This is a genomic window from Stenotrophomonas indicatrix (assembly GCA_041545745.1).
Classification (GTDB): Bacteria; Pseudomonadota; Gammaproteobacteria; order Xanthomonadales; family Xanthomonadaceae; genus Stenotrophomonas; species Stenotrophomonas indicatrix_A.
Genome location: CP168152.1, coordinates 3,095,913 through 3,209,838, shown reverse-complemented (window position 1 = coordinate 3,209,838; position 113,926 = coordinate 3,095,913). Strand labels below are relative to the sequence as shown.

At 65.9% G+C, this 113,926-nt stretch carries 105 protein-coding genes and 7 tRNA genes (2 of these 112 only partly in view); 77 read left to right on the top strand and 35 right to left on the bottom strand.

Annotated elements, in window-relative coordinates; genetic code table 11:
• The 10 genes from ACEF39_RS14810 to ACEF39_RS14765 all read left to right on the top strand — a co-directional run.
• Positions 1–1,772, top strand: partial view of a FimV/HubP family polar landmark protein gene (locus ACEF39_RS14810; protein WP_500285590.1) — the 3' portion only. Its footprint begins 205 nt before the window's first position; only the last 1,772 of its 1,977 coding nucleotides appear in the window; its start codon lies off the left edge, out of view; the stop codon is at positions 1,770–1,772.
• A gap of 23 nt (positions 1,773–1,795) precedes the next feature.
• Positions 1,796–2,155: a VOC family protein gene (locus ACEF39_RS14805; protein WP_500285589.1), complete on the top strand. Its 360-nt coding sequence runs from the start codon at positions 1,796–1,798 to the stop codon at positions 2,153–2,155.
• A 32-nt stretch (positions 2,156–2,187) separates the two neighbouring features.
• The gene (gene truA / locus ACEF39_RS14800) at positions 2,188–2,958 is read left to right on the top strand and encodes a tRNA pseudouridine(38-40) synthase TruA (RefSeq protein ID WP_033831657.1); all 771 of its coding nucleotides are present in this window, start codon (positions 2,188–2,190) and stop codon (positions 2,956–2,958) included.
• The gene (locus ACEF39_RS14795) at positions 2,955–3,611 is read left to right on the top strand and encodes a phosphoribosylanthranilate isomerase (RefSeq protein ID WP_025876155.1); all 657 of its coding nucleotides are present in this window, start codon (positions 2,955–2,957) and stop codon (positions 3,609–3,611) included. Before truA ends, ACEF39_RS14795 begins: the two co-directional genes overlap by 4 nt.
• 168 nt (positions 3,612–3,779) lie before the next feature.
• Positions 3,780–4,454 (top strand): hypothetical protein, encoded by a 675-nt coding sequence (locus ACEF39_RS14790; RefSeq protein WP_500285588.1) that lies wholly within the window; start codon positions 3,780–3,782, stop codon positions 4,452–4,454.
• Entirely contained in the window at positions 4,451–6,469 is a 2,019-nt protein-coding gene (locus ACEF39_RS14785; RefSeq protein WP_500285587.1) for a flotillin family protein, read from the top strand. Before ACEF39_RS14790 ends, ACEF39_RS14785 begins: the two co-directional genes overlap by 4 nt.
• Before the next feature lie 82 nt (positions 6,470–6,551).
• Complete coding sequence (locus ACEF39_RS14780) at positions 6,552–11,924, top strand: DNA repair ATPase (RefSeq protein WP_500285586.1); 5,373 nt, start codon at positions 6,552–6,554, stop codon at positions 11,922–11,924.
• Between the two features lie 5 nt (positions 11,925–11,929).
• Complete coding sequence (locus ACEF39_RS14775) at positions 11,930–12,628, top strand: hypothetical protein (protein ID WP_500285585.1); 699 nt, start codon at positions 11,930–11,932, stop codon at positions 12,626–12,628.
• A 43-nt stretch (positions 12,629–12,671) separates the two neighbouring features.
• Entirely contained in the window at positions 12,672–13,781 is a 1,110-nt protein-coding gene (locus ACEF39_RS14770) for a toxic anion resistance protein (RefSeq protein WP_500285584.1), read from the top strand.
• A 130-nt stretch (positions 13,782–13,911) separates the two neighbouring features.
• Positions 13,912–14,589, top strand: coding sequence for a hypothetical protein (locus ACEF39_RS14765; protein ID WP_500285583.1), 678 nt, complete (start codon positions 13,912–13,914; stop codon positions 14,587–14,589).
• A gap of 52 nt (positions 14,590–14,641) precedes the next feature.
• Here the strand turns inward: ACEF39_RS14765 and ACEF39_RS14760 are convergent, their stop codons facing one another.
• Positions 14,642–15,529 (bottom strand): LysR family transcriptional regulator, encoded by an 888-nt coding sequence (locus ACEF39_RS14760; protein WP_500285582.1) that lies wholly within the window; start codon positions 15,527–15,529, stop codon positions 14,642–14,644.
• A 96-nt stretch (positions 15,530–15,625) separates the two neighbouring features.
• Here ACEF39_RS14760 and trpB point away from each other — a divergent pair, with 96 nt between their 5' ends.
• From trpB to glmM, 5 genes are all read left to right on the top strand, one after another.
• Positions 15,626–16,843, top strand: coding sequence for a tryptophan synthase subunit beta (gene trpB, locus ACEF39_RS14755; protein WP_500285581.1), 1,218 nt, complete (start codon positions 15,626–15,628; stop codon positions 16,841–16,843).
• Positions 16,840–17,508, top strand: a complete 669-nt coding sequence (locus ACEF39_RS14750) for a hypothetical protein (RefSeq protein WP_108264919.1) — start codon at positions 16,840–16,842, stop codon at positions 17,506–17,508. The genes trpB and ACEF39_RS14750 overlap by 4 nt, the downstream gene beginning before the upstream one ends.
• A 7-nt stretch (positions 17,509–17,515) precedes the next feature.
• Positions 17,516–18,319: a tryptophan synthase subunit alpha gene (gene trpA, locus ACEF39_RS14745; RefSeq protein WP_500288031.1), complete on the top strand. Its 804-nt coding sequence runs from the start codon at positions 17,516–17,518 to the stop codon at positions 18,317–18,319.
• 216 nt (positions 18,320–18,535) lie between these two features.
• Positions 18,536–19,414 (top strand): acetyl-CoA carboxylase, carboxyltransferase subunit beta, encoded by an 879-nt coding sequence (gene accD / locus ACEF39_RS14740; RefSeq protein WP_500285580.1) that lies wholly within the window; start codon positions 18,536–18,538, stop codon positions 19,412–19,414.
• Positions 19,414–20,778: a phosphoglucosamine mutase gene (glmM, locus tag ACEF39_RS14735; RefSeq protein ID WP_099819049.1), complete on the top strand. Its 1,365-nt coding sequence runs from the start codon at positions 19,414–19,416 to the stop codon at positions 20,776–20,778. The genes accD and glmM overlap by 1 nt, the downstream gene beginning before the upstream one ends.
• 72 nt (positions 20,779–20,850) lie before the next feature.
• Here the strand turns inward: glmM and galE are convergent, their stop codons facing one another.
• From galE to ACEF39_RS14715, 4 genes are all read right to left on the bottom strand, one after another.
• Entirely contained in the window at positions 20,851–21,858 is a 1,008-nt protein-coding gene (galE, locus tag ACEF39_RS14730; protein ID WP_500285579.1) for a UDP-glucose 4-epimerase GalE, read from the bottom strand.
• Positions 21,859–21,928: 70 nt separating this feature from the next.
• Positions 21,929–22,786 (bottom strand): polysaccharide deacetylase family protein, encoded by an 858-nt coding sequence (locus tag ACEF39_RS14725; protein ID WP_100461033.1) that lies wholly within the window; start codon positions 22,784–22,786, stop codon positions 21,929–21,931.
• Positions 22,779–23,924 (bottom strand): glycosyltransferase family 4 protein, encoded by a 1,146-nt coding sequence (locus ACEF39_RS14720; protein ID WP_500285578.1) that lies wholly within the window; start codon positions 23,922–23,924, stop codon positions 22,779–22,781. Before ACEF39_RS14720 ends, ACEF39_RS14725 begins: the two co-directional genes overlap by 8 nt.
• A gap of 19 nt (positions 23,925–23,943) precedes the next feature.
• Complete coding sequence (locus tag ACEF39_RS14715) at positions 23,944–25,827, bottom strand: DUF3413 domain-containing protein (RefSeq protein ID WP_500285577.1); 1,884 nt, start codon at positions 25,825–25,827, stop codon at positions 23,944–23,946.
• A 196-nt stretch (positions 25,828–26,023) separates the two neighbouring features.
• Between ACEF39_RS14715 and ACEF39_RS14710 the strand changes: the two genes are divergently transcribed.
• The 27 genes from ACEF39_RS14710 to pnp all read left to right on the top strand — a co-directional run bounded on the left by ACEF39_RS14710 (position 26,024) and on the right by pnp (position 53,882).
• Complete coding sequence (locus ACEF39_RS14710; RefSeq protein ID WP_500285576.1) at positions 26,024–26,959, top strand: isopenicillin N synthase family dioxygenase; 936 nt, start codon at positions 26,024–26,026, stop codon at positions 26,957–26,959.
• Between the two features lie 705 nt (positions 26,960–27,664).
• On the top strand, positions 27,665–28,420 hold the full coding sequence (gene tpiA / locus ACEF39_RS14705; RefSeq protein WP_500285575.1) for a triose-phosphate isomerase: 756 nt from the start codon (positions 27,665–27,667) through the stop codon (positions 28,418–28,420).
• A gap of 50 nt (positions 28,421–28,470) precedes the next feature.
• Entirely contained in the window at positions 28,471–28,908 is a 438-nt protein-coding gene (gene secG, locus ACEF39_RS14700; protein WP_500285574.1) for a preprotein translocase subunit SecG, read from the top strand.
• A 51-nt stretch (positions 28,909–28,959) separates the two neighbouring features.
• A tRNA-Leu gene (locus ACEF39_RS14695) sits at positions 28,960–29,044 on the top strand.
• A 112-nt stretch (positions 29,045–29,156) separates the two neighbouring features.
• A complete protein-coding gene (locus tag ACEF39_RS14690; RefSeq protein WP_005414075.1) occupies positions 29,157–29,513 on the top strand; it encodes an NADH-quinone oxidoreductase subunit A in 357 nt (118 codons plus the stop codon).
• Positions 29,504–30,058, top strand: coding sequence for a NuoB/complex I 20 kDa subunit family protein (locus ACEF39_RS14685; protein WP_089236302.1), 555 nt, complete (start codon positions 29,504–29,506; stop codon positions 30,056–30,058). The genes ACEF39_RS14690 and ACEF39_RS14685 overlap by 10 nt, the downstream gene beginning before the upstream one ends.
• A gap of 33 nt (positions 30,059–30,091) precedes the next feature.
• Positions 30,092–30,838, top strand: a complete 747-nt coding sequence (locus tag ACEF39_RS14680; protein WP_500285573.1) for an NADH-quinone oxidoreductase subunit C — start codon at positions 30,092–30,094, stop codon at positions 30,836–30,838.
• A complete protein-coding gene (locus tag ACEF39_RS14675; RefSeq protein ID WP_500285572.1) occupies positions 30,835–32,142 on the top strand; it encodes an NADH-quinone oxidoreductase subunit D in 1,308 nt (435 codons plus the stop codon). The genes ACEF39_RS14680 and ACEF39_RS14675 overlap by 4 nt, the downstream gene beginning before the upstream one ends.
• Positions 32,143–32,239: 97 nt before the next feature.
• Positions 32,240–32,767 carry an NADH-quinone oxidoreductase subunit NuoE gene (gene nuoE, locus ACEF39_RS14670; RefSeq protein WP_025876204.1) on the top strand — a complete coding sequence of 176 codons (528 nt, stop codon included), beginning with the start codon at positions 32,240–32,242 and terminating at the stop codon, positions 32,765–32,767.
• A 4-nt stretch (positions 32,768–32,771) separates the two neighbouring features.
• Positions 32,772–34,112, top strand: a complete 1,341-nt coding sequence (nuoF, locus tag ACEF39_RS14665; protein WP_500285571.1) for an NADH-quinone oxidoreductase subunit NuoF — start codon at positions 32,772–32,774, stop codon at positions 34,110–34,112.
• Complete coding sequence (nuoG, locus tag ACEF39_RS14660; protein WP_500285570.1) at positions 34,109–36,355, top strand: NADH-quinone oxidoreductase subunit NuoG; 2,247 nt, start codon at positions 34,109–34,111, stop codon at positions 36,353–36,355. The genes nuoF and nuoG overlap by 4 nt, the downstream gene beginning before the upstream one ends.
• Entirely contained in the window at positions 36,352–37,446 is a 1,095-nt protein-coding gene (gene nuoH / locus ACEF39_RS14655; RefSeq protein ID WP_500285569.1) for an NADH-quinone oxidoreductase subunit NuoH, read from the top strand. Before nuoG ends, nuoH begins: the two co-directional genes overlap by 4 nt.
• A gap of 3 nt (positions 37,447–37,449) precedes the next feature.
• The gene (nuoI, locus tag ACEF39_RS14650; RefSeq protein ID WP_005417924.1) at positions 37,450–37,938 is read left to right on the top strand and encodes an NADH-quinone oxidoreductase subunit NuoI; all 489 of its coding nucleotides are present in this window, start codon (positions 37,450–37,452) and stop codon (positions 37,936–37,938) included.
• 9 nt (positions 37,939–37,947) lie between these two features.
• The gene (locus ACEF39_RS14645; protein ID WP_089236296.1) at positions 37,948–38,607 is read left to right on the top strand and encodes an NADH-quinone oxidoreductase subunit J; all 660 of its coding nucleotides are present in this window, start codon (positions 37,948–37,950) and stop codon (positions 38,605–38,607) included.
• Positions 38,604–38,915, top strand: coding sequence for an NADH-quinone oxidoreductase subunit NuoK (gene nuoK / locus ACEF39_RS14640; protein WP_032951897.1), 312 nt, complete (start codon positions 38,604–38,606; stop codon positions 38,913–38,915). The genes ACEF39_RS14645 and nuoK overlap by 4 nt, the downstream gene beginning before the upstream one ends.
• 7 nt (positions 38,916–38,922) lie before the next feature.
• Positions 38,923–41,082 carry an NADH-quinone oxidoreductase subunit L gene (gene nuoL, locus ACEF39_RS14635; RefSeq protein ID WP_500285568.1) on the top strand — a complete coding sequence of 720 codons (2,160 nt, stop codon included), beginning with the start codon at positions 38,923–38,925 and terminating at the stop codon, positions 41,080–41,082.
• A gap of 23 nt (positions 41,083–41,105) precedes the next feature.
• A complete protein-coding gene (locus ACEF39_RS14630; protein WP_089236294.1) occupies positions 41,106–42,614 on the top strand; it encodes an NADH-quinone oxidoreductase subunit M in 1,509 nt (502 codons plus the stop codon).
• 15 nt (positions 42,615–42,629) lie between these two features.
• On the top strand, positions 42,630–44,090 hold the full coding sequence (gene nuoN / locus ACEF39_RS14625) for an NADH-quinone oxidoreductase subunit NuoN (RefSeq protein WP_089236293.1): 1,461 nt from the start codon (positions 42,630–42,632) through the stop codon (positions 44,088–44,090).
• Between the two features lie 129 nt (positions 44,091–44,219).
• Positions 44,220–44,296 (top strand) — tRNA-Met (locus ACEF39_RS14620).
• Positions 44,297–44,380: 84 nt separating this feature from the next.
• Positions 44,381–44,457, top strand: a tRNA-Met gene (locus ACEF39_RS14615).
• A gap of 400 nt (positions 44,458–44,857) precedes the next feature.
• Positions 44,858–45,448 (top strand): ribosome maturation factor RimP, encoded by a 591-nt coding sequence (gene rimP, locus ACEF39_RS14610; RefSeq protein ID WP_089236292.1) that lies wholly within the window; start codon positions 44,858–44,860, stop codon positions 45,446–45,448.
• 4 nt (positions 45,449–45,452) lie between these two features.
• Positions 45,453–46,964 (top strand): transcription termination factor NusA, encoded by a 1,512-nt coding sequence (gene nusA / locus ACEF39_RS14605; protein ID WP_089236291.1) that lies wholly within the window; start codon positions 45,453–45,455, stop codon positions 46,962–46,964.
• A 92-nt stretch (positions 46,965–47,056) separates the two neighbouring features.
• On the top strand, positions 47,057–49,702 hold the full coding sequence (gene infB / locus ACEF39_RS14600) for a translation initiation factor IF-2 (protein ID WP_499313005.1): 2,646 nt from the start codon (positions 47,057–47,059) through the stop codon (positions 49,700–49,702).
• 82 nt (positions 49,703–49,784) lie between these two features.
• Positions 49,785–50,168, top strand: coding sequence for a 30S ribosome-binding factor RbfA (rbfA, locus tag ACEF39_RS14595; protein ID WP_089236289.1), 384 nt, complete (start codon positions 49,785–49,787; stop codon positions 50,166–50,168).
• Between the two features lie 109 nt (positions 50,169–50,277).
• Positions 50,278–51,186, top strand: coding sequence for a tRNA pseudouridine(55) synthase TruB (gene truB, locus ACEF39_RS14590; protein WP_500285567.1), 909 nt, complete (start codon positions 50,278–50,280; stop codon positions 51,184–51,186).
• A 178-nt stretch (positions 51,187–51,364) separates the two neighbouring features.
• Entirely contained in the window at positions 51,365–51,625 is a 261-nt protein-coding gene (rpsO, locus tag ACEF39_RS14585) for a 30S ribosomal protein S15 (RefSeq protein WP_005410445.1), read from the top strand.
• A 148-nt stretch (positions 51,626–51,773) separates the two neighbouring features.
• Positions 51,774–53,882 carry a polyribonucleotide nucleotidyltransferase gene (gene pnp / locus ACEF39_RS14580; protein ID WP_500285566.1) on the top strand — a complete coding sequence of 703 codons (2,109 nt, stop codon included), beginning with the start codon at positions 51,774–51,776 and terminating at the stop codon, positions 53,880–53,882.
• A gap of 131 nt (positions 53,883–54,013) precedes the next feature.
• On the opposite strand, the gene ACEF39_RS14575 is transcribed toward pnp, so the two are convergent.
• Positions 54,014–55,006 carry a tetratricopeptide repeat protein gene (locus ACEF39_RS14575; RefSeq protein ID WP_500285565.1) on the bottom strand — a complete coding sequence of 331 codons (993 nt, stop codon included), beginning with the start codon at positions 55,004–55,006 and terminating at the stop codon, positions 54,014–54,016.
• A 205-nt stretch (positions 55,007–55,211) separates the two neighbouring features.
• Between ACEF39_RS14575 and ACEF39_RS14570 the strand changes: the two genes are divergently transcribed.
• Positions 55,212–56,402, top strand: coding sequence for a glycoside hydrolase family 18 protein (locus ACEF39_RS14570; protein ID WP_500285564.1), 1,191 nt, complete (start codon positions 55,212–55,214; stop codon positions 56,400–56,402).
• Between the two features lie 59 nt (positions 56,403–56,461).
• Here the strand turns inward: ACEF39_RS14570 and ACEF39_RS14565 are convergent, their stop codons facing one another.
• Genes ACEF39_RS14565 through ACEF39_RS14555 form a run of 3 tightly spaced genes read right to left on the bottom strand, consistent with a single transcriptional unit; the run spans position 56,462 to position 58,591 of the window.
• Positions 56,462–58,021, bottom strand: coding sequence for a PepSY-associated TM helix domain-containing protein (locus tag ACEF39_RS14565; protein ID WP_500285563.1), 1,560 nt, complete (start codon positions 58,019–58,021; stop codon positions 56,462–56,464).
• Positions 58,022–58,031: 10 nt separating this feature from the next.
• Positions 58,032–58,295, bottom strand: a complete 264-nt coding sequence (locus tag ACEF39_RS14560; protein ID WP_191078743.1) for a hypothetical protein — start codon at positions 58,293–58,295, stop codon at positions 58,032–58,034.
• Complete coding sequence (locus tag ACEF39_RS14555; protein WP_025876254.1) at positions 58,295–58,591, bottom strand: hypothetical protein; 297 nt, start codon at positions 58,589–58,591, stop codon at positions 58,295–58,297. The genes ACEF39_RS14560 and ACEF39_RS14555 overlap by 1 nt, the downstream gene beginning before the upstream one ends.
• A gap of 418 nt (positions 58,592–59,009) precedes the next feature.
• On the opposite strand from ACEF39_RS14555, the gene thrS reads away from it, so the two are divergent.
• The 11 genes from thrS (at position 59,010) to ACEF39_RS14500 (ending at position 67,469) form a co-directional block, all read left to right on the top strand.
• The gene (thrS, locus tag ACEF39_RS14550) at positions 59,010–60,911 is read left to right on the top strand and encodes a threonine--tRNA ligase (protein WP_500285562.1); all 1,902 of its coding nucleotides are present in this window, start codon (positions 59,010–59,012) and stop codon (positions 60,909–60,911) included.
• 49 nt (positions 60,912–60,960) lie between these two features.
• Positions 60,961–61,503, top strand: coding sequence for a translation initiation factor IF-3 (infC, locus tag ACEF39_RS14545; RefSeq protein WP_089236282.1), 543 nt, complete (start codon positions 60,961–60,963; stop codon positions 61,501–61,503).
• Between the two features lie 274 nt (positions 61,504–61,777).
• Entirely contained in the window at positions 61,778–61,975 is a 198-nt protein-coding gene (rpmI, locus tag ACEF39_RS14540; protein ID WP_002811096.1) for a 50S ribosomal protein L35, read from the top strand.
• A gap of 11 nt (positions 61,976–61,986) precedes the next feature.
• The gene (rplT, locus tag ACEF39_RS14535) at positions 61,987–62,346 is read left to right on the top strand and encodes a 50S ribosomal protein L20 (protein WP_005410435.1); all 360 of its coding nucleotides are present in this window, start codon (positions 61,987–61,989) and stop codon (positions 62,344–62,346) included.
• 194 nt (positions 62,347–62,540) lie between these two features.
• A complete protein-coding gene (gene pheS, locus ACEF39_RS14530; RefSeq protein WP_089236281.1) occupies positions 62,541–63,536 on the top strand; it encodes a phenylalanine--tRNA ligase subunit alpha in 996 nt (331 codons plus the stop codon).
• A gap of 86 nt (positions 63,537–63,622) precedes the next feature.
• The gene (pheT, locus tag ACEF39_RS14525; RefSeq protein WP_500285561.1) at positions 63,623–66,004 is read left to right on the top strand and encodes a phenylalanine--tRNA ligase subunit beta; all 2,382 of its coding nucleotides are present in this window, start codon (positions 63,623–63,625) and stop codon (positions 66,002–66,004) included.
• A 27-nt stretch (positions 66,005–66,031) separates the two neighbouring features.
• Complete coding sequence (locus ACEF39_RS14520; protein WP_005410432.1) at positions 66,032–66,331, top strand: integration host factor subunit alpha; 300 nt, start codon at positions 66,032–66,034, stop codon at positions 66,329–66,331.
• Positions 66,312–66,668: a MerR family transcriptional regulator gene (locus ACEF39_RS14515; protein ID WP_005410431.1), complete on the top strand. Its 357-nt coding sequence runs from the start codon at positions 66,312–66,314 to the stop codon at positions 66,666–66,668. Before ACEF39_RS14520 ends, ACEF39_RS14515 begins: the two co-directional genes overlap by 20 nt.
• A 67-nt stretch (positions 66,669–66,735) precedes the next feature.
• Positions 66,736–66,812: transfer RNA gene (locus ACEF39_RS14510), tRNA-Pro, on the top strand.
• Between the two features lie 118 nt (positions 66,813–66,930).
• Entirely contained in the window at positions 66,931–67,134 is a 204-nt protein-coding gene (locus tag ACEF39_RS14505; protein WP_100553082.1) for a hypothetical protein, read from the top strand.
• Positions 67,128–67,469, top strand: a complete 342-nt coding sequence (locus tag ACEF39_RS14500) for a low molecular weight protein tyrosine phosphatase family protein (RefSeq protein ID WP_500285560.1) — start codon at positions 67,128–67,130, stop codon at positions 67,467–67,469. Before ACEF39_RS14505 ends, ACEF39_RS14500 begins: the two co-directional genes overlap by 7 nt.
• Here the strand turns inward: ACEF39_RS14500 and ACEF39_RS14495 are convergent.
• Together ACEF39_RS14495 and ACEF39_RS14490 are read right to left on the bottom strand one after the other, a co-directional pair.
• On the bottom strand, positions 67,439–67,888 hold the full coding sequence (locus tag ACEF39_RS14495; RefSeq protein WP_500285559.1) for a GNAT family N-acetyltransferase: 450 nt from the start codon (positions 67,886–67,888) through the stop codon (positions 67,439–67,441). The genes ACEF39_RS14500 and ACEF39_RS14495 overlap by 31 nt on opposite strands.
• 115 nt (positions 67,889–68,003) lie before the next feature.
• Entirely contained in the window at positions 68,004–68,519 is a 516-nt protein-coding gene (locus ACEF39_RS14490) for a DUF3011 domain-containing protein (protein WP_500285558.1), read from the bottom strand.
• A 324-nt stretch (positions 68,520–68,843) separates the two neighbouring features.
• Here ACEF39_RS14490 and ACEF39_RS14485 point away from each other — a divergent pair, with 324 nt between their 5' ends.
• The gene (locus tag ACEF39_RS14485; RefSeq protein ID WP_223482838.1) at positions 68,844–69,161 is read left to right on the top strand and encodes a hypothetical protein; all 318 of its coding nucleotides are present in this window, start codon (positions 68,844–68,846) and stop codon (positions 69,159–69,161) included.
• A gap of 51 nt (positions 69,162–69,212) precedes the next feature.
• Here the strand turns inward: ACEF39_RS14485 and ACEF39_RS14480 are convergent, their stop codons facing one another.
• Positions 69,213–69,905, bottom strand: coding sequence for an aspartate/glutamate racemase family protein (locus tag ACEF39_RS14480; RefSeq protein WP_500285557.1), 693 nt, complete (start codon positions 69,903–69,905; stop codon positions 69,213–69,215).
• Positions 69,906–70,066: 161 nt separating this feature from the next.
• Here ACEF39_RS14480 and ACEF39_RS14475 point away from each other — a divergent pair, with 161 nt between their 5' ends.
• From ACEF39_RS14475 to ACEF39_RS14465, 3 genes are all read left to right on the top strand, one after another.
• Positions 70,067–70,699: a cation efflux transmembrane domain-containing protein gene (locus ACEF39_RS14475; protein WP_500285556.1), complete on the top strand. Its 633-nt coding sequence runs from the start codon at positions 70,067–70,069 to the stop codon at positions 70,697–70,699.
• 99 nt (positions 70,700–70,798) lie between these two features.
• Positions 70,799–71,437, top strand: coding sequence for a LysE family translocator (locus ACEF39_RS14470; RefSeq protein WP_500285555.1), 639 nt, complete (start codon positions 70,799–70,801; stop codon positions 71,435–71,437).
• A 104-nt stretch (positions 71,438–71,541) separates the two neighbouring features.
• Complete coding sequence (locus tag ACEF39_RS14465) at positions 71,542–71,715, top strand: DUF1328 domain-containing protein (RefSeq protein ID WP_108264873.1); 174 nt, start codon at positions 71,542–71,544, stop codon at positions 71,713–71,715.
• A 25-nt stretch (positions 71,716–71,740) separates the two neighbouring features.
• On the opposite strand, the gene ACEF39_RS14460 is transcribed toward ACEF39_RS14465, so the two are convergent.
• The 5 genes from ACEF39_RS14460 to ACEF39_RS14440 all read right to left on the bottom strand — a co-directional run bounded on the left by ACEF39_RS14460 (position 71,741) and on the right by ACEF39_RS14440 (position 74,071).
• Positions 71,741–72,073 (bottom strand): SMR family transporter, encoded by a 333-nt coding sequence (locus ACEF39_RS14460; protein ID WP_500285554.1) that lies wholly within the window; start codon positions 72,071–72,073, stop codon positions 71,741–71,743.
• Between the two features lie 13 nt (positions 72,074–72,086).
• Positions 72,087–72,614, bottom strand: a complete 528-nt coding sequence (locus tag ACEF39_RS14455; RefSeq protein ID WP_500285553.1) for a TetR/AcrR family transcriptional regulator — start codon at positions 72,612–72,614, stop codon at positions 72,087–72,089.
• A 121-nt stretch (positions 72,615–72,735) separates the two neighbouring features.
• A complete protein-coding gene (locus ACEF39_RS14450) occupies positions 72,736–73,491 on the bottom strand; it encodes a transporter (RefSeq protein ID WP_500285552.1) in 756 nt (251 codons plus the stop codon).
• Positions 73,492–73,561: 70 nt separating this feature from the next.
• The gene (locus ACEF39_RS14445) at positions 73,562–73,795 is read right to left on the bottom strand and encodes a DUF1653 domain-containing protein (RefSeq protein WP_500285551.1); all 234 of its coding nucleotides are present in this window, start codon (positions 73,793–73,795) and stop codon (positions 73,562–73,564) included.
• A gap of 12 nt (positions 73,796–73,807) precedes the next feature.
• Entirely contained in the window at positions 73,808–74,071 is a 264-nt protein-coding gene (locus tag ACEF39_RS14440; protein ID WP_500285550.1) for a hypothetical protein, read from the bottom strand.
• Between the two features lie 416 nt (positions 74,072–74,487).
• On the opposite strand from ACEF39_RS14440, the gene ACEF39_RS14435 reads away from it, so the two are divergent.
• From ACEF39_RS14435 to ACEF39_RS14425, 3 genes are all read left to right on the top strand, one after another.
• Entirely contained in the window at positions 74,488–74,694 is a 207-nt protein-coding gene (locus ACEF39_RS14435; protein WP_380654382.1) for a hypothetical protein, read from the top strand.
• A gap of 129 nt (positions 74,695–74,823) precedes the next feature.
• Entirely contained in the window at positions 74,824–75,384 is a 561-nt protein-coding gene (locus tag ACEF39_RS14430; protein WP_500285549.1) for a DUF3011 domain-containing protein, read from the top strand.
• A gap of 174 nt (positions 75,385–75,558) precedes the next feature.
• Positions 75,559–75,762, top strand: a complete 204-nt coding sequence (locus ACEF39_RS14425) for a hypothetical protein (protein WP_032978640.1) — start codon at positions 75,559–75,561, stop codon at positions 75,760–75,762.
• 188 nt (positions 75,763–75,950) lie between these two features.
• On the opposite strand, the gene dxs is transcribed toward ACEF39_RS14425, so the two are convergent.
• The 8 genes from dxs to ACEF39_RS14385 form a co-directional block, all read right to left on the bottom strand.
• On the bottom strand, positions 75,951–77,858 hold the full coding sequence (gene dxs / locus ACEF39_RS14420; protein WP_500288030.1) for a 1-deoxy-D-xylulose-5-phosphate synthase: 1,908 nt from the start codon (positions 77,856–77,858) through the stop codon (positions 75,951–75,953).
• Between the two features lie 105 nt (positions 77,859–77,963).
• Positions 77,964–78,629, bottom strand: a complete 666-nt coding sequence (locus ACEF39_RS14415; RefSeq protein ID WP_025876340.1) for an HNH endonuclease — start codon at positions 78,627–78,629, stop codon at positions 77,964–77,966.
• A 474-nt stretch (positions 78,630–79,103) separates the two neighbouring features.
• Positions 79,104–80,894 (bottom strand): acyl-CoA dehydrogenase C-terminal domain-containing protein, encoded by a 1,791-nt coding sequence (locus ACEF39_RS14410; RefSeq protein WP_500285548.1) that lies wholly within the window; start codon positions 80,892–80,894, stop codon positions 79,104–79,106.
• A gap of 65 nt (positions 80,895–80,959) precedes the next feature.
• Positions 80,960–81,436, bottom strand: a complete 477-nt coding sequence (locus ACEF39_RS14405) for an LEA/WHy family protein (RefSeq protein ID WP_100460875.1) — start codon at positions 81,434–81,436, stop codon at positions 80,960–80,962.
• 163 nt (positions 81,437–81,599) lie between these two features.
• A complete protein-coding gene (locus tag ACEF39_RS14400) occupies positions 81,600–82,151 on the bottom strand; it encodes a lipocalin family protein (protein ID WP_500285547.1) in 552 nt (183 codons plus the stop codon).
• A gap of 100 nt (positions 82,152–82,251) precedes the next feature.
• Positions 82,252–82,827, bottom strand: coding sequence for a hypothetical protein (locus tag ACEF39_RS14395; protein WP_500285546.1), 576 nt, complete (start codon positions 82,825–82,827; stop codon positions 82,252–82,254).
• A gap of 99 nt (positions 82,828–82,926) precedes the next feature.
• A tRNA-Phe gene (locus tag ACEF39_RS14390) sits at positions 82,927–83,002 on the bottom strand.
• Between the two features lie 42 nt (positions 83,003–83,044).
• A tRNA-Phe gene (locus ACEF39_RS14385) sits at positions 83,045–83,120 on the bottom strand.
• 336 nt (positions 83,121–83,456) lie between these two features.
• Between ACEF39_RS14385 and curA the strand changes: the two genes are divergently transcribed.
• From curA to ACEF39_RS14360, 5 genes are all read left to right on the top strand, one after another.
• On the top strand, positions 83,457–84,476 hold the full coding sequence (gene curA, locus ACEF39_RS14380; protein WP_500285545.1) for an NADPH-dependent curcumin/dihydrocurcumin reductase: 1,020 nt from the start codon (positions 83,457–83,459) through the stop codon (positions 84,474–84,476).
• A 139-nt stretch (positions 84,477–84,615) separates the two neighbouring features.
• Positions 84,616–85,902, top strand: coding sequence for an MFS transporter (locus tag ACEF39_RS14375; protein WP_500285544.1), 1,287 nt, complete (start codon positions 84,616–84,618; stop codon positions 85,900–85,902).
• Positions 85,899–87,134: a TetR/AcrR family transcriptional regulator gene (locus ACEF39_RS14370; RefSeq protein WP_500285543.1), complete on the top strand. Its 1,236-nt coding sequence runs from the start codon at positions 85,899–85,901 to the stop codon at positions 87,132–87,134. The genes ACEF39_RS14375 and ACEF39_RS14370 overlap by 4 nt, the downstream gene beginning before the upstream one ends.
• 126 nt (positions 87,135–87,260) lie before the next feature.
• Complete coding sequence (locus ACEF39_RS14365; RefSeq protein ID WP_500285542.1) at positions 87,261–89,543, top strand: TonB-dependent receptor; 2,283 nt, start codon at positions 87,261–87,263, stop codon at positions 89,541–89,543.
• A complete protein-coding gene (locus ACEF39_RS14360) occupies positions 89,540–90,736 on the top strand; it encodes a Ca2+-dependent phosphoinositide-specific phospholipase C (protein WP_500285541.1) in 1,197 nt (398 codons plus the stop codon). Before ACEF39_RS14365 ends, ACEF39_RS14360 begins: the two co-directional genes overlap by 4 nt.
• A 78-nt stretch (positions 90,737–90,814) precedes the next feature.
• Here the strand turns inward: ACEF39_RS14360 and ACEF39_RS14355 are convergent, their stop codons facing one another.
• Positions 90,815–91,279: a hypothetical protein gene (locus tag ACEF39_RS14355; protein ID WP_500285540.1), complete on the bottom strand. Its 465-nt coding sequence runs from the start codon at positions 91,277–91,279 to the stop codon at positions 90,815–90,817.
• Positions 91,280–91,459: 180 nt separating this feature from the next.
• On the opposite strand from ACEF39_RS14355, the gene ACEF39_RS14350 reads away from it, so the two are divergent.
• The gene (locus ACEF39_RS14350) at positions 91,460–91,633 is read left to right on the top strand and encodes a hypothetical protein (protein WP_500285539.1); all 174 of its coding nucleotides are present in this window, start codon (positions 91,460–91,462) and stop codon (positions 91,631–91,633) included.
• Between the two features lie 54 nt (positions 91,634–91,687).
• Here ACEF39_RS14350 and ACEF39_RS14345 read toward each other — a convergent pair.
• The 4 genes from ACEF39_RS14345 to ACEF39_RS14330 form a co-directional block, all read right to left on the bottom strand.
• Positions 91,688–91,763 (bottom strand) — tRNA-Ala (locus ACEF39_RS14345).
• A gap of 137 nt (positions 91,764–91,900) precedes the next feature.
• Entirely contained in the window at positions 91,901–92,815 is a 915-nt protein-coding gene (locus tag ACEF39_RS14340) for an alpha/beta hydrolase (RefSeq protein ID WP_500285538.1), read from the bottom strand.
• On the bottom strand, positions 92,805–93,698 hold the full coding sequence (locus ACEF39_RS14335; RefSeq protein ID WP_500285537.1) for an alpha/beta fold hydrolase: 894 nt from the start codon (positions 93,696–93,698) through the stop codon (positions 92,805–92,807). The genes ACEF39_RS14340 and ACEF39_RS14335 overlap by 11 nt, the downstream gene beginning before the upstream one ends.
• Positions 93,699–93,718: 20 nt before the next feature.
• On the bottom strand, positions 93,719–94,774 hold the full coding sequence (locus ACEF39_RS14330) for a sugar phosphate isomerase/epimerase family protein (RefSeq protein ID WP_500285536.1): 1,056 nt from the start codon (positions 94,772–94,774) through the stop codon (positions 93,719–93,721).
• Positions 94,775–94,875: 101 nt separating this feature from the next.
• Here ACEF39_RS14330 and ACEF39_RS14325 point away from each other — a divergent pair, with 101 nt between their 5' ends.
• The gene (locus ACEF39_RS14325; RefSeq protein WP_500285535.1) at positions 94,876–95,457 is read left to right on the top strand and encodes a TetR/AcrR family transcriptional regulator; all 582 of its coding nucleotides are present in this window, start codon (positions 94,876–94,878) and stop codon (positions 95,455–95,457) included.
• 9 nt (positions 95,458–95,466) lie between these two features.
• On the opposite strand, the gene ACEF39_RS14320 is transcribed toward ACEF39_RS14325, so the two are convergent.
• Entirely contained in the window at positions 95,467–95,703 is a 237-nt protein-coding gene (locus tag ACEF39_RS14320; RefSeq protein WP_500288069.1) for a hypothetical protein, read from the bottom strand.
• On the opposite strand from ACEF39_RS14320, the gene ACEF39_RS14315 reads away from it, so the two are divergent.
• Positions 95,666–97,996 carry a TonB-dependent receptor gene (locus ACEF39_RS14315; protein WP_500285534.1) on the top strand — a complete coding sequence of 777 codons (2,331 nt, stop codon included), beginning with the start codon at positions 95,666–95,668 and terminating at the stop codon, positions 97,994–97,996. The genes ACEF39_RS14320 and ACEF39_RS14315 overlap by 38 nt on opposite strands.
• 138 nt (positions 97,997–98,134) lie before the next feature.
• On the opposite strand, the gene ACEF39_RS14310 is transcribed toward ACEF39_RS14315, so the two are convergent.
• Together ACEF39_RS14310 and rnd are read right to left on the bottom strand one after the other, a co-directional pair.
• Positions 98,135–99,310 carry a serine hydrolase domain-containing protein gene (locus tag ACEF39_RS14310; protein ID WP_500285533.1) on the bottom strand — a complete coding sequence of 392 codons (1,176 nt, stop codon included), beginning with the start codon at positions 99,308–99,310 and terminating at the stop codon, positions 98,135–98,137.
• Between the two features lie 348 nt (positions 99,311–99,658).
• A complete protein-coding gene (gene rnd, locus ACEF39_RS14305; RefSeq protein ID WP_500285532.1) occupies positions 99,659–100,738 on the bottom strand; it encodes a ribonuclease D in 1,080 nt (359 codons plus the stop codon).
• 84 nt (positions 100,739–100,822) lie between these two features.
• Here rnd and ACEF39_RS14300 point away from each other — a divergent pair, with 84 nt between their 5' ends.
• Both ACEF39_RS14300 and ACEF39_RS14295 read left to right on the top strand, forming a co-directional pair.
• Positions 100,823–102,706, top strand: coding sequence for a formylglycine-generating enzyme family protein (locus ACEF39_RS14300; protein ID WP_500285531.1), 1,884 nt, complete (start codon positions 100,823–100,825; stop codon positions 102,704–102,706).
• A gap of 102 nt (positions 102,707–102,808) precedes the next feature.
• A complete protein-coding gene (locus tag ACEF39_RS14295; protein WP_500285530.1) occupies positions 102,809–103,699 on the top strand; it encodes a M48 family metallopeptidase in 891 nt (296 codons plus the stop codon).
• 594 nt (positions 103,700–104,293) lie between these two features.
• Here ACEF39_RS14295 and xseA read toward each other — a convergent pair.
• On the bottom strand, positions 104,294–105,634 hold the full coding sequence (xseA, locus tag ACEF39_RS14290) for an exodeoxyribonuclease VII large subunit (RefSeq protein ID WP_500285529.1): 1,341 nt from the start codon (positions 105,632–105,634) through the stop codon (positions 104,294–104,296).
• A gap of 45 nt (positions 105,635–105,679) precedes the next feature.
• Complete coding sequence (queG, locus tag ACEF39_RS14285) at positions 105,680–106,750, bottom strand: tRNA epoxyqueuosine(34) reductase QueG (protein ID WP_500285528.1); 1,071 nt, start codon at positions 106,748–106,750, stop codon at positions 105,680–105,682.
• 23 nt (positions 106,751–106,773) lie between these two features.
• On the opposite strand from queG, the gene ACEF39_RS14280 reads away from it, so the two are divergent.
• From ACEF39_RS14280 to ACEF39_RS14255, 6 genes are all read left to right on the top strand, one after another.
• Positions 106,774–108,258 (top strand): NAD(P)H-hydrate dehydratase, encoded by a 1,485-nt coding sequence (locus ACEF39_RS14280; RefSeq protein WP_500285527.1) that lies wholly within the window; start codon positions 106,774–106,776, stop codon positions 108,256–108,258.
• Positions 108,255–108,737, top strand: a complete 483-nt coding sequence (gene tsaE / locus ACEF39_RS14275; RefSeq protein ID WP_500285526.1) for a tRNA (adenosine(37)-N6)-threonylcarbamoyltransferase complex ATPase subunit type 1 TsaE — start codon at positions 108,255–108,257, stop codon at positions 108,735–108,737. Before ACEF39_RS14280 ends, tsaE begins: the two co-directional genes overlap by 4 nt.
• Before the next feature lie 82 nt (positions 108,738–108,819).
• Complete coding sequence (locus tag ACEF39_RS14270; RefSeq protein ID WP_500285525.1) at positions 108,820–110,391, top strand: N-acetylmuramoyl-L-alanine amidase; 1,572 nt, start codon at positions 108,820–108,822, stop codon at positions 110,389–110,391.
• A gap of 128 nt (positions 110,392–110,519) precedes the next feature.
• Positions 110,520–112,421: a DNA mismatch repair endonuclease MutL gene (gene mutL / locus ACEF39_RS14265; protein WP_500285524.1), complete on the top strand. Its 1,902-nt coding sequence runs from the start codon at positions 110,520–110,522 to the stop codon at positions 112,419–112,421.
• 11 nt (positions 112,422–112,432) lie between these two features.
• The gene (locus tag ACEF39_RS14260; protein WP_500285523.1) at positions 112,433–113,362 is read left to right on the top strand and encodes a DUF1684 domain-containing protein; all 930 of its coding nucleotides are present in this window, start codon (positions 112,433–112,435) and stop codon (positions 113,360–113,362) included.
• A gap of 2 nt (positions 113,363–113,364) precedes the next feature.
• Positions 113,365–113,926, top strand: the 5' portion of a protein-coding gene (locus ACEF39_RS14255; RefSeq protein ID WP_500285522.1) for a TraB/GumN family protein. 386 nt of this gene lie beyond the right edge of the window; only the first 562 of its 948 coding nucleotides appear in the window; the start codon lies at positions 113,365–113,367; its stop codon lies off the right edge, out of view.

Here is a 113,926-nt window from a genome sequence, read left to right as displayed (position 1 = left end):
CGGTCACCTTCGAGCGCGTTGGCCTGCAGCGTCCGGTAGGCCTGGTCAGCGAACTGCAGTTCGAGTTGACCCGCAACGCACAGGGCAGGGCGGTAGTGCGGGTGACCTCGCAGACGCCTGTGGAAACACCATCGCTGAGCTTCCTGGTCGAGGCCGATTGGGGTCAGGGGCGTCTGGTGCGTGAATACTCGGCTCTGGTCGATGCACCGGCCAGTGCACTGGCCGTGGCCGAACCGGAGATCGTCGCGCCGGCCGGCGTGCTGTCGGACACCATCGTCCGCGATGCGCCTGCCGCCGCTGCAACCGCAGCCGAGCCGGCACCAGCCACGTCGGCAGCCGCACCTGCTGCACCGCGTCCGCGCGCTGCGGCACCTGCGCCAGCAGCACCAGCGCTGGCAGCAGACGGCAGCGTGACCGTGCAGCGCGGGCAGACGCTTTCGCAGATCGCCGGCTCGCTGGCGCGTGGCAATCAGATCAGTCGCGACCGGGCGATGATCGCGCTGTTGCGTGCCAACCCCGAAGCCTTCATCCGAGGCAACGTCAACCTGCTCAAGCAGGGCGCGGTGCTGCGCATGCCGGGCGATACCGCACTGGCCGCAGTGGATGCGGCCGAGGCCGCCGCGCTGGTTCGCGAACACGCCGCGCAGTGGCGGCAGGCACGCACCGTGCCGCAGCCAGCCGGCGCCCCGATGCCGGTGGTCAAGGCCGATGGCGCCGTTTCTTCCCCGGCTGCGGCCACAGGGGCACGACTTGAAATCGCTCCGGCGCTGGCATCCGACGCCGCGCACGCGGGCACAACCACCGGCACCAGTGCCGGCAGCGAGGGTGACATGCTGGGCAACGAACAACTGCGCCAGGCCAAGGAGGACATCGCCACCCGCGATGCCGAGATCGGCGATCTGAAGCAGCGCGTGGCGGAGCTGGAGAAGCTCAAGGAGCAGCAGCAGTCACTGATCGCGATGAAGGACAACGACCTGGCCGCCGCGCAGCAGCGCTTGGCACAGGCGCCCGGTGCGCCGGGTGCCGGTACGCCGTGGTACTGGCTGGGCCTGCCGCTGCTCGTGCTGGTTGCCTTGGGCGCCTGGTTGCTGCGTCGTCGCAAGCCTTCGCCGCTGCCGCCGCTGCGTGAGGAACACGATGCCGCCGGTCTGGCGGCAGCGCTGCCGGCAGGTGCCGCGCTGGATGCCCTGGCCGAGCAGGACGCCGGGGTGGGGTTCGCGGCCGAAGGCGGACGTCAGGAACCGGCGATGCCGGCCTGGGCCAGCACCGCCGGCCCTGATGCGCCGGATGCGGAAATCCGTGAGGATGCCTCGCCGGCCGAGTGGCGGGCGGGTGAGCTTGATGAAGGTGAGCTGGCCGAACTGCCTGCTGCGGTGAACGACCTGCCGCGCTGGGACGATGCTGCTGCCGCTGCCCCGGTCGCGCCGACCGAGGCCGCCGAGGTGGCCGTGCCCGACTACGCGCTGCAGGCCGAACAGGAGCCGCAGTTCCGCGGTGTGTTCGATCTGCCTGCCGAATCGCATGAGCATGACACGGCTGCACCAGTCGGTCCGCACGACGACCATGCTGCCACCGAGGACGCCGTCGGGCCTCCGGCTGGCAATGGTCATGACTGGACCCCGCGTGTCGGCCAGGAACGGCTGGAACTGGCCATCGCCTATCTGGACCTGGGCGACGCGCAGACCGCGCGCACCCTGCTGCGCGAGGTTGCCGAAGGTGGCGATCTGCATTGCCAGGCGCAGGCACGCGAACTGCTGGCCCGTCTGCCCTGACACCCCTTCGACAAGGACCTGCGATGACCCGCGAACGCCGTCTCGACTACGTTGAATTCGCCTCGAGCAGCCCGGCTGCGAGCCGCGCCTTCTTCGAGGAGGTGTTCGGCTGGACATTTGTCGATTACGGCAGCGACTACACCGCCTTCGATGATGGCCGCCTGCAGGGAGGCTTCTTCCGCGGCCAACCACAGCGTGCCAGCGAAGGCGCGCCACTACTGGTGCTGTATGCCGACCAGCTGGCGCCGATGGAAGCGGCCGTGCGCGCCGCCGGTGGCCAGATCGTGCGCACCGTGTTCTCTTTCCCCGGCGGCAGCCGTTTCCAGTTCGTCGAGCCCGGTGGCAACGAACTGGCGGTCTGGTCCGAGCGCGACCCGGCCTGAGCGCCGCCCCACCCGCAACATCGAGGTAGCACATGCGTTACGCGCTCGGCGTCGAGTACGACGGCAGCGATTTCAGGGGCTGGCAGAACCTGGGCGAGGGCGGCCCCAGTGTCCAGGCCAGCCTGGAACAGGCCCTGTCATCGGTGGCCGACACCCCCTTGCAGGTGGTCTGCGCCGGCCGCACCGATGCCGGCGTGCACGGCCAATGCCAGGTCGTGCACTTCGATACCGACGTGGTGCGTGATCCGCGCGCCTGGATGCTCGGCACCACCACCCGCTTGCCGCGTTCGATCGCGGTGCGCTGGTGCGTGCCGGTGGCCGATGACTTCCATGCCCGCTTCTCCGCGCGGGCACGACGCTATCGCTACCGCCTGCTCAACCGCGAAGTACGTCCGGCGCTGGGTCGGCAGACCCTCAGCTGGGAGCGGCGCCCGCTCGATGCCGAGCGCATGCACCTGGCCGGGCAGGCCCTGCTGGGCGAGAACGATTTCAGCGCCTTCCGCTCGGTCCAGTGCCAGGCCCTGCATGCCCGGCGAGAGCTGCAGTCGCTGCAGGTCAGCCGCCACGACGACGTCATCGAGGTGGCGGTGCGTGGCAATGCATTCCTTCATCACATGGTCCGCAATATCGTCGGCTCGTTGATTCTGGTTGGCAGTGGAGAGAAACCGGTGGAGTGGATCGCCGAACTGCTGGCCGGGCGCGACCGCACCGTGGCCGGTCCCACTGCTCCTCCGCAGGGACTGGTGTTCCTGGGGCCGCTGTACCCCGACAACTGGCATCTGCCCGCCGAGGTAACGCTATGAGCCGCTCCTACTACCGTACCCGCATCAAGTTCTGTGGCATGACCCGTGCCGGCGACGTGCGCCTGGCCGGCGAGCTGGGCGTGGATGCGGTGGGCTTCATCTTCGCCCGCGAGAGCAGCCGCCGGGTCGCGCCGGCCGAAGCGCGCGCGATGCGCCAGGCGATCGCACCGATGGTCGACGTGGTGGCGCTGTTCCGCAACAACAGCCGGGAAGAAGTGCGCGAGGTGCTGCGCACCGTGCGGCCGACCCTGCTGCAGTTCCATGGCGAGGAAGACGAGAGCTTCTGCCGCAGCTTCAACATGCCTTACCTGAAGGCGATCGCCATGGGCGGGCGCGAGGAGATCAATGCGCGCACCCTGCAGCTGCGCTACCCCAGCGCCGCCGGCTTCCTGTTCGACAGCCATGCGCCGGGCGGCGGCGGCGGTACCGGCGTGGCCTTCGACTGGTCGCGTATCCCCACCGGCCTGCACCGGCCGTTCCTGCTGGCCGGAGGCCTGACGCCGGAGAACGTGCATGACGCTGTGCTGGCGACCCTGCCGTGGGGCGTGGATGTGTCCAGTGGCATCGAACTGGAGCCGGGCATCAAGGACGGCTACAAGATGCGCACGTTCGTGGAAGAAGTCCGGCGCTCCGACTGCGCCGTGCTGGATTGAGACACGGTCACTTCCGAGGTGTCCGGTCTTCACATTTGAGCCTGCACACCCTCTTCACATAGGATGATCCCAAGCGTGCTGGCCATGAGGGCCGGCACGAGGATCGACGGAGCCGCTGGTGGCGTGCTCCGAACGGGCGCCTGGCGCCCCCGCCCAGGAAGGCAAGCGATGCAGGAATTCCTAACCGTCGTACTCGGTTATCCGACCCTCCCGTACAGCGTGGCGCTGGCGGTGGCGGTCCTGTATTGGGGAATTGCCGCCTTCGGCCTGGTCGATGACGGTTTCGGCGAGGTTGGTGCCGACGGTGCCCTCGAAGGCGACGCCCATCTCAGTGGTCTGTCCGCCCTGCTGGCGCGCTGGGGCCTGGGCGGCGTGCCGCTCATGGTGGTGGTGACGCTGCTGAGCCTGTTCGCCTGGACCCTCACCTACTTCATCCATCTGTACCTGCTGCTGCCGTTGCCCGACCTGCTGCGCTGGTCATTGGGCACCGTCGTGGCGGTGCTCGCACCACTGCCGGCCGTGCCGGTCACCGCGCTGCTGCTGCGCCCCATCCGCCGCTTCCTGCTGCGCCTGCGCCCGGTGCCGCAGGCCTCGCTGCTGGGCCGCGTTGGCGTGGTCGCCTCGCCGAAGGTCGACGCACGCAGTGGCCATGCCACCGTCGACGACGGCGGTGCCGGCCTGGTACTGCAGATCCGCAGCGACATCGAACTGCAGCGCGGCGAGCGCATCGTGCTGGTCGAGCATGTGGCTGCACAACACCATTATCGGGTGGTCCGCGCCGACGCGGTCGCCCTCGACTTCCAGGACAACCTGCTTCCGGGCAACAAGGAGAATCATCAATGACGTTGGAATCCGCACTACCTTTCCTGGCCATCGTGGGCACCATCGTGGCCCTCCTGCTCGGCGTGGCCGGCCTGTTCAAGGCGTTCTACCGCAAGGTCGACCAGGGCGTGGCGTTGATCGTCAACGACATGAGTGCGACCCCCAAGGTGCATTTCACCGGCGCGCTGATCATTCCCGTGCTGTACCGCGCCGAGCTGATGCGGATCAGCCTGATCACCCTGCAGATCGACCGCCGCGGCAAGGAAGGCCTGATCTGCCGCGACAACATGCGGGCCGACATCGCCGTGGCGTTCTACCTGCGGGTCAACGAGACCCAGGCCGACGTGCTGCGCGTGGCCAAGGCCATCGGCGCAGATCGCGCCTCGGACAAACACGCGGTCGATGAGCTGTTCAACGCCAAGTTCTCCGAAGCACTGAAGACGGTCGGCAAGAAGTTCGACTTCACCGAGCTGTTCGAGAAGCGCCAGGAATTCCGCGACGAGATCATCGCGGTGATCGGCAACGACCTCAATGGGTATGTGCTGGAAGACGTGGCCATCGACTACCTGGAGCAGACTCCGAAGTCGCTGCTGGACCAGTTCAACATCCTCGACGCACAGGGCATCCGCAAGATCACCGAGCTGACCGCTGCGCAGAACGTGGTGACCAACGAGCTGGAGCAGAACGAGAAGCTGGCCATCACCAAGAAGAACGTGGAAGCGCGCGAAGCGTTGCTGGCGCTTGAACGCCAGCAGGCCGAGGCCGAGGCACGGCAGAAGCGCGAGATCGAGACCATCCGTGCGCGCGAGGAAGCCGAGACCGCCAAGGTGCAGGAAGAACAGCGCCAGCTGTCCGAGAACGCCCGCATCGAAGCGCAGCAGGTGATCGACATCCGCGAGCAGAACCGCATGCGCGAAGTCGAAGTGGCCGAGCAGAACCGCCAGCGCGCCGTGGCCATCGAAGCCGAGCGCGTCGAACGTGCACGCCAGCTGGAGCAGGTCACCACCGATCGCGAAGTACAGCTGCAGGGCGTGGAGCGTGACAAGGTGGTCGAGCAGGGCAAGATGGACGTGGCCAACATCACCCGCGAACGCATCTCCATCGACAAGACCGTGGCGCAGGAAGAAGAGCGCATCAAGGAAGTGCGCGAAGTCTCCGAGGCCGACCGCCAGAAGCAGGTGCTGATCCTGGAAGCTGAAGCCAAGGCGCAGGAATCGCTGGTGCGCGAAGTGAAGGAAGCACAGGCCCGCGAGACCGCCTCCAAGCATCGCGCAGTGGAGCTGACCACGCTGGCGCAGGCCGAGCACGAAGCGGCCGGCAAGCAGGCCGAGGCCAAGCGCCTGCTGGCCGACGCGTTCCGCGCCGAACAGGCGGCACCCGGGCTGGCCGAAGCGCAGGTGCGCGAAGCATCGGCGTTGGCCATCGAGAAGGTCGGCATCGCCGAGGCGCGCGTGATCGAAGCCAAGGCCGAAGCGAACCTGAAGCAGGGCAGCAACGAGGCACGCGTGCTGGCCGAGACGCTGCAGGCACAGGCACAGGGCGAGGAAAAGATGGGCCTGGCCCGCGCCACCGCCACCGAATCGCTGGGCAATGCCGAAGCCGGCGTGGTGCAGAAGAAGCTGCTGGCCGAAGCCGAAGGCCTGGTCCGCAAGTTCGAGGCCATCGCCTCGCTGAGCGACCAGGCACGTGGCCACGAAGAGTTCCGCATGATGCTGGACAACAGCCTCAAGCAGGCGCTGGCTTCGATCGAAGCCGGCAAGGAAGTCTCGCGCGAGAACGCCGGCGTCATCGCCAGCGCCCTGCGCAATGCAGACATCGACCTGATTGGTGGCGACGGTGGCATGTTCGAAAACCTGATCAAGGCGGTTTCGCTGGGCAAGTCGATCGAAGGCTTCGCCGGCAAGAGCCCGATCGTGCAGGACCTGATGCAGCGCTACCTGGGCGTCAACGTGGCCGACAACGCGCCGCGGCAGATCGCCGAGGACGTGGAGACCGTGCCCGTCGAGTCGACCGCTGTGGTCGACAGCGCGCGCTGATCCACCCGGCGATGGCCACCGCCATCGCCCACCCGTGCCGGCCGCATCGACGGCCGGCCGTTCGTGAGCCGGAAACCTGCTGATGTCCGAAATCAAACCGTCCACCGAGACCGCCGTGCCAGAGGCTGCCGGCGATACCGTCGACCAGGCCGTGGCCCAGGGCGGCGCCTATGAAGTCCTGCGGCGCCGTCTTGGCGAACAGGGCCAGCGCCTGCAGGCCGTTGCCGAGCAGCTGAACCGCCAGCGCCTGGTCGAGTTCGGCGACAGCCGCCTGGAGGTGATCGGTCGCTTCCGTATCCGCAGCGAGAACAACTGCGTCGGCCGCGACATCGTCCAGGTCGGTCCGGACCGCCTGCTGTTCGGCTACAACGTGTTCATCGGGCTGAAGACCCAGACCCGCATCGAAGATGTGTTCGGCCTGTACCGGCTGGTGCAGGGCGCTGAGGGCTACGACGTCGCCGCCCTCGAGCTGAAGGGCAGTTTCCTCGATCAGCCCGGCTTCGTGCACGACTTCAACGAGCTGTACGCCTACTACAAGCATGCGCGCCTGCTGCAGCTGATTGTGGTAGGCGACAAATTGCTGGCCTCGTTCCAGATCGGCGAGCGCAGCAGCGACGTGCGCGTATTCCGCTGGGCGCTGGCACGCGATGGTGAATTGACCTACCTCGACGCCCGTGGCGAGCGCGACATCGCCCTGCCGCCGCCCTTCGATTTCGAATGGACCCGCGCCACCCGCGACCTCGCCGTCAACGGCCGCCATTCGCATCTGAACATCCTCGACACCCTGTTCGTGGAGACCACCGGTGGCGACCTGACCATCAAGGTGGAGAACAACACCGAAACCGGGCAGGGCATCTACAGCGAACCGGTGGAAGACAGCACGCAGTCACTTGACGATGCGCAGTTCGAGTTCGCCCGGGTCGGCTCGCTGGTGCTGCTGAAAGTGTTGCCCTACCGCGAAACCGAATGGCGCGGACTGATCTACAACACGCTCACCGGTGACATCGTGCGCAACGATGCCATCGTCCAGGCCTGTGTGCAGCTGCCCGAAGACCACGGCATCATCTTCCCCGGCGGCTATTACCTGCAGGGGGGCGAGCACAAGGCGTTCGACGCCTCGATGGATGGCATGCAGTTCAAGCGCAGCATCCGTTCGCCCAACGGCGAGGACGTGCTGTACATCTTCTACGAGCGCGAAGGCGGGCGCTCGGCGCTGTTCGTCTACAACACCATCCAGCGCGTGCTGCAGAATCCGGTGTTCGGCCACGGCTACGCCTTCATGCAGGACGGACGCATGGTGCTGTTCCATGCCGAAGGCAGCGAGCCGACCCGCATCCATCCGATGCAGGTCTGGCAGACGCCTTTCAGCAGCGATGAGTTCGCCGCCAGCCGTCCGCCCGGTAATACCTTCATGGGCCGCATCGGCAACGCCGAGCTGGTGCGTGGCATCTCCAACCTGTTCAACCTGGCGCGCGGGATCGACGGCCAGGATGTATCGGTGCAGCGCTACCAGCGCCTGGTAGCCGACACCCGGCGGCTTTTCGATGCGCATCATTGGCTGGGTGACGAGGCCTGCGATGGGGCTGAAGCCCTGCTGCGGCAGATCAGCGCCACCGGCGAATCGGTGCTGGACGAATACGAAAAGGTGCAGTCGATCCGCCAGCAGTCGGCCCAGGCAATGGTCGAGGCCGAGACCACGCACAAGGCGCTGCTGGGCCGGCTGCAGCCGGAAAACTGGAACGAGGTGCAGGCCTTCGTCGAAGCGCTCAACGCGATCACCGCACTGCGCGGTCGACTGCTGACCATCCGCGAACTGCGCTACATCGATACTGCGCGCATCGAGGCGATGGCCGCCGAGCTGGTGCAGGCGCACGACCGTGTCGGCGCCGCCACCGGAGCCTTCCTTGCCGGCGATGCAGCACTGGCCCCCTTGACCGCCCGCATGCAGGCGCTGGACGAAGCCGCACAGCAGGCCGCCAGTGCACGCCAGCTGGATGAGCAGCTGGACGGCCTGCGCGGCATGGCCGGCGATCTGGACATGCTGTCCGAGCTGATGGCCGGGCTGAAGGTCGACGATGCGACCGCGCGCACCCGCGTGGTCGAATCCATCTCGCTGCTGTACGGGCGCCTGAACCAGGCGCGCGCGCGCGCCGAACAGCGCCGCAGGTCGCTGGGCTCGGCCGAAGCCGTGGCCCAGTTCGCCGCCCAGTTCGCCCTGTTCTCGCAATCGATCACCAGCGCGCTGGCAATGGCGAGCGACCCTGAGCGTGCCGACGAACAGTTGTCGCGCTTGCTGGTGCAGCTGGAAGAACTGGAGAGCCAGTTCGGCGAGCATGAGCAGTTCCTCGGCGACATCCTGAGCAAACGCGAAGAGCTGGTCGAAGCCTTCGATACGCACAAGCAGGCCCTGCTGGATGATCGCCAGCGCAAGGCGCGCTCGGTGCTCGATGCCGCCAACCGCATCCTGGATGGTCTCGGCAAGCGTACCGAGCGGTTCGGCACGGCCGACGAACTCAACGCGTTCTTCGCCGGCGATCCGCTGATCCTCAAGCTGCGTGAACTGGCCGAGCGCCTGCGTGCGCTGCGCGACAATGTCAAGGCTGACGATGTCGAGGCGCGCCTGAAGGGCGTCCGCGACCAGGCTGTGCGCCAGCTGCGTGACCGCAGCGACCTGTACGAGGCGGGTGGCAACGTAGTCCGCCTTGGTCCGCGCCATCGATTCAGCGTGAACACCCAGGCGCTGGACCTGACCCTGCTGCCGCGTGGCGAAACCCTTGCCATCCATCTCACCGGCACCGACTTCCTGGAGACCCTGCACGATCCCGAGCTGGATGCGCTGAAGCCGTTCTGGCAGGTGACCCTGGATTCGGAGTCGGCAGCGATCTACCGCGGCGAATACCTGGCCGGGTGCCTGTTGCTGGCGGCGGAGGAGGGCCGCGATGGCCTGGACCTGGCCCAGCTGCAGCACGATGCAGCCGAACCCGAAGCGCTGGACCAGCGGGTCCGTGCCTTTGCCGCGCCGCGTTACCGCGAGGGTTACGAGCGCGGTATCCATGACCATGACGCCGCCCTGATCCTGCGCGCGCTGTTGCCGTTGCAGCAGGCGGCCGGTCCGCTGCGGCATTCGCCCCACGTGCGCGCGTTGGCGCTGTTGTTCTGGGCCGCGCGGCAACGCGATGAAGCCGTGGCGCAGTGGCCTGGCCGGCAGGCCGGCGCGGAGGCCATCGCGCGCCTGTTCGGTTCCGATGAGGGGCGTCAGGCGCTGCGGGCGGAAATGGCGAAGGCGCTGCATGACTACGCACAGACCCATGCATTGCCGTTCGACGCCGCCGCCGCCGATGCTGCAGCGGCGTATCTGGGCGAAGAACTGGTCGCCGGCGAGCCGGTGTTCAGCAGCAGCCGCCACGCGCAGGCACTGCTGGACGCGCTGTCGCAGCAACTGGAGCAGGCGGGCCAGCGTGAAGCGCTTGAACGTGCGCTGCAGCGCTCGCAGGATCCGCTGGCTATGCGCTGGGCGTTGGCCGGGCAATGGCTGCGGGCGCTCGCCGGGCTGCCGGCACAGTCGGCACATGCCGGCTATGTCGAAGAAGCGGCGGCACTGCTGCTGGTGCAGCGACAGCTGCGCACGCGTGCCAGCGATGCACCGCTGCAGGCGGAGGTCAGTGGCCTGCTGGGCGAGCATGCCCGCATCCACAACGGCAGCCTGACCGTGTCGCTGGATGATTTCCTGGCACGCCTGCAGCACCACCTGCAGTCCTTCGTGCCGGCATTCCACGCCTATCAGGCGGTGCGCCAGGGCATCATCGGCCGCGAACGCGAAACCCTGCGGCTGTCGGAGTTCAAGGCGCGGCCGTTGTCGTCCTTCGTACGCAACAAGCTGATCAACGACGTGTATCTCGGCGTGATCGGCGACAACCTGGCCAAGCAGATGGGCACTGTTGGCGAGAACAAGCGCAGCGACCTGATGGGCCTGCTGATGATGATCTCGCCGCCGGGCTACGGTAAAACCACGTTGATGGAGTACGTGGCACATCGCCTCGGCCTGGTCTTCATGAAGATCAACGGCCCCGCACTGGGCCACGAAGTGCGGTCGCTGGATCCCCAGCAGGCACCGGACGCCACCTCGCGGCAAGAGCTGGAAAAGCTCAACCTGGCGTTGGAGATGGGCAACAACACCATGCTGTATGTCGATGACATCCAGCACACGCACCCCGAGTTCCTGCAGAAGTTCATCTCGCTGTGCGATGGCACGCGCCGCATCGAAGGCGTATGGCGCGGCCGTACGCGCACCTACGACATGCGTGGCAAGAAATTCTGCGTGGTCATGGCCGGCAACCCGTACACCGAGTCCGGCGAAGTGTTCAAGATTCCGGACATGCTGGCCAACCGTGCCGACATCTACAACCTGGGCGATGTGCTCGGTGGCATGGAAGCAGCCTTCACTCTCAGCTACATCGAGAACAGCCTGACCTCCAACCCGGTATTGGCGCCGCTGGCCACGCGCGAGATGGCCGACCTGTACCTGCTGGTCGACCGCGCGATGGGCAAGGATGTGTCCAGCAACGGCCTGAGCCACGCCTACAGCAGCGCAGAGATCAACGAGATCACCGCCACCTTGCAGCGCATGCTGCAGGTCCGTGATGTGGTCTACAAGGTCAACCAGCAGTACATTGCCAGCGCTGCCCAGGATGACCGCTATCGCACCGAGCCGCCCTTCCGCCTGCAGGGCAGCTACCGCAACATGAACAAGCTGGCGGAGAAGATTTCGCCGGTGATGAATGACGACGAGCTGCAGCAGCTGATCTCTGACCACTACCTGGGCGAAGCGCAGCTGCTGACCACCGGTGCCGAAGAGAATCTGCTGAAGCTGTCCGAGCTGCGTGGCGTGCTCGATGAAGAACGCGCGCAACGCTGGGCGCAGATCAAGCGCGATTTCCTGCGCAACAAGGCGATGGGCGCCGGTGACAGTGATGTCGGTGGGCGCGTGGTCGCGCAGCTGGCCGACATCGCCAGTGCGTTGCAGCTGCCGCCACCGCCGGTGGAGGTAGCCGCCGCACCCGAGCCGGCGCCATGGCCAGCCCTGCTGGCAGCGCTGCAGCGCTTGGCCGATGCACGTCCGGCCAGCGCGCCGGCTGCCGCCGTACCGCAGGCCGCAGCCACGCCGTTGGCCGAAGACCTGCAGGCCGGCCTGGCACCGCTGCTGCAGCTGCTGGTCGCCTCGCAGGAACAGCAGGTGCAGCTGTCGCAGACGTTGGCGGCGTTCGCCGGGTGGGCACGGCAGCAGGTAACTACCGATGTGACCACGACGGACACGCGTCGTCGCCCGCGCGTGCGTCGTGCAGCGACTCCGGAAGAACGTGCGCTGGACGAAGCGCTGATGCGCCACTTCTACGGCGAATCATTGCCGTCGGAAACGCTGGCTGATGACGGCCCACGGCCGCCGCCGCTGCCGTGACCTGTGTGCGCTCCCTGCCCGAACCCGCGCTTCCGGCGTATGCCGACGTAGCCGCGCTGGCTGCGTATGGCAGCCCCTTGCTGCAGCTACTGGCCGAGCCGACGCCGTTGCAGGCCGACGCGGGCGGCGAAGGACTGGTGGCTGCGCTGGCGCGGATCGCCTTGGCCCTGCAGGCCAGCGATCCGGCGCGCCTGCGGCGGCAGGAGAGCTGGTGGGGGCGCCTGCTCGGCCGCGACGTTGCGCGCCAAGCGCAGGCGCAGGAGCTGCAGGCGCAGCTGGGCGTACTGGTGCTGCAGGCGCGCGAGCAGGCGCAGGGTCTCGCGCAGCGTGTGCAGCAGCGTGCCCAGACCATCATCGACAACGACGCGGCTGCCGCCGCGTTGGAGGCCTGGGCCACGTTCGGCGCCGCGCAGTTGGCGAGCCTGAAAGGCGCTGCGCAGACCGCGCTGGCCCCGCGTGTGGGCCACCTGCAGCGGTTGGCCACGCTGCGGCGCATCGAAAGCGGGCAGTGGCAGCTGCTGCAGGAGCAGGACGAAGCCCTGCTGCAGCGCTTCATCCGCATCCACGATGTCCTGCTGCCGGCCTGGCGCCAGGCCGCGCTGGCTGGCCAGGCACAGGCCCAGGCTGCACAGGCCGCGCACGCGACCACGCTGCAGGCCCAGATCGACGACGAAGTGGCCGCTGCTCAGGCTAGACTGCGCTGAGCCGGCCGCCGCTGCCGCTTATCCACTGCAAGGACACTGCCCGATGACCCAGGACAGCCAGAACTCCGGCACGCTCGTGCCCGCCACGGCCCCCGTTCCCGAACTTGATGACAGCACGTTGAAGGCCCTCGGCCTGGTCCGCGACGACCTGCCGCGCATCGCCGAAATCGGTCGCGAGCTGGAAGACCTGCGTCCAGGCAACCTGCAGGTGTTCGGCCGTGAGGCCGCCGCACGGACAACGGCGTTCTCCAGCCAGCTGCTGGACCAGGTGCGCAACCGTGACCTCGACGCCAATGGCGAGAAACTCGGCGAAGTGGTGCGCATCGCGCGTGAGCTCAAGCTGGATGGTTTTCCCCAGCGCTCGAAGGTGCCGTTGATCGGTGGCCTGATCGATCGCCTGCGTTCTTCCAAGGGCGAACTGGTGCAGAAGTTCAGCGATACCAATTCGCAGATCGAACAGCTGCTCGGCGACGTGGGCGCGCAACAGGCGCTGATGGGCAAGCGGGTGAGCGATTTCGACCGCATGCATGACATCGTCCGCGAGGAGCGTCACGCCCTGGGCCTGTATGCCGCCGCCGGCAAGCAGCGCCTGGCCCAGCTGCAGTCCGAGCAGTTGCTGGGGCAGGGCAGCGAAGACCCGCAGCAGCGCATCCGCCAGAGCGAGATCGACAATGCGATCCGCCTGATTGAGAAGCGCGTCTCCGACCTGCAGCTGATGCAGCACGCGGCTGATCAGTCGCTGCCGATGATCCGCCTGATCCAGGCCAATGCGTTGCAGCTGATCGAGAAATTCAACACCGTCCGCGACATCACCATCCCCTCGTGGAAGCGTCAGTTCGCGATCCAGTTGTCGCTGGGCGAACAGAAGAACGCCGCCGAACTGGCCAACGCCATCGACGATGCGACCAATGAGCTGATGCGACGCAATGCCGACCTGATGCGCCAGGCCTCGGTGGACACTGCACGCAGCAACCAGCGCGGGGTGATCGACGTGGCCACGTTGCGCCACGTGCACGATCAGCTGATCGCCACGGTCGAAGAGGTGCGCAGCATCCATCGCGAGGGCATGCAGCAGCGTCAGCAGGCCGAAGTCGAGCTGTCGCGCCTGCGCGAGGACCTGCAGCAGCGCCTGGCGGCGCCGACGGCGTCGTAGCGGTCACCCTACATCCACCAGGCATCTGGCCTGACACAATGCACCCAACCTGCCACGGCTGGGGGCCAGCCGTGCGCGTTCCACCATCGCGCGCCGTCTGCGGTGCGACATGCCGTCAATGAGGTTGCAAATGGATATGCCCCTTCTCCGTCCGCACATGGCCCGCATCGCCGGTGTTCCAGGTTTGCTGCTCGCTCTGGCTGCGTGCGCCGCCGGAGAATCGTCGAGCCCGGCCACTTCGTCGCCAACCATTGCAACGGCGCCCGCCACTGCTTCGACGGCCGCACCCGTGTCTGCATCAGCATCGGCCGACAACGGGTTCGTCGCGTTGATCCAGGCCAGCGGGGTGAAATGCAGCGACGCCAGCAATGGCGCTGGCTGCACGGCTGGTGACGTCGACAGCGGTGACTTCTACGACGTCGAGCTTTCCCCGGCCTGTAGCGAACAGGGCTTCTTCGCCGGCGTTGCCGAGGACAAGGGCGTGGACACCCTGGACGCAGTGCCGAGCACCGGCAGCAGGGTTTCGACGACCGCAAGGCTGTCGAAAGGGCAGCTGGTCTGCGTACAGGGCATCGGTCGTGCCGGACAGAATCCGCTCTTTTATTACGTGGTCGCCATTCCCGCCGCAACAGTCGGCAAGTGCAAAGGCAGCGCGTTGTGTGAGACCTATGGTGACAGGCCCATCAGCGGCATGAAGGAAATGGGAAGCGAAGCCTGCCACGTGGCAGGGCCGGGACACTACGCTGGCAATTGCGCGCAGGGCTGGGTCAGTGCTGACGTGCTCGACCTGTTTTCTGACGGGATGTAATCGACGTCAAGCGAGGTTGCCTGCCCTGGCGGCCACTTCGTGGCGGCGATCTTCACTTCAGCTGGGCTACCGCCCAATCGGCCAGCGCGTCCACGCGCGCATCGACAGGGCCGTCCGGGCGCGCCAGCACCCAGAACCCGCCGGTCGCGGCAAATCCCCACGGTGCCACCAGCCGCCCGGCTGCCAGATCCTCTGCCACCAGTGGCTCCGGCGCGATCGCCGGGCCCAGCCCCGCTACCGCTGCTTCCAGCAGGTAGTACAGGTGTTCGAAGCCGGTGCCCAGCTGCAGCTGGGCCGGGTCCAGCCCGTGCGACTGCGCCCAGGCTGGCCACGCTTGCGGGCGCGAACTGGTGTGCAACAGCGTCTCCCGCAGCAAGGCCGACGGCGGCATATGGTGCAACCGCTGCGCCGCCGGGTGCGAGGGGGACACCACCACACCCACCCGTTCCGGTGCCAGCTCGCGCACCTGCCAGCCGCGCGGCCATGGTCCCTGCGCCAGCAGCAGCACCGCATCCAGCGTGGCCTGCGTCTCGGTGAAACTGCCATCCAGAGCGGACCACTGCAGGCGCACGCCGGGCAGTGCCGCCTGCAGTGCCGGCAGCCGCGGAATCATCCAGCGCGCCAGCACGCTGCCGCTGCATCCCAGCACCAGCGCTGGTGAAGCCGCCGGCCGCCGCAACGCGCGCACGCAGTCCTCGATGCCGGTGAAGGCCTCGCTGCATGCTTCCTGCAGGCGGGTGCCTGCCGCAGTCAGGCGCAGGCCGCGACCAGCACGCTGGAACAGGGCCAGGCCCAGATGGTCTTCCAGCAGCTTCAGTTGCCGGCTGACCGCGCCATGGGTCACATGCAGGGCCTGTGCAGCGCGGCCAACGCCGCCCAGCCGTGCGGTGGCCTCGAACGCCCGCAGGGCATTCAAAGGGGGCAGCAATGACGCGCTCATGTGAGATTTCCTGACGGGATATGCCAGATAATATCCATTTTCCGGACACAATCCGTGCGCTAGAGTATCCACCTGTCTGAACGACCGGTTGTCTCCATGTCTGCCTCTCCCATTGCCGATTTCCACGTATTCCCTGACGCCCAGGGCCACTTCGGTCGTTACGGCGGCAGCTTCGTCGCCGAAACCCTGGTCGGCCCGTTGCAGGAACTGGCCCAGGCCTATGACCAGGCGCGTCAGGACCCGGCGTTCCAGCTGGCCTATGACCGCGACCTGGCCCATTACGTCGGCCGGCCGAGCCCGATCTACCACGCTGAACGATTGAGTGACCACGTCGGTGGCGCGCAGATCCTGCTCAAGCGCGAGGACCTGAACCACACCGGCGCGCACAAGATCAACAACACCATCGGCCAGGCGCTGCTGGCCGCGCGGATGGGCAAGAAGCGCATCATCGCCGAGACCGGCGCCGGCCAGCATGGCGTTGCCAGTGCCACGGTCGCCGCGCGGCTGGGCCTGGAGTGCGTGGTGTACATGGGGGCCACCGACATCGAGCGGCAGAAGATCAACGTCTACCGCATGAAGCTGCTCGGTGCGACGGTGGTGCCGGTCACCTCCGGCTCGGCCACCCTGAAGGACGCCCTCAACGAGGCAATGCGCGACTGGGTCACCAACGTGCAGGACACCTTCTACATCATCGGCACGGTCGCTGGCCCGGACCCGTACCCGCGCATGGTGCGCGACTTCAACGCCATCGTCGGCCGCGAGGCGCGCGAGCAGATGCTCGCCGAGTACGGTCGCCTGCCCGATGCGATCACCGCCTGCGTCGGCGGCGGCAGCAATGCCATCGGCTTGTTCCATGCCTTCCTCAACGACCGCGAGGTCGAGATTGTCGGCGCTGAAGCGGCCGGCGATGGCATCCACACCGGACGCCACGCAGCCTCCATCGCCGCCGGCCGTCCGGGCGTGCTGCACGGCAACCGCACCTATGTGCTGTGCGACGACGATGGCCAGATCATCGAGACCCATTCGGTATCGGCCGGCCTGGATTACCCGGGCGTCGGCCCCGAGCACGCGTTCCTGGCCGACAGCGGCCGCGCACGTTACGTCGGCATCACCGACGAAGAGGCGCTGCAGGCCTTCCATCTGCTGGCCCACACCGAGGGCATCCTGCCGGCGCTGGAGTCCAGCCACGCACTGGCGCAGGCGATGAAGCTTGCGCGCGGGCGCCCGCGCGACCAGATCGTGCTGTGCAACCTCTCCGGTCGCGGCGACAAGGACGTGCATACCATCGCTGCGCGCGAAGGCCTGGTGCTGTGAGCGCGCTGCTGCGGAACAGCGGGATGCTTCTGCTGGTGCTGGGCCTGGCCGCGTGCCAGCCGCCTGAACCGCCGGTGCTTGCGCCGGCTGCCAAAGCCACTACGCAGCCGGCGCAGCAGCCGGCTGCCAATGATGATCTTGACCCGATGGCGCGCACGCCGATCGTCGATCCGCCGTCCGCGGAAGGCACGAGCAACGGTGACGCACCGGCAGTGGCCTCGGTGGCGCTGGACCACGCCGGCGACGTGTTGGTTGGCCAGCACATGAGCGACGTCAAGCACCTGGGCTCGTGGGAGTCGCAGGGCGCGATCGAGACCTGCGAGTACTTCACGGGCAAGGGGCTGCCGCCGGGCGTTTCGATGATGGTTGACGATGGACGCATCGTCCGCTTCGACCTGGATCAGGATGAGGATGCCGAAACACCAGTCGCCCAGCCTGGCCCGTACGGCCTGCGCATCGGCATGACCCGCGCACAGGCGCTGGCGCAGTTCCCCGGCGCGCCGGTTTCCGAGCCGCATGCCTATCTGGACGACCAGGGGGAATACCTCACCTGGCAGGACCCGGGTTCCGACCTGGGCATCCGCCTGGAACTGTTTGAAGGGAAGGTTACCCAGATGTACTGGGGAACCAGTGAAGCGATTGAACTGATTGAAGGGTGTGCCTGAAATGTCCGTGTCCCGACTCGATGCCTGTTTCCTGCGCCTGCGCCAGCAGCAGCGCAAGGCCCTGATCCCCTTCATCACCGCCGGTGACCCTTCGCTGGAAGCCACGGTGCCGGTCATGCACGCGCTGGTCGAGGCTGGTGCCGATGTGATCGAACTGGGCGTGCCGTTCTCCGACCCGATGGCCGACGGCCCGACCATCCAGCGCAGCTCCGAGCGCGCGCTGGCCCGCGGCGCAGGTACCCGCTATGTGTTGCAGGCGGTTGCGCAGTTCCGCGAACGCGATGCGCAGACGCCCGTGGTGCTGATGGGCTATCTCAACCCGGTGGAAATCCACGGTTACGTGGCGTTCGCCAATGCGGCGGTGGCCGCTGGCGTGGACGGCGTGCTGCTGGTCGACCTGCCACCGGAAGAGGCCGGTGAAGCCCAGCAGGCCTTCGACGCTGCAGGCCTGGCGCTGGTTCTGCTGGCATCGCCGACCACCAGCGAGGCACGCGCAGACAAGCTGCTGGCGCTGGCCCGCGGCTATCTGTACTACGTCAGTTTTGCCGGTGTCACCGGCGCCTCCGAACGGCTGGACAGCGACGCGGCCAGCGCACGTCTGCAAGCGCTGCGGGGCAAGGCCAGCGTGCCGGTGGTGGCCGGCTTCGGCATCAAGGATGCAGCCAGTGCGGCGGCCATGGCCCGCCAGGCCGACGGCGTGGTGGTTGGCAGTGCGCTGGTGGCGGTGCTGGCCGAAGCGGCCTCGGTCGAGGACGCAGCGCAGCGCGCCGCTGCGTTCCTGGCTCCGCTGCGGCAGGCGCTCGACGCGTAACGGTAGTGCCGGCCGCTGGCCGGCATCCTCCGTACCCGCCCGCTTGCAAGCGCTGCCGGCCAGCGGCCGGCACTACCCAGCACCTAAACGTACGTCCCAGCATGGTTTTTTCCGCCGGGGCCAAGGCCGGGCAGGGGGTGCACGGGCAGGGAAAGCGGAGCTAGACTGTCCGCCTTTGCGGCCCCCGGGCCGCCCTGAACGGAAGTGTCCTCCCGCATGAGTTGGCTCAGCAAGTTGATGCCGTCTGGCATCCGCACCGACAATACCCCCAGCAAGAAGCGCAGCGTCCCCGAGGGCCTGTGGGAAAAGTGCAGCAACTGCGGCAGTGCGTTGTACCGTCCGGAGCTGGAAGAGAATCTGGAGGTCTGCCCGAAGTGCGGCCACCATATGGCCATCCGTGCGCGTGCGCGCCTGGCTGCGCTGTTCGACGCCGACAGCACCACCGAGATCGCTGCCCGCCTGGGGCCGACCGACCTGCTGAAGTTCAAGGACCAGAAGAAGTACAGCGAGCGCATCAAGATCGCGCAGAAGAACACCGGTGAGTACGACGCGCTGATTGCCATGCGCGGCCTGCTCAAGGGCCGTCCTCTGGTGGCCTCGTCCTTCGATTTCGCCTTCATGGGCGGCTCGATGGGTTCAGTGGTCGGTGAGCGCTTCGCTCTTGCCGCCGAGACCGCCGCCGAGATCGGCGCACCGTACGTGTGCTTCTCCGCCAGCGGTGGCGCGCGCATGCAGGAAGGCCTGTTCTCGCTGATGCAGATGGCCAAGACTTCGGCCGCGCTGGGCAAATTGCGTGAAGCCGGACAGCCGTACATTTCGGTGCTGACCCACCCGACCACCGGTGGTGTATCGGCGTCGTTCGCGATGCTGGGCGACATCAACATCGCTGAACCGCGCGCACTGATCGGCTTCGCCGGCCCGCGCGTGATCGAACAGACCGTGCGCGAGAAGCTGCCGGAAGGGTTCCAGCGTTCGGAGTTCCTGCTCGAGCACGGTGCCATCGACCAGATCTGCGACCGTCGTGAACTGCGCGACCGCCTGGCCGATCTGCTGGCGATGCTGCGGCGCGAGCCGCCGGCACCGGAGGAGGTTTGATGGGGAGCCGCAAGTACTTCGGTACCGACGGCATCCGCGGCCGAGTCGGCCAAGGGCCGATCTCGGCTGATTTCGTGCTGCGCCTGGGCAACGCCCTGGGCCGCGTGCTGGTCGCCCAGCGTGGCCAGGATGGACGCCGTCCGATCGTGGTGATCGGCAAGGACACGCGGATCTCCGGCTACATGTTCGAAGCGGCGCTGGAAGCCGGGTTGGTCGCTGCCGGCGCTGACGTGCAGCTGCTCGGCCCGATGCCGACCCCGGCCGTTGCCTTCCTGACCCGTACCCTCGGCGTGGATGCGGGCATCGTCATCAGTGCGTCGCACAATCCGCACTACGACAACGGCATCAAGTTCTTCTCCGCCCAGGGCGAGAAGCTCGACGATGCCACCGAGCTGGCGCTGGAAGCTGCACTGGACGTGCCGTTCACCACGGCCGTTTCGGAGAAGCTCGGCAAGGCCTCGCGTGCACGCGAGGCTGTCGGCCGCTACATCGAGTTCTGCAAGTCCAGCGTGCCGCGCGCGTTCGATCTTCGCGGCGTGCGCCTGGTGCTCGACTGCGCGCATGGCGCCACCTACCAGATTGCGCCGCTGCTGTTCCGCGAACTGGGTGCGGAGGTCATCGGCATCGGTGCCGAACCCAACGGCGTCAACATCAACGACGGCGTCGGTTCGACCCACATCGACAACCTGGCTGCCAAGGTGCGTGAGACCCGCGCCGACCTGGGCATCGCCTTCGATGGTGATGGTGACCGGGTGCTGATGGCCGATGACCGCGGCAACCCGGTCGACGGCGATGACCTGGTGTACATCCTTGCGCGCGCGTGGCAGGCCGAGGGTCGCCTGCGCGGCCCGGTGGTCGGCACCCTGATGAGCAACTTTGGTCTGGAAAAGGCGCTGGCCGAACTGCAGATTCCGTTCCAGCGCAGCAACGTCGGCGACCGCTACGTACATCAGGCACTGGTGGAGGGAGGCGGCGTGCTCGGTGGCGAAGCGTCCGGCCATCTGCTGTGCCTGGACCGCGCCACCACCGGCGACGGCATCGTCAGTGCCCTGCAGGTACTGGTGGCGCTGAAGCAGCAGGGAAAGAGCCTGCGCGAAGCGCTGCAGCCGTTGTCCAAGGTGCCGCAGAAGACGGTCAACGTGCGCCTCGGCGATGTCTCGGCCAAGGCCACCGTGCAGGCCGAGAGCGTGCAGGCTGCGCTGACCGAAGCGCAGCAGGCGGTATCCGGCCGTGGACGTGCCTTCCTGCGTCCTTCCGGCACCGAACCGGTGGTGCGGGTCACGGTCGAGGCCGATGACGCGACGCTGATGCAGGACACCCTGGACCGGCTTTCGGCGGCGGTCAGGACAGCGGCTGCGGCCTGAACCCTGTCGCTGGATCGAACCAACAACATGGCCGCCTGTGCGGCCATGTTGCTGTCTGGCGCAGGCAAGTCGTCAGGCGCTGCGAGTCATCTCCGTCTGCCATTTCCAGGTGTCGCGGCACATGTCCGCCAGGCCATGGCGCGCGGTCCAGCCCAGCTCGCGCAGGGCGAGGGACGGGTCGGCAAAACTCACCGCGATGTCGCCGCTGCGGCGACCAGTGATGCGGAAGGGAATCGGCCGGCCGACGGTCTGCTCGAAGGCCTTGATCAGTTCCAACACGCTGTGGCCCTGTCCGGTGCCCAGGTTCAGGGTGATGCTGCGGCGCTTGTCGCGCAGGTACTGCAGCGCCAGCACATGGGCCCGCGCCACATCTTCCACATGGATGTAGTCGCGTACGCCGGTACCGTCGCAGGTCGGGTAGTCATCGCCGAACACCTGCACTTCGGGCAGCAGGCCGGCGGCCACCTGGGCGATGTAGGGCATCAGGTTGCTGGGCGTTCCGTGCGGCAGCTCGCCGATCAGGGCGCTTGAATGCGCCCCCACCGGATTGAAGTAGCGCAGCGTCGCCACATGCAGCGTTGCATCGGCGCCGACCAGATCGGACAGCAGCTGCTCCACCACCAGCTTCGAACGGCCATAGGGCGTCATCGCGCAGGTCGCGGCCGTCTCGGCCACCGGGCAATGGTCCTGGTCGCCGTACACCGTTGCCGACGAGCTGAACACGAATATGCCTACACCGGCATCGCGCATGGCGCCGAGCAGGGCAAGGGTGCCGCTGATGTTGTTGTCGAAGTAGTCCAGCGGCATCTGCCGCGATTCACCAACCGATTTCAGCGCGGCAAAATGCAGTACCGCATCGATCGAATGTTCGCGCAGCAGGGCCGCGATCCGCGCACGGTCGCGCACGTCGACCTGTACGAACGGCGGCGTGATGCCGGTGATGTCGCCGATCCGGCCGATCACCCCGGCGTCGCTGTTGCAGAGCGAATCGACAATGACCACCGCATGGCCCTGCTGCTGCAGTTCCACGCACGTGTGGGAGCCGATGAATCCCGCACCGCCGGTAACCAGAACGTTCATTTCCTGTAGTCCTTCCACTCTGTTGGAGCTTCCTTGCCGAAGCTGTGTCAGTCCAGTGCTGGCAGCGCCGTCACGGCCCCGGCACCATCTTCTTCTGCCGCGCCTTGAAGCCATTGAACAGTGGGGCGATCAGCGGGTTGTAACTCCACGCGATGCGCTTGCGCAGCCAGCTTGCCGGCCGGTTGCGGATGGCGAAGCGGTAGATGCGCTCGGGATCGCCGCCGACCACGTTGCGTCCGAACGGATGGGTGGTATGCAGGTAGCGGAACCCCTGCTCACGTGCCACTTCGATGTAGTCCTGGTCGAAATCACCGTACGGCCAGCACAGCGTGTCCGACACTTCGCCCAGCTTCTCCAGCAGCACTTCCCTGGCCTTCGACAGGTCGCCACTGATGCCGGCACGGCGCTGGGCGCGGTCCAGGTCCTGGCGGCGCAGCCAGCGCGTGTGGGTGTGGGTATGGCAATGGATCTCGAAGGTGCCGGCCTCAATGGCCGCACGTGCTTCGCTCCACCGCATCATCACTTCGTCGCTGCGGTCCTGCTTGTAGATCAGGTCTTCGCAGGCGCGATGTTCGGGCGTTTCCGGCAGCGTGGCACCGGTGATGCCGGCATGCGGGCGCATCGGGCCCTCGTGCATCCAGCCGGTCACCACGAACACCACCGCATGCATGCCGTACTTCTGCAGGATCGGATGGGCGTAGACCCAGTTGTCCAGGTAGCCATCATCGAAGGTGATCACGATCGACTTGCGCGGCACCGGCTTGCCGGCCAGGAAACCGGCGTACTGGTCCAGCGTCAACGAAGTCCAGCCGGTGCGCGCCAGCCAGGCGATCTGGCTTTCGAAATTTTCCGGCGACACCGTGATCATGCCGGGCGAGTTGCTGACATGATGATGCATCAGCACCGGTACGGTTCTGGCATTAGCCATGACCCAGCTCCTTCATCCATTGGTGGTAGTAGTGTTCGGTGGCTTCAGCGTGGCCTTCGGGGCTGAAACGCTTTGCGCTGCAGATCCACTCCCAGCCGGAACGACCCATCTGCCGGCGGCGTTCGGGATCGTCCACCAGCAGCCGCAGCGCGCCGGTCAGGGCAGCGCCGTCGCCAAGTCGGGTGAGGATGGCATTGCTGCCTTCCACCAGCATTTCAGGCACGCCGCCGACCCGGTGTGACACGATCGGCAGGCCCGCCTGTGCCGCTTCCAGGAACACCGTGCCCGATGCTTCCTTGTGTGTGGCCAGAGCGAAGATGTCGAAGCCTGGCATCAGCTGGCTGGCATCGCTGCGGAAGCCCAGCAGATGGACCTGGCGCTGCAGCTCGTGTTCGGCGCAGGTGGCCTGCAGGCGCTGCGTCACGGCCTGGCCATCGCCGACTACCACCAGATGCAGGCGGGGGTTGGCCTTGCACAGCGGCACCATGGCCTGCAGCAGTTCGGCGTGGCCCTTGGGTTCGCGCAGCACGGCCACGCAGCCCACCACGATGTCCTGTTCGTCGAATCCGAGCTCGGCGCGCACGCGTGCACGCGTCTCCTGCAGCGCCTGCCAGGACGGCTCCTGCGCGGCGCCGATGCCAGTTGGAGAAACCGCCATCGGCGGCACGATGCCGATGTGGTCGGCGGGAATCCCGCTGTCCGCCAGCAGTTGCTTGACGAAGTTGCTTACCGTGATGACCCGGTGGGGCAGGCCGGTGTAGGTCAGCAGCGAATTCACCGGGCTCATCAGGTGGCGCGAGCGCACCACCAGCGGCGTGCGGCCCAGACGTGCACCCGCAGCGGCGATCAGTGCATCGCGACGGCTGGTGGTGTTGACCACGTCGTAGCGCTCGCGGCGGACCAGCCGTGATACCGACCAGATGCCGCGCAGCAGCCGGGCCATGCCGCCCATGCGCAGCGTATGGACAGTGAAGCCATCGTCGCGCGCGCGGGTGGCCAGGCGCGCGTCCGGCTGGCACAGCAGGGCGACATCATGGCCGCGCGCGCGCATCACCTGCATGTGGCGGAAAATGTAGATCTCCTGCCCACCCATGCCTTTGGCGGCTTCGGTATGCAGGATGCGCAGCGGGCGGTTCATGGTGGATCAGTCCTTGGATTCAGCGGTTGCGGAAGCGCGTCAGCGCTTCCCATGCCGCGCGGATGCTGGCAGCGTCAGGGGTCTGTTGCGGCAGGGGGCGGTAGCGCGCATCGAGCGCGGTAGCGTTGCCGAACTTGTCGAACACGTAGATCGCCTCGCCATTGCGCACCGCGCGCTGCGACCAGCTTTCCACCACCAGCGCACGCTTGCCGGTCGGTGCAGCCAGCAGGTCATGGCCGGTGCTGTAGTCGGTCAATGCGTTCTCGCAGCCCAGCCCGTGGCGCATCAGCGTCGGCACCCAGTCTTCATGCGAACTGATCCGCGCGTCGCGGCCGCCACCCTGGCCGGGCCAATGCAGCACGAAGGGCACCTGCAACTGGTAGTTGGAGAAGTTGCCGTTGTGGCCCCAGTAGTTGAGCTTGAGGTCGTTGAATTCCTCGGCGTGGTCACCGGTCACCAGCACGATCGTGTCCTGGTCCAGCCCCTGTGCACGCAGATCCTCCAGCAGCGATCCGATCAGGCTGTCGGCGTAATGCACTGCGGTGTGATAACGGTTCAACTCCGGCGTTGGATCGTGCTCGGGGCCGAACTTGAGAAAATCGATGGCATCGGCCATCGGCGTGGCGAGCGGCGGATAGCCGGCCGGCATGTGGTAGGGCGCGTGGGTGGAATCGAGGAACACGAAACCGAACCACGGGCGCTGCGCAGCCTGGCTGGCGCGGATGTCCTTCTGCAGTCCAGCGACGATGGCGGTATCACGGCCGTCGGAAGTCAGTTCGGACGGACCCTGGTGCAGCTGCTCGCGGACATCGGCGAACGCCGTGCGATCGAACTCCGGGCTGTACAGCGGTGCGCTGCCATACAGATGCAGGTCATAGCCCTGCTGCCCCAGTACCTTGAACAACTGCGAGCCGCGCTGCTCGTCGAGCATGCTGGGCCAGTAGCCGCCCGGCAGGCCGTACAGCAGCCCGAACAGGCCATAGCGGGTGGCGTTGCCGGTGCTGAAATGATGCTCGTACACCCGCGAGGACCGGGCCAGTGCCGATGTGTTGGGCATGAACTGCGGGGTAAGCACGTCATGGCGCAACGATTCCAGTACCACCATCAAGACGTTCGGCCGCTGGTGACTCTGGCAACGCAGGGGCTGCAATGGATAGTTGAGCTGGGCATGGCGCGGATCAGGCAGTCCGGCCTGGTGCTGGCTGACCACGCCGAAGCGGCGCATCGCGCTCTTGGCCGTGATCGGTTGCGCCCATGGCAGGTAATTCCACTGGCTGATCACAGCGCGTTCGCCGAGCGCGTCGTAGTAGGCAGTGGCGACCTGGCCGCCGCCCATCAGCAGGGCAATCACCGCCCAGGCCTGCAGTACCCGCCGCCGCCGCGGTGCTGCGGGCAGCAGCTTCCAGCACCCCCAGGCCAGCAGGCCCTGCGCGGCAAAGATCGCCGACACCATGGCAGCCGCCTGCAGCCAGGTCTTCCAGGACAGGCTCACCTGGTCCTGCAGGGCGCCGCCGAACACCATGTTGGCAACCATTGCGTTCAGGTGAAAGCGATACAGCGCGAACACCTTGGCATCCACCAGCAGCAGGCACAGCCACAGGCCCTGACAGATCACCGCCGACACACTCAATGCGCGCGCGCTGCGCGGCCACAGGCCGATGGCCAGCGGCGGCAGGCCGGCCAGTGCGCCGAACGCGAGCAGATGGCCGGGCAGGGCAATCGCCAGATAGGCCAGGCCGAGTGTCCCGCCGGGGTTGTCGCGCAGCGGTACGTTGCCCAGCGCGATGAGCGCGGCAAGCACCGCGTTGGCCGCGATGAACAGGGACCACCAGGCCAGCCTGCGCCAGCGTCGGGCGGGGCCGTGAAGAGCGGCGGCGGTGGCGTCGGGCAGGGCGGCGTCCATGGAGAAGGCGGGTTGGGATGGGTAACGGGTGGCGTTTCCCGGCGTGACGAAGTCGTTAAATCGCGCGCGGGTGGCGCATTGTATCGGTTTGTTTCAGTGTGTCGGTGGCGTGTCCTGATCTATCTGTCACAATGTTCAGATCGGCTGCCAGCACCCGGGCGGCCCGTACCGACTCAACGACTAGCCAGGAACCGCTGTGAGCCAGATCCCCACCCTCGACATCACCCGTTTCGACAGTGACCGCGACGCCTTCGTGGCTGAACTGGGTGCGGCGTATCGCCAATGGGGGTTTGCCGGCATCCGCAACCACGGCATCCCGCAGGCCGACATCGATGCGGCCTACGACGTCTTCAAGGCCTTCTTCGCACTGCCGGATGAGACCAAGCGCAAGTATCACGTGGCTGGCAGCGGCGGCGCCCGTGGCTATACCCCGTTCGGCGTGGAGACCGCCAAGGGCTCCAAGCACTTCGATCTGAAGGAGTTCTGGCACATCGGCCGCGAGATCGCTGACGACTCCAAGTACCGGGACGTGATGGCGCCGAACCTGTGGCCGTCCGAGGTCGAGGGCTTCCGTGAGCGCGGTTACGGCCTGTACCAGGCGTTGGACAACCTGGGTTCGCGCGTGCTTTCGGCCCTGGCCCTGCACATCGGCCTGCCGGAGCACTTCTTCGCCGACAAGACCAATTTCGGCAATTCGATCCTGCGCCCGATCCATTACCCGCCGATCACCACCGACGACATCCCGAACGTGCGTGCCGGTGCGCATGGCGACATCAACTTCATCACGCTGCTGGTTGGTGCCAGCGCGGCAGGCCTGGAAGTACAGTCGCATGATGGGGACTGGGTGCCGTTCACCTCGGACGCTGACACCATCGTGGTCAACATCGGCGACATGCTGCAGCGCCTGACCAACCATGTGTATCCGTCGACCATCCACCGGGTGGTCAATCCCCCGGGCGAGCTGGCCCGCCAGCCGCGCTATTCGGTGCCGTTCTTCCTGCACCCGAACCCGGACTTCCTGATCGACGTGCTGCCCTCGTGCATCAGCGAGGAGAACCCGAGCCGGTACCCGGAACCGATCACCGCGCACGGCTTCCTTGAAGAGCGCCTGCGCGAGATCAAGCTGAAGTAATGAGAAGGCCGCCGAAAGGCGGCCTTCTCATTACGGGCAGCGCCGGGCCATGCCCGGCGAGCGCAGCGGAGGGTGTTCAGCAGGGGGTGCACCCTGCACCCGCACAGGCCAAAGCAAAAGCCAAAGCGGCTCTGGGTTTCTGTGGGGTGGGCGGGGCGGTGTGGGCTGGCAGGACACGCCGTAAACCCATCCCTGGGGGCTCGATGGCGCCATCCATGGCGCCAACGGTCCTGCCAGCCCACACCGCCCCACCCCCGACAATTTCCCGCGGCTGTTGGTAGGTGTCGACCTTGGTCGACACGATCTATCCACGCCATGCGTGGATGGGATCTGTCAGATCTCGAAGCAGGGGAGGGGGTGAAGCTCTGCTTTCGCTTTGCTTTTGCTCTTCTTTTTCTTTCCGTGGCGGGCGGAACCGCCGCAATGTGTCATGAGCCGGGCGGGTGGGGCTGCGCAGGGGCGTGAGCCGCATGGATGCGGCGCCCGAGCTTACAGGGACGTACTTGCAGCGCCCCCGGCGCAGTCCCACCCGTCCGGCCAACCCACGAACCCAGCCGGAGCTTTCCGCGCCCCCCCCCCCAAAAAAAAACCCGCCACGAGGGGCTGCGCCGTTCGCTGAAAACCCATGTAACCGCTTACAAAGAAACGGTTTTTTGCCGCAGCAGGTATCATGGGCGGCTGAGTTCACACAGGAGCCACCCGCTCATGCGCCGCAAGATCGTCGCTGGAAACTGGAAGCTGCACGGCAGCCGTCAATTCGCCACCGAGCTGCTGGGGCAGGTCGCTGCCGGGCTGCCCAAGAGCGGGGTGGAGGTGGTGATCCTGCCGCCGATGCCCTACCTGGGTGAGCTGGTCGAAGACTTCGGCGGGACCGGCCTGGCCTTTGGGGCGCAGGACGTCAGCAGTAATGAGAAGGGCGCCTACACCGGCGAAGTGTGTGCAGCCATGCTGCACGAGGTCGGTGCCCGCTATGGCCTGGTCGGCCACTCCGAGCGCCGTCAGTACCACAACGAAAGCAGTGAGCTGGTCGCACGCAAGTTCGCTGCTGCCCTGCACGCCGGCCTGGTGCCGGTGCTGTGCGTCGGTGAAACCCTTGAGCAGCGCGAGGCCGGGCAGACCGAGTCGGTCATCGCCAGCCAGCTGGCCCCGGTGCTGGAGCTTGTCGGGGCGGAGGGCTTTGCCAATGCCGTGGTCGCGTACGAGCCGGTCTGGGCGATCGGCACCGGCCGTACCGCAACCAAGGAGCAGGCGCAGCAGGTGCACGCGTTCATTCGTGGCGAAGTCGCGCGCATCGATGCTAGAATTGCTGATTCACTGCCCATTGTTTACGGCGGTAGCGTGAAGCCCGACAATGCCGGGGAACTGTTCGCGCAGCCGGATGTCGATGGTGGGCTGGTTGGTGGTGCCTCCCTGGTGGCCGCCGACTTCCTGGCCATCGCAGAGGCGGCGGCAAACAATTAGTTACGGTTGCCGGCTAGCCGCCGGCACTCTAGTCCGAGGGCGGATTTCCAATGCTGATGTTGATCCTCAATGTCGTCTACGTGCTGGTTGCCGTAGCCATGGTCGCGCTGATCCTGATGCAGCGTGGCTCGGGTGCGGCGGCAGGTTCGGGCTTTGGCGCTGGCGCCTCGGGGACCGTGTTCGGTGCGCGTGGCGCGTCCAACTTCCTGTCCAAGTCGACCAAGTGGCTGGCCGTGGTGTTCTTCGGCATCAGCCTCTTCATGGCCTGGTATGCCGGCCATGGCAACCGCCCGGCCGCCGAGCAGGATCTGGGTCTGATGTCTGCCCCGGCGGCCAGTGCTCCGGCCGCTCCGGCGGGCGAATTGCCGGCTGTTCCGAAGGCCGATGCGGTCCCGGTCGCCCCGGTTCCGGCCGCAACTGTGCCGGCTCAGGCGGAATCTTCGGTTTCTGGTGAAGAAAAGCCTTCGGAAGGCTCCCAGAAAGACTGAAGCCGGTTACAATACGCGGCGCATCGGGAAGATAGTCTGATGTGATCGTTTGCCCAGGTGGCGGAATTGGTAGACGCACTACCTTGAGGTGGTAGCGACTTAGGTCGTAGGGGTTCGAGTCCCCTCTTGGGCACCATTTAGTAAGTAAAGCGGGTTCGTCTGGCGCGCAAGGCGCCAGGTAGATTCCCGTCCACTCCCCCATGCCAAAGCGCCTGCAGGCGCAGCGGCAGAGGCAAGAGAGAATCGCTGTGCTGGCCGAATATTTGCCGTCTCTGCTGTTTCTGATCGTTGCCACCGGTATCGGCATTACGCTGATGCTGGTTGGTCGATTCCTCGGTCCCCGCCGCCCCGATCTGGAAAAGCTGTCGCCGTACGAGTGCGGCTTCGAAGCCTTCGAAGACGCACGTATGAAGTTCGACGTGCGCTACTACCTGATCGCGATCCAGTTCATCGTCTTCGACCTGGAAATCATCTTCATCGTGCCGTGGACGCAGGTCTTCATGGAGCTTGGCGCGCGTTCGCTCGTCACCATGGGTCTGTTCGTCGGCATGCTGTTCCTCGGTTTCATTTATGTCTGGAAGAAGGGAGCGCTGGAATGGGAGTGATTCAGACTCTCGATGGCCTGATGACCAATCCTGTCCCGGAAGGGCGGGTTGATGACATCCTGCGGCCGGAAGGCGACAACCCCCTGTTGGAAAAGGGCTTTGTCACCACCAGCGTCGATGCCTTGCTGAACTGGGCGCGCACCGGCTCGATGTGGCCCATGACCTTCGGTCTGGCCTGCTGTGCGGTCGAAATGATGCACGCAGGTGCGGCGCGCCTGGATCTTGACCGTTACGGTGTGGTGTTCCGCCCGTCGCCGCGTCAGTCCGACGTGATGATCGTCGCCGGCACCCTGGTCAACAAGATGGCCCCGGCGCTGCGCAAGGTCTATGACCAGATGCCCGACCCCAAGTGGGTGATCTCCATGGGCAGCTGCGCCAACGGCGGTGGTTACTACCACTATTCCTATTCTGTGGTGCGCGGCTGTGATCGCGTGGTGCCGGTGGACATCTATGTCCCGGGCTGCCCGCCGACCGCCGAGGCGCTGGTGTACGGGATCCTGCAGCTGCAGAAGAAGATCTGGCGTACACAGACCATCGCCCGCTGACCCCTTCACCTGACAAGAGCGCGCCAAGCCCCCATGGCAGAGCAAGCATCCTTCATCGACCGACTCTCCGCACGTTTCGCAGGTGCGAAGGTCATCGTGGTCGAACCCCGCGGCGAAGTGACGCTGGAAGTGCCTGCCGCTGAGTGGCACGCCACCGCTCTCGCGCTGCGTGACGAGTTTGGTTTCGAACAGGCCGTGGACCTCTGCGGCGTCGATTACCTCGGTTATGGCTCCGATGAGTGGGACACCGCCGACGTGTCCTCGCAGGGCTTCAGCCGCGGTGTCGAAGGCAAGGCCCAGGGCCGATTTGCCTGGGGCGAATTCCCCAGCGAAGAGAGCGCCGACGGCGCCCGCCCGCAGCACATGCCGACCCAGCGCTTTGCCGTGGTCGCACAGCTGCGTTCGTACCGGCACAATCTGATGTTGCACCTGCGCTGCTTCGCGCCTGACGAAGCGCTGCCGGTGGTGTCCTCGCTGACCAGCATCTGGCCGGGCCTGAACTGGTTCGAGCGCGAAGCGTTCGACCTGTATGGCGTGATCTTCGAGGGTCACCCGGACCTGCGCCGGATCCTGACCGACTACGGTTTCGTCGGCCATCCGTTCCGCAAGGACTTCCCGCTGATCGGCAACGTCGAAGTCCGCTACGACGAAGAAAAGAAGCGCGTCATCTACGAACCGGTCACCTCGGTGGAGCCGCGTGTCGGCGTGCCGCGCGTGATCCGCGACGACGCCCGCCTGCAGACCGCTGCCGGCGAGCGTTCGCAGGAGGCAGTGAAGTGAGTCACGTACACCAGGCCGGCGAAGCACTCGCCAGCAATGCTGCCGAAAGCCGGCAGGAAATCCGCAACTACACCATGAACTTCGGCCCGCAGCATCCGGCCGCGCATGGTGTGCTGCGCCTGATCCTGGAGATGGACGGCGAGACCATCATGCGTGCCGACCCGCACGTGGGTCTGCTGCATCGGGGCACCGAGAAGCTGGCCGAGTCCAAGCCCTTCAACCAGTCGATCGGCTATATGGATCGCCTGGATTACGTGTCGATGATGTGCAACGAGCACGCCTACGTGCGCTCGATCGAGACCCTGATGGGCATCGAAGCGCCGGAGCGCGCGCAGTACATCCGCACGATGTTCGACGAGATCACCCGCATCCTGAACCACCTGATGTGGCTGGGTTCCAACGCACTCGACCTGGGTGCGATGGCAGTGATGCTGTACGCCTTCCGCGAGCGCGAAGAGCTGATGGACTGCTACGAAGCGGTCTCCGGCGCGCGCATGCACGCGGCGTACTACCGTCCGGGCGGCGTTTACCGCGATCTGCCGGACCACATGCCGAAGTACAAGGAATCGCGCTGGCACAAGGGCAAGGCCCTGAAGAACCTCAACGCCTCGCGCGAAGGTTCGCTGCTGGACTTCCTGGAAAACTTCACCAATGAATTCCCGGGCCGTGTCGACGAATACGAGACCCTGCTGACCGACAACCGTATCTGGAAGCAGCGTACCGTTGGCATCGGCGTGGTCACGCCGGAGCAGGCCCACCAGTGGGGCATGACCGGCGTGATGCTGCGTGGTTCTGGCGTCGCATGGGATCTGCGCAAGAAGCGTCCGTACGCCAAGTACGATGCCGTCGATTTCGATATCCCGCTGGGCAAGGAAGGCGATTGCTACGATCGCTACCTGTGCCGCGTGGCCGAAATGCGCGAGTCCAACCGCATCATCAAGCAATGCGTGGCGTGGCTGAAGGCCAACCCCGGCCCGGTCATGGTCAAGAACTTCAAGGTCGCGCCGCCAAGCCGCGAGGACATGAAGGACGACATGGAAGCGCTGATCCATCACTTCAAGCTGTTCAGTGAAGGCTATTGCGTGCCGGCCGGCGAGACCTACGCCGCGGTTGAAGCGCCCAAGGGCGAATTCGGCTGCTACCTGGTTTCCGACGGCGCCAACAAGCCGTTCCGCGTACACCTCCGTGCGCCGGGCTTCGCCCACCTGTCCTCGATCGATTCGATCGTGCGCGGCCACATGCTGGCCGACGTGGTGGCGATGATCGGTACCTACGATCTGGTGTTCGGCGAGGTTGACCGGTAATGCCGTCCGCCACGCCAACGCCCGCTGCAGGCAGCCGGCGCAAGCCGGCGCCGCAGTTTCTGCAATTTCACGTTATGCATTTCGCTGAGGTCGGCCGATGAAGGCGACAGGTAATTTCGAGGCGGCGCGCGACGTCGACCCGATGGTGGTGTTGAGCGACAAAACCCGCGCTCACATCGATCACTGGCTGTCCAAGTTCCCGCCGGACCGCAAGCGCTCTGCCGTGCTGCAGGGTCTGCATGCTGCCCAGGAGCAGAACCAGGGCTGGCTGACCGACGAGCTGATCGCCGGCGTGGCCAAGTACCTGGACCTGCCGCCGGTGTGGGCCTACGAGGTTGCCAGCTTCTACTCGATGTTCGAGACCGAGAAGGTGGGCCGCAACAACGTGGCCATCTGCACGAACATCAGCTGCTGGCTCAATGGCGCCGAAGACATCGTGCGCCATTGCGAGAAGAAGCTGGGCATCAAGAACGGTCAGTCGACCGCTGACGGCCGCGTCTACCTCAAGCGCGAGGAAGAGTGCCTGGCCGGCTGCGCGGGTGCACCGATGATGGTCATCAATGGTCACTACCATGAGCGTCTGACCCTGGAAAAGGTCGACGAGCTTCTGGACGGGCTGGAGTAAGGGCATGGCACATCACCACGAATCCAAGGGTCCGGTCGGCCCCGCGCCGCTGCCGCACCAGGTGGTCTACACCACCCTGCATTACGACACCCCGTGGTCGTACGAAAGCTATCTGAAGACCGGTGGCTATGCCGCCCTGCGCAAGATCCTCGAAGAGAAGATCCCGCCGGAGCAGGTCATCGAGATGGTCAAGGCCTCGGGCCTGCGCGGCCGCGGCGGCGCCGGTTTCCCGACCGGCCTGAAGTGGTCCTTCATGCCCAAGGGCAACGTGCAGAAGTACATCCTCTGCAACTCGGATGAATCCGAGCCGGGCACCTGCAAGGATCGCGACATCCTGCGTTACAACCCGCATTCGGTGATCGAAGGCATGGCGATCGCCTGCTACGCCACCGGTTCGACCGTGGGTTACAACTACCTGCGCGGTGAGTTCCATCATGAGCCGTTCGAGCACTTCGAACAGGCCCTGGCCGATGCCTATGCAAACGGCTGGCTGGGCAAGAACGTGATGGGCACCGGCGTGGATATCGATATCTACGGCGCTCTCGGCGCCGGCGCCTACATCTGCGGCGAAGAAACCGCGCTGATGGAATCGCTGGAAGGCAAGAAGGGCCAGCCGCGCTACAAGCCGCCGTTCCCGGCCAACTTCGGCCTGTACGGCAAGCCGTCGACGATCAACAACACCGAAACCTATGGTTCGGTGCCGGCGATCATCCGCAATGGTCCCGAGTGGTTCAAGGGCCTGAGCCTGACCGCCAATGGCGGCCCGAAGTGCTTCTCGGTGTCCGGCTGCGTGCAGAAGGGCGGCAATTTCGAAGTGCCGCTCGGTACCACCTTCGACGACCTGCTGGAAATGGCTGGCGGCCTCAAGCCGGGCCGCAAGCTCAAGGGCGCGATCCCGGGCGGCGTGTCCATGCCGGTGCTGACCGCGGCCGAGCTGAAGGGCCTGCCGATGGACTACGACACCATCCGTGCGCTGGGCTCCGGCCTGGGTTCCGGCGCGGTCGTGGTGCTGGATGACAGCGTCTGCTGCGTCAAGTTCGCTTGCCGCATCAGCCAGTTCTTCCACAAGGAATCCTGTGGTCAGTGCACCCCGTGCCGCGAAGGTACCGGCTGGATGCACCGCGTGCTGGAGCGCATCGTTGCCGGCAAGGCCACGATGGAAGACCTGCACCAGTTGAAGACCGTGGCCGGTCAGATCGAAGGTCACACCATCTGTGCGTTCGGCGAAGCGGCGGCGTGGCCCATCCAGGGCTTCCTGCGCCAGTTCTGGGACGAATTCGAGTACTACATCGTCAACGGTCATTCGATGGTTGACGGCAAGAAGGTGGAGGCAGCCGCTGCATGAGCGCGCAACCCAATAATCCTGGAGTGATCCCCAGCGTGCCACCGGACCACGTCACCATCGAGATCGATGGCCGGTCGCTGGTCGTGCCCAAGGGTTCGATGATCATCCAGGCCGCCGACAAGGCGGGTATTTCGATTCCGCGCTTCTGCTACCACGAGAAGCTGCCGATCGCTGCCAACTGCCGCATGTGCCTGGTCGACGTGGAAAAGTCGCCGAAGCCGGCGCCGGCCTGTGCCACGCCGGTGATGGATGGCATGAAGGTCGCCACCCGCAGTGAAAAGGCGCTGAAGTTCCAGCGCTCGGTGATGGAGTTCCTGCTGATCAACCACCCGCTGGATTGCCCGATCTGCGATCAGGGCGGCGAGTGCGAACTGCAGGACGTGTCGCTGGGTTACGGCCGTTCGGTCAGCCGCTTCAACGAGCGCAAGCGCGTGGTGGCCGACGAGGACATGGGGCCGCTGGTCGCCACCGAGATGACCCGCTGCATCCAGTGCACCCGCTGCGTCCGCTTCACCGCCGACGTCGCCGGTACCTACGAACTGGGTGGCATGTACCGCGGCGAAAACCTGCAGATCGGCACCTACGACGGCAAGCCGCTGACCACCGAGCTTTCGGGCAATGTGGTCGACGTGTGCCCGGTCGGCGCGCTGACCAACAAGGTGTTCCAGTTCCGCGCCCGTCCGTGGGAACTGACCGCGCGCGAATCGCTGGGCTACCACGACGCGATGGGCTCGAACCTGTTCCTGCACGTGCGTCGCGGCGAAGTGCTGCGTACCGTGCCGCGCGACAACGAGTCGGTCAACGAGTGCTGGCTGTCCGATCGTGACCGTTATTCGCACCAGGGCCTGTACAGCGAAGACCGTGCGGTCAAGCCGCTGCGCAAGGTCAATGGTGAGTGGAAGGAAGTGAGCTGGGCTGAAGGCCTGGCCGCGGCCGCCGAGATCCTCAAGGCCAACCAGGGCGACAACCTGGGCGTGCTGGTGCACCCGTCGACGTCGAACGAAGAGGGTGCACTGCTGGCCCGTCTGGCCACGGGCCTGGGTTCGGCCAACATCGACCACCGCATCAACAACCGCGACTTCTCCGACGCCGCCACCGCCGAAGTGTTCGGCCTGCCGCTGGCCGAGATCGAAGGCGCCGACCGCATCGTCGTTCTGGGCAGCAACATCCGCCACGAACTGCCGCTGCTGCACGCCCGGCTGCGCAAGGCGCAGACGACCAACGGCGCGAAGATCCACGTCGTCAACCCGGTCGACTTCGACTTCGCGTTCAGCGTTGCCGGCAAGCAGATCGTGGCGCCGTCGAAGTTCGCCGATGCGCTGGCCAACACCGAGCTGCGTTCGGCGGTGCAGGGCGGTACCAACACCGTGCTGATCGTCGGTGGCATCGCCGAGAACCATCCGCAGGCTGCCGCGATCCGCGCCGCTGCGCGTGATTTCGCCGCCGCCACCGGTGCCAAGCTGTGCCGTATCCCGCAGGGTGCCAACGCGATCGGCCTGACCCGCGCCGGCGTGCTGCCGGCCGGCAAGGATGTCGCCGCGATGCTGGCCGATCCGCGCAGGGCCTACGTGGTCTACGGCCTGGAACCGGGCCTGGACTTCGCCGACGCTCCGGCCGCGCGCAAGGCGCTGCTCGGCGCGCAGGTGGTGGCCTTCAGCCAGTTCGCCTGCGCCTCGACCCGCGACGTTGCCGACGTGATCCTGCCGATCGGTGCGCTGCCGGAAATCGATGCCACCCTGACCAACCTCGATGGTCGCGAGCAGTCGGCTCGTGCCGGCGGCAAGCTGCCGGGCGAGGCGCGTGAAGGCTGGCGCGTGCTGCGTGCGCTCGGCGGTGAGCTGGCCGTGGCCGGCTTCGAGTTCATCGATCTGGCCGGCCTGCGCGCCAGCCTGGTACCGGTGACCGTGCAGGTGTCCGCGTCGGCACAGCCGGTGCTGGCGGGCGAGGGCATGGAAGTGGCCTCGACCGCTGCGATCTACCGCACCGATGCGGTGGTCCGTCGCGCCCCGGCGCTGCAGTCGCATCCGCTCAACAACGCCCCGCGCATCGTGCTCAACGCTGACGATGCCGCCCGCCTGCAGCTGCAGGAAGGGCAGATGGCCAAGGTCGGCACCGATGCCGGCAAGGCCACCCTGCCGGTGGTGGTCGATGCCCGCGTCGCTGCGGGTTCGGTCTGGATCGAATCGGGCCACGGCGCAACCGCGCCGCTGGGTGCCGCACGTGTTTCGGTGGTGGCTGCATGAACGAATTGCTGATTAACGCGGTCGATCCGCTGCACCAGTGGCTGCTTGGCCTCGGTGACATCGGCGCGCTGATCTGGATCATCCTGAAGATCCTGGTGATCACCGTTCCGGTGATCGTCTCGGTGGCCTTCTACGTGGTCTGGGAACGCAAGCTGATCGGCTGGATGCACGTCCGCCACGGCCCGATGTATGTGGGCATGGGCATCTTCCAGGCCTTCGCCGACGTCTTCAAGCTGCTGTTCAAGGAAGTCCTGCAGCCCAGCAGCGCCAACAAGGCGATCTTCCTGCTGGCGCCGCTGATCACCCTGGCCCCGGCCTTTGCGGCCTGGTCGGTGGTGCCGTTCGACAACCAGGTTGTGCTGTCCAACGCCAACGCCGGTCTGCTGTACCTGCTGGCGATGACCTCGTTGGGCATCTACGGCGTGATCCTGGCTGGTTGGGCCTCCAACTCGAAGTACGCGTTCCTTGGCGCCATGCGCGCCTCGGCACAGATGATCAGCTACGAAATCGCGATGGGCTTTGCCCTGGTCGGCGTGATGATCGCTTCGGGCAGCCTCAACCTCAGCAACATCGTGGCGGCCCAGGCCGGCAGCTCCGGCTTCTTCGACTGGTTCCTGATCCCGCTGTTCCCGTTGTTCATCGTGTACTGGGTGTCCGGCGTTGCCGAAACCAACCGCGCGCCGTTCGACGTGGTGGAAGGCGAGTCGGAAATCGTCGCTGGCCACATGGTCGAGTACTCTGGCGGTGCGTTCGCCCTGTTCTTCCTGGCCGAATACGCGAACATGATCCTGATCAGCTTCCTGATCTCGATCTTCTTCCTCGGCGGCTGGCTGAGCCCGATTCAGGGCTGGGTCAACCCGGGCGAGATCTCGCCGTTCATCGACTGGATCTGGAAGGGCGGCTGGCCGTGGCTGTTCGTCAAGGTCTTCTTCTTCGCCAGTGCCTACATCTGGTTCCGTGCAAGCTTCCCGCGCTTCCGCTATGACCAGATCATGCGCCTGGGCTGGAAGGTCTTCATCCCGCTGACCATTTTCTGGATCGCGGTTACCGCCGTCATGGTGTTCTTCGGCGTGATTCAAAAGGGCGTCTAAGTGATGAACAGGATTACCCATTACTTCAAGAGCCTGCTGCTGCTCGAACTGCTGGCCGGTCTCTGGCTGACGCTGAAGTACAGCTTCAAGCCGAAGTACACGATGATGTACCCGATGGAGAAGTTCCCGCAGTCGCCGCGCTTCCGTGGCCTGCACGCCCTGCGCCGTTATCCCAACGGTGAAGAGCGCTGCATCGCCTGCAAGCTGTGCGAAGCGGTGTGCCCGGCATTGGCCATCACCATCGATTCGGCCAAGCGTGAGGACGGCACCCGCCGTACCACGCGCTACGACATCGATCTGTTCAAGTGCATCTTCTGCGGCTTCTGTGAGGAAAGCTGCCCGGTGGACTCGATCGTCGAGACCCACATCCTCGAGTATCACTTCGAGAATCGTGGCGAAAACATCGTTACCAAGCCGCAGCTGCTGGCCCTGGGCGACCGTCTCGAATCCGAGATCGCCGAGCGTCGTGCCGCCGATGCCGCTTACCGCTGAGGTCGAGAGATGGATTGGGTAAATATCGCTTTCTGGGTCTTCGCCATCGCGGCAACGGTTTCGGCCGCTGCGGTGATCAGCGTGCGCAACCCCGTGCATGCCGTCCTGTGCCTGGTGCTGACCTTCTTCTCCATCGCCTGCGTGTGGCTGCTGGTCGGCGCCGAGTTCCTCGGCGTGGCACTGGTGCTGGTCTACGTGGGTGCGGTGATGGTGTTGTTCCTGTTCGTGGTGATGATGCTCGACATCGATCCGGACAAACTGCGTGAGGGCTGGGTGCGCTACCTGCCGGTCGGCCTGATCGTGGCCGTGGCGATGCTGGTGCAGATGCTGATCCTGATCGGCGTGAAGGGCAGGACGGTCAACCCGTTCCCGGCCGACAACGCCGCCGCGCTCGCCGCCGACAGCTCCAACGTCACCTGGCTGGCACGCAGCCTGTTCACCGAGTACCTGCTGCCGTTCGAGTTCGCCGCCGTCATCCTGACCGTGGCCGTGGTCGCCGCAGTGATGCTGACCCTGCGCCGTCGTGAAGGCCTGAAGACGCAGAATCCGTCGCAGCAGACCATGGTCAAGGCACACGACCGTCTGCGCGTGGTCAAGATGGACGTCGAGCAGCCGCTGATCCACAGCAACACCAAGCCGGCCGCTGGCGACGAGGAGACCAAGGCATGATCTCGATCACTCTGGGACACATCCTGGCGCTGGGCGCGGTGCTGTTCTGCATCAGCCTCGCCGGCATCTTCCTCAACCGCAAGAACATCATCGTCCTGCTGATGTCCATCGAGTTGATGCTGCTGTCGGTCAACATCAATTTCGTCGGGTTCTCGCGGGAACTGGGGGACACGGCCGGCCAGCTGTTCGTGTTCTTCATCCTGACCGTGGCTGCTGCCGAGGCCGCCATCGGCCTGGCGATCCTGGTGACCCTGTTCCGTACACGCCGAACGATCAATGTCGGCGAAGTCGATTCGTTGAAGGGCTGATCCACAGATGGAAATCACTCTCTCCAAGAGTCTGTTGATCGCAGTGGTGCTTGCACCGCTGTTCGGCAGCATCATCGCCGGCCTGTTCGGTCGCCAGGTCAAGCGCTTCGGCGCGCAGACCATCACCATCCTCGGTGTCGCGGTTGCCTGCGGCCTGTCGATGCACACGCTCTACCAACTGCTGTGGGGCGGGGCGCAGCCGTTCAACGAGAACCTGTACACGTTCTTCGAAGTCGGCCAGTACTCGGCCCACGTCGGCTTCATGGTCGACAAGCTGACCGCGATGATGATGGTGGTGGTGACCTTCGTGTCGCTGCTGGTCCACATCTACACGATCGGCTACATGCAGGACGATCCGGGTTACCAGCGGTTCTTCAGCTACATTTCGCTGTTCACCTTCTCGATGCTCACCCTGGTGATGAGCAACAACTTCCTGCAGCTGTTCTTCGGCTGGGAAGCGGTGGGCCTGGTGTCGTACCTGCTGATCGGCTTCTGGTTCAAGCGCCCGACCGCGATCTTCGCCAACATGAAGGCGTTCCTGGTCAACCGCGTCGGCGACTTCGGCTTCCTGCTGGGCATCGCGGGCGTGCTGTGGGTGTTCGGTACCCTGGACTACTCGCAGGTGTTCTCTCAGGCCGGCATGCTCGCCGACCCGCGCGCCCAGCTGCAGATCTGGGACGGCACCATGTTCGGCATGCAGCTGCTGAACGAGCCGGTGATCTGGTCGATCGCCACCGTCATCTGCATCGGCCTGTTCATCGGCGCCATGGGCAAGTCGGCGCAGGTTCCGCTGCACGTCTGGCTGCCTGATTCGATGGAAGGCCCGACCCCGATCTCGGCGCTGATCCACGCCGCGACGATGGTGACCGCCGGTATCTTCATGGTCACCCGCATGTCGCCGTTGTTCGAGCTGTCGCAGACCGCGCTGAACTTCATCCTGTTCATCGGTGCCACCACCGCGTTCTTCACCGGCCTGATCGGCATCGTGCAGAACGACATCAAGCGCGTCGTCGCGTACTCCACGCTGTCCCAGCTGGGTTACATGACCGTGGCGCTGGGCGTGTCGGCGTACTCCGCTGCCGTGTTCCACCTGATGACCCACGCCTTCTTCAAGGCGCTGCTGTTCCTGGGTGCCGGCTCGGTCATCATCGCGATGCACCACGAGCAGGACATGCGCAAGATGGGCGGCCTGCGCAAGTACATGCCGATCACCTTCATCACCATGTGGATCGGTACCCTGGCCCTGGTCGGTACGCCGTTCTTCTCCGGCTTCTACTCGAAGGACACCATCATCGAGGCGGCCGAGATCCACGCCCACATGCAGAACAGCTGGGTGGCCACCTATGGCTACTGGGCGGTGCTGGGTGGCGTGCTGGTGACCAGCTTCTACAGCTTCCGCCTGCTGTTCCTGACCTTCCACGGCAAGGAACGCTTCCGCGATGCACACGACGATCATGCTCATGGTCATGACGACCACCATGCCGCCGACGCACACCATGCCGACGCGCATGACGACCACGGCCATGGCCACGGTCCGCATGAGCCGCATGAAACGCCGTGGGTGGTGACGCTGCCGCTGGTCCTGCTGGCCATCCCGTCGATCGCCATCGGTTTCTTCAGCATCGGTCCGATGCTGCATGGCACCGACTGGGCCGGTCACCACGCCCATGCGGCGATCAAGGGCCAGGTCAACACGTTCTTCACCGGCATCGTCGATTTCTACGATCCGGCCAAGAACACCGTGGCCTTCCTGGGCGAGGAGTTCCATGGTCCGGTGGCGTTCGCGCTGCACGGCATGATGCTGCCGCCGTTCTGGCTGACCCTGGCAGGCTTCCTGCTGGCTGCGTTGTTCTACCTGTGGAAGCCGGACCTGTCGGGCAAGGCGCGCAAGACCTTCGCCCCGGTGGTGTCCGTGCTGGAAAACAAGTACGGCTTCGACAAGCTGTGGATCGATGGCTTTGCCGGTGGCAGCGTCAAGCTGGGCAAGGTCTCGCGCTGGATCGACAGCAACATCGTCGACGGCGTGGTCAATCTCTCGGCACGTGTTGTGGACGTCGCAGCCAGCGTGCTGCGCCGTACCCAATCCGGTTTCCTCTATCACTACGCCTTCGCGATGATCATCGGCCTGATTGCCCTCCTGGGCGTGCTGATGCATTACCTGCGTTGATGACCTGTACGGAATAAGAAGACGTGTCGAACTGGCCTCTACTCAGTGTCCTCATCTGGCTGCCGATCCTCGGCGGTGCCCTGATCCTTGCGATCCGTGATGCGCAGACCGCCCGTTGGGCGTCGTTGGGCGTCGCGGTGCTGACCTTCGTGGCGAGCCTCTCGCTGCTGGGCGGCTACAACCCGGGCATCGACGCGCTGCAGTTCGTCGAGACCCATGCCTGGATCCCGACCTACAACATCGGCTACAACCTGGGCGTGGACGGCATCGCCGTAGCGCTGATCCTGCTGACCACGCTGGTCAGCGTGCTCGCCCTGATCGGTGCCTGGAGCGCGATCGACAAGCGCGTGAACCAGTACGTGGCTGCCTTCCTGATCCTGGAAGGTGTCACCGTCGGTATCTTCTCGGCCACGGACGCGATGCTGTTCTACGTGTTCTTCGAGGCGATGCTGATCCCGATGTTCCTGATCATCGGTGTCTGGGGCGGCCCGCGCCGCATCTACGCCGCGCTGAAGTTCTTCCTGTACACCTTCCTCGGCTCGGTGCTGATGCTGGTGGCGCTGATCTACCTGTACATGAAGGGCGGCAGCTTCCAGCTGGCCGACCTCTATGCACTGCAGCTGTCGGGCAAGGAACAGACCTGGATCTTCTTCGCCTTCCTGATCGCGTTCGCGGTCAAGGTGCCGATGTTCCCGGTGCACACCTGGCTGCCGGACGCGCACGTGGAAGCGCCGACCGCCGGTTCGGTGATCCTGGCCGCCATCGCGCTGAAGATCGGTGGCTACGGCTTCCTGCGCTTCAACCTGCCGATCGTCCCTGATGCATCGCAGGAGTGGGCATGGCTGGTCATCGCACTGTCGCTGATCGCGGTGATCTACGTCGGCCTGGTGGCCCTGGTGCAGGACGACATGAAGAAGCTGATCGCCTATTCGTCGATCGCGCACATGGGCTTCGTCACCCTGGGCACCTTCATCGCCCTGTGGCTGGTGCGTGAAGCCGGCAACGTCGATGCGGCCCGCCTGGGCCTGCAGGGCGCCATGGTGCAGATGATCTCGCACGGCTTCGTGTCCGGCGCGATGTTCTCCTGCGTCGGTGTGCTGTACGACCGCATGCACAGCCGCCGCATCGCCGATTACGGCGGCGTGGTCAACGTGATGCCCTGGTTCGCCACCTTCGCCATGCTGTTCTTCATGGCCAATGCGGGCCTGCCGGGTACCAGCGGTTTCGTCGGCGAGTTCATGGTCATCCTCGCGGCGTTCCAGCGGAACCCGTGGATTGCCCTGGGCGCAGCCACCACCCTGATCATCGGCGCGGCTTACACCCTGTGGCTGTACAAGCGCGTCTTCTTCGGCGAGGTGGCCAACAGCCACGTAGCCGAACTGAAGGACATCAACGGCCGCGAATGGCTGGTGCTGGGCGTGTTCGCCATTGGCGTGCTGGCCCTGGGCATCTACCCCAAGCCGCTGACCGACCTGATGGAGCCCTCGATCGCAAAGCTGGCGATGCAGATCGCATCCAGCAAGTTGCTGTAATTCCAGGATTTGATGATGACCACCTCGCCGCTGCTGCCACTGACCGCCGCTGACCTGCCACCGCTCGCTCCCGAGCTGGTGCTGATCGGCAGCGCCTTCGCCCTGATGATCCTCGACCTGTTCGTCAGCGAACGGAACAAGATCGTCACCCACCTGTTCTCGGTCGCCGCACTGGCCGTAGTGCTGTTCATGCTGGCCACCGGCGTGGGCGGGCAGGGGGAGGTCTTCCATGGCATGTTCGTGCGCGATACCGCCGCGGACGTGATGAAGACCGGGATCGTGCTGCTCAGCGGCCTGACCCTGATCTACGGCTGGGGCTACCTGCGCGAGCGCAAGCTGTTCCAGGGTGAGATTCCGGTGCTGATCCTGTTCGGCACCGCCGGCATGATGATCCTGGTCTCCGCCGGCAGCCTGCTGATGGTGTACCTGGGCCTGGAACTGCTGGCCCTGTGCTCCTACGCACTGGTTGCCAGCAACCGCGAAAGCGGCCTGGCCTCGGAAGCGGCGATGAAGTACATCGTCCTCGGCTCGCTTGCTTCGGGCCTGCTGCTGTACGGCATGTCGCTGATCTACGGCGCCACCGGCAGCCTGCACCTGGATGCCATCCAGGCCGCCATCCCGCACTCGGAAGAGCGCGTGCTGCTGATCACCGGCGCGGTATTCATGATTGCCGGTGTTGCCTTCAAGCTGGGTGCCGCACCGTTCCACATGTGGCTGCCGGACGTGTACCAGGGTGCTCCGGCACCGATCGCGCTGTTCATCAGCTCGGCACCGAAGCTGGCTGCCTTTGGCATGGCCTATCGCCTGCTGGAAATGGGCGTGGGCCCGCTGTCGACCGAACTGCAGCTGATGATTGCAGGCCTGGCCGCGTTGTCGCTGGTGATCGGCAACCTGATGGCCATCGCACAGAGCAACCTCAAGCGCATGCTGGCGTTCTCCACCGTGTCGCACATCGGCTTCCTGCTGATGGGCATCGCCGGTGGCGGTTCGCAGGGTTATGCGGCTGCGCTGTTCTACGCTCTGGCCTACGCCATCATGTCGACCGCGGCCTTCGGCGCGATCATCGCGCTGTCGCGTGCTGGCTTCGAGGCGGAGAACATCGAGGATTTCAAGGGCCTGAATGCCCGCAACCCGTGGATGGCCGGCCTGGTGCTGTGCATCATGGCGTCGCTGGCAGGCATCCCGCCGTTCCTCGGTTTCTGGACCAAGCTGGCCGTGCTCGGCGCAGCCATCAACGGCGGCCTGCTGTGGCTGGCGATCCTGGGCGTGCTGTGCGCCGTGGTCGGCTGCTTCTACTACCTGCGTGTCATCAAGGTCATGTACTTCGATGAGCCGGTGGGCGAGGCCATGCCGCGCAGCAAGGACCGCGTGCTGGGTGTGGTGCTGGGCGTGAACGCATTGGCGTTGCTGGCGCTGGGCCTGGCCTGGAACCCGATCATGGTCTGGTGCCAGCAGGCATTTGCGCATCTTGCATAAAAGTTGACACAAAGCTGCGCGATTCGTGTAATATACGCAGCTTGAGTTGTCACTGCAGCGGTTCAGCCAGAACATCGTTGCGGAGCGCCTCCCTCGCCAGAGTGGAGGCAGCGGTTCAAACACTTCCGGTGCGGGGTGGAGCAGTCTGGCAGCTCGTCGGGCTCATAACCCGAAGGTCGCAGGTTCAAATCCTGCCCCCGCTACCAACACATCGAATCGGCGCCAACCAATTCGATGAATGAGGAAAAGCTTGCAGGTTTTGAAGTTATCCCTCATAATTCCGCTTCTGATGCGGGGTGGAGCAGTCTGGCAGCTCGTCGGGCTCATAACCCGAAGGTCGCAGGTTCAAATCCTGCCCCCGCTACCAAGTAAAGAATGCGCCTTCGAAGCTCTGCTTCGGGGGCGTTTTTCTTTGGGGCTTCCGCTGATCCACCGGGCATGGCCCGGCGCTGCCATCGCGCGGTCACCCGGTAGCGCCGGGCCATGCCCGGCGAGCGCAGCGGAGGGTTTCAGCACGGCCGCAGCCTTGCACCAGAGCGGTGCAGGGGCTATCATCAGCGGCCTAGAAGTACCCCTGACGGCGGCGCTCCCCATCGGAGATCCACCCGGAAGGAGGGCCGCAGCACGCTTGTTCAGCGCGTTGCAACCGGAATCCAGTCACCGGAGTCTTTCCGGAAAAGGGGCCCAGCGGGCCCTTCGTCGTTTTCGGGGCGTCATGTTTCCATGCTGGCCAAGGCCGGCACCCAACCAAGAGATCAAGGCAGGCTGTGAGCGACAAGGCAACCGACATCGCGAATCTGCTCGCCCCGACCGTTGTGTCGCTGGGCCTGGAGCTGCTGGGCGTTGAGTATCTGCCGGCCCCCGGTGGTGCGACCCTTCGCCTTTACATCGACGTGCCGCTGGCGGAACAGCCGGAGCGCATCATCAATGTGGACGACTGTGAGCGGGTAAGCCGCGAAGTCTCTGCACAGATGGACGTCGAGGACCCGATCAGCGGCAATTACACGCTGGAAGTGTCCTCGCCGGGCGTGGATCGCCCGCTGTTCAACCTGGAGCAGTTTGGTCGTCACCTCGGCGAATCGGCCAAGGTCACCCTGAAGCTGCCGCAGGAAAACCGCCGCCGCCTGCAGGGTCGCATCGACGCGATCGATGAGGCGCAGGGCAGCATCACCTTCATCGTCGACAACACCGCACTGGTGGTGTCGGCCGACAACATCGACAAGGCGCGGATCATGCCTGACTGGGTGGCGCTGGGGTTGGCCCCGAGCAAGCCGACCGGTCCGGCACCGAAGCGTCCGAAGCCGAACAAGAATTCTTCTTCCAACGAGCCGGCGGCAAAGAAGCCGCGCGCGGAGTGAGCCAATGAGCAAGGAACTGTTGCTGGTAGTGGACGCGGTCGCCAACGAGAAGGGCGTGCCGCGTGAAGTGATCTTCGATGCCATCGAGGCCGCCCTGGCCTCGGCAGCGAAGAAGCGCTATCCCGACGAGGAAGTGCTGACCCGCGTGGTCATCGACCACAAGGATGGCAACTACGAAACCTACCGCCGCTGGGAAGTGGTGGCCGATGACGTGGTGATGGAATCGCCGGATCGTCAGATCCGCCTGATGGACGCGATCGACGAAGCCGAAGGCGTGGACGTCGGCGATTACATCGAAGAGCAGATCGAGAACCCCGACTTCGGTCGCATCGCCGCCCAGGCCGCCAAGCAGGTGATCGTGCAGCGCGTGCGTGAAGCCGAGCGCCAGCAGGTGGTCGATGCGTGGGCCGACCGTGTGGGTGAGCTGATCACCGGCGTGGTCAAGCGCGCCGAGCGCGGCAACATCTATGTCGACCTTGGCGGCAACGCCGAGGGTTTCATTCCGAAGGACAAGGGCATTCCGCGTGATGTCCTGCGTGCCGGCGACCGCGTCCGCGGTTACCTGGCCGAAGTGCGTTCGGAGCCGCGTGGCCCGCAGCTGTTCATCAGCCGCGCCGCCCCGGAATTCATGATCGAGCTGTTCAAGCTGGAAGTGCCGGAAGTCGGCCAGGGCCTGGTGGAAATCAAGGCCTGTGCCCGCGATCCGGGCGACCGCGCCAAGATCGCCGTGCTCGCCCACGACCAGCGCACCGATCCGATCGGCGCCTGCATCGGCATGCGTGGTTCGCGCGTACAGGCCGTGTCCAACGAGCTCAATGGCGAGCGCGTGGACATCGTCCTGTGGAACGAGAACCCGGCCAACTTCGTCATCAATGCGATGGCGCCGGCCGAAGTGCAGTCGATCATCGTCGATGAAGACAAGCATTCGATGGACCTGGCCGTTGCTGAAGACCGCCTGGCCCAGGCGATCGGCAAGGGCGGCCAGAACGTGCGCCTGGCCAGCCGCCTGACCGGCTGGCAGCTCAACGTGATGACCCAGGACCAGGTGACCGCCAAGTCGGAAGCCGAACAGGCGTCGGCCCGCCAGCTGTTCATGGACAAGCTGGAAGTGGACGAGGAAATCGCTGGCATCCTGGTCAGCGAAGGCTTCGGCACGGTCGAGGAAATTGCATACGTACCGGTTGGCGAACTGCTGGCCGTGGAAGGTTTCGACGAAGACATCGTCGAAGAGCTGCGCGCACGTGCCCGCGATGCGCTGCTCAATGAGGCCCTGGCAGTCGAGGAAGGCCTGGAGGACGGCCAGCCGGCGCAGGATCTGCTGTCCCTGAAGGGCATGGACGAAGCCACCGCATATGCGTTGGCCGGCCACGGCGTGCGTACCAGCGAGGACTTGTCCGACCTGGCCGCCGACGAGGTCATGGACTTCGGCATCGAAGGGCTGGACCAGGAGCGCGCCGCGGCGCTGATCCTGGCCGCGCGTGCCGAGGAAATCGCCCGACTGGAACGCGGCGAATGAGCCGGCAATGAACAGGGCCCTGAGCCGATCAGGGCGTAGAATCCGCGCCACCTCCAGATGCGGGGGGGCGCCCACAAGATCATAGGATCCGAATGTCGCAGCAAACCACCATCCGCAAGCTTGCTGAACTGGTCAATACACCGGTCGAAAAACTGCTGGAACAGCTGGCTGGTGCCGGCATGAAGTTCAGCGGTCCCGACCAGGTCGTGACCAGCTCCGAGAAAGTGAAGCTCCTGGGCTTCCTTCGTCGCTCGCATGGCAAGCCCGAGCAGGCCCCGGAAGAGACCGATCAGTCTGCCAAGAAGATCACCCTCAACCGTCGAAAGCAGCAGGAAGTGACGGTCAATTCCGGTCGCAGCAAGACAACCGTGAACGTGGAAGTGCGCCAGAAGCGCACCTACGTCAAGGCCGATGGTGGTCGCGCGATGACCCCGGACGAAGAGCGTGCCGACATCCTGCGCAAGCTGGAAGAGTCGCGCGCACGCAACCTCGCCGAGCAGCAGGCGCTGGCCGAGAAGGACCGTCTGCGTGACGAGGAAATCGTCCGCAAGCGCGAGGAAGAAGTCGCTGCCAAGGAGCGTGCCGAGGCCGAGAAGAAGGCGGCCGAGGAAGCTGCGGTTGCCGCCAAGGCTGCCGAGGCCCTGGCTGCCAGCAAGCCCAAGGTGCGTGCTCCGATCGATGAAACCGCGCCGCGCCCGCCGCGCGCTCCGGCCGCAGCCCCGGCTGCTCCGCGTAGTGCAGCGCCGCCGCGCAGCGACGACCGCAACAACCGCAACGCGCCGCGCAACGAGCGTGGACCGGGTGACCGCTTTGCCGGTCAGATGCACCTGTCCGCCGCCGATCGTGCGCGCCGTGGCAACAGCAACAACAGCAACAACCGTGGTCGCCCGGGCAGCCGTCCGACGTCCGGCCGTCGCGACATGTCGCGCGGCGGTGGCAACTCCGGCCCGCACGCCTTCGAACGTCCGACCGCACCGGTCGTGCGTGAAGTGGCGATCGGCGACACCATCACCGTGGCCGACCTGGCGCAGAAGCTCGCGCTGAAGGGCGGCGAAGTGGTGAAGGCGCTGTTCAAGATGGGCGTGATGGCCACCATCACCCAGTCCATCGATCACGACACCGCCGCACTGGTCACCGAAGAGCTGGGTCACAAGGCGATCCGCGCCAGCGACAACGACGCCGAAGACGCGCTGTTGGCATCGGCGGGTGAGAACAAGGGCGAGGCCGTGCAGCGTCCGCCGGTGGTCACCATCATGGGCCACGTCGACCACGGCAAGACCTCGCTGCTGGATTACATCCGTCGCACCAAGGTCGCCACCGGCGAAGCCGGCGGCATCACCCAGCACATCGGTGCGTACCACGTTGAAACGCCGAAGGGCGTCATCAGCTTCCTGGATACCCCGGGCCACGCCGCGTTCACCTCGATGCGTGCCCGCGGTGCCAAGCTGACCGACATCGTGGTGCTGGTCGTGGCCGCCGATGACGGCGTCATGCCGCAGACCAAGGAAGCGATCCAGCACGCCCGTTCGGCGGGTGTGCCGCTGATCGTTGCGATCAACAAGATCGACAAGTCCGGCGCCGACCCGATGCGGGTCAAGAACGAGCTGCTCTCCGAGCAGGTCGTGGCCGAAGACTTCGGTGGCGACACCCAGATGGTAGAGATCTCGGCCAAGACCGGCCTCGGCATCGACGATCTGCTGGAAGCTGTTTCGGTCCAGGCTGAGCTGCTCGAACTGAAGGCGGTCGACGAGGGTCGTGCCAACGGCGTGGTCATCGAATCGTCGCTGGACAAGGGGCGTGGCCCGATTGCGACGGTGCTGGTGCAGCAGGGCCGCCTGAAGAAGGGCGATTACCTGGTGTGCGGCATCCAGTACGGTCGCGTGCGTGCGCTGTTCGACGAAACCGGCAAGCAGCCGGAGTTCGCTGGCCCGTCCATTCCGGTGCAGGTCCTGGGCCTGTCCGGCGTGCCGGAAGCCGGTGACGACTTCGTCGTCGTCGACGACGAGCGTCTGGCCAAGGACGTTGCCCAGCAGCGTGAGACCAAGCGCCGTGAATCGCGCCTGGTCGCCACCGCTGGCAGCCGCATGGAAGACATCATGGCGACCCTGGGCAAGGGCGAGGGCCAGCAGGTCCTCAACCTGGTCATCAAGGCCGACGTGCAGGGTTCGGTGCAGGCGTTGAGCCAGGCCCTGGTGGCGCTGTCCAACGACGACATCCGCATCAACGTGATCCACTCCGGCGTGGGCGGCATCACCGAGTCGGACGCCAATTCGGCCGCCGCTTCGAAGGCCACCGTCATCGGCTTCAACGTGCGTGCGGATGCTTCGGCCCGTCGCATCATCGAATCCAACGGCGTGGACCTGCGTTACTTCTCGATCATCTATGACGTGATCGATCAGGTGAAGCAGGTGGCCTCCGGTCTGCTGGGCGTGGAGATCCGCGAAGAGATCATCGGTATCGCCGAGGTCCGCGACGTCTTCCGCAGCTCCAAGCTGGGTGCCGTCGCCGGCAGCATGGTCATCGAGGGTGTGGTCAAGCGCAACAAGCCGATCCGCGTCCTGCGCGACAGCGTGGTGATCTTCGAAGGCGAGCTGGAATCGCTGCGCCGCTTCAAGGAAAACGTCGAGGAAGTCCGCAACGGTACCGAGTGCGGTATCGCGGTGAAGGCTTACAACGATGTCAAGCCGGGTGACCAGATCGAGTGCTTCGAGCGTATCGAAGTGCCGCGCACCCTGTAATGCTGCAACGGACCGGCCCTCACGGGCCGGTCCTGTTTCAACCCGTAAACTGCAACAACGAACCCCAAGAAGAGCCTGCCGCGTGCCCAAGACTTTCCATCGAACCGACCGTGTCTCCGCCCAGCTGCGCCGTGAACTCGGCACCCTGGTGCACAACGCCGTGCGCGAGCACGGGTTGCCCTCGGTGAGCGTGTCCGACGTGGAAATCACCCGCGACATGGCCCACGCCAAGGTGTTCGTCACCGCGCTGATGCCGGAACGTTCGGTTGAAGCCATGAAGGGCCTGAAGGAACTGGCCTGGGGCCTGCGCATGGAACTGGCGCGCGCGATGAAGCTGCGGCATGTGCCGGAGCTGCATTTCCACTACGACGACTCGGTCGATCGTGGCGAGCGCATCGACAACCTGCTGCGCGACCTGCCTGATACCGTGGCCGCCGAAAAGCGTCGCGAAGGCGACGAAGAATAACCGCGCGACGCCGGGGATGCCCGGCGTTGCTGCATTCCGGCTGCGCGATGTCTGATACAGACCGCGCTGCGCGCTCGCCGGGCATGGCCTGGCGCTACCCGTACCTGTCATGACCCGAATTCAGTTCCGTCGCCTGGATGGCATCCTGCTGCTCGACAAGCCGACCGGCATGAGCTCCAACGCCGCGCTGCAGGTCGCCCGCCGCCTGTTCCGGGCGGAAAAGGGCGGCCACACCGGCAGCCTTGACCCGCTGGCTACCGGCCTGTTGCCGCTGTGCTTCGGCGAGGCGACCAAGATCGCCGGCCTGCTGCTGGGCTCGGCCAAGGCATACGACGCGGAGATCGTGCTGGGCCAGACCACCGATACCGACGACGCCGAGGGCCAGGTGCTGCTTGAGCGGCCGGTGCCGGCGATCAGTCCCGAGGCCCTGCAGGCGGCGATCGCGCCGTTGCTCGGCGACATCCTGCAGCGTGCGCCGATCTATTCCGCGCTCAAGCAGGGCGGGGAGCCGCTTTATGTGAAGGCCCGACGTGGCGACGCCATCGAAGCGCCCGAGCGCCAGGTCAAGGTCCATGCCATCGAGATACTGGAGCAGCAGCCGGAGCGGCTGCGGCTGCGGGTCACCTGCGGCTCGGGCACCTATATCCGCAGTCTGGCCCGTGATCTTGGTGAAACGCTGGGCTGCGGGGCGCACATCAGTGCCCTGCGTCGCTTGTGGGTGGAACCGTTCCACGAACCGGCGATGGTCACCCTGGAACAGCTGAGGGCCCTGGTGGAAGCGCAGGACGAGGCCGCCATGGACGCGCTGCTGCTGCCGCTGGCGGCGGGCCTCTCCGAGTATCCCCGGGTCGACCTGGACGCCGAGCAGGTCCAGCGCTTCTGCGTGGGCCAGCGCCAGCGCGACCCTTCCTGGCCGCGCGGCCTGGTGGTCGTGTTCGGCCCCGGATCGGCGGTGCAGGGCCTCGGCCAGGTCGACGATGGCGGCCTGCTGGCTCCGCAACGCCGCTTCAACCTCTGAACGGGGGAGGCCCGGTTCAGCCCCGGACCTTGTTCCAAAGCCCCCTGGCCGTTACAATTCCGCGGCCGTTTTACGGCAGCCTGCCGAAGGCGGGTTTCATCCATTTGTTGGTTCACGGCGAGCCAGGCGGTGCGCGAAAGCGCGTTTCTGCCGGCCACGCATCACAGAGAAAAAAGACATGTCGATCGACACCCAGAAGGTCATTGAAGACAACAAGCGCAGCTCGGCTGACACCGGCTCCCCGGAAGTCCAGGTTGCACTGCTGACCGCCCGCATCGAACTGCTGACCGGCCACTTCAAGACCCACAAGAAGGATCACCACAGCCGCCGTGGTCTGCTGCAGATGGTCAACCGCCGCCGCAGCCTGCTCGACTACCTGAAGAAGAAGGACGTCGAGCGTTACAAGGCCCTGATCGAGAAGCTTGGCCTGCGTCGCTAAGCAACGAATCCCCCGCGGCGCAGCGATGCGCCGCGGTTTTGTTTTGTAGCACCGCAATACCTTTTTCAGATCGGAACGACCGGTCATCCGTTGGCGGCAAGGGTCGCCCTCGGTCCATTCGCAGACAGCATCCCCAAGGACACCCTCCGTGGCAAAAATCACCAAAACCTTCCAGTACGGCAAGCACACCGTCACGCTTGAGACCGGCGAAATCGCCCGCCAGGCCGGTGGCGCCGTCATCGTCAAGTTCGACGACACCGTGCTGCTGGTCTCCGCCGTTGCCGCCAAGAGCGCGCGTGAGGGCCAGGACTTCTTCCCCCTGACCTGTGACTACCAGGAGAAGTTCTACGCCGGTGGCCGTATCCCGGGTGGCTTCTTCAAGCGCGAAGGCCGCGCGACCGAGAAGGAAACCCTGATCTCGCGTCTGATCGATCGACCGATCCGTCCGCTGTTCCCGGAAGACTACAAGAACGAAGTCCAGATCATCGCCACGGTGATGTCGCTGAACCCGGACATCGATGGTGACATCGCTGCCCTGATCGGTGCCTCGGCTGCGCTGTCGCTGGCCGGCACCCCGTTCAAGGGTCCGATCGCCGCCGCCAAGGTGGGTTACAAGAACGGTGAGTACATCCTCAACCCGACCGTGACCGAACTGAAGGATTCGGAGCTGGAGCTGGTCGTTGCCGGTACCGCCAACGCTGTGCTGATGGTGGAATCCGAAGCCGCGTTGCTGTCCGAAGACGTGATGCTGGGCGCCGTGACCTTCGGTCACCGCGAAATGCAGAAGGTCATCAACGCGATCAACGAACTGACCGTGGAAGCCGGCACCAAGCCGTCGACCTGGGTCGCCCCGGCCAAGAACGACGTGCTGATCAGCGCCCTGCAGGAAGCCATCGGCCCGCGTCTGGGCGAAGCCTTCCAGGTGCGCGACAAGCTGCAGCGCCGCGACGCCATCTCGGCGATCAAGAAGGACGTGGTCGAGTCGCTGGCTGGCCGCGTGGCCGCTGAAGGCTGGAACCCGGCCGAGCTGTCGAAGGAATTCGGCGAGCTGGAATACAGCACCATGCGCAACTCGGTGCTGGACACCAAGGTCCGCATCGACGGCCGTGCGCTGGACACCGTCCGCCCGATCGCAGTGAAGACCGGCATCCTGCCGCGTACCCACGGTTCCTCGCTGTTCACCCGCGGCGAAACGCAGGCCATCGTGACCATCACCCTGGGCACCGCCCGTGATGGCCAGGTCATCGATGCCGTCTCCGGTGAGTACAAAGAGAACTTCCTGTTCCATTACAACTTCCCCCCCTACTCGGTGGGTGAGACCGGCCGCATGATGGGCCCGAAGCGTCGCGAGATCGGCCACGGCCGTCTGGCCAAGCGCGGCGTGCTGGCAGTGATGCCGTCGCTGGAATCCTTCCCGTACACCATCCGTGTCGTGTCGGAAATCACCGAATCCAACGGCTCCTCGTCGATGGCATCGGTCTGCGGCTCGTCGCTGGCCCTGATGGATGCCGGCGTGCCGGTGAAGGCACCGGTTGCCGGTATCGCCATGGGTCTGGTCAAGGAAGGCGATCGCTTCGTCGTCCTGTCCGACATCCTGGGTGACGAAGATCACCTGGGCGACATGGACTTCAAGGTTGCCGGTACCGCTGAGGGCATCTCCGCCCTGCAGATGGACATCAAGATCGAAGGCATCACCGAAGAGATCATGAAGCAGGCTCTGCAGCAGGCCAAGGCTGGCCGTCTGCACATCCTGGGCGAAATGGCCCACGGCCTGACCGCTCCGCGCGAAGAGTTGTCGGACTACGCGCCGCGTCTGCTGACCATCAAGATCCACCCGGACAAGATCCGCGAAGTGATCGGCAAGGGTGGTTCGACCATCCAGGCCATCACCAAGGAAACCGGCACCCAGATCGACATCCAGGATGACGGCACCATCGTCATCGCTTCGGTCAACGCCATCGCTGCCCAGGCCGCCAAGGCCCGCATCGAGCAGATCACCTCGGACGTCGAGCCGGGCCGCATCTACGAAGGCAAGGTCGCCAAGATCATGGACTTCGGTGCGTTCGTCACCATCCTGCCGGGCAAGGACGGTCTGGTCCACGTGTCGCAGATCTCCAGCGACCGCGTCGAGAAGGTCGGTGACGTGCTGAAGGAAGGCGATGTGGTCAAGGTCAAGGTGCTGGAAGTCGACAAGCAGGGCCGTATCCGCCTGTCGATGAAGGCCGTCGAGGAAGGCGAAGGCACCACCGCCGAGTAATCGACGGTGGGTGTCAACCTTGGTTGGCACGCCTCGATTCCGGTAGGTGTCAACCTTGGTTGACACACCAAAATGAAAAAGCGGGCTTCGGCCCGCTTTTTCTTTGCCTGCAACACCCGCCAGGCAAGACGCTACGGCGACGGTTCCTCTGCATCTTCCTGCCCCAGCCACCACACCTGGCCCGGCTCCGGGTCCGTAAGCGGATGCTCGCGCTGTTCAATCGCCTCCAGCACGCGCCCACTGCCAGCTGTCATCCATGCCGCTATCAGCTTCTCCACTGCGACGCGGCCCTGCGCGGCAATGCCGAGATTGCGTTCGCGCGCCCAGCCCTCGTCATCCTCGTGGCTGTCGTCATAGTGCTGGTGCGGTGCGCCATAGCTGCAACGCAGGCACAGGTGACGTACCGAATGGGTCCAGTCTTCGACCAGGCCGATGCCGGGCAACGTCATTGCGCGCAGCGCGGCAATGTCCTCCGGCCCATCGCACTGCACGAACACGGCGTAGGTCGCCATGTCCGACTGCTGCAGGCGCTGCATCGCATTGAATACCGGCACTTCGCGCTCGCCGTAGGTGCGACGCCCGGTGGATGCACCGTCGTGCAGCACGATGTCACCGAAGCGGAACCCGCTCTCCGGAAGCGGCACGTTCTCCAGCCGTGCGCGCACCGGATCCAGCCGACGCATGTACACGGTCTCGCCGCTGGACCACGGGTTCAGGCGAACACAGGCAACGCCGAAATTGCCATCGATCGGGCCTTCGCTTTCGGCAAGCGTAATGCCGCAACGGGTCCATTGCCGGCGTGCCTCGGCCCAGTCGCCGGCGCCGGTCGCGGCAATGCCGGCATTCCATGCGGTGGCCTCGTCGATGTCATCGCGCAGCTGCTCCGAGCGCAGGTTGTCCTGCAGTGACTTCGGCCAATCGCGCAGGTACTTGTGCGCAAGCCCGCGCATGTAGTGCAGGTGGGGGATGTCGGGCGTCCATTCGACGAGCTGGCCGAACAGGGCTGCTGCGTCAACCAGTTCACCCGCATCGAAGGCCGCATAGGCACTCGCCTCCAGTGCTTGCAGCTTTTCCAGGGTGTCGTCGTCTAGCAGCGTGCCGTCTGCGTCGTGGTCTGTGGTCATGTCCGTGTGCCAGAGAAATTCCAGCGCCACCTTAGCTCAGGTAGGTCGTGTGTTGTCCTGTTGCGAACTGCTGCGCATGCAGATCGGCCACGTCGATGTCATCTTCAATCACCCCGAACCTGTCCGACGGACGACATGCGTGGACATCCGCACCATGGAGCGATCTGTTTGCTAACGTGGCGACGCCTTCGACCCGGGAGTTCCCATGTTCCGCCAGACCTTGGCCGCACTTGCTGTGCTGATTGCCGGCACCCTGTCCATTGCCGCGCAGGCGCAACCGGCGCAACCGCCGATCTTCGGCGCGTACTACCCCGGCGGTTCGGCCGAGCGCTATCCGGTATCGAGCATCCCGGCCGAACGACTCACCCATCTGTTCTATGCGTTCTCCACCATCGAGGAGGGACGCTGTGCGATCGGTGCCGAGGCGCCTGCCAACTTCGCGGCGTTGGCCGAGCTCAAGCGCCGACACCCACATCTGCGCACGTTGATTTCGATCGGGGGCTGGGGTGCGGGCGGATTTTCCGACGCTGCGCTGACCGAGGTCAGCCGCAGGCGCTTGGTCGATTCGTGCATGGCGTTGTTCTTCGAGCGCCATGCCGGCAGTTTCGATGGCGTGGACATCGACTGGGAATTCCCGGTCAGCGGAGGCCCGAAAGAGCTGGCGCACCGCCCGCAGGATCGTGCCAACCTGACCAGGCTTGCGCAGGCCTTCCGCGTGGCGCTGGATGCTCGTAGCAGGAAGACGGGGCAGCCGATGCTGCTGACCGCCGCGCTCGCCGCCGGCCGCCTGCAGACCGATGGACCCTATGACCCCGCCGCCAGCTACGATCTGCCGGCGTTGGCCAAGGTGTTCGATTTCATCAACCTGATGAGCTACGACATGGGCACCGGCTTCTCGGCGGTGTCGACCTTCAATGCCCCCCTGCATGAAGTGCCTGCCGACCCGTTGGCGCCGGAACTGCGGCGCTGGAACAACGTGGCCGGTGCCGTGCAGTACTACCGCGAGCATGGCGTGCCGGCGGCCAAGCTGGTGCTGGGCGTGCCGTTCTACGGGCGTGGTTTCAAGGTCAACGGCGAGTCGGTGGATGGCCTGTACCAGGCCTACAGCGCTCCGGCCGATGCCGGCGACTGGCGGGTGATCAAGGCGCGCTATCTCGACCAGCCGGGCTGGAACAAACACTGGCAGCCGCAGGCGCAGAGCCCGTGGCTGTACAACCCGACCGAGAAGATTTTCATCAGTTATGAAGACCCGCGTTCGATCGGGCTGCGTGCACAGTTCGCGCGTGAGCAGGGCCTGGCCGGTGTGTTCATGTGGGAGCTGACCGGTGACGACGAGCAGGCCAGCCTGCTCAACGCGATGCTTGCTCCGTGGCAGAAGGCCCGCGTCGGCGACTGACCGTGCTGGCAGCACCGGGCCAGGACCGACGCTGCAATCCGATCATCGATGGCGAGTCGTCAGTTTGCCCACACGCTGTTGGGGTCACCGTTGCGGGCCCGCCGCTGGCTCGCATACGCCAGGCGAGCAAAGCCAAAGGCCATCGCCAGTGCCATCGCATCGATCCAGAACAACGGCCAGTGGCCGCGTGTGGCGGCCAGCCACAGCCAGTCACCGTTGAGGGCGCCGTGCGCCACCGGCACCAGTGCGGTGCTGATCGCCGCGGCCCACAGCAGCTCGCGCGCCGCCTGCGCCGGGCGGCGCAGGGCTGCCCACAGCGCACACGCCGCCCAGGTCACAAAGCAGGCCCAGCGGATGCCATGGTCGACCTGTGCAGGTGCTACCCGCTCCAGCACCAGCGCGGCCACGAAGGCCACCGAGATCGCCACGCACAGGCCGATGCAGACACCCACAGTGGCCCGCGCCATGTTGACGGCAGCGCGTGACTGCTGCGGCTGACGGCGTTTGCGCCGCGACTCGATCCACAGCAGGTTGCCCGAATAGAACAGGAAGGCGCCGCCGAGGCCGAGCAGGAAATACAGCCAGACCACCACGCCGTTGCCGAACTCGCCGAAATGGAGGGCATAGGCGGCACTGAGCGTGGCGTGGTTGGCATCGCGTTGGCCGGGCAGCTGGCTGGCCAGCACGCGGCCGCTTTCGACATCCAGCGCGACGGCGCCGAGCGGGCCAAGCGTGCCGCTGGCCTCGCCGGTGATCTCGATGGTCGCGTTGGCATCACCGCCATTGGCCAGTTTCAGGTAGGCCGGTTCGAAATTTGCCACACCCTGCGCGCGTGCCACTTCCAGCGCCCGTGCGTGCAGTTCGCGCAGACTGCCCGGTGCAGCAGGGATGCCACTGGCCTCGCGCAGCGGCGCGGTGTCCATCGCCGTCGGTACCGCCTGCAGCGCCTTGCCGTCGTAGATCAGGGGATTGAGTACGGCCATCTGCATGAACACCAGGCAGAGCAGGGCGCCGGTCACCGCGAACATCAGATGGAACGGCAGGCTGAGCACGCCGATCACGTTGTGCGCGTCCTGCCACTGCTGCTTGAGATTGCGGCCCGGGCGCAGCGCGAACAGATCGCCCAGCAGCTTGGGCAGGTGGATCACCAGGCCGCTGAGCAGGGCCATGCCGTACAGCAGGCTGACGATGCCCATCACGTAGACGCCGGCGACCGGCAGGCCCAGGCTGTAATGCAGTTCGTTGACCAGTTCGGCCAGCCCGGTCTGCGGTGGCGTGGGGCTGCCGCCGGTCTGTCCCGGCCATGCATAGCGCCAGCTGCCGTCTTCGGCCTGCCAGTAGGCCAGCGGCTGCGGATGATCGGTGCCCGGGAAGGTCATGCCAACGTGGCGACGCGCTTCGGCGTGCGTGGCCAGCACGTCGTCGAGCAGGTACTGCGCATCATCCAGGCCGGCCGGCAGCGCGGTTGCCGCGCCTGGTGTCTGCCACAGCGGGAGGTCGTGGTGGAACAGGGTCAGCGCGCCGGCATAGAACGCCACGAACAGCCCGAAGCCGGCGACCAGGCCAACCCAGGTGTGCAGGGTGGTGAACGTGCGCAGGGTCTGGGAACTGAATTTCATGCGGTCGATCTCATTGCACCGCGCCGGTCAGGCGCAGCAGGCCGAGTACGGCGAAGCCAAGGGCCGCGCAACCGGCCAGGGTCAGCCAGGCGCGCAGCGGGCTGCGGAAACTGAAGGCCCACAGCGCGGCCAGCATCCACAACGGGACGAATGCGATCAGGCTCGGCACCAGGGCCTTCTGCCAGGGGCCCGGCGGCAGCCATGCCACCAGGCCGGTTGCCGCAGCGGCAAGGAAGAAGCCGGCGAAGATGCCGGCCAGTGCGCGCGGCCACATCAGCGCGGCTCCACATCAGGGCGGTGCCACGCGGCCAGTGCCGGCAGCAGCATGGCGGCCAGCATCCAGGTGCACAGCATCGCCACCAGGCCGGCGGCAAAGCCCAGCTCGGCCATCCACAGCCACAGCGCGGCCACAGCAGCGACCAGGCCGATCTGCCGGCCCAGGCGCCCGGCACGGCGCAGACGTGGCCAACGGCAGTGCGGGGAGGCGGCATAGAACGCCAGCGCGGAGAACATCGCCGACAGCATGCCTAGGCTGCAGAAGCCAAGGGTCGACAGGCCAACGGTGATCATTGCGGGCTCCGAGCCCGGCACTCGGCCGGTGAACGCGGGGCACGGGCGGGACCGGCAGGCGCCGGTCGGGGCGGGTGGCGCATTGCAGGGTCCTGGGGGAAGCGGGCAGGTCGGCACGGAGGCTGGCTGCGCGCACATGGTAATCATTGCGTTTTCACGCCGCCAGCGAGCGCCATTCAGGCGCCGCTTGGGCTTTGTCGGCCACTGGTTTAAGATCGTGGGCAACCACATCCTGGAACCAAGGTGGCCCGCGCACTGCGCCGGCCGAGCGTGCGACATGAGCACTACCACCGCCCACTGTTGACCTGCCCCGAAGGCCCTGCATTCCAGGCGCCCTAGTGGCGCTTTTTTATTGCCCGGGCGTTGGCCCGGGAGCGCTTTCCAGCCCGCCCGGCGGGCCCCGCATGAAGCCATTGAAATGATCACGATTACCCTTCCCGACGGCAGCCGCCGCGAATTCGAACATCCTGTCAGCGTCATGGACGTCGCCCAGTCGATCGGCGCCGGCCTGGCCAAGGCCACCATCGCCGGTTCGGTGGATGGCGTGCTGGTCGATGCCAGTGACGTCATCGACCACGATGCCTCCCTGCGCATCATCACCGCCAAGGACGAGGAGGGCGTGGAAATCATCCGCCACTCCAGCGCCCACCTGGTCGGCCACGCGGTCAAGCAGCTCTATCCGGACGTGAAGATGGTGATCGGCCCGGTGATCGCCGAGGGCTTCTACTACGACATCTATTCCGAGCGCCCGTTCACCCCGGAGGACATGGCGGTGATCGAAAAGCGCATGGGCGAGCTGATCGCACAGGACTACGACGTCATCAAGAAAGTGACGCCGCGTGCGGAAGTCATCGAGATCTTCAAGGCCCGTGGCGAGGACTACAAGCTGCGCCTGATCGAGGACATGTCCCCGGAGATCCAGGCGATGGGCATGTACTACCACCAAGAGTACGTGGACATGTGCCGCGGCCCGCACGTGCCCAACACGCGCTTCCTGAAGGCCTTCAAACTGACCCGCATTTCCGGCGCCTATTGGCGTGGCGACGCGCAGAACGAGCAGCTGCAGCGCGTCTACGGCACCGCCTGGGCCGACAAGAAGCAGCTCGATGCGTACATCAAGCGCATCGAAGAAGCGGAGATGCGCGACCACCGTCGCATCGGCAAGCAGCAGGACCTGTTCCACCTGCAGGAAGAGGCCCCGGGCCTGGTGTTCTGGCACCCGAAGGGCTGGGCGCTGTGGCAGGTGGTCGAGCAGTACATGCGCAAGGTGTACCGCAGCACCGGCTACGGCGAAGTGCGCTGCCCGCAGATCCTGGACGTGTCGCTGTGGCAGAAATCGGGCCACTGGGACAACTACCAGGACGCGATGTTCTTCACCGAGTCGGAGAAGCGTACCTACGCGCTGAAGCCGATGAACTGCCCGGGCCACGTGCAGGTGTTCAACCAGGGGCTGCACAGCTACCGTGATCTGCCGATCCGCTACGGCGAGTTTGGCGCCTGCCACCGCAACGAGCCTTCCGGTGCGCTGCACGGCATCCTGCGCGTGCGTGGCTTCACCCAGGACGACGGTCACGTGTTCTGCACCGAAGACCAGGTCGAGGCGGAAGTGACCGCGTTCCACCAGCAGGCGCTGGCGGTGTACCAGCACTTCGGCTTCGAGGAGATCCAGGTCAAGATCGCGCTGCGCCCCGAATCGCGTCTGGGCGATGATGCCACCTGGGACAAGGCGGAGGGCGCGCTGCGCTCGGCATTGTCCAGCTGCGGGGTGGAATGGCAGGAGCTGCCGGGCGAGGGCGCCTTCTACGGCCCGAAGATCGAATACCACCTGAAGGACGCCATCGGCCGCACCTGGCAGCTGGGCACCATGCAGGTCGATTTCATGATGCCTGGCCGTCTGGGCGCTGAATACGTGGACGAGAACAGCCAGAAGAAGCATCCGGTGATGCTGCACCGGGCCATCGTAGGCTCGATGGAGCGTTTCCTGGGCATCCTGATCGAGCACCATGCCGGCCAGTTCCCGGCTTGGCTGGCGCCGACCCAGGTGGTGGTGGCCAATATCACCGATGCGCAGGCTGAATACGTGTCTGCCGTGACCAAAAGCCTTGCGGATCAAGGCTTCCGCGTCAGCGCCGATTTGCGTAACGAGAAGATCGGCTATAAGATTCGCGAGCACACGCTGCAGCGCGTGCCGTACCTGCTGGTCATTGGTGACCGCGAGAAGGAAAACGGCGCTGTGGCGGTGCGTACGCGTTCTGGCGAAGATCTCGGCAGCATGAGCCTCCAGGCTTTCACCGAGCGGCTCCAGGCCGAGGGCGCGTAAACAAAGGTCCGGCCCGTGCGCATTGGCGCCCGGGCCGGGTTCGACACCCTTGGGAGATCGCAATATCAGTACCCCTGACAACAAACAGAACCGCAAGAATCAGGAAATCCGTGTGCCGCGCGTCCGCGTGATCGGCAGTGACGGAGAAATGATCGGCGTGTTGACGCGAGACGAAGCGTTGTCCATGGCCGAAGATGAAGGCCTGGACCTGGTCGAGATCCAGCCGCAGGCAGACCCGCCGGTGTGCAAGATCATGGACTTCGGCAAGTTCAAGTTCGAAGCCCAGAAGAAGGCCAGCGAGGCCAAGAAGAAGACCAAGCAGGTCGAGATCAAGGAAGTGAAGTTCCGTCCGGTTACGGACGAGGGCGACTACCAGATCAAGCTGCGCAAGATGCGCGGTTTCCTTGAAGAAGGCGACAAGATCAAGGTCAACATCCGTTTCCGTGGCCGTGAAATGAGCCACCAGGAACTGGGTCGCGAGATGGCCAGCCGGATCGAGGGTGATCTGGGCGAGGACATCGTCATCGAATCCCGTCCGCGCCTGGAAGGGCGTCAGATGGTGATGATGATCGCGCCGAAGAAGAAGACCTGAGGCCTGACGGGCTGCCTCGCGGGGCGCCTGGCGGCTGAATGGATGAAGGTGAAGGGGCGCCGCTGGCGTCCTTTTGCTTTTCCGGGACCGGCGCAGCCGGGTTGCGGATGAAAAGCTGTATGGGGGCTGGTTACAGGGCGGTTTTGCCTGTATCATGCCCGGCTCGACCCACCCAGGACGGGTCGTACGCCGATCATGGCAGGACGGAAAGAGCGGCCCAGGCCGCCGCCAGATCAGTCAGAAACCAGGGTCATATCCCATCAAGGACATTGCAATGCCCAAGATCAAGACCAACCGGGCGGCGGCCAAGCGTTTCCGCAAGACCGCCTCGGGCAAGTACAAGTGCGGCCACGCCAACCGTAGCCACATCCTCACGAAGAAAGCGACCAAGCGTAAGCGTAACCTGCGTCAGACGAATCACGTCCGCGCAGAAGACGCAGGCCGTCTGGACCGCATGCTCCCTTACCTCTGAGGAACTGAAAAATGGCACGAGTTAAGCGTGGCGTACAGGCGCGTCGCCGCCACAAGAAAATCCTTGATCTGGCGAAGGGCTACTACAATGCCCGTCGCAAGGTCTTCCGCGTCGCCAAGCAGGCGGTCATCAAGGCACAGCAGTACGCCTACATCGGCCGTAAGCAGAAGAAGCGCAACTTCCGTTCGCTGTGGATCACCCGCATCAACGCGGCTGCCCGCATCAACGGCCTGAGCTACAGCCGTTTCATGAACGGCCTGCTGAAGGCTGGCATCACCCTGGACCGTAAGGTTCTGGCTGACATCGCCGTGCACGACGCAGCTGGCTTTGCTGCACTGGCCGAAAAGGCCAAGGGCGCACTGGCGGCATAAGTCCTTCCCGATGCCGTTGCCGTTCACGGAGAACGGTGTCTGGTAGAGGCAATGCATGGGGAAGGGCGCAAGTCCTTCCCCATTCTTTTTTGTGCCGGGCGCAGCCGTGCAGATGGCGGGCGACCGGCAAGCGGTTGCGACGGCGCGGCCCTTCGTGCATCGCGATGGCAGACCGACTGGAGTTCCGGCTACCCATGAGCGACATCCAATCCCTCACTTCCCAGGCGCTGGCTGATGTGGCCGCCGCGCAGAGCCCGGACGCGCTGGAACAGCTGCGCGTGGCCCTGCTTGGCAAGAGCGGCAGCATCACCTCGCAGCTGAAACAGCTCGGTGCGCTGCCGGCCGACGAACGCAAGGCGGCCGGTGAGGCCATCAACCAGGCCCGCGATGCGCTGAGCAGCGCGCTGGGCGAGCGCAAGGCAGTGCTGGAAGATGCCGCACTCGATGCGCGCCTGGCCGCCGAGGCGATCGACATCACGCTGCCCGGCCGCAGCGGCGAACGCGCTGGCCTGCACCCGATCACCCGCACCCTCGAGCGCATCACCGGCATCTTCGGCCGGCTGGGCTATGAGTTGTCCGAAGGGCCGGAGATCGAGGACGACTGGCACAACTTCGAGGCGCTGAACTTCCCGCCGCACCATCCGGCGCGCGCCATGCATGACACCTTCTACTTCGGTGACGGTCGCTTGCTGCGCACGCATACCTCCGGTGTGCAGGTGCGCTACATGGGAGAACACCAGCCGCCGCTGCGCATGATCGCCGCCGGCAAGGTCTATCGCAGCGACAGCGACCAGACCCATTCGCCGATGTTCCACCAGGTCGAAGGACTGCTGGTTGACGAGCACTCGACCTTCGCCGATCTGAAGGGCACGTTGTCCGAGTTCGTGCGCGCGTTCTTCGAGCGTGATTTCGAGATGCGCTTCCGCCCCAGTTACTTCCCGTTCGTCGAACCCGGCGCGGAAGTGGATATCGCCTGGCAGCAGCCCGATGGCAGCACCCGCTGGCTGGAAGTGCTCGGCTGCGGCATGGTCCACCCGAACGTGCTGCGCAACGTCGGCATCGATCCGGAGCGCTACACCGGCTTTGCCTTCGGCCTGGGCGTGGAGCGTTTTGCGATGCTGCGCTACGGCGTCAACGACCTGCGCGCGTTCTTCGAGAACGACGTGCGGTTCCTGAAGCAGTTCGCGTAAGCCACAACCATGTCGTGCCGGGCCATGCCCGGCTGCACTTGAATCCGAAGCCCAGGCGCATGCGCCGGGCCCACCAGGGTGACCCCATGAAATTCTCCGAAAACTGGCTGCGCAGCCACGTCCCGACCACTGCCTCGCGCGATGAGCTGAGCGCGGTGCTGACCGCCATCGGCCTGGAAGTGGAAGACGTGACCGCGCTTGGCGACGGCCTGCAGCACGTGGTCGTCGCGCGTATCGTCGAAGCCGAACGCCATCCCGAAGCCGACCGCCTGCAGGTGTGCAAGGTTGATGCGGGACAGGCTGAGCTGCTGCAGATCGTCTGTGGTGCGCCGAATGCGCGCCCTGGCCTGGTCGCGCCGCTGGCGATGGTCGGTGCGCAGATCGGTGAATTGAAGATCAAGCCGGCCAAGCTGCGCGGCGTCGAATCCAACGGCATGCTGTGCTCGGCCAAGGAGCTGGGCCTGGACAACGATGCCTCCGGCCTGCTGGAACTGCCGGATGACGCGCCGGTCGGCCAGACCCTGGTGGAGTACCTCGGCCTGCCGGACGCCAGCATCGAGATCAAGCTGACCCCCAACCGCGCCGACTGCTTCAGCATCCGCGGCATCGCCTATGACGTTGCTGCAGCCACGCGCAGCGAAGTAGTGGATTTCATCGCAGAGCCGATCGCTGCCCATGGCAGCCGCGAGCTGGCGATCCAGCTCGATGCCGGTGCCGAAGCACCGCGCTATCTTGGTCGTGTCATCGAAGGTGTCAACGCCGCGGCGAAGACCCCGTTGTGGATGGCCGAGCGCCTGCGCCGCAGTGGCGTGCGCCCGGTATCGCTGCTGGTCGACATCACCCAGTACGTGATGCTCGAGCTGGGCCAGCCGATGCACGCCTACGATCTGGGCACCCTGCAGGGCACGATCGGTGTGCGTCGTTCGCGCGCCGGCGAAAGCCTGAAGCTGCTGGACGGCCGTGACGCTGCGCTGGACGACAGCTTCCTGGTGGTCACCGACGCTGATCGCGCGGTCGGCCTGGCCGGCCTGATGGGCGGCTTCGATACACGCGTCACCGATGCCACCACCGCCGTGTTCCTGGAAGCGGCGCACTTCGCGCCGGCCGCGATCATGGGCCGTGGCCGCAAGCTGGGCCTGCATACCGATGCCGGCCACCGCTTCGAGCGTGGCGTCGACCCGGCGCTGCCGCGTACCGCCATCGAATACGCCACCCGCCTGGTGCTGGACCTGGCCGGTGGCACCCCGGCGCCGGTGACCGAGGCGGTACATGCGGCTGACCTGCCGCAGCCGGCCACGATCCTGCTGCGCCGCGCACGCATCACCCGCGTGCTGGGCATCACCATCGAAGACGCCGAAGTCGAGCGCATCCTGCGCGCGCTGGGCATGCAGGTGGCGATCGCTGGCGAAGGCTGGCAGGTCACTGCGCCGAGCCGCCGCTTCGACATCGCCATCGAAGAAGACCTGATCGAGGAGCTGGCCCGGATCCACGGTTACGAGCAGATCCCGACCACGCTGCCGGGTGGTGCATCGCGTGTTGCGATGCCGACCGAGACCCAGCTGGACACGCTCAGCGTGCGGCGCCAGCTGGTTGCCCGCGACCTGCAGGAAACCGTCAATTTCGCCTTCGTCGACGACGCACTGCTGAGCCAGTGGCAGCTGCGCGACAACCTGGTGCCGCTGGCCAACCCACTGTCGGCCGAGCTGGCGGTGATGCGTCCGGCGCTGCTGCCGGGCCTGGTCGCTACCCTGGGCCGCAATGCCGCCCGCCAGCTGGGCCGCGTGCGCCTGTTCGAGATCGGCCGCGTGTTCGCCCGGCAGACCGGTGACGGGCAACCGGCACCGCTGGAGACCTCGCGCGTAGCCGCTGCGGTCTGCGGTGAAGGGCAGGCGGTGCAGTGGGGCCTGCCGACCCGCAAGGTCGATTTCCACGACCTGAAGGGCGACCTGGAATCGCTGGCCGCTGCCAGTGGCGCGGTACTGGAGTTCCGCCCGTCCACCCGTGCCTACGGCCATCCGGTGCGTTCGGCCGAGGTCTTCCGCGACGGCCTGACGATCGGCTGGATCGGTCAGATCCACCCGCGTCTGGCCAAGGCGATGGACATCGACGTGGACGTGTACGCCTTCGAGCTGGATCTGGAAGCGCTGTCCGCCCGTGCGCTGCCGCGCGCCGGTGAACTGTCGCGCTACCCGGCGGTGCGCCGCGACCTGGCCTTCCTGGTGCCTGAACAGGTGGCCTGGAGTGACCTGGCCGCGACCATCCGCCAGGCTGCCGGCCCGTTGCTGCGCGAGCTGAACCTGTTCGACCGCTACGTCGGCCAAGGCGTCGAGCCGGGATTCAAGAGTCTCGCTATGGGCTTGATTTTGCAGGACAAGTCGCGCACTCTGACGGACCGCGACGTGGAAGCGGTAGTGGCCGAGGTGGTCACTGCCATCGAGCGTGAACACCACGCCCGGATCCGCGGCTGAGCGGGCAGCACTCGGGGGTAGCAGGCAATGGCATTGACCAAGGCGGAGATGGCGGAAAAGCTGTTCGACGAAGTCGGTCTGAACAAGCGGGAAGCCAAGGAATTCGTCGACGCGTTCTTCGATGTGCTGCGTGAAGCATTGGAACAGGGACGTCAGGTGAAGCTGTCGGGCTTTGGCAATTTCGACCTGCGGCGCAAGAACCAGCGCCCGGGTCGCAACCCCAAGACCGGCGAGGAAATTCCGATTTCCGCCCGTACGGTGGTTACCTTCCGTCCGGGCCAGAAGCTCAAGGAGAGGGTGGAAGCTTATGCTGGATCCGGGCAGTAACCGCGAACTTCCGCCGATTCCGGCCAAGCGCTACTTCACCATCGGTGAAGTCAGCGAACTGTGCGACGTCAAGCCGCACGTGCTGCGCTACTGGGAAACCGAATTTCCCAGTCTCGAGCCGGCCAAGCGCCGTGGCAACCGTCGTTACTACCAGCGCCACGACGTGCTGATGGTGCGGCAGATCCGCAGCCTGTTGTACGAACAGGGCTACACCATCGGTGGCGCGCGCCTGCGCCTGGATGGTCCGGATGCGCGCGAGGAATCGGCCTTGAGCAACCAGATCATCAAGCAGGTGCGTATGGAACTGGAAGAAGTGCTGCAACTGCTGCGTCGCTGACCCATTTCCGCCGTAATCCGCTATACTTCACGGCCCGCCGCACTGGCGGGCACATCGCAGCATCAGTCGGGGCGTAGCGCAGCCTGGTAGCGCATCTGCCTGGGGGGCAGAGGGTCGTCGGTTCGAATCCGGCCGTCCCGACCACTGTGATGTAACAGACAAGCCTACGCAGCAATGCGTGGGCTTTTTTGTTGCGGCGTTGTATCCTGCGCGCACTCGTACTACCGCGGCTGCTGAACCCGGTACCCACGAGAATACGATCATGGAAACGCAAAGGAACCGCGCCTGGAGGCGCTCGCAGTCGCGCCACCACGGCGGCGACCACACGGCACCACTGCCGATCTTCAAGCCGGAAAAGAACTGGAAGCTGATGTATACGCGTGGCGACAAGCTGCTGCGGGCGCGCCAGCTGGGTTTCACCTATCCGGTCCTGAGCCCGCGGCAACTGCTGGATCAGGAATGTTGAACCTGTTGTTTGTCTGCAGCCGCAACCAGCTGCGCAGCCCTACCGCCGAAGCGATGTGGCAGCGCCGGCCAGGTATCAGTGCGCGCTCTGCCGGCACCAGCCCGCATGCGCGCCGGCCCATCAGCTCAGCGGATATCCGCTGGGCTGATGTCATCTTCGTGATGGAGCCCAAGCACCAGCATCGGCTGCAGGCGAATTTCGCGCGCCTGCTTGAGCACACGCCGCTGCACTGCCTGGATATCCCCGACGACTATCGCTGCATGGATCCGGCGTTGATGGCCCTGCTGGAAGCGAAGATCGCCCCTTACCTCACATCGTCAATGGCGAAGCGGTAGATCAGCTCCGGATCACCGTCGTCAAGGCCATGCACGATCCCGCACTGCACGAAGCCTGCGGCTGCCAGCAGCCGCTGCATGCTGGCATTGGACTGGTTGGTCGAGGTGAAAAGTCGGGTGCCCGCGCTGATCGATGTGGCATGCAGAAGCAACGCACGACCGATACCGTGCCCGCGCAGCGGCACGGCGACCATCAGCATCTCGATGAAGGCCTCACCGAAGAAGTGCCGATGTTGGACCCGGTAGCCGACCGGCGTGCCATCGAGCTCGGCGACGTGCATATGGCCGTCCGCCAGCCACTGGCCGATCTGTACGGCACGCCGTGGGTCATCGGCCGCAACGCTGTCCAGGGCGATCAGTGCAGGAAGATCCGTGCACTCGGCCGCGCGTATCTGAGGTGCTGGAGCCTGCCGGGTCATCGCGGACGGCTGCGCAGCAGCAAGGACATCATCGTTGCCAGATACCAGCGTTCCATGCGGTGTTTCCTGCTGTGAGAGCCTCATTCTAGCGAGGATGGGCGCGCCGCCATCGCACTCAGTAGACGCGGAATTCGGCGCGGCAGCCGTCGCTGACCCATACGCCGCGTCGGTCCCAGCCCCAGTTGCGGTCCTCGGTGCAGGTGGTGACCGACTTCTGCTTGACCAGCCGCACGTCATGACGGACGCGGATGCGGCACTGTTTCTCCTTCTTTTCATAGGATTCGCAGACCAGGCGCTCGCCATCGCGATCGCGATCACGGTCACGGTCACGTCCGGGCCAACGGCCTCGCCCGCGTTCATCAGCAACGAATTCGGCACGACAGCCGTCGCTGACCCACAGCATGCCGCGGCGCTGTCCCCAGTTGTCATCTTCCACGCATCGCGTCACCGACAGTTGTCGCGCCAGTCGCGCGCGTCCTTCGAACGGGCACTGCTGGGTCTTGTTGAAGTGTGATTCGCAGGTCGTGCGCGGCGACGATCCGCTGTCGTAATCCTGGGCCGAGACGGTGGTTGCGGCCAGCAGCAGGGCAAGCGCAGAACCGCCCAAGGGCAGTAGCAGGCGAAGGCTCATTGAAACCTCGGGTTGGGAATGGGACGCAAGAATGGCGCACGTGCAGCACTCTGCGGCGACCAGGGCCTGCGCTGGCTCAGGACGGATTTATAAGTGTCCGGCGGCGCATGCAGGGTGTTACATCCCGTATCATCCCCGGCACATCCGATTGCATCGGGTTACAGTTTTTTACACGTTCCAGCGCTTTCGGACGCGGCCTTCGGGCAGCGCCTGTGGCCGCTGGCGCGGGTGCCGACAAGGATGTGCGGACCACGACGACCACAGGGGGTTGCGTTGATCAGCAGTATCGTCATTCATCGGTCGGCCGGCGCAAGCGCTGCCGGAGTGCAGGTCCTGGACACGACGTTCAAGGGCAAGCGTGTTTTTGTTGCCTGGGGCCTGCGTGGCCTGGAATTGACCCGCGAAGCCGAGCCGGAAGATACGGTTGCGGCCCGCGATGCGCTGCGGCGGGTTTCGCGCCAGGCCGACGGGCCGCGCAGCAGCGAGATTTTCATTGCCAGCCAATCGGGCGTGGCCATCAGTGTCTACCGGATGCTGACCGAAGCCCGCAGCGGCGACGCCGTGTTCTTCCTGTGCGATTCGCCACCGGTGGTGGAATGGCTGGTCACTTCGCTGGAAGTGCAGCCCGAATCGCCTGCGTGACCGGACGCCTCACCGTGCAGTCGAGCCTGCTCGACTGCACCCCGCCGTGGGTTACGCCAACGCTGCGTCCACTGCCGCGCGCGCATGCAGGGTCGTGGTGTCGAACAGCGGTACCGGGCTGTCTTCGGCACGTACCAGCAGCATGATCTCGGTACAGCCGAGGATGATCGCCTGGGCACCGCGGGCAACGAGGCGTTCAATCACTTCGACGTACACCTGCCGTGATCGCTCGCTGACCACGCCGGCGATCAACTCCTGGTAGATGATCGCGTGCACATCGCGGCGGTCGTCGGCCTCCGGAACCAGTACGTCCAGGCCGAAGCGCTCGCTCAGCCGGCCACGGTAGAAGTCTTCCTCCATGGTGAAGGCCGTGCCGAGCAGGCCCACACGCTGCAGACCGGCCTGCACGACCGCCGTGGCGGTCGGGTCGGCGATGTGCAGCAGCGGTAGCGGGCAGGCCGCCTCGATCTCACCAACGAGCTTGTGCATGGTGTTGGTGCAGATCAGCAGCAGTTCGGCGCCACCGGCCTGCAGCCGCTGTGCAGCATCGACCATCTCGTTGCCCAACGCATCCCAGTCGCCGTCGTGCTGCAGCTGCTTGATGCGGGCGAAATCCAGCGACCACATCAGCAGCTGCGCCGAGTGCGCGCCGCCCAGCCGTGTGCGTACCTCTTCGTTGATGAGGCGGTAGTACTGCGCCGAACTTTCCCAGCTCATGCCACCGATCAGGCCAAGCGTCTTCATGGGTCTCTCCGTGCCGGGGAAGAGTCATTGCAGCACAACCGAGGGCAGGATGCCGCGTGTCGGCCTGGCCGGGGCGCGCAATCGCAGGTGGGCCCGTCGCAGCCGCTGCCGGCACGCCTGATCGGCGTGATAATGGGCCACGACAGGCAGAGGGCAGGGCGATGGGCGAATGCTGTGGCTGCGGCAAGACACTGGATGTGGCAGCCATGCGGGCGCGCCACCGGCGAGTGCTGTGGATCGTGCTGCTGATCAACCTGGCGACGTTCCTGATGATGGTCGGCGCGTCGTGGTACAGCCACTCGTCCGCGCTGCTCTCCGGTGCGCTGGACAACCTGGGGGACGCCGCCACCTACCTGCTGAGCCTGCTGGTGGTGGGCGCTGGCGTGGCGGCCAAGGCGCGGGTCGCGTTGTTCAAGGGCGCGCTGATCCTGGCGGCGGCGGTGGCAGTGGCGGTACAGATCGGATGGCGGCTGGCGCATCCGCAGGTTCCCCTGTTCGAAAGCATGGGCCTGGCCGCGCTGCTGAATCTTGCCGCGAATGGCTTCTGCCTGTGGCTGCTGACGCCGTATCGCAATGACGACGTGAACCTGGCATCGGCCTGGGAATGCGCGCGCAACGATATCTTCGAGGGCATTTCGGTGGTGCTGGCGGCAGCGCTGGTGGCGCTGTTCGGTGCCGGTTGGCCGGACCTGCTGGTCGCGGTCGCACTGCTGGTCGTGTTCCTGCGCTCGGCGCTGCGGGTGCTGCGCATTGCGATGGCCGAGCTGCGCGCCTCGCGTGTTGCCAGCGGCTGAGCCGCAGCAGCTGTAACCGTCAAATCGACCTTGGACTGTGCATGGTGGTGACAGCCGCTGCGCACTATCCTTGCAGGGATTGTTCCGGTGGACGAAGTGATGGCCCTGCATACCTGGTGGTGGTTCCTGGCGACAGTGTTCGTGCTGTGTGGCACGCCGGGTCCGAACATGCTGCACATCCTGGGGCGCAGTGTCGGCCTGGGCTTCCGTCGCAGCGTGCCCGCCATGGCCGGTTGCCTGCTGGCGATGCTGCTGGTGCTCGCTGCATCCGCGGCCGGCCTGAGCGCGGTGCTGCGCTCGTCGCCGCTGCTGTTCGATGTACTGCGTTATCTGGGTGTGGCCTACCTGGCCTGGTTGGGCATCAAGGCGTGGCGGGACAGCTACCGGCAGGCACCGGTGGCGACAGAGGCCGATGCAGCGCTGGCGCCGGTGCACGGTGCCTGGGCAGTGTTCCGTGGTGGCCTGCTGGTGGGGCTGAGCAATCCCAAGCTGCTGCTGTTCGCCGCCGCGTTCCTGCCGCAGTTCGTCGATCCTGCGCGTGGCCAGGCCGTGCAGTACACGGTGCTTGTGGCCACCTTCGCCAGCTGCGAGCTGTTCTGGTATGTGATGTACGCCGCAGGCGGACACGGGCTGCGCCGTTGGCTGGCAAAGCCATTTGCCCAACGCTGGTTCGAACGCCTGGTCGGCAGCGTCTTTCTCGCCTTCGCGGTGGCGCTGCTGCGCTTCCGACCGCGCTGAGCCGGATCGTTTCACGCCGCGCCTGCGACCTGTTCACGCGTGTGGCATCGCGGCCTGCCTAACCTGATCGCACCTTCGGTATTCCCGTCAGGGAGAGGATCGACATGATCAAGTGGGCCATCATTTTCGCCGTCATCGGCCTGATCGCCGGTGCGCTGGGTTTCGGCGGTATTGCCGGCGCCGCGGTGGGGATCGCCAAGTTCCTGTTCTGGGCCGGCATCATCATCGCCGTCGTACTTTTCGTGCTTGGCATGACCGTCGCGAAGAAGGTCGCCTAGCCTGGCAGTTCGTGCAGCGGCGCGCTCAATGCGCGCTGCTGTGCGAGAACAGGTTGATGACCAGTACCCCGGCACAGATCAGGCCGATGCCGATCAGCGCCGGCGTGTCCAGGCGTTGCTTGAACACCAGCAGGCCGATCAGCGAGATCAGCACGATGCCGACGCCGGACCAGATGGCATAGGTAATGCCGGTGGGGATCGACTTCATCGTCAGCGACAGCAGGTAGAAGCACACACCGTAACCGGCGAGCGCGCCCAGCGTGGGGCCGAGGCGGGTCATGCCTTCCGATGCCTTGAGCAGGGACGTGGCGATCACTTCCAGCACGATCGCACCGGCCAGGTAGAAATAGGGGTTCATCGCCGTCTCCTGCTCATGCCGGTTCGCACAGCTTCAGTGCCTCTAGGGCCATGGCCTGGGCGTTCTGGCGTTCGTTCTCGTCCAAGGGCCGCCCGTAGGCGGTGGCCCAGTAACCATCTGCAACGCAACGCGCGGCGTACAGGCGCGGATCGCAGGCTTCATCCGGAAACTCGGCCATCATGCCGCGCAGCCACGTGCGCCAGTAGACCAGCAGCGCCGGCTCCAGCATGTTGCCCATCGTGAGCCCGATGTCGTTGATCTGTTCCTGCTGCAGCAGATGTTCGAAATTCACCTGCACATAGGCACGGCTGAAGCCGCCATGGCGCGGCGGGGACTGCCGCAGCACCTCGCGGACCCTGTCCTCGAAGTCGGCAATGAGCGAGGTCAGCGTCGCCTCGATCAGGTCCTGCTTGCTGCCGAAATGATGGAACAGCGCGCCCTTGCTGACACCGGCCGCGTCGGCGACGTCCTGCACGGTGAGGGCCGCCAGCCCATTCTGGCCGAGGGTATGGGCGGTCGCGTGCAGCAGCGCCTGGCGCACGGTGTCGGGCGCCTTGCGGCGGGAGCGGGGAGGGGATTCTGGCATGAGGGGGACGAAACCGACTGGACGGTATGATTGTAGCGCGGGGCGATGCAGTCGCCTCGCCAGTCAGTTCAGGACCTCACTGCAGATAGAACGCGATGCCGGTGCCGAACTGCAGGTCGGGGCTGTTGCGATTGAGGCCGAGATCGAAAGAGGCGTCCAACTGCACGTTCGGCCGCAGCATCCAGGTCAGGCCTGCGCCGGCGATGGCCTGGTCGGGTTGCTGGTTGGCATGGGTAAAACCGGCTTCGAGATAGGTGCCCAGCCGCTCGGTCACGCTCAGCGCGAGACTTGGCGACCAGGTCGTGCTGCGCTGGCCTGCGCCGCGCTGATGACTGCCATACAGCGCACCGCTCCAGCGGTCGTTGAAGGTGTGCTCGACGCTGGCGGCCAGTGCGTACTGGCGGCCATCGCTGAAGGCGGCATCGCCACGCGCGATCACACCGCTTACCAGCAGCGCCCAGGCCGTGCGCTCGGTACTGCCGGGACCTGCCCATTTCACTCCGACGGTGCTGTCGCCGGCGCCGCGCTGCTGCGTGCGTGGCATGCCAGGGCCACGTTCGCGCTGGCGCTGCCACGGCGTGGACGCCAGCTGCAGTTCCCAGCCCGGCGCCAGCCCGGTGCGCAGCAACAGGTCGCTGGAAAGCGATGTCGTACGCAGGCTGTCGCGATCACGATCGCGTTGATAACTGGGCAGGCCCACTTCGACGGCAAGGCCTCCACGCGGCACCGTGTAGGTGCCGAAGCCGATGCCGGGTCGGTCGAAGCTGGGAGGGTCTGCGGCCAGCACCGGGGTGCTGGCCAGCGACAGGGTGATCAACAGGGTGTGGCGCATGCGGGCTCCGTCTCGCAGGGATGCTTCAGCATGCGCGGCGATGCCGTGCGCACGGCGTGAGCCGCACCGTTCAGTCGCTGATGCGGGCGAAGCGTGCCTGCGGGCCGTGCTCGCCGGGCACCTGTTCAATGAACATCGGATAGGGACGCACCCACAGTCCGCCTTCGCCGTACAGGGCGCGATAGAGCACCATCGGCTGCAGCGTTTCACTGCTGCGGACGATGTCGATCACCTCGTACTCGCCACCCTTGAAGTGGCGGTAGCGGCCAGGTGTCAGCGCGGGCAGTGGGGTCAGGTCGGTCATCGGCAGCACCCGTTACCTGCGCGCCGGCGTTGCCGGGGTGGCGCAGTAGGCGTCGATGGCTTCGGCGGTGTTGGCCAGGCCCTGCGCTTGCGCCAGTTCCCACGGGCGCTCGCAGCGCTGGCTGTGCTCGCACCACTGATAGCCGGCCGAACCGATGCATCCGTGTGCATCGCGGTCGCCACCGACCACGGGTGTGGCGGCGTCACGGGTGACCGGTTTTTCCGGGCTGGCACACGCGGTCAGGGCCAGCAGTGGGATCAGGAACAGGACTTTCATGGGTGCGGCTCCGTGCCGTAAACCGACAGTCTGTGTGGTCCCCGCAGCGGCGGCAAGCATCGCTGGCCAAGCCTCAACTCAGCGACGCGCGCACCAGTTCCTCGATCAGTACCACGTAGCTGGCGGCGAAATAGAACTTCAGCAGCGTCGAACGCTGCACTGGAAGCGAGGTGCGCATGTGGAAGGGGCCCCTGTTGATGACGATAGTGTGAAGCGCGGCTGACTTCGTGACAAGGGTCACGGAATGGATTTCCTAAATGGCCTCAGGGATGTGATGGGCGGCGCTTTCTGAGGTGTCGGTGGGGAGTTTTCGGATAAATCCGATAGGTCTTCCCCGAGGGCATGGCTAGGCTGGTCGGGCATCGGAGATCGGCCTTGCGCCGGTCCCGGATTTCCCAGAAACGCAGGAGCCCACCATGGTCATCACTGTCCAATGCAATGCCCAGCGCTGGTCCGTCCTGGATCCGCAGACACGCGCGACCGAAGTGTTCAGCACCGGTGCGGCCGCCTTCGATGCCGCTGCCTCGCGGGCCAGCGAACATCACTGCCGTACCGGCCAGCACAGCACCGTGCGCGTGGAAGCACTGGGCACCGCGGTCGACGCACTGCACTTCGGCCGCTGAGCCGTCGCAGCCGCAGTCAGTTGCGGTTGGGTTGGTTGAATGGGGGAAAACCGCCGTCGCAGCTCCCTCTGTGCGCCACGCCCGGAATCCCCGATGCTTGCCTCCACCGTATTCACCTGGAGACGAGGGATGGGCAAGGGACTCACTTGGCGCACCGTGGCGTGCACCCTGTTGCCGATGATGGCTGCCGCTGGCGGCGCGCAGGCGCAGAACTATGGCTACGACGATCGCTACGATGATCGTGGCAGCAATGGCATCGTGCGCTGTGAATCGATCAAGAACCGCAGCAACGAGTGCCGTCTGGAAGGGCGCGCGCGCATGATCCGCCAGTTGTCCGGCTCCCCCTGCGTGGAAGGTGAGACCTGGGGCCAGTCCCGTTACGGTGTCTGGGTTACCCAGGGCTGTCGTGCCGAATTCGTCGGTGAGTACCGGCGGCCGGGCGGCGGCGGCGGATGGGGCGGCGGTGGCGGCAACGGCTGGGGCGGAAGCCAGTGGGGTGGTGGCGGCCAGGTGATTGCCTGCCATTCCAATGACCGGCGCCAGCAGTACTGTGATGCGCAGGTTCGTCGCGGCGTGCGTCTGGTACGGCAGGAATCGCGCACTGTCTGCATCGAAGGCCAGAACTGGGGCTGGGACCGCCGTGGCATCTGGGTCAGCAATGGCTGCCGGGGCCAGTTCCAAGTGAACTGAGCGGCCGACGCAATCGGCTCAAGATCAGAGAAATCTGATAGCGATCACACTTCTTTCCTCGTATTGTCGACTCCCGGGACGCTTGGCGCGTCCCGGTTCGCACTGGCCATCCCTGTCGCGCCTGGTGCGGCCATTCTCTCGTCGTCGATACGCTGTTCAAGGAGTGAGCAACGCATGTTGATCCGACTGCAATGTGAGCAGCGCCAATGGCGCGTGCTGCACCCGGACAAGCCGGAACCGATCGAGTTCCGCGATGGCGTCCGTGCCTTTGACTTCGCCGAAACCCTGGCCCGCCTGCATTTCACCGATACCGGCCAACGCGCCTCGGTGCGGGTGGAGTCCAGCGGTGCTTTTGTCGAAGCGATCAGCTACGGCTGACAGCGCCGTTCGCCGGCAGGGTTTGCGGCATCCACGCATGGCGTGGATCTACTTTTGCGCCACCAGTACCTTGGTAGATCCACGCCATGCGTGGATGTATTTCTGCGCCACCAGTACCTGTCCGCGCCACGCGTGGATGAGGGGCCTGGGGAGCCACGCATGACGTGGCCCCATAACCCCGGCGGCGCTCAGCCCGCCGCGCTCAGCGGCGGGTTACCAGCGGCCAGTTGCGGCCAGCGCTTGAGCAGGGCCACACGGATGCCGGCGGCATCGATGCCGGCCTCGGCCAGCAGGTCTTCGCGGCTGGCGTGATGCTGGAAGGCATCGGGCAGGCCCAGGTGCAGGATCGGGCGCAGCACGTCCTCGGCATTGAGCAGTTCGGCCACGGCCGAACCGGCGCCGCCGGCCACCACGTTGTCCTCGATCGTCACCAGTGCGTCGTGCTGGTTGGCCATCGCCAGTACCAGTTCGCGATCCAGTGGCTTGATGAAACGCATGTTGACCACGCTCAAACCCAGTTCGCGACCCACCAGTTCGGCGGCGGCGACGGTGCTGCCGAAGGCGAGCAGGGCGACACGGTTGCCCTGCAGGCGCAGCTCGCCCTTGCCGATCGGCAGGGTCGACAGATCGCTGCCGGCATCCACGCCGGTACCGCTGCCGCGCGGGTAGCGCACTGCAGCCGGGCCGGGATGCTGCAGGCCGGTGCTGAGCATCTGCCGGCACTCGGCCTCGTTGGACGGGGCCATCACCACCATGTTCGGCACGCAGCGCAGGAAGCTGAGGTCGAGGTTGCCGGCGTGGGTTGCACCATCAGGGCCGACGACGCCGGCGCGGTCGATCGCGAACAGGACATCCAGGTCCTGGATGGCCACGTCGTGCACCAGCTGGTCGTACGCGCGCTGCAGGAAGGTGGAATAGATCGCCACCACCGGCTTGCCGCCCTGGGTGGCCATGCCCGCGGCCAGGGTCACCGCATGCTGCTCGGCGATGGCCACATCGAAGTAGCGCTGCGGATATTCCCGGCTGAAGCGCACCAGGCCGGAGCCTTCGCGCATCGCCGGGGTGATGCCATACAGGCGTGGCTCGGCCGCAGCGGCGTCACACAGCCAGTCGCCAAACACGTCGGTATAGGTCGGCTTCTTCGCGCCGGTCTTGGCCACCAGGCCCTTGTCCGGATCGAACGGGCCCACCGCGTGGTAACCGATCTGGTCGCCTTCGGCCGGCTCGTAGCCCTTGCCCTTGGTGGTCATCACATGCAGCAGCTTCGGGCCCTTGGAGGCACGCAGCGTCTTCAGCGCGGACAGCAGCGCCGGCAGGTCGTGGCCATCGATCGGGCCGGTGTAATGGAAGCCCATTTCCTCGAACATCGTGGACGGCACGAACATGCCCTTCCAGTGTTCTTCCCAGCGCTTCACGAAACGAGCGGGGTTGTTCTTCTTGTCGCCGAGGATCTTCTTGCCGCCTTCGCGCAGCGCATTGAGCGTGCGGCTACCGGTGGCGCGGCCGAGCATCTTGGTCAGCCCGCCCACTGCCTCGGAGATCGACATGTTGTTGTCGTTGAGGATCACCAGCAGGTTTGGTTCCGGTTCCATGCCACCGGCGTGCATCAGCGCTTCGAACGCCATGCCTGCGGTCATCGCGCCGTCGCCGATCACAGCCACGACCTTGCGATCGTCACCTTCGGTCTGGCGCGCGATGGCCATGCCCAGCGCTGCCGAGATCGAGGTCGAGGAGTGGCCGACACCGAAGGTGTCGTATTCGCTTTCTTCGCGCTTGGGGAACGGCGCGACGCCATCCTTCTGCTTGACGGTATGGATCTCGTCGCGGCGACCGGTGAGGATCTTGTGCGGATACGTCTGGTGGCCGACGTCCCAGACCAGCTGGTCGACCGGGGTCTGGTACAGGTAGTGCAGGGCCACGGTGAGCTCGATCACGCCCAGGCCGGCGGCGAAATGGCCGCCGCTTTTGCCAACCGATTCGATCAGGTAGGCACGCAGTTCATCGGCAACCGCTGTCAGTTCGGATTCGTCGAACGTGCGCAGGTCATCCGGTGTCTGGATGCGCGCGAGGCGGGGATAGCGGGCAGAGTCGATCATCATGTTCGCACTTGTTCTGAACGACCATTTTCGCCCTCAAACGGGGGTGGGGCAAGCAAACGCCGCCGTCCGTGACAGGACGGTGAGGGTTGCATTCCCGGATGTTCAGGTGCAGAGCTTGGAACGCTTGGGCAGCTGGGCCCTCAGGAACGCCATCTGGTCGGCCAGGATGTTGCGGTTGGACAGGATCAGGTGCTCGATCCAGCTCGGCCGGTAGGGCACCGCCAACAGTGGCATGCCGGCCTGTTGCGGGGTGCGGTCGCTCTTGCGCGAATTGCAGTGGAAGCAGGCGGTGACTACGTTTTCCCAGGTATCCAGGCCGCCTTTGGACAAGGGCATGACATGGTCGCGGGTCAGGGTGGGGCGTCCGAACTGCTGCCCGCAGTAAAGGCAGAGATGGGCATCGCGGGCGAACAGGGCCGGGTTGGTCAGGTTCGGCGTCGGGTCCAGTGCGCGTGATCGGGCATGGCCGCGCGCGGCGATGATCGGGTGCAGGTCCATCCCGCTCTGCATGCCACTGCGACGATTTGTCCCACCGTGGATGTGCAGACAGGGGTCGCCGAGTGTCCAGGCGACGGCATCGCGGGCGTAGAGGCAGGCGGCGTCCTGCCAGGTGATCCAGTCCAGGACCCGCCCGTGACCATCAAGTGAGAGCAACCGGACCGTGCCGGGGCGATGCAGCGTCGTGGCGTTGGGCGATGCTTCGGCGCCCGGAGCAGAAAACGGAGCTCCGGCTTCGATCAGACCCAAGCGTGTAGTGTCTGTCTCCATCGGGAAAACAGCTTATACCTGAATGTTGACGATTTGTGTATCGCCCAGCGGGCGATACACAAATCGTCAACATTCAGGTCCGCGCATTCCGCATCCCAGCCCGCCGATGGCGGGTTGGGATGCCCACGCATTCCTCCTATTCCCCGCGCCGTTGGCGCGCCCCCTTTAACAAAAGGGGGCTTTTCTCCAGATGGATTTCGGGGGATTGCATCAGCGCGTGGCGTGGATCTACGTGTCGGCCAAGGTCGACACCTACCAACAGCCTCGGGGAATTGTCGAAGGCGGGGTGGGTCCGGTTGCGGGGGCGTGAGCGCCATGGATGGCGCGACTGAGGCTACAGGGACGTACTTGCGCCGTCCCCCGCAATTGGACTCACCCTGCCATCCCGCAGTAAACCAGCTGTTGCTGTTGCTCCAGCTGTCGCGATGGCCGGCCAGCGGCCGGCACTACCGCGGGTGCCGGGCGCCGCCCGGCTCAGGCCCCGAAGCGTTCGTCGTCCATTGCCATCAGCGGTGCGGCGCCTGCCTGGATGGCGGCGGCGTGGCTGAGGGTGCGCGGCAGCACGCGGGCGAAGTAGAAGCGCGCAGTCTCGCGCTTGCCCTGGGCGAATGCTGCGCCGTGCGCGCTGGCATCGGCGGCGGCAACGCTGCGCGCCCACCAGTAGGCCAGCACCACATAACCCGAATAGAACAGGTAGTCGTAGCTGGCTGCGCCCAGTTCGTCCGGGTTGGCGGCCGAACGCTGCAGCACGTCCATCGTCAGCTTGCCCCACTCGGCGGCCTTGGCGCGCAGCGGGCCGATGAACTCGGCCAGGCTTTCGTTGCCTTCATTGGCCTTGGCGAACGCTTCGATCTCGGCCAGCATCAGCTTCAGGCCGGCGCCCTGGCTGGACGCGGTCTTGCGGCCGATCAGGTCCAGCGCCTGGATGCCGGTGGTGCCTTCATACAGCGTGGTGATGCGGGCATCGCGGGCCAGCTGTTCCATGCCGTGCTCGCGGATGTAGCCATGGCCACCGAAGCACTGCAGCGCGTTGTAGGTGTTCTCGATGCCCCATTCGGTCTGGCAGGCCTTCGAGATCGGGGTCAGGAAGCTCACCAGGGTGTCGGCGCGCTCGCGTTCGCCGGCATCTTCTGCATGGTGGGCGACGTCGATCAGGGTGGCGGCATGCAGGGCCAGCAGACGGCTGCCTTCCACCAGCGACTTGATCGTCAGCAGCATGCGGCGCACGTCCGGATGCACCAGGATCGGGTCGGCCGGCTTGTCCGGGAACTTGGCGCCGCTGAGCGAACGCGACTGCAGGCGCTCACGGCTGTACTTCAGCGCATTCTGGTATGCGCGTTCGGACAGGCCGATGCCCTGCAGGCCCACGCCCAGCCGAGCGGTGTTCATCATGGTGAACATCGCCTGCAGGCCCTTGTGTGGCTGGCCGACCAGGTAGCCCTGTGCGCCATCGAAATTCATCACGCAGGTGACCGAGCCCTTGATGCCCATCTTGTGCTCGATGGAGCCGCAGCGCAGCGCGTTGCGGTCACCGACGTTGCCGTCGCGGTCGACCTTGAACTTCGGGGTGACGAACAGCGAGATGCCCTTGGCGCCTGGCGGAGCGTCGGGCAGCTTGGCCAGCACCAGGTGCACGATGTTGCCGGTCAGGTCGTGCTCGCCGGCGGTGATGAAGATCTTGGTACCGGTGATCGAATAGCTGCCATCGGCGTTCGGCTCGGCCTTGGTCTTGAGCAGGCCCAGGTCGGTGCCGCAATGCGGCTCGGTCAGGCACATGGTGCCGGTCCAGCGGCCTTCGATCAGCGGCTTCAGGAACGCCTCGTGCTGCCAGGCTTCGCCGTGCTGCTTCAGCGCTTCGATGGCGCCGTGCGACAGCAACGGGAAGTTGCCCCAGGCGAGGTTGGCGGCGTTGATCATTTCATTGAGCGGCACGCCCAGGGTATGCGGCAGGCCCTGGCCGCCCAGTTCCGGTGACGCGGTCAGGCCGGTCCAGCCGCCGTCGACGAATTGATCGTAGGCCTGCTTGAAGCCGGGTGGCGTGGTCACTTCGCCGCTGGCCTGGTCGAGCACGCAGCCGATCTCGTCGCCCACGCTGTTGAGCGGGGCCAGCACGCTGGCGCTGAAGCGGCCGGCTTCTTCCAGCACGGCATCGACTACATCGGCGGTGGCGTCGGTGAAGCCCAGGCGGGCGAACAGCGGCTCGACCTTCAGCACATCGTGCAGGCCGAAACGAAGGTCGGAAAGCGGGGCGGTGTAGCTGCTCATCGGTGCGTCTCGATTTGATCAGTAACAGGGGGAGCGGCGCCATGCGTCGCGGCGGAAAGCGGAGATCAGCGCAGCACGCCGGGCAGGCCGGGGGCCTGGTTCAGCGTGCTGCGGCTGTTGATATCGAAGGTGCGCTGCTTCTTTTCCTGCGGCGTGGCCGACACCGTGCCCTTCAGGCTGTAGGCGAGGGTACGGTTGCTGGCCAGTGCATCGGCGATCACCAGGCGTGCGGCCGGGCTGGGCTTGAAGTTCACGTTGATGACATCGGCGGAGACGCCGCCAATGGAGATGCCAGGCTTGGCTGACAGGGGGCCGGCCTCGGTGTCGCCGATGGTCAGGGCCAGTGCGACGTCGTCGAAACTCATCGGCATCGAACTGTAGTTCTGCAGGCGCAGGGCGACAGTCCAGTCGCCATTGGCCTGCACGGTCAGCTGCTGCAGGCTCGCGGCCGGTTCCGAGACACGCTTGACGATGCCATCGCCGCAAGCGACCAGGGCCAGGGTGCACAGGACGATCAAGGCGGTACGGAAGCGGTGGAGCATGGGCGCAGGTCCTTTGAAGGCGGTGCGTGGAATAAGCATACTACGGCGTATGGTGGAATGGGGCGCCTGCGGCGACCGGCCACAGAGGGTAGCGCGTGAAGATGCACGCGAGGCGTGCGCGATGCTGGATTGCGGACGTTGCGTGCGCCGGTTGGGCGGCGCCTCAGTCGGCGGGGGTGTCGCGCAGGGGCGCCATCATGCGCAGCGGTGCGAGGTCGTAGCCCATCGCTTCGGCCTTGGCCTTGAGCCGGTTGAACAGGGCGCGGTCCATCTCCGGCAGCCGCGCGAGGATCCACAGGTACTTGTGCCCGGGCTCACCGACCATCGCCCACTGGTAGTCCGGATCCAGCGCGATCACCCAGTAGTCGGCCCAGACCAGCGGCACCCAGCTCAGCCAGTCGGGAACGAAGCGCACCTGCAGCTGGCCGGGCTGTCCCGCAACGGGCCGCGCCACGCCCTCGGCGACAATCCGCTCGCCATCGGCCTTGCGGCAGGCATTGGTGACGCTGATGCGGCCATCGCGGCGCAGCCCGTAGTTGGCGGTGATCTCGCCCACGCACTGCTTCTGGAACGACACCGGCAGATGGGCGATCTCGTGCCACTGACCGGCGTAGCGATCGATGTCCAGTTCGCTGACGGCGCGCACGGGCTCGGCAGCGAGTGCCGGTGCGGCGAAAAGCAGCAGGCAGGCGAGCAGGGCAGGGCGCAGATGCATGGGTCGGCTCCGGGCAGGAGGATTGGAGCTTAGGCCAGCGGCGGCATGCCGGTGTAAAAGTTCCATGCGGCGCCGGATCGTGCCTGCCGCTGGCGGTCAGCTACGGGTCGAAGGCGCGTTGGCTGCGCTCGTCGCCATCGTAGGTAAGGGTGCGTGTGTGCAACGTACTGTTGGACATGTCCCATCTGAAAGTGTCCATGCCGCCGCCGCCGGTGCCCTTCGAATGCAGGCGCACCACGCCACGGGTGAGGTTGTCGGTCAGCAGCAGCTGGGCCGAGCCATCGGCGTCCACGCGCAGCCCGGCGCGGTCGCGCCAACGGGCGTCCCCCATGCCCAGCGGGGCGTCCAGGGCGAGAGCAGCGCTGCCGTCTTCAAAGGTACTCAGGCCGCCGCGCTCGACACCACTGCGGTCGAAGATGAGCAGGCCTGCGGCGCGGCTGAGTCGATCGTCGTCGCCCGCATCCTGGCCGATCTGCACACGGACCACGCCGCGATCATCGAGCACCTGCAGCCTTTGCGTGCTGATGCTGTCGGCGTGCAGCGGGGCGTTCCGCTGCAGCAGCAGCCCGCCAGTCACGCCGACGAGTGCCAGAAGCAGGGTGGCCAATGCGGCAACAAGGTATTGCAGGCGGCGCAGTGACTGCTGCAGGCGGGGCAGGGCCAGGGTGTCGTCCATGCCATTGGTGCTCCATGCAGTGAACATGGGACGGTACTACAGTGCAGGCGGCAACGAACGCCCAAAAAAAAGACCTGCATTTCTGCAGGTCTTCGAACATGGTGGCCGAGGACGGAATCGAACCGCCGACACGGGGATTTTCAATCCCCTGCTCTACCAACTGAGCTACTCGGCCATGTAGAAAAAAAAGACCTGCATTTCTGCAGGTCTTCGAAAGTGGTGGCCGAGGACGGAATCGAACCGCCGACACGGGGATTTTCAATCCCCTGCTCTACCAACTGAGCTACTCGGCCACTTGTTTCGTTGCAGCGATGTCGCTGCCGAGGACGCGCATATTACGGACGTAGGACAGGTTCGGCAAGCGTTTTGGAAAAAAACCTTCACATTGGTGTCTGCGGCCAGCGGAAGTACCTGCAAGTGGTTGATCCTGCGTTGAGCCGGCTTGACGGGAATGCCGGACGCGGAAAACAGCGGCCCGTCGCTGGCGCCAAAGCTGACGGCGCAAGCGATGCAGCGGCGGAGTGGGGAAGGCACCGATGGAACGCTGTTTTCATGGCGCCCACGAGGGCGGGGCGCGGCGTACTGTCGCGGTTCTCTTCCCGACGCTGCCCGCAGCAGAGCCATTGGACATGTCCGATTCAACTACCCGCATCGTGCTTGCCTCGCGTCCGCAAGGTGCGCCGGTCGCCGCCAATTTCCGCCACGAACAGGCGCCCCTTCCGGCGCTGGGCCCCGGCCAGGTGCTGCTGCGCAACCGCTACCTGTCGCTGGATCCGTACATGCGCGGACGCATGGATGATGGCCCGTCATACGCACCGCCGGTGGCAGTGGATGCGGTGATGGAGGGCCAGACCGTGGCCGAAGTGCTGCAGTCACAGGCGCCTGGCCTGGCGGTGGGCGAACTGGTGCTGGCCCCTGGCGGCTGGCAGACCCACGCCGTGGTGGCGGGTGATGCGATCAGTCGGCGCCTGGATCCGGCCGGGCTGCCGCTGAGCACGGCGCTGGGCGTGTACGGCATGCCGGGGTTCACCGCGTACTCCAGCCTGATCGAAATCGGCAAGCTGCAACCCGGTGAGACCCTGGTGGTGGCTGCTGCCAGTGGGCCGGTCGGTGCCACCGTGGCGCAGCTGGCCAAGCTGCAGGGCGCGCGCGTGGTTGCCATCGCCGGCGGTGAGGCCAAGCGTGCCTATCTGGAAACACTGGGCGTGGACGTGGCGCTGGACCATCGCGCCTCTGGTTTTGCCGAACAGCTGCGCGCCGCCGTAGCGGATGGCATCGACGTGTATTTCGAGAACGTGGGTGGGCATGTGCTCGACGCCGTGCTACCGCTGCTCAATGATTTCGCGCGCATTCCGGTGTGCGGCACCATCGCCACCTACAACGCCCGCGGCGTCGCGCAGCCCGGACCGGATCGGCTGCCGGCGCTGTTCAGCCAGATCCTGCGCCAGCGGCTGACCGTGCGTGGTTTCATCGTCCATGACTTCAAGCATCTGTGGCCGGATTTCGAGCGCGACATGCCGCAGTGGCTGCGCGATGGGCGTATCCAGTACCGCGAAGACGTCGTGCAGGGGCTTGAGAATGCACCCGAAGCCTTCTTTGGCCTGCTGCAGGGGCGCAACTTCGGCAAGCTGGTGGTGAAGCTGGATTGAGCCAGCGCGCGCACCTGGCCGGCTGGCGCGTAGATGCTGCCGGCCACTGAGGCACCTCGATGGAGTGTCATCGGCGCGCCATCTGCGCCGTCGACACTGCCGTACCCGGCAGTGAGCCATGGAGAGAAGGCGGATGGAAATGGCGCCGCCCCTCCTTGCCGGCGGACAGCCCGGCGTGGATCGTGCCTACGCGGCCGCGCACTTCGGCAAGAGCCTGTTCTGGCAGGCCGGCGAACTGCTGCTCGCCTTCTTCCTTACCGAGGCTGCGGGGCTGCCGCCCATCGCGATGGGCGCGGTGATCGCCATCAGCCTGCTGGCCAGCGCCGGCAGTGATCTGCTGGTGGGCCAGCTGTGGCGACATACCCTGGCTTCAGTCAGCGGTGCCGCGCGATTGCAGTGGCAGGGGGCATGGGTGGCCGCATTGGCCCTGGTCGGTCTGTTCTCCACGGCGCATTTACCGCTCGACGCGAGGTTGCCGTTCGCGTTGGCGATGGCGCTCCTGTTCCGTGTCAGTTACAGCGTCTACGACACGCCGCAGAACGTGCTGCTTGGCCTTGCCACCGTCGATGCTGCAGCGCGCAGCCGTATTGCGGCCATGCGGGTGGCGGTGAGCAGCCTGGCAGGATTGTGCCTGGCATTGGCTATCGTTCCGCTGCTGAAGGCGCAGGGGCACGATGAGCGGGCGATGCGTTTCATGCTGCTGACCCTGCTGCTGGCGGTGGTGGCGGTCGCAAGTGCGACGCACCTGCGGCATGTGCTGATTGATGCGCGGATGCCGTTGATGACCGCAGCGACGCAGGACCGGTCAGGGCATCTGCCGCCATTGCCGATCCCGCTGTTGCTGGCGATGTTCTTCGTGCTGCTGGCCGGCGCACCCCTGTTCGCCAAGCTGGAGCCGTATTTCGTGGCACATGTGCTGCGCTCGCCTGCTTGGGGCGGGGCGCTGCTGGTGGCCGGTGCGCTCGGTACGCTGTCCGCGCAGCCACTGGTACATATCGTGCTTGCACGGCAGCCACGGTCGCCGGTGATCTTCGCGGGCAGTCTGTTGCTGATGCTGGCCGCGCTTGCGTGGTGGTGGCTGGCGCCGGCCGCGTGGGCCGCAGTAGCCTGCGCTGCCATGATGGGATTGGTGGGGGGCGTGCTTGGCATGACGCTCTGGGCAGCATTCGCTGATGCTGCCGCGTGTATGCCACCGGCACGGGTTGGACTGGCCTTTGGCCTGCTTACCGCCACCAGCAAGTCAGCGCTGGCCTGCGGTGCATGGCTGCTGGGGCAATGGCTGGCGGGTTTGGATTATCGTGGCGAAGACAGCGTGCACTTGCCGAAACTGATGGCGATGGGGCCGGCAGCGGCGGCAGCGGCCTGCCTGCTGCTGGTAACCGTGGGTTGGCAGGTGCTGCGCAGAACGCAAGGAATGAAGGCATGAGTGAACGAAGTGGAGTTGCAGCTGCCATCGACGCAGAGACGCTGCCGATAGCCGCGCGACTGCTGCAGGTCGCCCGGCGCGAGCTGGCAACCGGCGGTGCCCGCGCGCTGGGATTGCGCCGTCTTGCGGCAGCCGCCGGGGTCACCCTGGCCACCCTCAGCTACCACCTGGGCAGCAAGCCACAGCTGATGCAGACGCTGGTGGATGCCGAGCGCGAGCGGGATCGCCGCTGGCACGCCGGTTGGCTGGAGCGCATGGCCGCGGTGCCGCGCTGGGACGCATCCGCACTGGCTGCGATGTTGGAACAGTATCTGGATGCTGCACGGACCGACGATGTTGACGACGACGTGCGGCTGACGGCGCTGGTGTGGGCGGAGCTGGCGCTGCATGCCGGCGTCGATAGGGCTACGGCCGGATTGTTGCGGCCGTGGCTGCAGGAACGTCGTGTTTTCTGGCAGCAGCTGTTGTCCGGCCGGATCGAGGATGCAGACCGTTGGGCCGAAGTGCTGTTCGCCTATGCCAGCGATGAAGGCGTGCACACGTTGGCCGTCGGTACGCTGCAGGACTATCGCTTGCTGCGTCGGCTGGCGATCGAGCGCCTGGTGCATGGTCTGCATCCGCAGCATCGGCATGGATTGACGCAGACCACGGCGGTGTTCGAAGCGCTTGTGCAACGGCTGGATCCGGTGCTGGGCCTGGCGACGCCGGAGGGAGTCACGCCGCTGCTTGAGCCGGGCCGGCGCCGCGATATCGCCGTGGCTGCCTGCGAAGTGATCCTGGAGGAGGGCGCGCAGGCGCTGACCCATCGTGCGGTTGGTGAGCGCCTGGGCATTCCGGCGTCCAGCGTCGCCTATCACTGCAGAAGCGGCGCCGACCTGTTGTTTGCCGGGCAGGAAATGGTCTACCTGGTGGCGCAGGGGCGTATGCCGGCGCCACGCGATGATTCGCCGGCACAGCGGCAGCGGGTGACCATGCGCGGCACGCTGTCGATCAGCCTGGCCGCTGCACGTGATCCCGCGTTGCGTCCGCAGGCGGTGGACCTGCGCAGATTGCGCGGTGAGAACCTGGCCCGGCTGTTGCGCGATGGAGGGCATGCCCTGGCCGATCGCCTGGATGCGCAGGCGGCGGCGATCGTCGGGCTCGGGGCAACCGCGCTGACGGATGCCGAGGGTGCGGATCAGGCGGCGCCAGCCGCACTTCTGGATTGGCTGCTGCGGAACCTTGTTGGCTGAACAAGTGTTCTGCGCGGCCTTTGTTCCTGCATTACAAGTGGATGTATTTTCCGTACAGGCGTAATGCGGCTGTCATTGCGCCCACCTAGGATCGCGCCCTGAACCTACCACCCAGGGGATCCACCCATGCCGTTTCATCCGTTCCAGCCCAGCGGCCTCAGCCTGGCCCTGGCAGTCGCGCTTGGACTGTCGAGTACTGAACAAGCGTCTGCACAGGCAACCGATACCGCGGCCACGCCGACCCAGCTCGATGCAGTGACCGTGACCGCGCAGAAGCGCGAGCAGTCGATCAAGGATGTGCCGATCTCGATCGCGGCAGTGACCGGCCAGGACATCGAGAAGCAGAACTTCACCGACTTCGAGCGGTTGTCGACCCGCATTCCCGGCTTCTTCGTGCAGCAGCAGACCGACAGTTCGGCCAGCTTCGTGATGCGTGGCATCGAGGCCGGCAACTCCGGTGCGGTGTCCGAGCCGAGCATTTCCTTCTTCCTCAATGATGTGGACACCAGCCGCTCGCGCGGCATGCTGAAGGAACTGTTCGATATCGAGCGGGTGGAAGTGGCGAAGGGGCCGCAGGGCACGCTGTACGGCCGCGGCGCGCAGATCGGCGCCATCGCTGTGTACACGCGCAAGGCCGATCCCTCAAACGTGGAATGGCAGCTGGAAGGACAGCTCGGCAACCATGGTCTGTACAGCGCTACGGCCATCTACAACACGCCGCTGGTGAAGGACGAGCTGGGTCTGCGCCTGGCCGTACGCAAGCGGGAGCGCGATGGCTACGCAAGCAACCTGGCCGGTGGCCCGAAGTTGAACGACGACGACATGGGCGCGGCGCGCATGTCGCTGCGCTGGCAGCCTTCCGACGCCCTTTCGATGGATCTGATCGTGGACCACCAGGCCGACGACGATGGCTTCGTGATGACCAAAGCGATCAACGTTGCCTCACCGGGCGGCGACACCAGCCCCTTCAGTGACGCTGCGCAGAACAGCTACGATCCACCGCAGCGTCGTCGCCAGACCGGGGTGACCCTGCTGACCGACTGGAATCTGTCAGATGCCTGGCAGCTGCGTTCCATCAGCGCTTGGCGCAAGGTGGAATTCTCCGAATCATGGGATATCGACGGCACCGCCTATCCCTTCCTGATCGGCCGCAACCTGGCCGACAACCAGCGCATCCTCAGCCAGGAGTTCCGCCTGGGCTTCGATGATGGCGGCGTGTTCCGTGCCAACGTCGGTGCGGGCTACTACCAGGACAGCACCTACAACCTTGCCGAAACGGTGATCAACGAGCAGTACCTGCTGGCCGGCTTTCCACGCGTGACCACACCGGTCACACGCTACCTGGGACGTGCGGTGACCGAGGGCGTGGCGACCCGCACCTCCACCCGCAACCGGCGCGGCAGTGCTTCGGCCTACGCCAATGTATCGTGGGACCTGCTGCCGGTAGTTACCTTGGACGCCGGCGTGCGCTATACCCGCGACCAGGCCCGCGTGCGCAACTGGGCGAGAGTGTCCACCATCGACGGCGTGGCGCCGATCGCCATGCCCAACGGCCTGGGCAATTCGCTGGGACAGGAGTTCAGCACCGACGGCGACTTCAATCTGCTGCAGCCGCGCGCAGCGTTGACGTGGAAGCTCAGCGAGCAGATCAATTTGTATGCTGGCGTGTCACGAGGCCTGCGCTCGGGCTACCCGCAGATCAGCTTCGCCGCACCGGTGAACGGACAACCGCGCCCGGTGTTCGGCAAGCTGGGTACCGAGGAAGTGCTCAACTATGAAATCGGTGCCAAGGGCACGCTGGGCAAGCGCCTGTACTTCGACGCAGCAGCGTTCACCTACGACTACAAGGACTTCCAGACCCGCGCCAGCGACATCACCGTTGGCATGGTCAATGCCGGCAAAGCCTCCGCGCAGGGCCTGGAACTCAGTGGCGCGCTGCAGCTGACGCCGGAGCTGACCCTCTCGGCCGCCTATGCCTATCTGCATACGCGCTATGACACCTTCAACGAGGTGGTCAACGGCGTGCTGGTGGACCGTTCCGGCAACGTGTTCCGGATGGCGCCCAAGCATACCGCCAGCCTCAGCCTGGACTGGCGCGCGCCGGCGTTCGGTCGTTGGGAAGTGTTCGCCAACGGCAACTATGCGTGGCGGTCTCGCTACTACCTAAACAACGACAATCTGGACAGCGAGAGCCAGAAGGCGTTCGGCCTGCTCGACCTGCGGGCTGGATTCGAACGCAACGATGGTGCGCTGATGGTCGAAGCCTACGTGGAAAATGCGCAGGACCGCGAATGGGTGCGCGATGTCGGCAACGGTGGCAAGTTCTTCGGCGTGCCAACCGCCATCCGCGCCAATCCGCGGATGTTCGGCATCCGTGTCCGCCTGCAGGGCTGGGGAGAAGCGCGATGATCCGTTTCCTGTTGCCGGCGGCGCTGCTGTACACGCTGGGCTTCAATGCACTGGCGTCGGAGCCGCGCTTGAACCAGATCCAGGTCATCGGCACCCACAACAGTTACAGCCAGCCAGCCGATGCGCGTGTGTTCACGGTGATGGACCCGCTGTTGAAGCCGGTCATCGACGGCATGATGAAGCAGATGCCCGAGCAGATGCGGCAGGCCTTTGCCGATGAGCACCCGCATGCCTTCGATGGAGGCCTGCAGCCAGCGCTGGACTATCGCTTCCCGACCCTGGATACACAGCTTCGATCCGGTCTGCGCAGTGTGGAGTTGGACTTGAATGTCGACCACGAGGGTGGACGTTTCAGTGATCCGCTTCCGTATCGCCTGCTGCGTGCGCAGGGCGTAGATGACCTGGAGCCCCTGCACGATGCCGCGTTGCGCGAGCCGGGATTGAAGACGCTGCACATGGTTGATGTCGATTTCCGCAGCAGCTGCCCGACCTTCCGCCTGTGCCTGCAGCAACTGCGCGGCTGGTCCGACGCAAACCCTGGCCACACGCCGGTGTTCGTGCTGCTGGAACCGAAGTTCTCCAGTTTCACCACCGCAGTGACCGGTGCCACGCCGGTGCAGCCTTTCGATGCACGCGCATTCTCTGAAATGGACGCGTCCATTGCCAGCATCCTCGGCCGGGAACGGGTCATCACACCAGACGATGTCCGCGGCCAGCAGCCTACCCTGGAAGCGGCTGCGCGCGCGGGCCAGTGGCCGAAACTTTCGGCCGCACGCGGCAAGTTCGTGTTCCTGATGATCGTGCCGGGCCTGAACCTGAAAACGTTCGAACCGTATCTGCAGGGGCACCCGAACCTGGAAGGACGCATGGCCTTCGTGCAGGGGCGGCCGGGCATGGACCACACGGCCTTTGTGATGATCGACAACGCACTGACCCGCGGTGATGAGATCCGCACGCTGGTGGGCGAGGGGTACCTGGTGCGTAGTCGCGCCGATATCGATACCGGCGAAGCGCGTGCGAATGATACGTCGCGGCGGGAAGCGGCATTGGCCAGTGGTGCGCAGATCATTTCCACCGACTACCCGTTCACGCCGAACATCTTCGGCAACGACTATGTGGTGAAACCCTTTGCCCAGGGGCTGCGGGCGAACCCGGTGAATGGTGCTGCGGGCATCGCCCAGCCGCGTCCATAGCGCTGCCGACTGGCGATTGCGATGCCTTTCCTTGCGGTCGAGCCGCGCCCGCTGCAAACGGGCGCGGCAGGCGCCTGCTCAGGGGGCGAAACGGATCTGATTGGCGTCGCGGATCTGGATCTGGGTCTGGTAGTAGTACTTGTCGCTTTGCTGGCCGTTCGAATCGATGAAGGCGATGCGTACCCGACCCGCGGTACCACGCACCAGCAGGCGCCGGTTCTGCAGCTGTTCGAGCTTCATGCCGAATGCTTTTTCCAGTTCCGGGCGCAGCGCGGCATCGATGTTGAGCGTGATGTTGAGTGGATGTCGGTAATCGCGCTCGCTGTTGAGGTAGATGCGCCCGCCTTCGGTACCGATGGCCTGCACGGTCAGCACGAAAACGCCGGAGATGCCGCGAGTGGGATCATCCTGCGCCGCACGCACCGCTTCGTAGTTGCCGATATAGCCCGGTGGCGGCATCGGTTGTCGGTCAAGGCGATGCGCGCAGCCAGTGGCGAGCAGCAGTGGGATCAACAGGGCAGACATCAGGGCAGGGCGATACATGGCGCATCCTTGTGCGAGGTGATCAGCCGATTGTGATCACGCGACGATGACGATCACAAGCACTGCAGGAGCGTGATGGCTGCACGCGCCGTTCGCAGGCAGCCGACCACTGCATCACGCAGGCGCGGCTAGCGTTGTCTGCGTCACGCTGGCCTGTTGCCGGCGACGTGGGAGCGATTCATGACCGAACACGACAAGAAGCCCTCCAACGCACGCGAAGGTGTGCAGGAGAGTCGGCAGGACAAGCGGCAGGATGACGTGGCCAAGCAGCGTCCCGGCCAGCAGGACCAGAAGGTGCGCGATGCACATTCACGTGCACCCGCGCGCAAGGACGGCGGGCAGGACCCGGCCTGAGCGGCTGGCCAAAACAGAAAGCCCCGGCAGTGCCGGGGCTTTCTGTACTTCATATGGTGGAGCCAAGGAGGATCGAACTCCTGACCTCGTCATTGCGAACGACGCGCTCTCCCAGCTGAGCTATGGCCCCATGGGGGGGGTGCTTCATCCCGTGGGCAGCGGAGCTGACACCACGTGATGGCCCTAGCATAGCGCTGGCCGGTGCCGGCTGCAAAGGGGCGGGCCGGACATAGCGGCGCAGGTGACCTGCGCCACTGCAGGCCCGGCTCAAGGCAGCAGGGCCGCCGCGCGCTGGACCGCGATATCGGTCGCAGCCGACACGCCCTGCAGGTGGATGCAGGCGTGGATCATCCCCGGCAGGCGCTCCAGCGTGCAGTCCACGCCCGCCTCCTGCAGGTGCGCGGCGTACTGTTCAGCTTCGTCGCGCAGCGGGTCGAACTCACAGCTCAGTACCGTGGCCGCTGGCAGCCCGCGCAGATCGCGGGCATGCAGGGGCGAAGCCAGCGGCTGCCGGCGGTCACCGTCGCCCAGGTAGGCCTGCCAACAGCGCTGCATCAGTTCGGCGCTGAGGTAGTAGCCGACGGCGAACTCGCGATAGGAGCTACTGGCCATGGTGGCATCCAGTGCCGGGTACAGCAGCAGTTGATGCGATGGCAACGGCAGCCCCTGATCGCGCAGCAGCAGGCAGCACGCGGCGGCGAGATTGCCGCCGGCGCTGTCACCACCGATGACCAGCCGTGCCGGATCAAGACCCAGCGCGGCGGCATTGGCCTGCAGCCACAGCCAGGCATCGGCGACGTCGTGCAGCGGCGTCGGGAACGGGTGCTCGGGCGCCAGGCGATAGCCGACGGCAGCGATGACATGGCCGCTGGCATTGGCCAGGGCCCGGCAGGGGCCGTCATAGACCGCCAACGAGCACTGGAACCAGCCACCGCCGTGGGCGAACAACAGGGCAGGGCGCGGATCCGTGCCGCTGCCTGCGGGCGTGTACAGGCGCACGACCAGCGCATGGTCGTCGCGCGCGCTGATGACGTGCTCCACGACATGCGATACCGCCTCGGCGGCACCCTGCAGCGTGGGCAGCGCCTGCTCGCTCAGTGCGCGCAGTTCCAGTAGATCGCCTGGCAGCGGTTGCGCCGCCACCGCATCCACGAACGACCGCAACGCAGGTTCAAGCGGCATGGTCAGCCTCCTGCAGGAACGGCAGCAGTTGCGCCAGGAAGGCCTGCGGTGCTTCTTCCATGATGAAGTGGCCACAGCCCGGAACGACGCTGCCGCGCAGGTCATCGGCATGCGGTTGCAGGGTCAGCATCGGGGCGTTGCCGGTGGCGTGCTCGGCGCCGATGGCCAGCACCGGCATCGTCAACCGGCGTTGTGCGCGGATCTGGTTCTGGCGGATGGTTTCCGGGATCGCGCGGTACCAGGCAAACCCTGCACGCAACGCGCCGGGTCGGCTGTAGGCAGCGATATAGGTTTCGCTGGCTACCGCGTCGCGCCGGTACGACCAGCGGTCGAACATGAAGTCCAGGTAGGCGCGTTCGCGACCGCTGATGAGTGCCTCGGGCAGATCGGCCACCTGGTTGAACATGAAGTGCCACAGGAAGATGTTGTCGGCTGGCGCGGCGAAGATGCCCGGCTCAGGCGCCAGCCCGGGAATCACCGCTTCGGTCACGGCCAGGCGCTGTACCGCCTGCGGCTGGTCGCTGGCCAGCGCATAGCCGATCCACATGCCGATGTCATGGCCGACCACCTGGTAGCGCTCGTGGCCGAGAGCCTGCATGGTTTGATGCAGTACCGCGGCGGCACTGCCGGTGTCGTAACCGTGCGCGGGACGATCGGATTCGCCGATGCCGGGCGGGTCGACCGCGATCGCTTCGAATCCGGCCTCGGCCAGCGCGTGCAGCACGTGGCGCCAGGCGTACCAGGTCTGCGGCCAGCCTGGGATCAACAGCACCGGTTGCCCGCTGCCAGCGGATACGCAATGCACGCGCTGGCCGTCGATGCGCAGATAGTGGTGGCGCAGGGTGTCGTCGCCGGGGGTACCAGCGGTGGGGATGTTCGTCATGGGGATGTTCCTGTGATGGCTCAGGCGATGCCGAGCATGTGCTGCATCTGGGCGCTGCTGATCGGCGCGCCGGCGAAGTCGTCGAAGATCTTGTCGGTGACCGGGATGATGTGGTCGCGGATGAAGGCGGCACCTTCGCGCGCGCCGGCTTCCTGGTCCTTCAGGCAGCACTCCCACTCCAATGTTGCCCAGCCGGCGTAGTCGTACTGCGCCAGCTTGGAGAAGATCGACTTGAAATCGACCTGGCCATCGCCCAGCGAGCGGAAGCGGCCGGCGCGTTCGGTCCAGTCGGCATAGCCACCGTAGATGCCCTGGCGGCCAGTGGGACGGAATTCCGCGTCCTTGACGTGGAACATGCGGATCAGCGGATGGTAGATGTCCAGGAACTGCAGATAGTCCAGCTGCTGCAGCACGAAGTGGCTGGGATCGAACAGGATGCGGCAGCGCTCGTGCTGGCCCACGCGCTCGAAGAAGCGTTCGAAGCTGGTGCCATCGTGCAGGTCTTCGCTGGGATGGATTTCGTAGCAGAGGTTGATGCCGTTGTCCTCGCAGGTATCGAGGATGGGCCGCCAGCGGCGTGCCAGCTCATCGAACGCGGCATCGATCAGGCCCGGCGGACGCTGCGGGAACGGGAACAGGTAGGGCCAGGCGAACGAGCCGGAGAAGGTGCCCATGTCCTGCAGGCCGAGCCGGCGCGAGGCGCGGGCGGCCAGGTGCAGCTGCTGCTGCGCCCATTCGCTGCGTGCCTTCGGGTTGCCGCGCAGTGCTTCCGGTGCGAATCCATCGCACAGTTCATCGTAGGCCGGGTGCACGGCCACCAGCTGGCCCAGGATGTGGGTGGTCAGCTCGCTGACCTGCAGGCCGTGCTCGGCCAGGGTGCCACGCAGGTCATCGCAGTAGTCCTGGCTGTCGGCGGCGGTGGCCAGGTCGAACAGGCGCGCGTCCCATGCCGGAATCTGCAGGGCCTTGAAGCCATGGCCGGCGGCCCAAGCGGCGATGCCGGACAGGCTGTCGAACGGCGCTTGGTCGCCAGCGAACTGCGCCAGATGCAGGCTGGGGCCTTTGAGGGTTTGCATGTGTTGCTCCAATTATTTGTTGATCGACAAAGAATAGGCGCGTGCATCGGGATGGTCAACACCCGCGTTACACTGCGCGCCTCAGAACGGCAGGCAGGCAGATGGCAGGGCGACCGCGCGAATTCGACAGGGACCAGGCATTGCGCAAGGCGATGCTGCTGTTCTGGCAGCACGGCTATGAGGGCACCTCGATGTCGGCCCTGGTCGAAGCGCTTGGCATTGCCTCGGCGCGCATCTACGCCGCGTTCGGCAGCAAGGAGCAACTGTTCCGCGAAGCGGTGGCGCTGTACGAGGACGGCGAGGGCGGCTTCGCGCCGCGCGCGCTGGAACAGGCGTCACTGCGCGATGCGATCGGCAGCATGCTGCGTGATGCCGTGCTGACCTATACCCGTCGCGGTCGTCCGCATGGCTGCCTGGTGGTGTCCTCGGCCAGCAGCGTGTCACCGGATGGCGAGGGCGTACGCGACTGGCTGGCCAGCCACCGCCGCCAGCGCACGGCGGCGATCATCGCGCGGCTGCAGCAGGCGCAGGCGGCAGGCGAGCTGGCGGCCGATCTGTCCGTGCAGGCCCTGGGTGATCATTTCGCCACGGTGCTGCATGGCATCTCGGTGCAGGCGCGAGACGGCATCAGCCGCGAACGCCTGCTGGCGATGGTCGAGGTTGCGCTGGCGCCGTTGCCGTGAGATCCGGGGTCAGATCCGTTTCCCCTTGGGAAACGGATCTGACCCCGGGCGGTGCTGGCTGACTGTGCCGAAACCGCTTGTTTCACCGGGTTCGGGTGCCGCGCAACGAAATTGTAACAATTTGGAGGATAATGGCCGCTTGCGCAGTTTTTCTCCTATTTGCCGCCCGGTCAGCGCAGGCCGCACGGACGCCTCCTCAGAGCTTTCGATGCCTTCCCATTCCGATTCCCGCCGTTCGTCGGGCATGTCGTCCTCCCTCGTTTCCTTCCGTCGCCATCCGCTGGCCCTGGCCTGTGCAGGCCTGGCCCTGGCTGCCAGCTTCGGTGCTGCCGCGCAGGACAGTGCGCCGACCCCGACCGGGCTGGACACCATCACCGTGACCGCCGAGCACCGCGAGCAGAACCTGCAGGAAGTGCCGGTGTCGGTGGGCGTGGTGCAGGGCGAGCGCATGCGCGACTTCACTGCCGGCGGCGACGACACCCTGCTGGCGCTGTCCGGCCGCGTGCCGAGCCTGTATGCGGAAACCACCACCGGCCGCATCTTCCCGCGCTTCTACATCCGCGGCCTGGGCAACATCGATTTCTACCTGGGTGCCTCGCAGCCGGTGTCGATCATCCAGGACGACGTCGTGCTGGAGCACGTGGTACTGAAGTCCAACCCGGTCTATGACGTGGACCAGGTGGAAGTGCTTCGCGGTCCGCAGGGCTCGCTGTTCGGTCGCAACACCACCGCCGGCATCGTCAAGTTCGACACCCTCAAGCCGACCCAGGACTACAGTGGCCGCGTCAGCGCCAGCTATGCCTCCTACAACAGCGTGTCGATCGACGGTGGCTTCGGCGGCCCGATCAACGACATCGCTTCGTTCCGCGTGTCGGCCCTCTACCAGCACCGCGACGACTACGTCGACAACACCTACACCGGCACCAGCGCCGACGGCACGGTCAGCCCGAAGAAGAACGCCATGGGCGGCTTCGACGACCGCAACGTGCGTGCGCAGCTGCTGCTGACCCCGAGCGACCAGTTCTCGATCCTCGCTTCGGCCCACGCCCGCGACTACGAAGGCACCTCAACCCTGTTCCTGCGCAACGCGCTGACCAAGGGTTCGAACAAGACCGACGTGCCGCGTGACCAGGTCGCCTACGACGAGGCCGACAACAACCCGCAGGCGTACAAGACCTACGGCGGTTCGGTGAAGGCGCGTTATGACTTCGGCGCGATCGACTTCACCTCGATCACCGCTTACGAGACCACGTCAGGTTACAGCCGCGGTGACACCGACGGCGGCGCCGCGGTCAACTTCCCGGTCAATGGCGTGCCGAACGGCTACGGCCAGTCGATGGGCCAGATCCGTGACCTGGACCAGTGGACCCAGGAATTCCGCCTGGCCAGCCATGATGACAGCGCTCTGCAGTGGCAGGCCGGCGCGTTCTATTTCAACGGCAGCGATACCACCGACTTCTACCAGCGCGCCTGGTTCCTGAAGGGCGCGGCGCGCAACCCGAACAACTGGGTGCGCCTGCGCAACAAGAACACCTCGTGGGCTGGTTTCGGCCAGCTCAGCTACGCCTTCACCGACAAGTTCACCGTCACCGCCGGCCTGCGCCAGACCCGTGATGAGAAGCATACCCGTCTGTTGAAGACCGCCGACACCGCCGCGGGTGCAGTCACCTACAAGGGGCGCACCGACGTCAAGATGACCGACACGACCCCGAGCTGGGATCTGAGCGCGATGTATCAGATCACCCCGGACGTGAGCGTCTATGCGAAGGTCGCGCGTGGCTTCCGTGGCCCGACCATCCAGGGCCGTTCGGCAGTGTTCAATGCGGACTTCACCACCGCCGATTCGGAGACGATCCTGTCCTGGGAAGCCGGCGTGAAGAGCAGCCTGTGGGACAATCGCCTGCGTTTGAATGCCACCGCGTTCACCTACACCGTCAACGACATCCAGCTCAACGGCAACGATTCGGACGGCAACGGCGTGCTGTTCAACGCCGACAAGGCCAAGGCCTACGGGTTCGAAGCGGACATGGAACTGCGCCCGATCCCGAACCTGACCCTGAGCGCCGGTCTGAGCCTGCTGCACAGCGAGATCAAGGACAAGCGCGTGTATGCGCAGGTCTGCGCCCTGAACGGCAAGGTGGTGTGCACCGTCGATGACCCGACCATCAAGGTCGGTGCCAACACCTTCGCCCAGATCGATGGCAACCCGCTGCCGAACGCGCCGAAGTACAACATCAACCTGGCCGCGCGCTACGACTTCCCGGTCAGCGATGCAGGCACGATGTTCGTGTCCACCGACTGGAACAAGCAGGGCTACACCAGCTTCGTGCTGTACGACAGCCAGGAGTTCAACTCCAAGGGTGATTTCGAGGGCGGCCTGAAGATCGGCTACTCGGGCAACTACGGTGCCTACGAAGTGGCGCTGTTCGCGCGCAACATCACCAACGAGAAGAACCTCAAGGGTGTGATCGAGAACTACATGGCGGCGGTCTACAACGAACCGCGCACCGTGGGTGTGTCGCTGAACATGAACTGGTAAGACGCATCGGTCGGTACCGCACGCGGTACCGACACCTTTGCACTACCTTCCAGACGCCCTGCCTGTGCAGGGCGTTTGCCGTTGTGGGAACTGACACGCGGAATCGACGCCCCGCAGGTGCAGGGCGTCGTAACGGGTCTACTTGGCGGCGGGCGTGACAGCAGGGGCCAGCTCGGCGAACAGGCCGCCGAGCACACCCATGGTTGCCGTGTCGGCGCCCATGTCTTCGGCGGCGTTGGCAATGGCGATCACGCCACTGTTCTGTGCGGGGAACAGCACCACCCAGGCCAGCCAGTTGCCATCGGAGCCACCGTGCACCAGCACCGGGCCCTGGCGACCGGCGATGGACGGCTGCACGCCCCAGTCCAGACCTGAGGGGCTGCCCGGTTGCGCGCTCTGCATCAGCGTGTAGGACGCCGGCGTCAACAGCGTGCCCTTGCCGTGGCTGCCGGCGAGCTGGTCGATGGCGAACAGTGCCAGGTCCTGCAGGCGCATGTGCAGGTTGCCGGCGGCGGTGTAGATCGGCGGTACGCCATCGTCGGCTTTCTGCGGCGCGCGGGTGACCGGCTTGCCGCTGCGGTGGCCCAACGGCTGCCCTGCCGTGGTCGGCCCGAAGCCGGCACCGGTCATCTTCAGTGGCTGGAACACCTCGCGTTGGATCAGCGTCTCCACGTCCTTGCCTGTGGCGCGCTCGGCGATCACGGCTGCGATCAGGAAGCCGCTGTTGCTGTAGGCGAATTCCGTTCCCGGCGGGTGGACCGGCGCCTCTGACAGCGCGGCCTTGATGTAGGCCTCGCGCTGCACCGGCAGGGCACGCGTGTCGGTGAAGAACGCATCCAGAGCGGTGCCATCGGTGAGGTTTTCCGGCAGGCCCGCGCGGTGCGACAGCAGCTGCACCAGCGTGACGTTGCGGTAGGCCGGCTGCATCTGTGCGGCCAGGTCGGGCAGCATCGTCGACAGCGGCGCATCCCACTTCAGCACGCCCTGTTCGACCAGGCGCGCGATCATCGCCACGGTGATCGGTTTACCGGTCGAGCCGATCATCCAGGCATCGCTGGTGCTGGCGGCCATCTTTTCATCATTGCGGCGCACGCCGCTGACGGCCTGCTCGGCGATCTTGCCGTCGCGGATCACCAGCACACCCATGGCCGGCGTCGTCGTGCCCTGTAATGCCTGAGCGATGCGTGCCTGCAGGTTATCGGCGGCGCTTGCACTGGCAGCGACGCACAGGAGTGAAACGCCCAGCCATCGGCGCAGGTGGCGCATCGGGCGGGAGGGGGAAGCTGCGGTCCGTTCGGAGATGATCGTGTGCATGGGAGTCCTTTGCGCAGCAGCGTGGGCAGGACCTGCGCCGACGGCATCGGTCCTGCGGGGTGCGTCGTCCACTCGTGCCTTGAACAGGCGTACAAGGTGACGTGCGATTCACTCTTGCACGCCGCCGACGCAGGCGTATGTGTCTGCAGTCATGTACATGAACCGAGCGGCGCGATCCTGTTGGCGGACGTACAGGATCGCGGCAGGCATCGCTGCGTGCAGCAATCAGCGGTGGGCTGGCTTCGGGGGACAGTGGCGCGAAGTGGCGCGCTGCAGGCACGCGCCGAATCTCAACGCGATGCCCGTGTCAGCCGTCGCCGCGCTGCATGCGCGACGACGGCAGGGGGCTCAAGCGCTGGGCAACAGCGGTGCGAGCACCGGCTCCAGTTCCTGCTGGCGCCATCCGGCCAATGCGGCAGGCCACTGCCGATGCTCCAGATAGCTTTCCAGATGCTTGCGTGAGGCCAGTACGCCGTCGGCCAGGCCGAGCTCGCGGCTGCGTTCGGCCACTGCATCCTGCAGCTTCTTCAGCAGCTGTTTGCTGGCCTCGCTGGCCTGCATCGCCAATGGCGCATCGGCTTCGTCGGCCAACGGCGTATCCAGCGCCTCCCATACCGCAGCGGCGAGCTTGCGCGGCGCCTTCGGGAACTGTTCGAACAGCTTGCTCAATGCGGCGGCATCGGCTGGCGGGGTGCGTGCCAGGGTCGCGGCCAGTTCATTGTCCAGGATCCAGCTGCGCGGACGGTCGCTGGCGCGCGCCTGCACATCGCGCCAGCGCAGCAGGCGCAGCAGGCGGCGCTGCGCTGGCGCGTCCAGGAACTGCGCCGAGCGCATGCCCAGGTGTGGCCAGCGGTCTTCGTCATTGGCGACGCTGGCCAGGAGCCGCTCGCCGTCGTCGTGCAGCCACTGCTGGCGCCCCAGCGATTCCAGCTTGGTGGAAATCGCGTCATGCATCGCGAACAGATGCTCGACGTCGTCAGCAGCGTACTTCAGCTGTGAGTCCGACAGCGGCCTGCGCATCCAGTCCGAGCGGGTTTCGCCCTTCTCCAGTGCCACGCCGGTGATCTCCTGCACCAGTTTCTGGTAGCCCATGCCAGCACCAATGCCGGCCAAAGCGGCGCCGATCTGGGTGTCGAACAACGGGCGCGGCAGCACGCCGCAGGTCCACTTGAACGCCACCAGGTCTTCGCTGGCGCTGTGCATCACCTTGGTGATGGATTCATCGGCCAGCCACGGCGCCAACGCCTCGGGCATGCCGGGAATCAACGGGTCGATCAGCAGGATGTCCTCGCCGACGGCCATCTGCACCAGCGCCAGCTGCGGCCAGAAGGTGCGTTCACGGATGAATTCGGTATCCAGGCCGATGCGGGTCGGCCGTTGCTGGCGGTATGTGTCCAGCTCGGCGGGGGTGGTGATCCAGATTGCCACAGGTCAGGGCCTACTACTCGTGTTTGCTCAGGCAGGGGAGAATAGCCTAACGTCGGTCCGCATCCGTGCCGAAGGAGGCCCTGCTTGCGTTTTCTGCTGTCGCCCGTGCTGTGTACCGCCTTGGCCGTGGGCCTGGCCGGTTGCACGCCATCGCCCCCTGCGCAGACCTCCGGTGGCACTGCAGGCCAGCCGGCCGATCCTGCACCGCAGGCCGGTCCGGCACCTGGTAGCGGGCAGGGCACGGTGACCATTGCCGGTGACGATGCGGCCGAGGACATCCAGCAGTGGACGCCGCCGCGGGTCGATCGCCAGGGGCGTACGCTGGCACAGCTGCGCCGGGCTGCCGAGCAGGCTTTCGCGCAGGGGCATCTGTACGAAGATGGCGATGCGGCCGTGCCGCTGTGGCTGGCGGTGCAGGAAGAGGAACCTGACGACCGCCAGGCGCGTCTGGGCCTGCAACGTGCGAAGCAGCGCCTGCTGCAGCAGGCCGATGCGTTGCTGCAACGGCCATTGCAGCAGCGTGAAGCGCTGGCCGAAGCCGGGCGCCAGGCGCTGGTACTGCTGACCCTGGCGCCGAAGGATGAGAAGGTGCGCGCGCTGCAGGGGCGGGTGGAGACGGCGCAGCGCGTGGTCGCCTACAACCGCGCGGGCGAAGACGATCTGCGTGCCGATCGGATAGGTGAAGCCGGTGATGGTGCGATTGGCAACTTCCGTGAAGCACTTGCGCTGGATCCGGCGAATCGTCGCGCGCGGCAGGGGCTGGCAGCTGCGGAAAGCGGGCTGATCCGGCGTGCCGAGGATGCCGCGCGCATCCGCGATTTCGCCAGTGCCGGCGCGTGGTTGGCAGAAGCCAGCAAGGTGCGGGATTCGTCACCGACCATCGCCGATGCGTTCGAGCGCATCGAGCAGATCCGTGCAGCGGCACTGGTCCGGCTGCGCGATGGCGGCCTGCATGATCTGACCACCCCGCAGGGGCTGAAGCCCGCGCGCGAGAAGCTGGCCGAAGCGTTGCGCATCGCCTTGCCGGGCGACGCGGTGGTGGCGCAGCTGCGCGAACGCATCGAACTGGCCACCCATTACGGCAGCTTCCGGCCGGGACAGGTGTTCAGCGATGCGCTGCGTGATGGCGGCCGTGGACCGCAGATGATCGTGGTGCCGCATGGCGGATTCCAGATGGGCGCCAGTGATTCTGAGCCGGGCGCAACCGACGCAGAGCGACCATCGCACTATGTGCGCTTCGAGCGGGGGTACGCGATGGCGATCACCGAGATCACCGTGGGTGATTTCGAGCGCTATGTGAAGGCGACCAATGCCCGCCCACGCGCGACCCGGCGTGGACATTCGGTGGTCTATGACGAGCGCAGCGGCAATTTCATCCGTCGCAGCGGCGTGGACTGGCGGTCCGACTATGACGGCGGGCGGGCACTGGGCAATTCGCCGGTGATGCACGTCAGCGTGCGTGACGCAGAGAACTACGCGACCTGGCTTTCCGAGCAGACCGGTCGCAGTTACCGCCTGCCCAGCGAGGCCGAGTTCGAGTACGCGATGCGTGCCGGCAGCAGTGGCCGTTACCCGTGGGGCGATGCCGGGCTGCCACCGGAAGGCAGTGGCAATTACACCGGCAGCAAGGACGTTTCACCGTCCGGCAGGCATTGGCACAACGCCTTCGTCGGCTATGGCGATGGGTGGTGGGGGCCGGCACCGGTCGCCAGTTTCCAGGCGAACGGCTTCGGGCTGCACGACATGGGCGGCAACCTGAGCGAGTGGGTGGCCGATTGCTGGCATGCCAGCTATCGGCGCGCACCGGCCGATGGCGTGGCCTGGTTCAACCCGGGCTGCCGTTCACGGGTGATCCGGGGTGGCAACTGGGCCAATGCCCCGGAGCAGACCCGGGCAGCCTGGCGGCAATCGCAGGATTCGGATACCACCAACGCGCGCATCGGCTTCCGGCTGGTCCGCGGGATCTGACGGGCACGCCTGGATCGGCGCCGGCTTCACCCGCCGCAGGCAGTGTCGCACTAAGATTGCGCCGTGCCCGCCGGCCGGCGGGGTCAGCCGGAAGACCTGCCGATGCGCAACGATCCTTTTTCCCGCTCGCCGCAGCAGCGGCGTGGCCTGTTCGGCAACATCCGCTGGTGGGTGCTGCTGCTGGCCGCCGGTTATGCGGCGTTCTACTGGTTCTCCAACCGTGCGGTCGACCCCTATACCGGCGAGAAGGTGCTGATCGACAGCAGCCTTGATGCCAGCCAGGAGAAGGCATTGGGCCTGCAGGCCTACCAGCAGATCCTGTCCCAGGAACGCCCGCTGGGCCCGAACGAATCGGTCTCACGGGATGTCCGGGCGATTGCTGAGCGACTGATCGCCAAGGTGGACGTGGTCGAGACCGCGCTGGCGCAGGAGCACGGGCTGCAGCCGGCACACTTCGCACGCGACTTCGAGTGGGAAGTGAATGTGATTCCGTCCGAACAGGCCAATGCGTTCTGCCTGCCCGGCGGCAAGATGGCCGTGTACACGGGGCTGATTCCGGTCGCGCGCACCCGCGATGCGATGGCGGTGGTGATGGGCCATGAAATCGCCCACGCGTTGCTGCGGCACGGTGCACAGCGCATGGCCCAGCAGAAGTTGACCCAGATCGGCCAGGTGGCCGGCGCCGCCAGTGGCATGGATGCGCAGCAGCAACAGATGATGATGTCGGCGATGGGCTACGGCTATCTGTTGCCGTATGCGCGCAGCCACGAGACGCAGGCTGATGAGGTAGGCCTGATGCTGGCGGCCGCGGCGTGTTTCGACCCACGCGAGGCGATACCGCTATGGCAGCGCATGGGCCAGGCCGGTGGTGGCCAGTCGCCGCCGGAATTCTCTTCGACCCACCCCAATCCGGGTACCCGTATCCAGAACCTGCAGGCGTTGATGCCGAAGGCACTGGAGTACCGGCAGAAGTTCTGCGAGCAGGCCAGGTAAAGGGTGGTTCGGCAGGGCTGCGCCCTGCACCCGCGGTAGTGCCGGCCGCTGGCCGGCAACCTCAACGGCAACAGCAACAGCGGGCTATCCGTGGGATGGCGGGGTGGGTCCGGTTGCGGGGGACGCTGCAAATACGTCCCTGTAAGCTCGGTCGCGCCATCCATGGCGCTTACGCCCCCGCAACCGGACCCACCCCGCCTTCGACAGATTTCCGCGATCGGTTGGAATGGCGTTGCCTGCTCTTGGTGGGTGTCGACCTTGGTCGACACGTAGATCCACGCCATGCGTGGATGGATCTCCATCGAGATCGAATATTTCGACAATTGAACGAGGAGCATCCACGCATGGCGTGGATCTACCAGACATCGGCAGACTGTCGAAGGTGGGGCGGTGTCGGATTGCGGGGTGTCCGCGGCATGGGCCCGAGGCAAGCGGCGGACAAGCCTGCAAGGACGTACTTGCTGCGTCCCCGCAATCCGACACCGCCCCGCCATTCCACGGAATGCCAGCTGTTGCTGTTGCTGCTGAGGTTGCCGGCCAGCGGTCAGCACTACCGCGTCTGCAGGTGCAGGGCGCAGCCCTGCCGAACAACCCTTACTTGACCGCAGTCACCTGGACGTCGATCACGCCGTCACCGACCCGGGCCTGTAGTGCGTCACCCGGTTGCACCTGCTCGATCCGACGTACCAGAGCGCCATCGTCTGCACGGGTCACGATGCTGTAGCCACGCGCGACGGTCGCCAGTGGACTGACCGCTTCCAGCGACCGCGCCAGGCCACGCAGGCGAAGCGCATCACGCTGCAGCAGGCGCTGCAGTGCCGCTTGCGGGCGTCCGCCCAGCGCGGCAAGGCGACGTCGCAGCGCTTCCATCTGCCGTTGCGGATGGTGACCTCGCAACACTGCAGCGGCGTGGCGCAGGCGGGCCGCGCGACGCTCCTGCTGCTGGTTGTGCGCCGCATGCAGTCGTCGCCCAAGGTCCAGCTGGCGACGGCGAAGCAGATCCAGTCGTGCCTGCGGACTCTGTGCGTTCAAGCGCAGCAAGGCACGATCAGCGCGCTGCATGGCCTGCTGCAGGGCGTGGCGTTGCAGCTGCACCATGCGGGCCGCATTGCGACGCAGGCGCAGAGCCAGGTCGCGCTGATCGGGTACCAGCAGTTCTGCGGCTACCGATGGCGTCGGTGCGCGCAGGTCAGCGGCAAAATCGCTGAGACTGAAGTCGGTTTCGTGGCCCACCGCCGATACCACCGGCGTGCCGCTGGCGGCGATTGCACGGGCAAGGGCTTCATCGTTGAACGCCCACAGGTCTTCCAGCGAGCCACCGCCGCGGGTCAGCAGAATCACGTCGTAGCGGCCACTGGCATCGGCGGCCTGCAGCAGACGGGTGATCTGCGCGGCAGCGGTCGCGCCCTGTACCAGCGTCGGCAGCAGATCCACCTCCAGCAACGGGAAGCGGCGGCCGAGCACGCTCAGTACGTCGCGCACGGCGGCACCGGTGGGCGAGGTGATCACCGCCAGGCGCTGCACATGGGCTGGCATCGGCCGCTTGCGCGCGGGGTCGAACAGACCCTCTGCCTCCAGCCGCGTCTTCAGCTCCTCGAACGCGCGACGCAGTGCGCCTTCGCCGGCCTCCTCCATGTGGTCCAGTACCATCTGGTACTCGCCACGGGCGTCATACAGGGTCACCTTGCCGCGCACCAGCACGCGCATGCCCTCGCGCGGCACGAACTTCAGGTACTGCGCCTTCATCCTGAACATCGCAGCGCGCAACTGCGCACGCGCGTCCTTCAGGGTGAAGTACAGATGGCCGGACGCCGGGCGCGCCACGCTGCCCAGTTCGGCTTCCACCCAGATCGCCGGGAAGCTGCCTTCCAGCAGGTCGCGTGCCAGGGTGTTGAGCTGGCTGGGGGTGAAGACGTCGTTGTTGCGTGGTTGCATGGTTACGGCGTGGGGCAGATGGAGCAGGGGGCTCAGGATCGCACGTCAGCGCTGGCCGTGCTGGGCCAGTGCCCAGTGCACGTGTTCGCGGACCACGGGCGAAGCATCCTCGGCGCGCGTCTGCAGCGCCGACAGCGTCTCTGCCGTGGTTGGCGCATTGCCCAGTGCCACGGCGATGTTGCGCAGCCAGCGCTCGTGGCCGCTACGGCGGATCGGGCTGCCTTCGGTGCGGCGCAGGAATTCATCCTCGTCCCACGCGAACAATTGGTCCAGACGTGCGGTGTCCAGGTTGTTGCGTGCGCGGAAGTCGGCCTCGTCGGTGCGCTTGGCGAACTTGTTCCAAGGGCAGACCAGCTGGCAGTCGTCGCAGCCATAGATGCGGTTGCCGATCAGTGGTCGCATCTCCACGGGGATCGCGCCGTCATGCTCGATGGTCAGGTAGGAGATGCAACGGCGCGCATCCAGGCGCTGCGGGCCGGTGATGGCCTTGGTCGGGCAGACATCGATGCAACGCGTGCAGGTGCCGCAGTGCGCGGTGGCCGGCGTGTCGATCGGCAGCGGGATATCGATGTAGATCTCGCCGATGAAGAACCACGAGCCGCCGTGGCGGTCGATCAGGCAGGTGTGCTTGCCGATCCAGCCCAGCCCGGCGTTGCGGGCCAGTGCGCGCTCCAACACCGGCGCCGAGTCGACGAAGACGCGGTAGCCCAGCGGCGCTACCTCATCGTTGATCTGCGTGGCCAGCTTCTGCAGGCGGTTGCGCATCAGCTTGTGGTAATCGCGGCCGAGCGCGTAGCGGGCGACGTAGGCGCGTCCCGGATCGGCCAGGGTCGCCCACGCTTCGGTGTCATCCCTGTGGCTGTAGTCCATGCCCACCGAGATCACCCGCACCGTGCCGGGCAGCAGCTCGGCAGGTCGCGCGCGCAGGGTGCCGTGGCGGGCCATCCAGTCCATCGTGCCGTACAGGCCCTGGCCGAGCCAGTCGGCCAGGTGCGCCTCATCCTCGCCCAGTTCAATACCGGCGATACCGCAGCGCTGGAAGCCATGCACGCGCGCGAGGTCGCGGATGCGCTGTACGGCCAGGGCCGGATCGAGGGGGGCAGGGACGGGGGACATGTGCACCAGTATAAAATCCCCGCATGGCCAACCTTGCCGATCTGTTCGATTCCCGTGCCGCGCGCATGCTCGATGCCCAGGCCTCCGCGCTGGCGGGTGATGGTGGCTGGGGCTTGATGGCCCAGGCGGGGCAGGCGGCCTGGCAATGCCTGCTGCAGCACTGGCCGCAGGCGCGACGGATCGGCGTGGTCGTTGGCAGCGGCAACAATGGTGGAGATGGTTACGTGCTGGCCCGCCATGCGCTGCAGGCGGGGCTGCTGGTCCAGGTGGTCGCGCTGCCGGGCAGCCCGCCTTCCACGGCGCTGGCGCAGCGCGCCGCAGCGGATTTTAAGTCCGCCGGCGGAACCGTCACTGATTTCAATGGCGAACTGGCCCAGGCCGATATATGGGTCGATGCCCTGTTCGGCCTTGGCTTCTCCAGGGCCCCAGCGGGTGCGACCCTGGCCTTGATCGAGGCGCTGAACGCGCAGCAGGCGCCGGTGTTGGCGTTGGACGTACCCAGCGGTGTCGACGCCGACCATGGCTGCGTACCGGGCGTAGCGGTACGGGCCGCCCTGACGTTGCAGTTCATCGTCGCCCATCGTGGCCTGTACACCGGCGACGCGCTGGAATACACCGGGCGCAGACAGCTGGCGCCGCTGACGCTGCCCGACGAGGCCTGGCAGGGTGTCGTTGCCGCTGCAGAGTGCTGGACGCAGTCGCGCCTGCCGGATCTGCTGCCGCCGCGCCGTGCCAACAGCCACAAGGGTGAGTCCGGCCATGTGCTGTGCGTGGGCGGCAACCATGGCAGCGGTGGTGCCATCGCGATGGCCGCCGAAGCCGCGTTGCGCACTGGTGCAGGTCTGCTGAGCATCGGCACGCGCCAGGACCATGTTGGCCCGCTGCTGGCCAGGTTGCCTGAGGCGATGACGCATGCGCTGGAAGATGGCGATGCGCTGCCCGCGTTGCTGGCAAAAGCCAAGGTCGTGGCGATCGGCCCGGGCCTGGGCCAGGACGAATGGGCACGCGCGTTGTATGCGCGTGTGCTGCAGTCGGGCCTGCCGCTGGTGATCGACGCCGATGCGCTGAACCTGCTGGCGCAGGATGCGCATGCGATGACCGATGCGATCCTCACCCCGCACCCCGGCGAAGCGGCGCGTTTGCTGGAAACCACCACGGGGGCAATCCAGGCTGATCGCTACGGCAGCGCGCAGGCGCTGGCTGAGCGCTATCACGCAGTGGTGGTGCTGAAGGGGGCGGGCAGCGTCGTCGCCGCGCCCGGCCGGACACCTCGACTGATTGCGGCGGGCAACCCTGGAATGGCGGTAGGTGGCATGGGTGACCTGTTGACCGGCATCATCGCCAGCCTGCGCGCGCAGGGCCTGCCCGCGTTCGATGCGGCGGCAGGCGGTGCGTTGCTGCATGCCCTGGCCGGTGATGTCGCCGCCGCCGACGGTGCCCGTGGCCTGCTTCCCACTGATCTGCTGGCGCCCCTGCGGCGGCTGGCCAACCCGGAATGTTCCCGATGACCGAATTCTTCCTTGCTGACAGCGACGCCACCGAACTGCTGGGGCAATGGCTGGCAGCCACCCGTCCACCGCAGGCGCTGGTCGAGCTGCGCGGCGATCTTGGCGCTGGCAAATCGACCACGGCGCGCGCGCTGCTGCGGGCGCTGGGCGTGCAGGGCGCGATCCGCAGCCCAACCTATACCCTGGTCGAGCGCTATCCGTTGTCCAGTGGCGGCGAAGCCTGGCACCTGGACCTGTATCGCATCGGCCAGGCCGGCGAGCTGGATTTCCTCGGCCTGGACGAGGGCAGTGCCGTGCTGTGGCTGGTCGAATGGCCCGAGCGCGGTGCCGGTGCATTGCCCCCCACCGATCTGGTCGTGGCACTGGAGATTGAAGGGCAGGGGCGTCGCGTGCGTCTCACTGGCATCAGCGACGCGGGTCGTGAATGGCTGTTGCGGCTTCCCGACGGTGGCGACTTGCAGGCCCTTTCTGTCGGCTGACGAGAACAAACACCGGCAGGTTACGGATTATTAAGGAAAAAGGTGTTGCATTCCGTTCAGTGCGGTGATTGAATCCTGAGTCATGCGCCCGGGGAATCGACTCATTGCCATCTGTGCCGCCGTCGGACTTGGTCTGGCGAGCGTCAGTGCGTGGGCCGGTGAGGTCCGTCAGGTGCTGCTGAATACCGGTGCGACCGGAACCCGTGCGGAAATCGCGCTGGTCGGCAGTGGCGGCTACAAGACCTTGTCCTTGGCCGGCCCGAACCGGCTGGTGGTCGATTTCCCCGATTCCAGCGCGGTGCGCAACCTGAAAATGCCCTCGCCGCAGGGCGTGGTCACGGCGGTGCGTACCGGGCAGCCGGTGCCGGGAACCTTCCGTGTCGTATTCGACCTGGCCGAGACGGTCGCCCCCTTCCGCCCGCAGATGCAGCGCGAAGGCAGTGAATCCAAGCTGGTGATCGAGTGGCCGGGCGATGGTCCGGCCGTTGCTGCCAGCCGACCTGCGGCGACGCAACCGCCAGCGGCATCTACGGTGAGTCCGGCTTCTACCCCGAACCCGAACCCGACCCCGGCACAAACTGCACAGTCCCGCGGCGATGCCGCGCGAGCCACTGCGCTGTTGACCGCGCAGGTCCAACAGCAGGCCAGTGCCAGCGCTGCAACACCCGCCGCGCCGATGCCGGCGCCGAGTACCACCCCGGTGCAGATGGCGGCAGCGGGTACCACCGCCAGCAGCACGCCCACGTCATCGCCGGCAGCGATCCTGGCCGGTCAGGCCACCACTGCGGTTGTGGCCGCCCAGCCGAAGCCGGCGCCGACACCTGTTGCGCCGGCCGAGTCGCCGCGTCCGACCATGCCCAGCGATGCCTCGCGCATCCGCATGCAGCGGGGCATGCGTCACCTGGTGGTGGCGATCGATCCGGGCCATGGCGGCCAGGACCCCGGTGCCATCGGTCCGACCGGTAAGCGCGAGAAGGACGTCACCCTCGCGGTGGCGCGTGAACTGGCCCGCCAGGTCAATGCCACGCCCGGCCTGAAAGCCTTCCTGACCCGCGACAGCGATGTGTTCATCCCGCTGCCGATGCGTGCGCAGAAGGCGCGGGCGAACAAGGCCGACATCTTCATTTCGATCCACGCCGATGCCGCCGAGAACCGCTCAGCCACCGGTTCGTCGGTGTACGTGCTGTCGACCAAGGGCGCATCTTCGCAGCGTGCGCGTTGGTTGGCGGACAAGGAAAACGCGGCCGATCTGGTCGGTGGCGTGCGCCTGCAGCAGACCGAAGGCACGTTGGCCAACGTCCTGCTGGACTTGGCCCAGAGTGGTTACATGAAATCCTCCGAGGATGCTGCCGGGCACGTGCTGGGCGGGCTGAAGCGGATCGGCAACAATCACAAGCCGAATATCGAACGCGCCAACTTCGCCGTGCTGCGCACCTCGGACATGCCGGCGATGCTGGTGGAAACCGCGTTCATCTCGAACCCGGATGAAGAGCGCCGGCTGATCGACCCCGCCTACCAGCGCAAGGTCGCCGGTGCAGTGCTGGACGGCGTGCATACGTTCTTCAGCCGCCAACCGCCGCCGGGGACGTTGTACGCCGCACGCGCGCAGGCCGAGATCGACGCCGCAAGCACCGTGGCTGGCGGCAGCAAGTAACCCGCTGGATCGCCCGCTTCCGCTAGAGCCAGGCCACGCCTGGCTGGCGCTGCGTAAGGTGGATCTCGACTCTACCTGGCGCCGCTCCGCTATCATCGTGGCATGACGTCTGCCTGCCCGACCTGCCCATGAACGCGCCCGATCCGCGTCCGATCCGGCCGTTGCCGGAAATCCTGATCAACCAGATTGCCGCCGGTGAGGTGGTCGAACGGCCCGCATCGGTGGTCAAGGAGCTGGTTGAAAACGCGATCGATGCCGGCGCCAGCCGCGTCGATATCGAACTGGAAGAAGGCGGTGTGCGCCTGATCCGCATCCGCGACAACGGCAGCGGCATTGCCGCGGAACAGTTGCCGCTGGCCGTCTCGCGTCACGCCACCAGCAAGATCGCCAACCTGGACGAGCTGGAAGCAGTGGCCACGCTGGGTTTCCGTGGCGAAGCGCTGCCCTCGATCGCCTCGGTCAGTCGTTTCACCCTGTCCTCGCGCCGTGCCCATGATGAGCACGGTTCGGCACTGCAGATCGAAGGCGGCAAGATCGGCGAGGTGACCCCGCGCGCGCATGCGCCCGGCACTACGGTGGAAGTGCGCGAGTTGTTCTACAACGTGCCGGCGCGGCGCAAGTTCCTGCGCGCCGAGCGCACCGAACTGGGACATATCGAAGAGTGGCTGCGCTCGCTGGCACTGGCCCGGCCCGATGTCGAGCTGCGTGTCTCGCACAATGGCAAGGCCTCGCGTCGCTACAAGCCGGGGGATCTGTATTCGGACGTGCGCCTGGCCGAGACCCTGGGCGAAGACTTCGCCAGCCAGGCCGTGCGCGTGGACCACAGCAGTGCCGGCCTGCGCCTGCATGGCTGGATCGCGCAACCGCATTATTCGCGTGCCAGCACCGATCAGCAGTACCTGTACGTCAACGGCCGTTCGGTGCGTGACCGCAGTGTTGCCCACGCGGTGAAGATGGCCTACGGCGACGTGCTGTATCACGGTCGGCAGCCAGCCTATGTGCTGTTCCTGGAACTGGACCCGACCCGCGTCGATGTGAACGTGCACCCGGCCAAGCACGAGGTGCGTTTCCGTGACTCGCGGCTGGTGCATGACTTCGTCTACCGCACCTTGAAGGACGCGCTGGCCGACACCCGCGCCGGCATGAGCGCGCAGGAGATCGGTGCAGGAGCCGTGCATCCGGCCGAGGGCGGCAGCGCGTCTGCGATGCCGGGGGCCACGGCCGCCAGCTTCGGCTACGTGCGCGGCCCGGCGCCCGGTGCCGGGCAGGGCGGCGGCGCTGGCTTCTCCGGTTGGCGCCCGCAGCAGCCGCTGGGCCTGCAGGTGGCCGACGCACCCGCTGCCTATGCTGCGCTGTATGCATCGCCCGCCGGTGCCGAGCGGGGTGCGGTACTGCCGCCGATGCCGATGGAGAACGGATTGCCGGTCACCAGTGCCGACGCCGGAGTACCTCCGCTGGGTTACGCCGTTGCCCAGTTGCATGGCATCTACATCCTGGCCGAGAACGCCGAAGGCCTGATCGTGGTCGACATGCATGCGGCGCACGAACGCATCGGCTACGAGCGGTTGAAGAATGCGCACGATGGCATCGGCCTGCAGTCGCAGCCGTTGCTGGTGCCGATCACCCTGGCGGTGGGCGAGCGCGAGGCCGATACCGCCGAGGCGGAGGCCGATACGCTGGCTGCGCTCGGGTTCGAGATCACCCGTGCCGGACCGGGCGCGCTGCACGTGCGCAGCATCCCGGCGCTGCTGGCCCATGCCGAACCCGAAGGCCTGCTGCGCGATGTGCTGACCGACCTGCGCGAACACGGCCAGAGCCGACGCATCGCCACTGCGCGCGACGAGCTGCTGTCGACCATGGCCTGCCATGGCGCCGTGCGTGCCAACCGGCGCCTGACCGTGCCGGAAATGAACGCGCTGCTGCGCGACATGGAAATCACCGAGCGGTCCGGCCAGTGCAATCACGGCCGACCGACCTGGGCCCGTTTTTCGCTGGCGGAAATCGACCGCTGGTTCCTGCGCGGACGTTGAGGGGAGCACCGATGCGATTTTGCGGAATGGGCAGCCTGCTGGCGGCCCTGTTGTTGGTGGCCTGCAGCCCGGCACCTACGCCGGCCCCCGCCGCTGTTGAGGATCCGGCCTTCGCTGCGCAGCAACAGCAATGGCGGGTGCTGCGCTACCAGGACCTGACCCGGCCCGACGGCTGGACCGCGCTGGTCGGCCTGCACTGGTTGCAGAACCGGTCGCACTTTGTCGGCAGTGGCGCCACCAGTGGCATCCGCCTGGCGGTGGGGCCGGCCAAGCTGGGCCTGTTACGCCGTGAAGGCGACCAATGGTGGTTCACGCCGGAGTCCGGCACGGATGTCATCCTCGACGGACAGCCTGTGCGCGGGCGTGTCCGTATGGATACCGATAAGGATCCGCAGCCGACCCTGCTGGCCTTCGATGGCGGCAAGGGTCAGCTCAGCCTGATCCGTCGTGGCGCGCGCGATGCGCTGCGGGTCAAGCACGCCGATGCACCCGCGCGCCGCGATTTCACCGGCCTGCAGTACTGGCCCGGTGGTCCGCAATGGCAGGTGCAGGCGCGTTTCATCGCGCATCCTCCGGGCAAGACCCTGCCGATCGTGGACATCACCGGCCTGACCACCGAGATGCCCAACGCCGGTGCGGTGGAATTCGATCGCGACGGCCGCAGCTGGCGGTTGGAAGCGATCGGCGAGCCGGGGCAGCCGCTGTTCCTGATTTTCGCCGACCGTACCAGTGGCCACGGCAGCTATCCTGCTGGCCGCTATCTGGATACCGATGCGCCCACCGCCGACGGCCACGTGACGATCGACTTCAACCACGCCCACAACCCACCGTGCGCGTTTACCGCCTATGCGACCTGTCCGTTGGCGCCGCCGGAAAACCGCCTGGACCTGCGTGTGGAAGCGGGTGAGAAGGCGTACCACCTGCCTGAAGGAGAGGGCTGAACATGTTGATGAAACTGTTGTTGCGCAGTGCCGTGTTTCTCGTTGCCTGTGCCGCCGGCCCGCTGGCCATCGCGCGCGATACGCCGGTCGAAGCCACGGCGGGCAAGCCGCCGGTGCCGCTGCTGTGGAAGGTCACCGGACAAGGTGATGCACGCCTGTACCTGCTGGGTTCCTTCCATCTGCTGAAGCCGCAGGACTATCCGCTGTCGCCTGATGTCGAGCAGGCGTTCGAAGCCTCGCAGCGCGTGCTGTTTGAAGTGACGCCGGAGGAACTGCAGTCGCCGCAGATGGCCAGCCAGATGGTGCAGGTCGCTACCCGCAAGGATGGCAGCGAGCTCAAGCGTGACCTGGATGCGCCGACCTGGCAGAAGCTGCAGGCCTATGCGACGCAGAACAAATTGCCATTGGCGCAGTTGCAGGGCATGAAAGCGTGGTTCGTCGGCCTGACCATCACCGTGGCGCAGATGCAGAAGCTGGGCCTGGACCCGGAGCTGGGCCTGGACCGTCATTTCATGCAGCGGGCACAGAAGGCGGGCAAGAAGACCGCAGGCCTGGAAGACATGT

Bases quoted from the DNA above. Each gene is read 5' to 3' on its own strand.
- ACEF39_RS14805 (WP_500285589.1), top strand. From the start codon at position 1,796: ATGACCCGCGAACGCCGTCTCGACTACGTTGAATTCGCCTCGAGCAGC.
- truA (WP_033831657.1), top strand. From the start codon at position 2,188: ATGCGTTACGCGCTCGGCGTCGAGTACGACGGCAGCGATTTCAGGGGC.
- ACEF39_RS14795 (WP_025876155.1), top strand. From the start codon at position 2,955: ATGAGCCGCTCCTACTACCGTACCCGCATCAAGTTCTGTGGCATGACC.
- ACEF39_RS14790 (WP_500285588.1), top strand. From the start codon at position 3,780: ATGCAGGAATTCCTAACCGTCGTACTCGGTTATCCGACCCTCCCGTAC.
- ACEF39_RS14785 (WP_500285587.1), top strand. From the start codon at position 4,451: ATGACGTTGGAATCCGCACTACCTTTCCTGGCCATCGTGGGCACCATC.
- ACEF39_RS14780 (WP_500285586.1), top strand. From the start codon at position 6,552: ATGTCCGAAATCAAACCGTCCACCGAGACCGCCGTGCCAGAGGCTGCC.
- ACEF39_RS14770 (WP_500285584.1), top strand. From the start codon at position 12,672: ATGACCCAGGACAGCCAGAACTCCGGCACGCTCGTGCCCGCCACGGCC.
- ACEF39_RS14765 (WP_500285583.1), top strand. From the start codon at position 13,912: ATGGATATGCCCCTTCTCCGTCCGCACATGGCCCGCATCGCCGGTGTT.
- ACEF39_RS14760 (WP_500285582.1), bottom strand. From the start codon at position 15,529: ATGAGCGCGTCATTGCTGCCCCCTTTGAATGCCCTGCGGGCGTTCGAG.
- trpB (WP_500285581.1), top strand. From the start codon at position 15,626: ATGTCTGCCTCTCCCATTGCCGATTTCCACGTATTCCCTGACGCCCAG.
- accD (WP_500285580.1), top strand. From the start codon at position 18,536: ATGAGTTGGCTCAGCAAGTTGATGCCGTCTGGCATCCGCACCGACAAT.
- glmM (WP_099819049.1), top strand. From the start codon at position 19,414: ATGGGGAGCCGCAAGTACTTCGGTACCGACGGCATCCGCGGCCGAGTC.
- galE (WP_500285579.1), bottom strand. From the start codon at position 21,858: ATGAACGTTCTGGTTACCGGCGGTGCGGGATTCATCGGCTCCCACACG.
- ACEF39_RS14725 (WP_100461033.1), bottom strand. From the start codon at position 22,786: ATGGCTAATGCCAGAACCGTACCGGTGCTGATGCATCATCATGTCAGC.
- ACEF39_RS14720 (WP_500285578.1), bottom strand. From the start codon at position 23,924: ATGAACCGCCCGCTGCGCATCCTGCATACCGAAGCCGCCAAAGGCATG.
- ACEF39_RS14715 (WP_500285577.1), bottom strand. From the start codon at position 25,827: ATGGACGCCGCCCTGCCCGACGCCACCGCCGCCGCTCTTCACGGCCCC.
- tpiA (WP_500285575.1), top strand. From the start codon at position 27,665: ATGCGCCGCAAGATCGTCGCTGGAAACTGGAAGCTGCACGGCAGCCGT.
- secG (WP_500285574.1), top strand. From the start codon at position 28,471: ATGCTGATGTTGATCCTCAATGTCGTCTACGTGCTGGTTGCCGTAGCC.
- ACEF39_RS14685 (WP_089236302.1), top strand. From the start codon at position 29,504: ATGGGAGTGATTCAGACTCTCGATGGCCTGATGACCAATCCTGTCCCG.
- ACEF39_RS14680 (WP_500285573.1), top strand. From the start codon at position 30,092: ATGGCAGAGCAAGCATCCTTCATCGACCGACTCTCCGCACGTTTCGCA.
- nuoE (WP_025876204.1), top strand. From the start codon at position 32,240: ATGAAGGCGACAGGTAATTTCGAGGCGGCGCGCGACGTCGACCCGATG.
- nuoF (WP_500285571.1), top strand. From the start codon at position 32,772: ATGGCACATCACCACGAATCCAAGGGTCCGGTCGGCCCCGCGCCGCTG.
- nuoG (WP_500285570.1), top strand. From the start codon at position 34,109: ATGAGCGCGCAACCCAATAATCCTGGAGTGATCCCCAGCGTGCCACCG.
- nuoH (WP_500285569.1), top strand. From the start codon at position 36,352: ATGAACGAATTGCTGATTAACGCGGTCGATCCGCTGCACCAGTGGCTG.
- nuoI (WP_005417924.1), top strand. From the start codon at position 37,450: ATGAACAGGATTACCCATTACTTCAAGAGCCTGCTGCTGCTCGAACTG.
- ACEF39_RS14645 (WP_089236296.1), top strand. From the start codon at position 37,948: ATGGATTGGGTAAATATCGCTTTCTGGGTCTTCGCCATCGCGGCAACG.
- nuoK (WP_032951897.1), top strand. From the start codon at position 38,604: ATGATCTCGATCACTCTGGGACACATCCTGGCGCTGGGCGCGGTGCTG.
- nuoL (WP_500285568.1), top strand. From the start codon at position 38,923: ATGGAAATCACTCTCTCCAAGAGTCTGTTGATCGCAGTGGTGCTTGCA.
- nuoN (WP_089236293.1), top strand. From the start codon at position 42,630: ATGACCACCTCGCCGCTGCTGCCACTGACCGCCGCTGACCTGCCACCG.
- nusA (WP_089236291.1), top strand. From the start codon at position 45,453: ATGAGCAAGGAACTGTTGCTGGTAGTGGACGCGGTCGCCAACGAGAAG.
- infB (WP_499313005.1), top strand. From the start codon at position 47,057: ATGTCGCAGCAAACCACCATCCGCAAGCTTGCTGAACTGGTCAATACA.
- truB (WP_500285567.1), top strand. From the start codon at position 50,278: ATGACCCGAATTCAGTTCCGTCGCCTGGATGGCATCCTGCTGCTCGAC.
- rpsO (WP_005410445.1), top strand. From the start codon at position 51,365: ATGTCGATCGACACCCAGAAGGTCATTGAAGACAACAAGCGCAGCTCG.
- ACEF39_RS14575 (WP_500285565.1), bottom strand. From the start codon at position 55,006: ATGACCACAGACCACGACGCAGACGGCACGCTGCTAGACGACGACACC.
- ACEF39_RS14570 (WP_500285564.1), top strand. From the start codon at position 55,212: ATGTTCCGCCAGACCTTGGCCGCACTTGCTGTGCTGATTGCCGGCACC.
- ACEF39_RS14565 (WP_500285563.1), bottom strand. From the start codon at position 58,021: ATGAAATTCAGTTCCCAGACCCTGCGCACGTTCACCACCCTGCACACC.
- ACEF39_RS14560 (WP_191078743.1), bottom strand. From the start codon at position 58,295: ATGTGGCCGCGCGCACTGGCCGGCATCTTCGCCGGCTTCTTCCTTGCC.
- ACEF39_RS14555 (WP_025876254.1), bottom strand. From the start codon at position 58,591: ATGATCACCGTTGGCCTGTCGACCCTTGGCTTCTGCAGCCTAGGCATG.
- thrS (WP_500285562.1), top strand. From the start codon at position 59,010: ATGATCACGATTACCCTTCCCGACGGCAGCCGCCGCGAATTCGAACAT.
- rpmI (WP_002811096.1), top strand. From the start codon at position 61,778: ATGCCCAAGATCAAGACCAACCGGGCGGCGGCCAAGCGTTTCCGCAAG.
- rplT (WP_005410435.1), top strand. From the start codon at position 61,987: ATGGCACGAGTTAAGCGTGGCGTACAGGCGCGTCGCCGCCACAAGAAA.
- pheS (WP_089236281.1), top strand. From the start codon at position 62,541: ATGAGCGACATCCAATCCCTCACTTCCCAGGCGCTGGCTGATGTGGCC.
- pheT (WP_500285561.1), top strand. From the start codon at position 63,623: ATGAAATTCTCCGAAAACTGGCTGCGCAGCCACGTCCCGACCACTGCC.
- ACEF39_RS14520 (WP_005410432.1), top strand. From the start codon at position 66,032: ATGGCATTGACCAAGGCGGAGATGGCGGAAAAGCTGTTCGACGAAGTC.
- ACEF39_RS14515 (WP_005410431.1), top strand. From the start codon at position 66,312: ATGCTGGATCCGGGCAGTAACCGCGAACTTCCGCCGATTCCGGCCAAG.
- ACEF39_RS14505 (WP_100553082.1), top strand. From the start codon at position 66,931: ATGGAAACGCAAAGGAACCGCGCCTGGAGGCGCTCGCAGTCGCGCCAC.
- ACEF39_RS14500 (WP_500285560.1), top strand. From the start codon at position 67,128: ATGTTGAACCTGTTGTTTGTCTGCAGCCGCAACCAGCTGCGCAGCCCT.
- ACEF39_RS14495 (WP_500285559.1), bottom strand. From the start codon at position 67,888: ATGACCCGGCAGGCTCCAGCACCTCAGATACGCGCGGCCGAGTGCACG.
- ACEF39_RS14490 (WP_500285558.1), bottom strand. From the start codon at position 68,519: ATGAGCCTTCGCCTGCTACTGCCCTTGGGCGGTTCTGCGCTTGCCCTG.
- ACEF39_RS14480 (WP_500285557.1), bottom strand. From the start codon at position 69,905: ATGAAGACGCTTGGCCTGATCGGTGGCATGAGCTGGGAAAGTTCGGCG.
- ACEF39_RS14475 (WP_500285556.1), top strand. From the start codon at position 70,067: ATGGGCGAATGCTGTGGCTGCGGCAAGACACTGGATGTGGCAGCCATG.
- ACEF39_RS14470 (WP_500285555.1), top strand. From the start codon at position 70,799: ATGGCCCTGCATACCTGGTGGTGGTTCCTGGCGACAGTGTTCGTGCTG.
- ACEF39_RS14465 (WP_108264873.1), top strand. From the start codon at position 71,542: ATGATCAAGTGGGCCATCATTTTCGCCGTCATCGGCCTGATCGCCGGT.
- ACEF39_RS14460 (WP_500285554.1), bottom strand. From the start codon at position 72,073: ATGAACCCCTATTTCTACCTGGCCGGTGCGATCGTGCTGGAAGTGATC.
- ACEF39_RS14450 (WP_500285552.1), bottom strand. From the start codon at position 73,491: ATGCGCCACACCCTGTTGATCACCCTGTCGCTGGCCAGCACCCCGGTG.
- ACEF39_RS14445 (WP_500285551.1), bottom strand. From the start codon at position 73,795: ATGACCGACCTGACCCCACTGCCCGCGCTGACACCTGGCCGCTACCGC.
- ACEF39_RS14440 (WP_500285550.1), bottom strand. From the start codon at position 74,071: ATGAAAGTCCTGTTCCTGATCCCACTGCTGGCCCTGACCGCGTGTGCC.
- ACEF39_RS14435 (WP_380654382.1), top strand. From the start codon at position 74,488: ATGGTCATCACTGTCCAATGCAATGCCCAGCGCTGGTCCGTCCTGGAT.
- ACEF39_RS14430 (WP_500285549.1), top strand. From the start codon at position 74,824: ATGGGCAAGGGACTCACTTGGCGCACCGTGGCGTGCACCCTGTTGCCG.
- ACEF39_RS14425 (WP_032978640.1), top strand. From the start codon at position 75,559: ATGTTGATCCGACTGCAATGTGAGCAGCGCCAATGGCGCGTGCTGCAC.
- dxs (WP_500288030.1), bottom strand. From the start codon at position 77,858: ATGATCGACTCTGCCCGCTATCCCCGCCTCGCGCGCATCCAGACACCG.
- ACEF39_RS14415 (WP_025876340.1), bottom strand. From the start codon at position 78,629: ATGGAGACAGACACTACACGCTTGGGTCTGATCGAAGCCGGAGCTCCG.
- ACEF39_RS14410 (WP_500285548.1), bottom strand. From the start codon at position 80,894: ATGAGCAGCTACACCGCCCCGCTTTCCGACCTTCGTTTCGGCCTGCAC.
- ACEF39_RS14405 (WP_100460875.1), bottom strand. From the start codon at position 81,436: ATGCTCCACCGCTTCCGTACCGCCTTGATCGTCCTGTGCACCCTGGCC.
- ACEF39_RS14400 (WP_500285547.1), bottom strand. From the start codon at position 82,151: ATGCATCTGCGCCCTGCCCTGCTCGCCTGCCTGCTGCTTTTCGCCGCA.
- ACEF39_RS14395 (WP_500285546.1), bottom strand. From the start codon at position 82,827: ATGGACGACACCCTGGCCCTGCCCCGCCTGCAGCAGTCACTGCGCCGC.
- curA (WP_500285545.1), top strand. From the start codon at position 83,457: ATGTCCGATTCAACTACCCGCATCGTGCTTGCCTCGCGTCCGCAAGGT.
- ACEF39_RS14375 (WP_500285544.1), top strand. From the start codon at position 84,616: ATGGCGCCGCCCCTCCTTGCCGGCGGACAGCCCGGCGTGGATCGTGCC.
- ACEF39_RS14370 (WP_500285543.1), top strand. From the start codon at position 85,899: ATGAGTGAACGAAGTGGAGTTGCAGCTGCCATCGACGCAGAGACGCTG.
- ACEF39_RS14365 (WP_500285542.1), top strand. From the start codon at position 87,261: ATGCCGTTTCATCCGTTCCAGCCCAGCGGCCTCAGCCTGGCCCTGGCA.
- ACEF39_RS14360 (WP_500285541.1), top strand. From the start codon at position 89,540: ATGATCCGTTTCCTGTTGCCGGCGGCGCTGCTGTACACGCTGGGCTTC.
- ACEF39_RS14355 (WP_500285540.1), bottom strand. From the start codon at position 91,279: ATGTATCGCCCTGCCCTGATGTCTGCCCTGTTGATCCCACTGCTGCTC.
- ACEF39_RS14350 (WP_500285539.1), top strand. From the start codon at position 91,460: ATGACCGAACACGACAAGAAGCCCTCCAACGCACGCGAAGGTGTGCAG.
- ACEF39_RS14340 (WP_500285538.1), bottom strand. From the start codon at position 92,815: ATGCCGCTTGAACCTGCGTTGCGGTCGTTCGTGGATGCGGTGGCGGCG.
- ACEF39_RS14335 (WP_500285537.1), bottom strand. From the start codon at position 93,698: ATGACGAACATCCCCACCGCTGGTACCCCCGGCGACGACACCCTGCGC.
- ACEF39_RS14330 (WP_500285536.1), bottom strand. From the start codon at position 94,774: ATGCAAACCCTCAAAGGCCCCAGCCTGCATCTGGCGCAGTTCGCTGGC.
- ACEF39_RS14325 (WP_500285535.1), top strand. From the start codon at position 94,876: ATGGCAGGGCGACCGCGCGAATTCGACAGGGACCAGGCATTGCGCAAG.
- ACEF39_RS14315 (WP_500285534.1), top strand. From the start codon at position 95,666: ATGCCTTCCCATTCCGATTCCCGCCGTTCGTCGGGCATGTCGTCCTCC.
- ACEF39_RS14320 (WP_500288069.1), bottom strand. From the start codon at position 95,703: ATGCCCGACGAACGGCGGGAATCGGAATGGGAAGGCATCGAAAGCTCT.
- ACEF39_RS14310 (WP_500285533.1), bottom strand. From the start codon at position 99,310: ATGCACACGATCATCTCCGAACGGACCGCAGCTTCCCCCTCCCGCCCG.
- ACEF39_RS14295 (WP_500285530.1), top strand. From the start codon at position 102,809: ATGCGCAACGATCCTTTTTCCCGCTCGCCGCAGCAGCGGCGTGGCCTG.
- xseA (WP_500285529.1), bottom strand. From the start codon at position 105,634: ATGCAACCACGCAACAACGACGTCTTCACCCCCAGCCAGCTCAACACC.
- queG (WP_500285528.1), bottom strand. From the start codon at position 106,750: ATGTCCCCCGTCCCTGCCCCCCTCGATCCGGCCCTGGCCGTACAGCGC.
- ACEF39_RS14280 (WP_500285527.1), top strand. From the start codon at position 106,774: ATGGCCAACCTTGCCGATCTGTTCGATTCCCGTGCCGCGCGCATGCTC.
- tsaE (WP_500285526.1), top strand. From the start codon at position 108,255: ATGACCGAATTCTTCCTTGCTGACAGCGACGCCACCGAACTGCTGGGG.
- ACEF39_RS14270 (WP_500285525.1), top strand. From the start codon at position 108,820: ATGCGCCCGGGGAATCGACTCATTGCCATCTGTGCCGCCGTCGGACTT.
- mutL (WP_500285524.1), top strand. From the start codon at position 110,520: ATGAACGCGCCCGATCCGCGTCCGATCCGGCCGTTGCCGGAAATCCTG.
- ACEF39_RS14260 (WP_500285523.1), top strand. From the start codon at position 112,433: ATGCGATTTTGCGGAATGGGCAGCCTGCTGGCGGCCCTGTTGTTGGTG.